A 115,343-nucleotide genomic window follows, 5' to 3' on the forward strand; every position below is an offset into this window, starting at 1 on the left:
TCAGAAGAGATCGGCAGGTAGGTAACCTGGTTGATAACTGTTTTAGCGTTATCCCAATAGTTGGTGTTACGCTCAAGAACGATACGTTCGTTGACCACCCAGTCTTTCAGTTTGTAAGCACCGTTGGTGACGATGTTGGCTGGCTGAGTCCATTTTTCACCGTATTTCTCAATAGCGGCTTTAGGCACAGCAGAAACTGATGGGTGAACCAGCAGTTTATAGAAATAAGGAACCGGCTCGCTAAGCGTCACTTCAAACGTGTTGTCATCGATAGCTTTTACGCCGAGATCGGTGACGGGTTTTTTACCGGCGATAATGTCGTCGATGTTAGCGATATGACCGTATTGCAGGTAGCTCGCATACGGAGAAGCCGTTTTCGGATCCGCCAGACGCTGCCAGCTGTAGACGAAATCTTGCGCCGTTACCGGCGTACCGTCGGACCATTTTGCGTTTTTGCGCAGATGGAAGGTCCAGACTTTAAAATCTTTGTTTTCCCACTTCTCTGCGACACCGGCGGTCGGGTGGCCTTCAACATCAGAGATCAGCAGACCTTCGAACAGATCGCGGCTGACGTTGGATTCAGGAACCCCTTCAATTTTATGCGGGTCGAGAGATTGCACTTCAGAACCATTATTACGGACCAGCGTCTGATTATCCGCCAGTTGAACACCTGCCGGAACGTCGGCAGCCATTGCCGCGTTGCCGGTAATTAGCGCAGCCAGAACTCCTGCTGCTACCAGACTTTTCTTTGTGATGATGGACATTGTGTTGATACTCCACTCATTATAATTACTGACGTTGACGTCAGCGTGTTTCATCCCCTGTGGGGGCCTGAAGAGCGCAGGAGCTTTTTGGCGCTATCAGACATCTTTTTTTACTGCTGCTATCACCGACTTTTTTTATTACGGATCGCTCAAACGGCAATCTTACGTCGATTCGGGAAACCACCTCCCCTGTCGAGGCAGTTCTGATTCTGGCGATGGTCGTTATATGAAAACGATTCTCATCTATATTGTTTATCTTGCAAATTATAAGGAGCTAAATATAAGGGCGGAAAATATCAAATGCCTCACACTGCCGCCAATACAATTTGCAAATTTGTTAACCATTTCTCTTTTGCGACACAGCATCAGCCATGAAGCGCTGCGTGCACAGCCTCCCTCTGAGTTTTTTATCTCTTTAAATCAAGAAGATAAGAGAGCATTACCGCCATGTAATGCTTTTTAGCAGACGCCACATTATTTTGCACAAATAATCAACAATTGACTACTTTTTAGCACATTCATCTGCAGGAAGTCTGAAAGTACTAATATCATTTCAATTATGTCACGGCAAGCCCAATAGTATGGTGTGAAAGAAATAACAGCTTCAATTGCGCGAAATACGCGCAGGATCGATTCACATTACTTATAATTCACTGATTGAGAACAGATTTTCTGATGAGTGTAAATTGTTATATTTCGCGCCGCTTTGCGCATTCTTCATATCTTTTACTAATTTTTGACTTTCTCAGGCGGGTTCGTAGCGGCTGAATTTACCTGTTATATAAAGGAAGAGATAACAAGCTCAGCCGTACTTAGTAAAAAGGTGAATCAGTTCAGCAGGCCGGGGAACAAGGATCTTATACCGCCGACAATAAACTCAATGCCCAGCGCCATCAGTAATAACCCCATAATACGGGTGATAACGTTGATGCCGGTTTGACCCAGTAAACGCACTAACCATGGCGCGATGCGGAACAATCCCCACGAACAGAAAGCAAATAGTGCAATTGCCACAGTAAAACCGATTAAATGCACCAGGTTGTGATAGCGCGTCCCCCACACAATCGTGGAACTGATGGCACCAGGCCCCGCCATCAAAGGTAATGCCAGCGGCACCACGCCGATACTTTCGCGAATCGCGGTTTCTGACTTCTCTTGTTTATTCTGTTTATCCTCGCCGAGTTTGCCGCTGATCATCGACATAGCTATGGTGACAACCAGAATGCCGCCAGCAATGCGGAACGAATCAATCGAGATGCCGAATAACTGCAAAATGCCATTACCGAGAAATAAAGAAGTCCAGAGGATAATGGCCACTGAGACGTTTGCTGTAAGGTTGGTTTTATTTCGCGCCCCAACCATCTGATAACTGGTCATGCTGATAAAAACCGGAATGATGCCGACCGGGTTCACCAGCGCAAAAAGGCCAATAAAAAATTTAAAATAAAGAGGTAAATCTATCAATGTTTGCACCGCTGTAAGCTCCGTAATGTCACCCTATATCAACTATATCGGCGTGGCAGGAAAATCCATGCAGAAGATACGCGTTTTCATACCGACGTTCATTAAGATTTGCAGAAAAATCATGCAATACAGTGCGTTACTCAGTTGTTGTAATTGTGATAATCTTACGGCGCGCCAGGCCAAATGCCATTAACATTTGATACAAACGCCCAAAAACGGCCTGCTGAAAGGTGTCAGCTTCGCTGAAACTTGACACAGATCACGCATTACTTACTCAGAAGTGGGTAATCTTGAAGCCACGAAAAGAGAGCAAAATCGTCAATAAATGCGACTTTTCTGTTAAGGCTCTTTCAGTAAACCAGTAGTATTGGGTTGGCGTTAAGTTTTTGTTTTTCTGAACTTTATGCAACCTGCACCCGGCCTGTCTATAATTTCACCCTGGACAGCTGGTTTACTAAAAGAGTTTAACATTATCAGGAGAGCATTATGGCTGTTACTAATGTCGCTGAACTTAACGCACTCGTTGAACGCGTGAAGAAAGCCCAGCGTGAATATGCCAACTTTACTCAAGAGCAAGTAGATAAAATCTTCCGTGCCGCCGCCCTGGCAGCCGCAGATGCTCGAATCCCTCTCGCTAAAATGGCCGTTGCCGAATCCGGTATGGGTATCGTCGAAGATAAAGTGATTAAAAACCACTTCGCTTCTGAGTATATCTACAACGCCTATAAAGATGAGAAAACCTGTGGTGTGCTGTCTGAAGATGATACCTTCGGCACCATCACCATCGCGGAACCTATCGGCATCATTTGTGGTATCGTTCCAACCACGAACCCAACCTCTACTGCTATCTTCAAATCGCTGATTAGCCTGAAGACCCGTAACGCGATTATCTTCTCTCCACATCCGCGCGCTAAAGATGCCACTAACAAAGCCGCAGACATCGTTCTGCAAGCTGCGATTGCCGCTGGCGCGCCGAAAGATTTGATCGGCTGGATTGACCAACCATCTGTTGAATTATCCAACGCGCTGATGCACCACCCTGACATTAACCTGATTCTGGCCACCGGTGGCCCGGGTATGGTTAAAGCGGCGTACAGTTCCGGTAAACCAGCAATTGGTGTAGGCGCTGGTAACACCCCGGTTGTTATCGACGAAACTGCCGATATCAAACGTGCTGTCGCATCCGTATTGATGTCCAAAACCTTCGATAACGGCGTAATCTGCGCATCTGAACAATCTGTCGTTGTTGTCGATTCTGCGTATGACGCCGTTCGCGAACGTTTCGCCAGCCATGGCGGCTACATGTTGCAGGGTAAAGAGCTGAAAGCCGTTCAGGACATTATCCTGAAAAATGGCGCGCTGAACGCCGCTATCGTTGGTCAGCCAGCCTATAAAATTGCTGAGCTTGCTGGCTTCACCGTTCCGGCTACAACCAAGATCCTGATCGGTGAAGTGAAAGTGGTTGATGAAAGTGAACCCTTTGCACATGAAAAACTCTCCCCGACGCTGGCAATGTACCGTGCGAAAGACTTCGAAGACGCGGTAGAAAAAGCGGAGAAACTGGTCGCCATGGGTGGTATCGGTCATACCTCTTGCCTGTATACCGACCAGGATAACCAGCCGGATCGTGTTGCCTTCTTCGGTCAGAAGATGAAAACCGCACGTATCCTGATCAACACCCCGGCATCACAGGGTGGTATCGGTGACCTGTATAACTTTAAACTCGCGCCTTCCCTGACTCTGGGTTGTGGTTCCTGGGGTGGTAACTCCATCTCCGAAAACGTTGGTCCGAAACACCTGATCAACAAGAAAACCGTTGCTAAGCGAGCTGAAAACATGTTGTGGCATAAACTTCCGAAATCTATCTACTTCCGCCGTGGCTCACTGCCAATTGCGCTGGATGAAGTGATTACTGATGGTCACAAACGCGCGCTTATCGTGACCGACCGTTTCCTCTTCAATAATGGCTACGCAGACCAGATCACCTCTGTGCTGAAAGCTGCTGGCGTGGAAACTGAAGTGTTCTTCGAAGTTGAAGCTGACCCGACACTGACCATCGTGCGTAAAGGTGCGGAACTGGCGAGCTCCTTCAAACCGGACATCATCATCGCGCTTGGTGGTGGTTCCCCGATGGACGCCGCGAAAATCATGTGGGTTATGTATGAACACCCGGAAACCCATTTCGAAGAGCTGGCACTGCGCTTTATGGACATCCGTAAACGTATCTACAAGTTCCCGAAAATGGGCGTGAAAGCGAAAATGGTCGCTATCACCACGACTTCCGGTACCGGTTCTGAAGTGACGCCGTTTGCCGTAGTGACCGATGATGCAACCGGTCAGAAATACCCGCTGGCGGATTATGCACTGACTCCGGATATGGCAATTGTCGACGCCAACCTCGTAATGGAAATGCCGAAATCGCTGTGTGCTTTCGGTGGTCTGGACGCAGTGACGCACGCACTGGAAGCTTATGTTTCTGTACTGGCTTCTGAGTTCTCCGATGGTCAGGCGCTGCAAGCGCTGAAACTGTTGAAAGAAAACCTGCCAGCGTCTTACAACGAAGGCTCGAAAAACCCGGTAGCGCGTGAACGTGTTCACAGTGCAGCGACCATCGCCGGTATCGCGTTTGCAAACGCCTTCCTCGGCGTGTGTCACTCCATGGCGCACAAACTGGGCTCGCAGTTCCACATTCCGCACGGACTGGCTAACGCCCTGCTGATCTGTAACGTTATCCGCTACAACGCGAATGACAACCCGACCAAGCAGACGGCTTTCAGCCAGTACGATCGTCCGCAGGCGCGTCGTCGCTATGCAGAGATCGCCGATCACCTGGGTCTGAGTGCTCCTGGCGACCGTACCGCAGCGAAAATTGAAAAACTGCTGGCATGGCTGGAAAGCATGAAAGCTGAACTGGGTATTCCGAAATCTATCCGTGAAGCTGGCGTGCAGGAAGCAGACTTCCTTGCGAACGTGGATAAACTGTCCGAAGATGCATTTGATGACCAGTGCACCGGTGCTAACCCACGTTACCCGCTGATCTCCGAACTGAAACAAATCCTGCTGGATACGTTCTATGGTCGTGAGTTCAAAGAAGGTGATACGACATCAGCGAAAGTTGAAGTGGTAGTACCGGCTGTAAAAGCAGATAAAAAAGCGAAGAAAACCGCTTAATTATCTCTGCTAATAAAAAAACCCGCTTCGGCGGGTTTTTTTATATCTGACACATTAAACTCAACAATCGGACGTTGTTCCGCGTACACGTTGCTGTATCGCCGTTAACGAGCCTTCCGCAAGAGCTTCTTTGTAGTGTTTACGGCACACGGAGACATAACGCTCATTACCGCCTATCACGACCTGCTCCCCTTCATTGTAGGGACGTCCGGCCTGATCCAGACGCAGTACCATGCTGGCTTTACGTCCGCAGAAACAGATGGTTTTCAGTTCGACCAGTTTATCTGACCAGGCGAGTAAATATTGGCTTCCCACGAACAGCTCACCGCGAAAATCAGTACGCAGCCCATAGCACAGTACCGGAATATCCAGTTGATCAACAACTTCAGACAATGCATAGACCTGCTCACGCGTTAAAAACTGGCTCTCATCCACCAGCACGCAATGCACCGCTTCACGCGCATGTTCAGCTTTTATCTCTTCAAATAATGCAGTGTGTTGATTAAACAAACGCGCAGGTGAGGATAATCCAATACGTGAACTTACCTTCCCCGCTCCGAAGCGATCGTCAATTTCAGCGGTGTAGACTACTGAACGCATACCGCGTTCCTGATAATTGTATGAAGACTGTAGTAACGCTGTAGATTTCCCTGCATTCATTGCTGAATAGTAGAAATAAAGCTGTGCCATTGCGTGCAAAACCCCAATCAAAGTGTGTTATTCCGGCAGCGATTGTACCATATTTTATCCGGCTAACCCTGAGCCAGCGCTGATCCTGAGTAAATCGGACCCGGTTATGGACTCATAGATATAAGGCAACTTTATGCAGTGGTTTGTTACTGCCAAAGAAACAGCAATTAGAAACCGGACCGCATACATACTATTTTTAATCAGAACATTCTGAGCTTATGGTTCGGAAATTATTAATAATTTAGAAGAAAACCCCCGCCTGATACCGTAATACACAAGGCTGTTATTTATCCATTGTGCCTATTACCCTTTCTGGATTAATCGAAAGCAGCCGTGATCCTGACGGTGAAGTTTGTCATCGTATAAGCGCTGTTTTGTGCGATTCTTCAAGCTAAATTTAAGTTAGCGATATTTAAAAATCATCGAAATAAATGGGTATTTTGAATTCCTTACATTCTCAGCTATTGCACTGGTCAAATTAACGCTCTATTATTAGCCCAACAAACCACCCCAATATAAGTTTGAGATTACTACAATGAGCGAAGCACTTAAAATTCTGAACAACATCCGTACTCTTCGTGCGCAGGCAAGAGAATGCACTCTGGAAACGCTCGAAGAAATGCTGGAAAAATTAGAAGTTGTGGTAAATGAACGTCGCGAGGAAGAAAGCGCCGCCGCAGCTGAAGTTGAAGAACGTACGCGTAAACTGCAGCAATACCGTGACATGCTGATGGCTGACGGTATTGACCCGAATGAATTGCTGAATAGTCTTTCTGCTGCTAAATCCGGCACAAAAGCTAAACGCGCAGCACGTCCGGCTAAATATAGCTACGTTGATGAAAACGGCGAAACTAAAACATGGACTGGCCAGGGTCGTACTCCTGCTGTTATCAAAAAAGCGATGGACGAACAAGGTAAACAACTCGATGATTTTCTGATCAACGAGTAATCAACCCGCTTCAAAAAAAATCCCGCCATCGGCGGGATTTTTTTTGATGAACCACACAATATCTTCACAAATATAGTGTATTGCCATCGCCGCTCCATACTTACCGCTTGCCTTTTGTTTAAATTCTCAGCATCACATTATTCTTTTTGTGCGCTTTGTTCTTACGAGAAGAAGTTAGCGGATGTTTCACCTGGAAACACAAAAATAAAAAGGCCGGAGATAATCAGTGCATTGCACTATTGTCTCCGGCCTTATTTGGGCAACAGGAAGAAGATTATGCTTTTCCGGCGCCTACAGTATCTTCTAGCCAGGTTTTAAATTCTGCCCCCAGCGAATTGTGACGGAGACCGTATTCTACGAACGCCTGCATATATCCCAGCTTATTACCACAATCGTGGCTTTTGCCTTTCATATGATAAGCTTCAACCGTTTCTTTTTCGATTAACATATCAATCGCATCGGTAAGCTGAATCTCATCACCGGCTCCCGGAGGCGTTTTCGCCAGCAGAGGCCAAATTTGCTCGCTCAGCACGTAACGACCTACCACGGCCAGATTGGACGGTGCAACGTCGGCTTTCGGTTTTTCCACCACGCCAACCATCGGCACGCTGTCGCCTGGATTTAACGTAGCGCCTTTGCAGTCAACAACACCATAGGCGGTCACATCGGCAACCGGCTCAACCATAATCTGACTGGCACCCGTTTCGTCAAAACGTTTAATCATTTCAGCCAGGTTATCCTGGGAAAGATCGGATTCAAATTCATCCAGAATCACGTCCGGAAGAATTACCGCAACTGGCTCATTGCCAACCACCGGATGCGCGCACAGTACCGCGTGCCCCAACCCTTTCGCCAACCCCTGACGAACCTGCATAATAGTGACATGAGGCGGGCAGATGGACTGAACTTCTTCCAGCAGTTGACGCTTAACACGTTTTTCCAGCATTGCTTCCAGTTCGAAACTGGTATCGAAATGGTTTTCAATAGAGTTTTTGGATGAATGTGTGACCAGAACGATTTCCGTAATACCTGCAGCGATACATTCATTAACGACATACTGAATTAATGGCTTATCCACCAGCGGCAACATTTCTTTAGGAATTGCCTTGGTCGCTGGTAACATCCTGGTTCCCAATCCCGCTACCGGGATTACTGCTTTAGTCACTTTCGAATTTATTGCAGCCATTGAAATCTCCTGGACTGTTCAAACTATGAACATGTTCATGAATTAACTCGCGCCTGAGTATATCAGCACCCACCCATCAACCAGGTCTGAAAAGGACGCGCTTACATCTAATTAGGACAAATACGCATATTCTGCGGCGATAGTACCACCCGTTTAATCCGACGGGTAAATGTATCTGCAATGGATGACGCGATCGCTCATTCCGCACTCAACATTAAGCGCAGCCTTCCTCCAGCGCCCCACACCTGACATTGCCAGGAGTCGCAACGCTGGCTCAACTGGTTAAGATAAGTATTACCCAATGTGCCAAGCGGAACACCGCTGCTAATTTGAATATGGTGATCGCCAGTATTTAACGATGCATTAAGTCCAGCTGAAACTAATATCAGGTTTTTAAGATCGCAGTGGTAATAGCCCACCAGCAGCGGAAATTGCCCCGGCAAATTCGCCTGGCGCAAAAGCTGATTCACCTGTTTAAGTAACGCTCCCATTTCAGGCAAACGCTGACGCTGATGCGACAGTTGCTCCTGCAGCAGGCCGTTAAATAACGCCCGCAATAATAGTGCAGCCAGTACGCCGTTATTGCCCGCACGGGTAACATCCAGGCAGTAAAACGCGAGATCCTGAGAAGAAATAGGCGCAATATCCAGTACCAGCCCTGGATTTTCCGCTGAAACTAACTGGCGATAATTTACCCGACACCCGGAAAGCACCTGCTGTACTGGCGGCTGAAGTTCCTGCAACAGATTGGCTGCCGCCTGCGGATTACCTACCAGCGCGTCCCAGTCCTGGAACAAGCGTTCCTCTTCTTCGACGCGTGAGTTAAACATATTGGGATAAATACAGGCGAAGATAGTTTCTTTAAGGCGGTTGAAATCTTTCACCGGTTTTAGCACCACGTCCTGCACACCAAGACGCAGCGCTTTAGCGATGTCAGCCATATTTTCTGTTGCGGAGATCACCAGCACCGGGGTCTGATCGCCCTGATTACGTAAGGATTCGATCAGCATCAAGCCATTCATGCGCGGCATCGCAAGATCGCAAATCATCAAATCAGGCTTATTTGTCGTCATCAACTCCAGAGCGTCCACGCCATCACCAGCCAGCAGCGTCGTCGCACCTAATGACAGAAGCCATGAATCCAGCAGCGAGCGGAAAACGGGCTCGTCTTCAACGATCAGTATTTGTTTTCCGGTTAACGGCTGCGTCATCTTTTCTCCCCTGCCTGACGATAGACTAATAGTGGCATGCTTCGCCAGGAATCGCCTGTCAGAATTTGCTGAACTCTTGTAAAAATAGTCACACTGATGTCCGCACCAGAGGCATCAATTCATCGATTTTCTTTTCAACCGCCAACTGACCAGCAGCAATGGCAACGTCCGCACGGTGAAAGTCTAGCGTCGATATTTGCGGGCAAACAGGCTGTAGCAAAATATCAGGGGGATCGCCTGCCATACGGTTGCGCTTAAGCCGGTTCTCCAGCACTTGAATAGAGGTACTCATGATCTCCATCGCAGTTGGCGCTGCCGGACGTTTGGGCGTAATGCGGCCCAGCCGCACGCGCAGACGCTCATGCCACGCTAACGTCGCTCCGACGGCGCTTTCTGTTTCATTTTGCGTGAGATTTAATGACATCAGATCCTGTTGCATCAAATGCGCATCGTGCTGTAAATCAACAGCAATCACGACATCCGCACCTAACGCACGGGTCAATGAAATGGGAACCGGGTTAACTACCGCACCATCAACCAGCCAGTAGCCATTATGCGCGACCGGCGACATAAGGCCAGGCATACTACAGGAAGCACGTACTGCATGATGCAGATTGCCGCTGGTGAACCAGAGTTCACGCCCGGTACTCAGGTTAGTCGCCACTGCGCCAAATCGCTTTTCGCACTGGCTGAATTCAGTAAACGGTAAAATCTGGCGATATTGATTGAATACGCGTTCTCCACGGAGCAAACCGCCGCGCTGCCATGAGACATCCATCAACCGCAGCACATCCCAGTAGCTAAAGGCTCGCACCCACGATTCCAGCGCCGACAGTCGCCCACAGGAATACGCCGCACCTACCAGAGATCCGATGGAACACCCTGCCACAATATCGATCTCAATGCCGGCACGTTCCAGGGCATTAATGACACCAATATGCGACCAGCCCCGGGCTGCGCCTGAACCGAGCGCCAGTCCTATTTTTATCGTTCTCATTACGCTTGTTCTACTTCCCCCGGCTTACTGTAGCCACAACGCTACGGCTCAGTTAACATATTGCTACCCTGGCGCAAACGCGCCGCTTTTATTGTTCCTGGAATGCTATTTTGTCTCAATCTTGCCCATGCGGTAGCGCTCTCGATTATAGCCTATGTTGTCAGCCTTATCTGTCTGGTACGCAGGTTGCGCCGGATCCGTCACGCCTGATGCGCTCGCGTTACACCGCTTTTGTTCTTCATCAGACCGAATACCTGATCAAAACCTGGCATCCCTCTTGCGAAGCTCATGCGTTCCGACAGCAAATTGAAGCCGGTTTTGCCGATACACACTGGCTGGGTCTGACAGTATTTGAGCATGCTGATGCCGTTAATGACAACGAAGGCTATGTCAGTTTTGCGGCACGCTTTCAGGAAAAGGGTAAAAGCGGCGCGATAATCGAACGTTCCCGATTCTTAAAGGAGAACGGCCAGTGGTATTATATTGACGGTACGCGTCCTCAGTTTGGCCGTAACGATCCCTGCCCTTGCGGGTCAGGTAAAAAATTCAAAAAGTGCTGCGGGCAATAAGCCGGGCATCACCTTATAGCAAACATTATCAACAGGATTTACCCGGCAATGCATTCATTACAACGTAAAATTTTGCGCACCATTTGCCCTGACCAGAAAGGCCTTATCGCGCGGATCACTAACATTTGTTACAAGCACGAACTGAACATTGTGCAAAACAATGAGTTCGTTGATCACCGCACCGGACGCTTTTTTATGCGTACCGAGCTGGAAGGTATTTTTAATGACGCCACGCTGTTAGCCGATCTTGATAGTGCGCTGCCGGAAGGCTCCATTCGCGAGCTGAACCCTGCTGGTCGTCGCCGCGTGGTCATTCTGGTGACAAAAGAGGCGCATTGCCTCGGCGATCTGCTGATGAAAGCCAACTATGGCGGGCTGGATGTGGAGATTGCCGCCGTTATTGGTAACCATGATACGCTGCGTTCCCTGGTAGAGCGCTTCGATATTCCGTTCGAACTGGTCAGCCATGAAGGGCTGACGCGTGAAGCGCACGATGCACTGATGGTGCAGGCGATTGAAGCCCACCAACCCGATTACGTGGTGCTGGCGAAATACATGCGAGTGTTGACTCCGGAGTTTGTTTCCCGCTTCCCGAACAAAATCATCAATATTCACCACTCGTTCCTGCCCGCCTTTATCGGTGCCCGTCCTTATCATCAGGCTTATGAGCGCGGCGTGAAGATCATCGGTGCAACTGCTCACTATGTGAATGACAATCTGGACGAAGGCCCAATCATTATGCAGGACGTCATTCATGTGGATCACACCTATACAGCAGAAGATATGATGCGCGCCGGTCGTGACGTCGAGAAAAATGTGCTGAGCCGTGCGCTGTACCAGGTTCTGGCGCAACGCGTATTTGTATACGGTAACCGGACGATTATTCTTTAATCATTAATAAAATGAATTGCCTGCGTTTACGCCATTACGTGCAAAAAGCAGGCAACCGATTCAGTTTTGGTATTTCAACGCTTTACAGCGGCGCGTCATTTGATATGATGCGCCGCGCTTCCCGAGATGGAAGCAGGCCAGTACGAAACTAGCTTTACCCCGTGGTGGGGTTCCCGAGCGGCCAAAGGGAGCAGACTGTAAATCTGCCGTCATCGACTTCGAAGGTTCGAATCCTTCCCCCACCACCATCTACTGCACATGCATCAACAATAAGTATTACCCCTGGTGGGGTTCCCGAGCGGCCAAAGGGAGCAGACTGTAAATCTGCCGTCATCGACTTCGAAGGTTCGAATCCTTCCCCCACCACCATCTTCAAAAACGCTTTCCCAGCTTTTATCCAGTTCAATACCCGCATATTTTGCCGATCGGGGAAGGTCGAGAACCTTCGATTAAGGTTCGACTCGAGCAACGCGAGAGCGCGTTGCCGCAGGCAACGACCCGAAGGGTGAGGCGCTTTAGCGCCGAGTAATCCTTCCCCCACCACCATCTTCAAAAACACTTTCCCAGCTTTTATCCAGTTCAATACCCGCATATTTTGCCGATCGGGGAAGGTCGAGAATCTTCGATTAAGGTTCGACTCGAGCAACGCGAGAGCGCGTTGCCGCAGGCAACGACCCGAAGGGTGAGGCGCTTTAGCGCCGAATAATCCTTCCCCCACCACCATTTAGATTGGCGGTAACCGCCGTTTAACCGGTGAACTCTTCACTATTGACGTATTACATTGCGCATACTCGGAAATCGTGTCGAGCAGTGCATCCAGTTGCTCGATAGAGTGCACAACCAACCGCATAACGAAACAGTCTTCTCCGGTGACCTTGTCATTTTCTATACACTCGGGCAACGCCTGAATCAGCTTATCCACTTTCTGCAGCATCCCGGGCAATGGCCTGACACGTACCAGCGCCTGTATGCGATAATCCAGCGCCGCGAGATTTACCCGCGCGCCATATCCCTCTATTACGCCCCGCTCCTCCAGCCGTTTAACCCGTTCCGCCGTGCTGGGTGAAGTGAGCCCTACGCGTGCGCTAAGCACTTTTAACGACTGGCGTGCATCTTCCGCCAGAGAGGCAAGAATGGCGCGGTCGATGTCATCAATAATGTAATCCATAATTTTCACCTAATTTATAAAGGCATTAACAATATCTTACCTTATATCCTCTCTGTAAAGCTGGCCGCTGATTTTCGACAATAAGCGCATCAACTTCAGGAGGTAATCGATGAAAACTATTCCAGAGGGTGCCTGGCAAATGAGCCTGGCGATGCTGATTTCCGGATCGATTGGTGCATTTGTCCTGCTCAGCGGGATGGCGGTGATTGATGTGGTTTTCTGGCGCTGCCTGATAGGCGCATTTACCCTTTTTCTGTTTATCCGCTTCAGCAAACAACCGCTGCGCCGCATCCCCCGCACAATATTACTTCTGGCCATTGCCGGGGGAGTTGCGCTGGTCATTAACTGGTTGCTGCTGTTCGCCGCTTACAGCCGAATTTCAATGGGGCTGGCGACAGTGGTCTACAACACGCAACCCTTTATGCTGGTGCTGATGAGTATGTTGCTCGGCGAACGCGTCACGCTGACAAAATGGGGATGGTTGCTGCTGGCCTTTTCCGGCGTGGTGCTATTGCTGCTTAGCGAACTGCGCCATCCGAACGCGCAATGGCTGAGCGGGATGGCGATGGCGTTAGGCGCCGCGTTTTTCTATGCCCTGACGGCAATGGTTGCCCGCCGTTTGCGTCAGTTACCGCCGCAACATATTGCTCTGATCCAGGTACTGACCGGCGTAGTGATGCTGCTGCCGCTGGCGCATATTTCAGCCCCTGCCCAGCCTTTTTCATGGGCCATGGTATTGACGCTGGGGATCCTGCATACCGGCGTAATGTATCAGTTGCTTTATAGCGCGATTCAGAAATTACCCACGCCGTTAATTGGTTCCCTGTCGTTTATTTATCCGCTGGTTGCGATTGTTATTGATAACCTGCTGTTTGGCCATTCGCTCAGTCTCGTGCAAATGGCAGGTGGTGTGCTCATTCTGCTGGCGGCCGCAGGGAATAATCTTGGCTGGGGTGAGCGTCGAAATGCCCCGGCGACACTCACCTCACGCTAATAAAAAACCCCGCAACGCGGGGTTTTTTCATTAGCGACGAGCGCGAACGATCTGGTATTTCCGCGTCAGATACTCCACCGGCGCGCTCCAGATATGCACCAGGCGGGAGAACGGGAACAGCACAAACAGCGTCATTCCCAGCACTAAATGCATGCGGTAAATAAAGGCAACACCGTCAAGATGCGCAGAGGCTCCACCATGGAAAGTAACCACAGCCTGCGCCCAGCCGACCAGTTTCATCATTTCGCTGCCATCCATATGCTGAGCAGAGAACGGAATAGTCAATAAGCCCAGCGTACACTGCACCATCAGCAGCACCATGATCAGGATATCTGCCGTAGTCGACGTCGCGCGGATGCGCGGATTGAACAGGCGGCGTTTCAGCAGCAGCAAACCACCCACCAGGCACATCACACCGCTGGCACCGCCGCCAATCATCGCCATCTTCTGTTTCACTTCGATCGGCAGGAATGATTCATACATCCAGTGCGGCGTCAGCATCCCGAGAAAATGGCCCGCGAAGATACCCAGAATACCCAGGTGGAACAGGTTCGAGGCGAGGTTCATCCCTTTGCGATCCAGCATCTGGCTGGAGCCTGCGCGCCAGCTGTATTGCCCATAGTCATAACGCAGCCAGCTACCAATCAGGAAAATCGCACCGGCCAGATAGGGATAGATGTCAAAGAAGAACATATTAAGGAAGTGCATTAGCGCTCTCCTCCTGTTGTGATATTCAGATATTGCGGTGCGACAGCCCCGGCAAATCGGCGCTGATGAGCAGTAATGTCAGAGTCGCCGCAGCCCTGTTCAGCAAAGAATTTCACCTGCTCCTCTTCCCACACGGCATCCAGCGCCTGCGGCGTATCGTCGCGCGCTTCAGCGGCAATTTTTTCCGCCACTTGCGCGTTATCCACCGCCGTTTTGCTCAGCGAAAGCAGTGCCTCAAACAGCATGGCGTAATGGCTTTCACGCTGCTGCAAACGCGCCTGTAACAGCGCCAGGATCGGCGCGATATCCTGCAAACCGCCAATCGCTTCCGCCGGGGGAAGCTGCGCCAGATACTCCAGGTAGAGCGGCAGATGATCCGGCAATTCGCGGCTGTCGAGCAGCAAACCGTGGCGCTCATACTGCGCCAGCAGATCGACCATCGCCTGGCCGCGATCGCGGGATTCGCCATGGACATGTTCAAACAGCAGCAACGACGTTGCGCGACCGCGATCAAACAGCTCGCTGTAAGTGGACTGCGCGTCCAGCAGATCCTGCGCCGTTAAATCGCGTAAAAAGATCCCGACCTGCTGCGCATCGGCTTTCGCCAGATTTTCGCCGGAGGCCAGCGCATCAAACAGCTCCTGCTGATGCTGCCACAAGGCAGCATCCGGGTACTCCAGCAAACGGGAAATAACCACCAGTTCAATCATGGGTGCGGCTCCGTTTTAACTGTGACATCCACCGCATCAATGCGGCGACTGTTGAACAGGTTGAATTTGCTGTCTGAACCGTGGCAACCATCGCCAAAGCTGAAGCCACAACCGCTTTTCTCCGGGAACGCTTCACGCGCCAGCTCGCGATGGCTGGACGGCACAACGAAACGGTCTTCGTAGTTGGCGATTGCCAGGTAACGATACATCTCCTGCGCCTGCTCTTTCGACAGCCCGACTTCTTCCAGCGCGCGGGTATCTTCGATGCCTTCAACCGTTTCTGCACGTTTAAAGTGGCGCATCGCCAGCATGCGTTTCAGCGCCAGCAGCACCGGTTCGGTGTCTCCGGCCGTCAACAGGTTCGCCAGGTACTGCACCGGAATGCGCAGGCTCTCGACGTTCGGCAGAATGCCATTGCTGCCCAGTTCCCCCGCATCCGCTGCGGACTGGATCGGCGACAGAGGCGGTACGTACCACACCATCGGCAGCGTGCGATATTCCGGATGCAGCGGCAGCGCCAGTTTCCAGTCCATCGCCATTTTGTAGACCGGTGATTTCTGCGCCGCGTCAATCACGCTTTGCGGCACGCCATCGGCCAGCGCCTGCGCGATCACCGCCGGATCATGCGGATCGAGGAACACATCAAGCTGGCGCTGGTACAGGTCTTTTTCGCTTTCGGTGCTGGCGGCGTTTTCAATCGCATCCGCGTCATACAGCAGCACGCCAAGATAACGAATACGCCCAACGCAGGTTTCCGAACAAACGGTCGGCATACCCGCTTCAATACGCGGATAACAGAAAATGCACTTCTCGGATTTGCCGCTCTTCCAGTTGAAGTAGATTTTTTTGTACGGGCAACCGGTGACGCACATACGCCAGCCGCGACATTTATCCTGATCGATTAGCACAATGCCGTCTTCTTCACGTTTGTAGATCGCGCCGCTCGGACAGGTCGCAACGCACGCCGGGTTCAGGCAGTGCTCGCACAGACGCGGCAAATACATCATGAAGGTGTTTTCGAACTGGCCGTACATCGCTTTTTGCAGGTTGGCGAAGTTCTGGTCTTTGCTCAACTTATCAAACTCACCGCCCAGATCGTCTTCCCAGTTCGGACCGGCGGTGATTTTGTTCATCCGCTGGCCAGTAATCAACGAGCGCGGACGTGCAATCGGCTGATGTTTGCTTTCCGGCGCGTTATGCAGGCGCTGATAGTCGAAATCGAACGGCTCGTAATAATCATCAATCTCCGGCAGATGCGGGTTGGCGAAGATCTTACCGAGCAGCAGCGCACGGTTGCCCATACGCGGTTGCAGTTTGCCGTTGATTTTGCGGATCCAGCCGCCCTTCCATTTTTCCTGGTTTTCCCAGTCGGTCGGGAAACCGGTGCCCGGCTTGGTTTCAACGTTATTGAACCACGCGTATTCCACGCCTTCACGGCTGGTCCAGACGTTTTTACAGGTCACAGAACAGGTATGACAGCCGATGCATTTATCGAGGTTCAGCACCATGCCGACTTGTGAACGAATTTTCATTTTGCGCTCTCCTGTACCTGGTCATTGCCTTCGCCATCCAACCAGTTGATATTTTTCATCTTACGCACCACCACAAACTCATCGCGGTTGGAACCCACTGTCCCGTAATAGTTGAAGCCATAAGCCAGCTGGGCATAGCCGCCGATCATATGCGTCGGTTTCGGGGTAATACGGGTGACCGAGTTATGGATACCGCCGCGCTGCCCGGTAATTTCTGACCCCGGCAGGTTCACGATACGTTCCTGCGCGTGGTACATCATGGTCATACCGGATGGCACACGCTGGCTCACCACCGCGCGCGCTGTCAGCGCACCGTTGCTGTTGAACACTTCGATCCAGTCGTTATCCGCAATACCCATCTCTTTGGCATCAACATCGCTGAGCCATACCACCGGGCCGCCGCGACCCAGCGTCAGCATCAGCAAGTTATCGCTGTAAGTGGAGTGAATGCCCCATTTCTGGTGCGGCGTCAGGAAGTTGAGCGCTTTTTCCTTGTAACCATTAGGTTTCACGCCCATCACCTCTTTCACCGAACGGGTGTCAATCGGCGGACGGTACACCAGCAGGCTTTCGCCGAAGTCGCGCATCCATTGATGATCCTGATACAACTGCTGGCGGCCGGAGAGCGTACGCCATGGGATCAGCTCATGTACGTTGGTATAACCCGCGTTGTAAGAGACATGCTCATCTTCGAGGCCGGACCAGGTCGGGCTGGAGATAATTTTGCGCGGCTGCGCCTGGATATCGCGGAAACGAATCTTTTCGTCTTCTTTATTCAGCGCCAGGTGCGTATGGTCGCGACCGGTAAATTCACTGAGCGCTGCCCACGCTTTCACGGCCACGTTGCCATTGGTTTCCGGTGCCAGCGTCAGGATCATCTCTGCCGCATCAATCGCCGTATTCAACATCGGCTGGCCTTTCGCCGGGCCATCCGCTTTGGTGTAGTTGAGCTTACGCAGCAGATCCATTTCGCTCTGGGTATTCCAGGCGATACCTTTGCCGCCGTTACCGATTTTTTCCATTAACGGGCCAATCGAGGTAAAGCGTTCATAGGTTGCCGGATAATCACGTTCGACCGGAATGATATGCGGCGCGGTTTTACCCGGGATTAGATCGCATTCGCCTTTTTTCCAGTCCTGCACGCCCAGCGGCTGCGCCAGCTCTGCGGCAGAATCGTGCTGGATCGGCAGCGTCACCACGTCCGTCTCTTTGCCCAGGTGACCGACGCACAGCGCGGAAAAAGATTTGGCGATACCTTTGTATATCTCCCAGTCGCTTTTGGATTCCCACGCCGGATCGACAGCGGCTGAAAGCGGATGAATAAACGGATGCATATCCGAGGTATTCATATCGTCTTTTTCATACCAGGTTGCCGTTGGCAGCACGATATCGGAATAGAGGCAGGTGCTCGACAGGCGGAAATCCAGCGTCACCACCAGATCCAGTTTGCCGTCGAGGCCGTTATCACGCCATTCCACCTCTTCCGGCTTCACGCCGCCCTGCTTGCCAAGATCTTTGCCCTGAATACCGTGTTCGGTGCCCAGCAAATACTTGAGCATAAACTCATGACCTTTACCGGAAGAACCGAGCAGGTTGGAGCGCCAGATAAAGAGGTTACGCGGATGGTTTTTACCGTTTTCCGGCTGTTCCGCCGCAAAGCGCAAAGAACCTTCTTTCAGGGATTTCACCGTGTAATCCACGGCGCTCATCCCGGCTTTTTCCGCTTCAGCGGCGATGCGCAGCGGGTTCGTGCCTAACTGCGGGGCAGACGGCAACCAGCCCATGCGTTCAGCACGCACGTTAAAATCGATCAGATGGCCGGTATAGCGGGATTTATCCGCCAGCGGCGACAGGAATTCCTGTGCTGTTACCGTCTCATAACGCCACTGGCTGGAGTGATTATAGAAATAAGAGGTGCTGTTCATATGGCGCGCCGGACGCTGCCAGTCGAGAGCAAACGCCAGCGGCTGCCAGCCGGTTTGTGGACGCAGTTTTTCCTGGCCAACATAGTGTGCCCAGCCGCCGCCGCTCTGCCCAACGCAGCCGCAGAAGATCAGCATGTTGATAATGCCGCGATAGTTCATATCGAGGTGATACCAGTGGTTCATCCCGGCACCGATAATCACCATCGAACGTCCATGGGTTTTATCGGCGTTATCAGCGAACTCGCGGGCGATGCGGATAATTTGCGCCTGCGACACACCGGTGATTTTCTCTGCCCACGCCGGAGTATAGGCTTTAATTTCGTCGTAACGGGTCGCGCAGTTTTCATCATCCAGACCGCGATCCAGACCGTAGTTGGCGAGCGTCAGATCGTAGACGGTCGCCACCCGCGCGGTAGAACCATCTGCCAGTTGAATGCGTTTTACCGGCAGTTTGTGCAGCAGGATATTCTCCAGCGAAACGCCGCTAACATGCTCGCTGCTTTCGCCGCCGAAATACGGAAAACCAACCTGCGCCACATCGTCGTGTTTACCGAGCAGGCTCAGATTCAACTCTACGTCAGCGCCATTGCCGCCGTCGCGTTGTTCAAGGTTCCATTTCCCTTTCTCACCCCAGCGGAAACCAATGGAGCCGTTCGGCGCAACCAGGTTGCCATCGTTATCAAGGGCGACGGTTTTCCATTCCGGGTTATTTTGCTGGCCCAGCGCATCCACCAGATCGGCGGCGCGCAACATACGTCCTGCGGCGTAATAACCGTCGCGCTCCTCGAGCATCACCAGCATCGGCATGTCGGTATAGCGACGCACATAATCGGTGAAATACTGGCTCGGTTTGTCCAGATGGAATTCACGCAGCATGACATGGCCCATTGCCAGCGCCATCGCGGCATCGGTGCCCTGTTTCGGCGCCAGCCACAAATCGCACAGCTTGGCGATTTCAGCGTAATCCGGCGTTACAGCAACGGTTTTGGTGCCTTTGTAACGAACTTCGGTAAAGAAGTGCGCATCCGGAGTACGGGTTTGCGGCACGTTAGAACCCCAGGCGATGATGTAGCTGGAGTTGTACCAGTCAGCGGATTCCGGTACGTCAGTCTGTTCGCCCCAGGTTTGCGGCGAGGCTGGCGGTAAATCGCAGTACCAGTCGTAGAAGCTGAGGCAGGTGCCGCCGAGCAATGAAAGGTAACGCGCACCGGAAGCATAAGAGACCATCGACATCGCCGGGATCGGCGAAAAGCCTGCCACGCGGTCCGGGCCGTAGGTTTTAACGGTATAAACGTTGGATGCCGCAATCAGCTCGTTCACTTCCTGCCAGGAAGAACGCACAAAACCACCGCGGCCGCGCGCCTGTTTAAAGCTTTTCGCTTTATCGGCATCTTCAATGATGGAAGCCCAGGCATTCACCGGATCGGCATGTTGCGCTTTCGCTTCACGCCACAGTTTAATCAGGCGTTTACGCATCAGCGGATATTTCAGGCGGTTAGCGCTGTAGAGATACCAGGAGTAACTCGCGCCACGCGGGCAACCACGCGGTTCATGGTTAGGCATATCCGGGCGAGTGCGCGGGTAGTCTGTCTGTTGGGTTTCCCATGTGACCAGCCCGTTTTTAACAAAGATCTGCCAGCTACAGGAACCAGTACAGTTCACGCCGTGGGTAGAGCGAACGATTTTGTCGTGCTGCCAGCGGCTACGGTATCCATCCTCCCAGTCCCGGTTGGTGTTTAAGAACTGGCCGTGCCCGTCGGCAAAGGTTTCGCCTTTCTGTTTGAAGTAGCGAAACCGGTCCAGGAATTTACTCATCGGGGTTCTCCTGTTGGAGCCTGTATGGCTCTCTTGCTAAATCGACATTGCTGCATTTGCCGCGACGGTAACCCTCGCAAAGACAAAGAGAATTGATGGCGATCAAGCCCTCAGGGCTTCACAAAAGCAGCAAAAAAGAGAATTACTCCCAAAGGGTTAGTAATTTCTGTTTTTTAATCGACTGATAAATAAGAGTTTTTATGAAAGAAGTGCAGAATTGTCTCTACTTTTCCAGAGTGCCAGGTATTAAGGGGTAGATGTCCTGGTTGACCCCTTGCGCACGAAAGCTCCCGTAGCAGGCTGAAGTAAATTGAATAGTATGTTGTAACTATATTCTGAATAAAAAAAAGCGCGGCTTTCACCGCGCAAGATAATCAACAAGTTTTCATTTTATTGTTTTTTACGCCCGTATATCGCCCAGGTGATCACAACGCAGGCAATATAGAACACGAGAAATACTTTCATTGCGCCAGCCGGAGAGCCGGTTAATGCCAGTGAAGTCCCAAACGCTTTCGGAATGAAAAAGCCGCCAATCGCACCAATTGCGGAGATAAACCCAAGCGCCGCTGCCGTTTCTGTCGCCGCTTCACGCATGGCTTCACTCTCGTTGCCGCCGCGTTTTTGGACGCGTTCCATGGTCATTTTGCGGAAAATAACCGAGATCATCTGGAAAGTAGAACCACTGCCGAGACCCGCCGTCAGGAACAGCACCAGGAAGACGCAGAAAAAGGCAATAAAGTTACCGCCAGTCCCTTCTGTGGGTAAGGTCAGGAACAGCGCCGCGCTGAAAATGGCCATCACCACAAAGTTCACCAGCGTGACTCGCGTGCCGCCGAGGCGATCGGAGATCGCGCCGCCAGCCGAACGCGCCAGCGCGCCAATCAATGGGCCGAAGAAAGCAAAATGCAGGATCTGTACATCCGGAAACTGCGTTTTCGACAGCATGGCGAAACCGGCTGAAAAACCGATAAACGAGCCGAAGGTTGCCAGATAGAGGAAGCTCATGATCCACAAGTGGCTGCGTTTCAGTACCGGCAATTGCGCGCGCAGTGAGGCCTTAGAGGTCGCCAGTTCGTTCATGCCGAACCAGGCCGCCAGCGTAAAGAAGGCCAGCAGCGGAACCCAGACCCAGGCCGCGTTTTCCAGATACAGAATTGAGCCGTCCGGCTGAGCCGCGCCCGCACCACCAAAAGCGGCAAAAATGGAAAAAGAGACGGCCAGCGGCGCAATCAATTGCATCACGCTGACGCCCAGATTGCCCAACCCACCGTTGATCCCCAGCGCGCCGCCCTGCTTCTGTTTCGGGAAGAAGAAGCTGATGTTCGCCATGCTGGAAGCAAAGTTTGCTCCGGCGAAACCGCACAGCAGCGAGATAATAATAAACGTACTAAAAGACGTGGTCGGATCCTGCACGGCAAAACCGAGCCATACACAAGGAATAATCAAAATCCCGGTACTGAAGGCCGTCCAGCGACGACCGCCGAACACCGGTACCATAAAAGAGTACGGAACACGGAGCAGCGCGCCGGAAACAGAGGGCAGCGCCGTCAGCATAAAGAGCTGGTCGGTGGTAAACTTGAAGCCCACTTTTGGCAGGTTAACAGCGACGGCGCTGAACAGCATCCAGACGCAAAACGCCAGAAGCAGGCAAGGAACGGAAATCCACAAGTTACGGCTTGCAATCGCATGTCCCTGCTGTTGCCAGAAAACCGGATCTTCCGGGCGCCATTCGGTAATAACCCGTGATGACGAACCTTTTTCCGGGATGGATGAGTGCTGCATATACACCTCTGTTGATCGGTTTGATGCCTGCCACCATAGTTTTTGCAGCGCCAGGTAAGTTGATATAAATCAAAGGAAAAGCAGCGCTTTCTACGCCCGAAAATTCACCATGCTCATTAGTGAGTAGGCATAACATACAAAAAAGGTGTGGTTTTTCACGGCCATCGCCGCTACCGCGCAGATTGTTCCCACGTTGGTCGACACGCTGGCAATAAAGAGGTAATCCTTTAGAGGTATGGGTATACCCCAGGCGATAGCTGACAATACCGCCACCCGCAGCGCATGCGGTCAAGGAGCTTTCATCACTTATGCTAAAACGCCTCTTTTCTCCTATTTCGCTGGTTAACCAACTGGCGCTGCTGATGTTGCTGTCCACCGTTATCGGCGTGGCAGGCATGGCGATCTCCGGCTGGCTGGTACAGGGCGTTCAGGGCAGCGCGCACGCTATCAATAAAGCCGGTTCTCTGCGCATGCAGAGCTATCGCCTGCTGTCAGCGATTCCGCTGCACGAAGACAAGCAGTATCTGTTTGATGAAATGGAACATACCGCATTCAGCCCGGAGCTGGCGCTGGCCGCGCAGCGTGATGGCCAACAGGCGCAGCTTGCCGGGCTACAAAACTACTGGCACAGCATTGTGATTCCCGCCATCCGCCAGGCGCAACAACCCAGTGAAGCCGCAGACATTATCGCCATCTTCGTTGGCAGGATTGATAAACTGGTGACGTCGTTCGATCGCAGCACAGAACAGCGGATTGAACAGGTCATCATCATGCAACATCTGATGGCGCTGTTGATGGCTCTGCTGCTGCTGTTTGCCGTCATCTGGCTGCGTTCAAAACTGCTGCGCCCGTGGCACCAACTGCTGCAAATGGCGCGCGCCGTCAGCCAGCGTGACTTTACCCGCCGCGCCTCGATTAGCGGACGCAATGAAATGGCAACACTTGGTGAGGCGTTGAATAACATGTCCGCTGAGCTGGCGGAAAGTTACGCGGTGCTTGAGCAGCGCGTCAAAGAGAAGACTGCCGGGCTCGAGCAGAAAAACCAGATCCTGTCGTTTTTATGGCAGGCTAACCACCGTCTGCACTCGCGCATTCCGCTATGCGAACGCCTTTCACCGGTGCTTAATGGCTTGCAGGATTTAACCCTGCTGCACGATATCGAACTGCGCGTCTACGATACAGAAGATGAGAACAACCATCAGGAATTTACCTGCCAGTCGGATGCCAGCTGCGATGATAAAGGCTGCCATTTGTGCCCGCGCGGTGTCACAACGCCGCATCCAGGTTCTGGTTCCACGTTAAAATGGCGGCTGGCGGATGCCCATATGCAGTACGGTTTGCTGCTGGCGCAATTGCCTCCAGGCCGGCATTTAAGCCATGACCAGCAGCAACTGGTTGATACGCTGGTGGAACAAATAACCGCGACGCTGGCGCTCGACAGACACCAGGACAAACAGCAGCAGCTCCTGGTAATGGAAGAACGCGCCACCATTGCCCGTGAACTGCACGATTCAATCGCGCAATCCCTCTCCTGTATGAAGATGCAGGTCAGTTGCCTGCAAATGCAGGGAGATGCGTTACCGCAGAACAGCCAGCAGTTGCTGGGCCAGATCCGTAACGAGCTGAATACCTCCTGGGCGCAGTTACGCGAATTGCTGACCACCTTCCGCTTACAATTAACCGAGCCGGGGCTGCGCCCGGCGCTGGAAGCCAGTTGCCAGGAGTACAGCGATCGTTTCGGTTTCCAGGTGCGGCTCGACTATCAGCTTACCCCTCGCCTGGTGCCGCCGCATCAGGCGATCCATCTGTTGCAAATTGCCCGCGAAGCGCTGAGCAATGCACTGAAACACTCCGGCGCAACCGCGGTCAGCGTCGCCGTAGAACAGCAAGAAAACCGGGTGATACTGCGCGTTAGCGATAATGGGCGCGGTATTCAGGTCAATGCTGAAAGGACAAATCATTATGGATTGATCATTATGCGTGACCGCGCGCAAAGCCTGCACGGCGATTGCCAGGTACGCCCCGTTGCCTCCGGCGGGACGGAGGTTATCGTTACGTTCATCCCTGAGACGTTTCTCTCACCCATGCAAGGAGATACCCATGAGTAACCCGCAACCGGCCACTATTTTGCTGATCGACGACCATCCGATGCTGCGAACCGGTGTGAAGCAGTTGATCGGCATGGCGCCCGACATCACCGTGGTCGGCGAAGCCAGCAACGGCGAGCAAGGGATTGAACTGGCGGATGCGCTCGATCCAGACCTGATACTGCTGGATCTCAATATGCCTGGCATGAACGGCCTGGAAACGCTCGATAAACTGCGCGAGAAATCGCTTTCCGGCCGGGTGGTGGTCTTCAGCGTTTCCAACCACGAAGAAGATGTGGTGACCGCACTGAAACGCGGCGCGGATGGCTACCTGTTGAAAGATATGGAGCCGGAAGATTTGCTGAAAGCGTTGCAGCAAGCAGCCGCGGGAGAGATGGTACTCAGCGAAGCGCTCACCCCGGTGCTGGCAGCAAGCCTGCGCGCCAATCGCGCGACCAGCGATCGCGACATCAGCCAGCTCACCCCACGCGAGCGCGATATTCTCAAGCTGATTGCGCAGGGCTTGCCGAATAAAATGATTGCCCGCCGTCTCGATATCACCGAGAGCACGGTCAAAGTCCACGTTAAACATATGCTGAAGAAAATGAAGCTGAAATCCCGCGTTGAAGCCGCGGTGTGGGTTCATCAGGAACGCATTTTCTGATCGTTACGGGGCTGGCAGCGACCAGCCTGCGTTAGCGTTATCGTCCGTCATCGGCGGTACCACCGGCTCGGTCAGTTTCAGTTCAATGGTATTTGACGCCACGCGTTGCCCTTTGTCATCTTCCACCAGCGCGGTGAGCGTCCAGTGATTGCTCGCCCCTTCATCGCTATCCCAGCGCGGCATAATCAGCGTCCAGCCATCGGCACTGCGGCCATTCGCTGGCGGCGTCAGGCTAAGCGCCTGCGTATCGCCCTGCCAGCTAATCGAACGCACGCCATGCGTACTGTTGATTTGCAGCTTCAGCGCCACGGTTTCGCCAGGCTGTAAATCCCACGGCGGCGTAGCGAGAAACACCGACAACGTTTTGCGCTGACGATACTCATACACCGGGGTACTGTTGCGCGTTGGGCTGTCGTAACGGCTGCCACGCAGCGAACGGCTGGCGGCCACTTCGCTGGCTGAAAGTTGCTTCCACAACGGAACGCCAAAGCGGTAGTTGAGCTTCAGACCTAAGTCATTCTGGCTCAGACCGCTTTCGCCCTGGCGGTGTTCGGCGGTCAGCGTTACCAGTGGAACCGGGGTATAGTTGAGGCCCACTTTCACCGCTACCGGATTGTGATAACCGGTGCCGGTATCAAACAGATCCACATTCTCACCGAAGTATTGTTCGACGCTAAGGCTGGTATTGAGCTGCTGCCAGAACGGCAATCGCGCCTGCGCCGTCACGTCGTAGCCCCGCGCCATCCGCTGTTGCTGCGTGGCGGTTTGATAATTCCAGCTACTCACAGGCTGGTAGTAGTTGGCGGAGAAACGCAGATACTCCCCCCACGCCTCGGCGCCTAACCCGGCGCGGCTATAGTTGTCATCCAGCAGCGTGTCGTAAAAAGTGTTATAGCCGAGCAACCAGTCGCCTGCTATCCAGCGCTGACCGAGCCCGACATTGCCCACCAGCCCCTGGTCCTGTTGCGTCACCCCGAGCTGCCCCCAACTGAGGTAGCGGTTATTATCCTGCAGAGGCACAAACCAGTCGCCGTGGCTGCCGGTAAAACTGCCCTCGTTATCGACCTTAAAATCGATATTGGCGCTGCCCCAGGGCGACAGCCAGGATTCCACTTTCTGGTTCACCTCATCGCTCACCACATCCCGCAATTGCCCGAAGGCAAACTGGCGCGCCTGCTCTCCCGCAGTTAGCCCGTTATCCGTCATGCTGGCTTCACCGAAGGCTTTGACCATTTCCGCGACGTGTTTTTCCTGCGCGCCATTTTCTGGCGCCATGCCGAGATCCGGCAAACCATCGCCGTCATTATCGAAGGGGTTTTCCGCTTGCTGAACGAAGCTATTTTGTGCGGCATCGACAACATCGCCCGCCAGCAGCAATATCAGGAGAGATGAGACCTTATAATTCATAACACCGTACAGCACTTTGCTGATAATAATCCGCCCAGTTTTGTTGACATGAACCAGTAAGTTTAACGGTTTTGCCTCTGCTGTGCAGGGAGCGGCAAAATACCAGGAAAATCCTTACCCACCCGCTGCGGTGCAACTACAGTTAATGCACCAATGCTGAAAGAGAATCGCCATGAATTGTAAACTGCGCGGAGCGCTCTGTAGCGCGCTGCTGTTGTACGGCGTACAGGTAGACGCCAATGAACTGTTTAACCTGCAATCCCCGGCTTTCGCCGACAATGCGTTGATGGAGAAAAAATTCGCCGGTAACGCCAGCAATAATCCCAACTGTACCGGTGAAAATCAGTCCCCCGCACTGGTGTGGAGTAACCCGCCAGCCAATACAAAAAGTTTTGCCCTGCTGGTTCACGATCCGGAAGGCGCGAACGGGCTGGGGGTGACGCATCTGGTGGCTTACAATATTTCGCCGTCAACGACCGGTTTTGCGCCAAACGATCTGCGCGACGGCAAACATTATACCGGCGGGAAAAATAGCCCCGGTAATCTGCGCTGGCATGGCCCCTGCCCACCGCCTGGCAGCGGCGCGCACCATTACACCTTCACGCTGATTGCCACTTCACTGCCACCAACATTGCCGGAAGGGCTAACCCGCGAGGCGCTGTTAGATAAACTCAAAGGACACGCGCTGGCCGCCAGCGGATTGATCGGCCGCTTCGGACAATAATTTCCTGGTAAACCACTGATTCTGCGCCGTCGTCCTTTCACCGGGGACGGCGGCGCAGTAGCATAAGCCCCGTCCGCACAATGTTATCGAAGGAGTGAAAATGCAAAAGATCGTCATTGTCGCCACCGGCGCGGCTTATGGTAGCGAATCGCTGTTCAGTAGTTTGCGGCTGGCAATCGCCCTCTGCGAAGAAGAAAGCGCGAAGCAGTTGAAAGTGTTTTTAATGTCCGACGCGGTTACGGCTGGTCTGCGCGGGCAAAACCCGGCGGAAGGTTATAACCTGCAACAGATGCTGGAAATTTTGACCGCCCAGGGCGTGGTGGTGAAATTATGCAAAACCTGCACCGATGGACGCGGTATCACCGCCCTGCCGCTGGCAGATGGCGTGGAAATCGGCACGTTGGTGGAACTGGCGCACTGGACGGTGGCCGCGGATAAGGTATTAACTTTTTAATACCTCCGCGAGTTCAATACAATTTTCTTATGAATGACGTTCCGTCATCAAGTTTGCCTGTTGTGTTGCCGATAGCCACTTAAGACAACACAGCAGGTAAGATAATTATGTTTAGATCGATTAAATCCCGCATTATTGCGGCCACGGCGGGATGTCTCGCTATCGCTTTGCTTCTTAACACCGTTATTAACTATCAGGTCACTCGCCAGCATAATCAAGAAATTCAACAGGATATCCTTTCCAGCACCAGCGTCAGCCACAGTATTGCCATTGCCGACTGGGTCGCCAGTAAAATGGAGATCATCAACTCGCTGCAAAGCGTCGCCTTAACTGACGATCCGGTGCCCATTTTTACGCAGATGGCGCATGCCGGTGGCTTCACCAATGTGTATATCGGTTACGCCAGCAAAACGGCGAAATTCTCCGATCCGACCGGCGTACCCGCCGATTATGATCCGACGATTCGTCCGTGGTATCAGCAGGTGCTGAAAGCGGATGCACCGGTAGTGACCGCACCGTATGTCGATGCAGGTAGCGGGAAACTGGTGGTCACATTTGCCGTACCGGTGAAAGAGAACGGTACGCTGAAAGGCGTGGTCGCCGGTGATGTTTCGATGGACAGCGTGGTCGCTAACGTACGCGGCATCAATCCATCGCCTAACAGCAGCGGTTTGCTGCTGGATAGCGACGGCACGGTGATTGCCGCGAACAGCGATAAACTGACGCTCAAACCCTTTGCAGAAGCGCTCAGCGGGGTGAGTTTCGCCGAGTTGCGCGCCGGGAAAACCGTCGAAGGCCAGTACGCTGGCGCACAGAAGATACTGCAAGCCACCCCGGTCAAAGGCACCCACTGGCTGCTGACCGTGGCGCTGGACAGCGCAGATTCCACGGCTGGTTTGCAGGCACAGCTCAAAGCGTCCGCCCTGTCGCTGGTCGTGCTGGTACTGGTTGCCGGTGGGGTCATGCACTGGATCGTGTCGACCATGCTTAAACGACTGCTGACGATTCGCGATGCGATGAATGCCATCAGTAACGGCACCGACGATCTTTCCCAGCGTTTACCGGTGGATGGCCATGATGAAGTGACGCAAATCGCCCATGCCTTTAACGCTTTCAGCGATAAATTGTCGGTGGTGATGGTTAAACTGCGTGATTCCAGTCAATCCGTGCAGCAAGCAGCGCAAGAGATTGCTGCGGGTAACCAGGATCTCTCAGGAAGGACTGAACAGGCGGCTTCCAGTCTGCGAGAAACGGCCAGCGCCGTTGAGCAGATCACCGCGTCGGTCGCCCAGTCCACCGATGCTGCCGCTCAGGCTAATCAGCAGGCACATGCGGCATCTGCAGCGGCATCCCGCGGCGGTCAGGTAGTGACGCAGGCGATCACCACCATGCAATCCATTGAAACTGCTTCTGCGAAAATCGGCGACATCACCAGTGTGATTGACGGTATCGCCTTCCAGACGAATATTCTGGCGCTGAATGCCTCCGTCGAAGCGGCACGCGCAGGCGAACAGGGACGCGGGTTTGCCGTGGTCGCCGGTGAAGTACGCAACCTGGCCAGCCGCAGTGCGCAGGCGGCGAAGGAGATCAAAACGCTGATTGATTCGACCACCGAAAGCGTCGCCACCGGTTCACGCTTTGTTCGGCTGGCGGGCGACAGTATGACCGACATTGTTTCCAGCATCGACAGTGTGTCGGTGATCATGCGTGAGATCACCGTCGCCACCAGCGAGCAGATGAAGGGCATTCAGGAAATCAATCATGCGGTTATCGATCTTGACCGGATGGTGCAGCAAAACGCCGAACTGGTGATCCAGTCCACTTCCGCCGCAGGCGCGCTGCGCTCACAAGCCGGGGAGCTTGCTGAAACTGCCGGACATTTCCGCATTTAATCTTCTTTCGGCGCATTTCACCCACGGTTTTATGCGCCGACATCCCCCCTCGCCAGATAATGTAATTTTTGTTTAATCGCTACGTCATTATTTGATCAAAATCAGCATTAGTTATCCTTCACTTTGGTGTTATTGACTGAGTGAATTGTGAACAGAATCACGCGCGAGAAGTTTTCGTGGCGGAAAGCGTTGTTATAAAACTACGGGGTTGGAAAATGGCGGTGGTAAAAGCAAGTTTGAAATTATTTGGCGGGGATACGATTGTCGTTCGTTGTTCAGCAAATTGTCATATTCATCTGATGAGCGAGAAGAGCAGCGCGGCTAACGCGGAGACCGATATTTTAAGCGTCCAGAACCGCGCAAGCGCCTATCTGGCGGTGCCTTACAGCGGGATCTGGAACGTGCTGATCGATAGCCACAGCCAGTCGCTGGAGCACTCAATCAGCTACGTTGCAGCGTAATCGCTCAACAGACAAAACCAGGTTGCAGGTCCGGGCCTGGTTTTTCTCCCTCCAGCAAGCCACGCACTCTCCCCACCAGCTCATTCAGGCAGTCATCGTGCATGCCGAGTTTAATCAGTTCCTGTTCAAGCGAGAAAAGATACTGCGCATTGGTGCCAAGCGGGCCGCTGGCAGAGGCAATCAACGGGGCGATAGTTTGCGTGCGGGTATCGGATTCGTAGAGTGGATGGCGTGGATCCATAATAAACACCAGCGCGTTAATGACACGGCCATCGTCCAGCGCCAGCTTGCACCAGCTCGGCATATAGCAGCCGGTGATCATTTCGCGTTTCCACAGCAGCGACAGTTCTTCCGTAAGCGTTTCCTGCGGCAGACGGTAAGCGACACCGGTCGTACGGCCGCCCTCTTTCAGCGCCAGCATGCGGCCAGGCTGACAGGCCGTTCCGCGCCCTGCGGTTAAACGCAGGCAAAATGCGCGATGCCAGCCAACCAGCGTTCCGGTGCATGACTCTTCAAATTCCAGCGCCGGGTTCCACATCAGCGAACCGTAGCCGAAAATCCACACTGGCCCCTCATCCGGACGACAAGCGAGCGTCGCTGCCAGCGATGCGGCCCGTTGTTCCGCTGACCATAACAGCGACTCCTCAATGTCGCCAAACGCCGTTTTACAATCGGCTGTTCGCAAGAAATCACGTGTTAACATCTTTTACCTCCGCCACTGCCTGCTTCCCTGCGACTGCTCTACTGCTGTCTTCCCGACAAATGCTGCTTTAAGCGCAGCTTACTACGCACCATATGCAATTCGCAGGCCGCTTGCAATAGCACCAACACATTGAATATGGCTATAAATGGCGAAGTGTAATTATTTCATTGTGTTACTTCTTTTTGTGCCAGCGATCGTCATCGCCTTTTTCATAATCCTGTTTAACGGCTGACCAGGCAACGCGATGCGCAGTCTCTTCGCGGCTGGCGTCATCGCGCCGATCGGCTTTGTCCTTGTATTGCTCCCAGGCGCTATTAAACGCCTCTTTATAAATTTCCTGCGCATGAGCAGGCAGTACATGCTGGACGCTGTCAGGAAGATCGGATTTCTCTTTATAGGGCATGTTTTGGCTCCTTTTGGGCTAAATGAATAAGCCTGGTTGATAATCCGCGCAACCGCCACCACACCATGATTTATTGCAAATAAAAAATCACATCACATTGTTAGATAAACATAATTTCTATGAGATATCATTTTTTCAGGCATTAGAATGAAAATGATATCGAGATAGTAAAACTAAGTAAAAACCCGACTAAAACTGGCGATTTTTTGCTATTTTAGGCCGCTGATAATTTTATCTATAATCCACATACACCTGCACTATGACGGAGCATCATAATGACAACAACGCACGAAGCGGTTAAAACCCGCCACAAGGAGACATCCCTCATTTTCCCGGTGCTGGCGCTGGCCGTGCTGCTTTTCTGGGGAAGTTCGCAGTCATTGCCAGTGGTGATTGGCATCAATATTCTGGCGCTGGTCGGTATTCTTTCCAGCGCCTTTAGCGTGGTTCGCCATGCTGACGTACTCGCACACCGCCTGGGCGAGCCCTATGGTTCGCTGATTCTGAGTCTCTCGGTGGTGATCCTCGAAGTGAGCCTGATTTCCGCGCTGATGGCGACAGGCGATGCGGCGCCAACGCTGATGCGCGACACGCTTTACTCTATCATCATGATTGTTACCGGCGGGCTGGTAGGGTTCTCTCTGCTGCTCGGCGGGCGTAAATTCGCCACCCAGTATATGAATCTGTTCGGCATCAAACAGTATCTCATCGCCCTGTTCCCGCTGGCGGTTATTGCGCTGGTGTTCCCGATGGCGCTGCCGGAGGCCAATTTCACTATTGGTCAGTCGCTGCTGGTGGCATTAATCTCGGCAGCGATGTACGGCGTGTTTTTGCTGATTCAGACCAAAACGCACCAGAGTCTGTTTGTTTACGAGCATGAAGACGAGAGCGACGACGACGATCCGCATCACGGCAAACCGTCTGCACACGGGAATTTGTGGCATACCGTATGGCTGATCGTGCATCTGATTGCAGTGATCGCGGTGACCAAAATGAACGCGAAACCGCTGGAGGCACTGCTGACAGAGATGAATGCGCCCGTCGCGTTTACCGGTTTCCTGGTGGCGCTGCTGATCCTGTCGCCGGAAGGCCTTGGGGCGCTGAAAGCGGTGCTGAATAATCAGGTTCAGCGCGCCATGAATCTGTTTTTTGGTTCGGTGCTGGCAACCATTTCCCTGACGGTCCCGGTCGTTACGCTGATTGCGTGGCTCACTGGTAATCACCTGGTTTTTGGCCTTGGCGCGCCCGAGATGATTGTGATGGTGTCCTCCCTGCTGCTGTGCCAGCTCTCCTTCTCGACCGGCCGTACTAATGTGCTGAACGGCGCGGCGCATATGGCGCTGTTTGCGGCTTACCTGATGACGATATTTGCCTGACGCCCTTTTACCTGGCCGATAAAAAACCCCGCATTTGCGGGGTTTTGTTTTTTTACTCGGTGTCGAGTTCGTCGAAGCTTTTCACCAGATCGTCAATCGCTTTGATCTGCCTGAGGAACGGTTCGAGTTTGTCCAGCGGCAGCGCGGACGGGCCATCGCATTTTGCGTTGTCCGGATCCGGGTGCGCTTCAATAAACAGGCCAGCCAGTCCGGTTGCCATCCCTGCGCGAGCCAGTTCAGTGACCTGCGCACGGCGGCCGCCGGAAGCCGCGCCAAACGGGTCGCGGCATTGCAGTGCGTGGGTGACGTCAAAAATCACCGGCGAGTTATTGGAGACTTTCTTCATCACGCCGAAACCGAGCATATCCACAACCAGGTTGTCATAACCAAAGTTGGCGCCGCGGTCGCAGAGGATCACTTTGTCATTACCGCCTTCATGGAATTTATCCACGATATTGCCCATCTGGCCAGGGCTGACGAACTGCGGTTTTTTCACGTTAATTACCGCGCCGGTTTTCGCCATCGCTTCCACCAGGTCGGTCTGGCGGGCGAGGAATGCCGGAAGCTGAATCACGTCGACCACATCGGCCACCGGCTGCGCCTGGGAAGCTTCATGCACGTCGGTGATCACTTTTACGCCAAAGGTCTGTTTCAGTTCCTGGAAAATTTTCATCCCCTCTTCCAGACCCGGCCCGCGATAGGACTTGATGGAAGAACGGTTGGCTTTATCAAAAGAGGCTTTGAACACATACGGAATGCCCAGTTTCTGGGTCACAGTCACGTAGTGTTCGCAAATGCGCATCGCCAGATCGCGGGATTCCAGCACGTTCATACCACCAAACAGCACAAACGGCAGGTCGTTCGCAACGTTAATGTCGCCAATGCTGACCACTTTTTGTTTCATAAAATCGCCTTATCAAGTGTGAATCGGAACTTACTTTTAATGCAGGGTAATCTGTTTGTGCGAAATCGTGTTGATTTGCGCGCGGATCATCTCGCTAATCGGATCCTCCGGACACTGCTCGACGAAGTAACTCAGGTCGTGCAGCGCCACATGATCGCAATCAAGCTGGGCGTAAATCAGCCCGCGGTCACGGATTTCATAGGGATCTTCCGGATTAAACTGTAACAGCGCTTCACTGGCGCGCAATGCCAGCTCCATCTGTTGCTCTTCCATCAGCGCTGACTTTAAGGTATCCAGCAGCTTGCGGATCACTTCAGCGTTGTCGGCTTCATCCAGATCTTCGTTAAACAGCTCAGCGACCGGGCTGATATTGCCCTTCAGCCAGACTTCGAGCGTATGCTCGTCCAGCGTGTCACCATTAAACGGGTTAATGAGCCACATTTCGCCGTCCAGCCACTCGGCACGCAGGATCAGCTGCGTCGGGAAAATGACCGGCGTCAGCGGAATGTCGAGACGCCCGGCGACCCACAATAAAATCGCCCCCAGAGAGACGGCGCTTCCCTGACGATTTTCCAGCACTTTATCCAGCCACAGTGCATCAGACAGACGGTAAACTCCACGCGTGTCTTTAAAACCCCATTCGCCGTAAAACAACTCAATGAGCTTTTCCAGCTGCCAGTCCTGAGGCTTCGCCTGACTTATTTCCTCTCGCGCCAGGCTCAGCAGACGCTCCAGCTCTTCATGCACGTACAATGAAGGAAAATCATCGCGAATCAGCTCTGAAACAAGGATCATCCCGTCGCATAATGGCGCGTTGTTAAATTCGAAATCAGCTAACGACCTCATTTCTTACCCCAGTATCGGTACTTTTGTGGCGGCGAGTTTAATGATGATGTACAGCACCACCAGCCCCAGCATAAAGGCGATAAAACCCGTTTGCTGGCTGCGCGGACGATGTCGTCCAAGCGCGATAAAACCCAAAACGATGTAGATGATAACGCCAAACAGCTTTTCAGTCAGCCATGCGCCTTTAACAGTAAAAGGTAAATAGCCCGTTACCCACATCAACCCGCCACCGCTTAACAGCAATAGGCTGTCGACCACATGCGGCACCACCCGCACCCAGCGGGCCTGCGCGCGTGGGTTGTTCGCCCAGCGCCACCAGTAGCGTAAAACGAACAGGCTAATGGTCAACGCAACGCAGGTCAAATGCAATGTAATCAGTATGTTAAAGGCGTGCATCGCGCATTACTCCTGTAAAGGCCGCTTTCCCAGCGTCAGCCGCTCATTACCGCCATAATCCCGGCAGGTTTCCACTTCCTGCCAGCCATATTGTGAAAACAGCGCACGCACCGCCGCGCCCTGCTGCCAGCCATGTTCCAGCAGCAGCCAGCCACCCGGCTGCAGAAAGCGTCGCGCGTCGCAAATGATGGTCTGTAAATCGGCGAGACCATGATCGGCCGCCACCAGCGCGCTCAGCGGTTCAAAGCGGACATCGCCCTGCGCGAGATGCGGATCCTGCTCGTCAATATAGGGAGGATTGCTGACAATCATGGCGAACTGCTGCCCTGCAAGCGCACTGAACCAACGACTTTGCAGGATATCGACATTGGTAATCGCCAGGTGTTCCGCATTGCGTTGCGCCAGTGCTACCGCTTCAGCAACCACATCGACGGCAGTAACGTGGCAATCCGGCCGTTCGCTGGCCAGCGCCAGCGCGATCGCGCCGGTGCCGGTACCCAGATCGAGAATGCGACACGGCGAAGCGGGAAGACGGTTTAACGCCTGCTCAACCAGGCACTCCGTGTCCGGGCGCGGGATCAGCGTCGCCGGAGAAACAAACAGCGGCAGCGACCAGAATTCGCGCTCACCGACCAGATGCGCCACCGGTTCGCCAAGCGCACGTCGTGCCAGCAGCGCATCCAGTTGCTGCTGCTGTTCCGCCGTAAGCACCGTTTCACCAAAAGCGAGAATGAAGGTGCGCGTTTTGCCGGTTACAAACCCCAGCAGAATTTCAGCGTCGCGGCGCGGGCTTTCGCTCGTCTGCAACTGGCTTATCGCCGTACGCAACCACTGTTGATAGTCCATTATTCCTGCTCGGAAAGTGCCGCCAGTTGATCGGCCTGGTATTCCTGCACAATCGGCTCGATCAGCATATCGAGCTTGCCTTCCATCACCTCATCAAGACGGTAGAGCGTCAAGTTGATGCGGTGATCGGTAACGCGCCCCTGCGGAAAATTGTATGTGCGGTTGCGATCGCTGCGATCGCCGCTGCCCAGCAGATTGCGGCGGGTTGATGCTTCCGCCTGCTGGCGTTTCGCCATCTCTGCCGCGTGGATACGCGCGCCCAGCACCGACATCGCTTTGGCTTTGTTTTTATGCTGTGAACGTTCGTCCTGGCATTCGACCACAATCCCCGTCGGCAGGTGGGTAATACGGATTGCCGAGTCGGTGGTGTTAACGTGCTGGCCGCCAGCCCCGGAGGAGCGGAAAGTATCAATACGCAGATCCGCCGGGTTGATATCCGGTAGCTCAGCTTCAGGCAGCTCCGGCATGACGGCAACAGTACAGGCCGAAGTGTGAATACGCCCCTGTGATTCGGTCGCCGGGACGCGCTGCACGCGATGGCCGCCCGATTCAAACTTAAGACGCCCGTAGACGCCTTCGCCGCTGATTTTGGCGATCACTTCTTTATAGCCGCCATGTTCGCCTTCGTTAGCGCTCATGATCTCCACGCGCCAGCGGCGGGCTTCCGCGTAGCGGCTGTACATGCGGAACAGATCGCCGGCAAATAATGCTGCTTCGTCACCGCCCGTACCCGCGCGCACTTCAACGAAGGCATTGCGTTCGTCATCCGGATCTTTCGGCAAGAGTAAAACCTGTAAATGCTGCTCCAGTTGCTCACTTTTCTCTTTCGCATCGCGCAACTCTTCCTGCGCCATTTCACGCATTTCCGGGTCGTCGAGCATCATCTGTGCCGTTTCAATATCTTCCTGAACCTTTTGCCAGTCAGTAAAACAGCGCGACACATCGCTTAGCTGCGCATATTCCCGCGACAGCGCACGGAAACGATCCTGGTCGGCAATAGTTTGCGCATCACCCAGCAGCGCCTGAACTTCTTCATGGCGTTCATGCAGGGCTTCCAGTTTGGCAACGATAGAAGGCTTCATAGGCGTAAATGCACCTTTTAATAATCAGAGAGTGGTGTTGTGCTAATCCAGCCCGAGGCTGTTGCGCAAAGTATGCAGGCGCTCATCATCCCCGTCACGGGCGGCCTGCTGAAGAGATTTGGTTGGGGCGTGGATCAGCCGGTTAGTCAGCTTCCACGCGAGGTCCTGCATGATAACCTGCGGATCGCCGCCCTGCTCCAGCGCAGCCAGCGCTTTAGCGGTCAGCTCATCGCGCACGGCTTCGGAATGGCTGCGGTATTCACGGATAGTCTCGCTGGCGCTTTGCGCGCGCAGCCATGACATAAATTCGCTGGTTTCCTGGGCGACGATGGTTTCCGCCTGCACCGCAGCGGCTTTACGTTGCGCCAGATTATGCTGAATGATGCTTTGCAGATCGTCGACGCTGTAGAGATAAGCGTTGGCCACTTTCCCCACTTCCGGCTCAACGTCGCGCGGCACGGCGATATCCACCAGCAGCATCGGCTGGTTGCGTCGCGCTTTCATCGCACGTTCCACCATCCCTTTACCGATGATCGGCAACGGGCTGGCGGTAGAACTGATAACAATATCAGCGTCTTTCAGACGCTCGTCGATTTCGCTCAGGGAGATAACGTCCGCACCGACTTCCTCCGCCAGCACCTGCGCGCGTTCACGCGTACGGTTAGCAATGATCATCTTCTGCACTTTGTGTTCGCGCAGATGGCGGGCAACCAGCTCAATGGTTTCGCCCGCGCCAACCAGCAATACGGTGACCGTCGAGAGGGATTCAAAGATCTGCCGCGCCAGCGTACAGGCGGCAAAGGCGACCGACACGGCGCTGGCGCCTATATCGGTTTCCGTACGCACCCGTTTAGCAACGGAGAAGGATTTCTGGAACATGCGTTCCAGATCGCTGGCATTGCCGTGCCCGCGCTGCGAATCGGCATAGGCTTTTTTCACCTGGCCGAGAATTTGCGGCTCGCCAAGCACCAGAGAATCCAGCCCGCTCGCTACGCGCATTAAATGGCTGACGGCGTCATTATCCTGATGCCAGTAAAGACTCTGGCGCACTTCCTCTTCGCTCAGGTGATGGTAATCACACAACCAGCGAACCAGCGCTTCACGCAGGTTTTCCCGCTCTTCGACGCTCAAATAAAGCTCGGTGCGGTTACAGGTTGAAAGCACCACTCCACCTTGCACCATCGGCTGCGAGAGCAGGCTTTCCAGCGCCTGGTCAAGCGTATCCGGCGAAAATGCAATGCGTTCTCGCAGCGAAACGGGTGCCGTTTTGTGGTTGATGCCAAGAGCTAAAAGGGTCATGAGCGCGGGAATAGTACCAACGTTGATAAGGTTAGACTGCACGCATCATACAGGATGCGCACGGTCAATAAAAGAGAGACTCTCCTTTCGGAGTAATTGGTATTTTAATGATTTAAGACAACTTGAACGTAGACGCTGTTACAGTGCGGCGCTAGCATTAAGCCTAATCACCGCAACCTCTCTCAAGGATTTGTCATCGTTATGACTCTGTCGGACTTCCGCTTTATTCGCCTGCTGCCGCTGGCCAGCCTCGTTTTGACCGCCTGTACGCTCAATGCGCCCAAAGGACCGGGGCAAAGCCCGGATTCGCCGCAGTGGCGTCAGCATCAGCAGCAGGTGCGCGCATTAAGTCAGTATCAGACGCGCGGTGCCTTCGCTTACCTGTCCGATCAGCAAAAAGTCTACGCCCGCTTCTTCTGGCAGCAGACAGGCGAAGATCGTTACCGTTTGCTGCTGACCAACCCGCTGGGCAGCACCGAACTGGAGCTGAACGCACAGCCGGGCAATGTGCAACTGGTCGATAATAAAGGCCAGCGCTATACCGCTGACGATGCCGAAGAGATGATCGGCAAGCTGACCGGCATGCCTATCCCGCTCAATAGCCTGCGCCAATGGATCCTCGGTCTGCCGGGTAATGCCACCGATTACAAACTTGACGATCAGTATCGCCTGAGCGAGCTGAACTACAGCCAGGGCGGTAAAAGCTGGAAAGTCGTTTATGGCGGATATGACAGCAAAACCCAGCCGGCAATGCCAGCAAATATGGAGCTGAGCGACGGCAGCCAGCGTATCAAGCTAAAGATGGATAACTGGATTGTAAAATGACAACCTGGCCCGCTCCGGCGAAACTTAACCTGTTTTTATACATTACCGGCCAGCGAGCTGACGGCTATCACACCTTACAGACGCTTTTTCAGTTTCTCGATTATGGCGATACGCTGACCATCGAACCGCGCAGCGACGGTGAAATCCGTCTGTTAACCCCCGTTGCCGGGGTGCCTGACGAAGAGAATCTGATCGTGCGCGCTGCACGTTTGCTGATTAAACGCGCCCGCGAAACCGGGCGTTATCCTGAGGGCAGCGGCGCCGATATTGCGATTGATAAGCGTCTGCCAATGGGCGGCGGCCTTGGCGGCGGTTCATCAAATGCCGCGACCGTGCTGGTTGCCTTGAATCATTTATGGGGCTGCCAACTGAGCGTTGATGAGCTGGCAGCGCTTGGCCTGCAACTGGGTGCGGATGTCCCGGTATTTGTGCGCGGGCATGCGGCCTTTGCTGAAGGAATTGGCGAGATCCTGACGCCGGTTAATCCACCAGAGAAATGGTATCTGGTGGCGCATCCGGGCGTCAGCATTCCCACGCCGGTCATTTTCAAAGATCCCGAGTTACCAAGAGCGACACCGAAGCGGTCAATCGAAACGTTGCTAAATTGTGAATTCGGCAACGATTGCGAGGTTATCGCAAGAAAACGTTTTCGCGAGGTTGATGCCGCGCTTTCCTGGCTGTTAGAATACGCGCCGTCGCGCCTGACTGGCACAGGAGCCTGTGTCTTTTCCGAATTTGACACCGAATCCGCCGCTCGTCAGGTGCTTGAGCAAGCCCCGGAATGGCTGCACGGTTTTGTCGCGCGAGGCGTCAACCTCTCGCCGCTAGCACAAACCATCGCCGGGCAAGCTGAGCTCCGGTGACAACGTCACATGTTCCAGACGTTGCATCGCGCTCTTTAATACACCGCATGGATAGAATTTCGCCCTGACCGCACATTCTGGCGTATTCTATCCACCACTGGACGCATGCCTGAGGTTCTTCTCGTGCCTGATATGAAGCTTTTTGCTGGTAACGCTACCCCGGAACTAGCACAACGTATTGCCAACCGCCTGTACACTTCTCTCGGCGACGCCGCTGTAGGTCGCTTTAGCGACGGCGAAGTCAGCGTACAAATTAATGAAAACGTACGCGGTGGTGATATTTTCATCATCCAGTCCACTTGTGCTCCCACAAACGACAACCTGATGGAACTGGTTGTCATGGTTGATGCGCTGCGTCGTGCTTCCGCAGGCCGTATCACCGCGGTCATTCCTTATTTCGGCTACGCCCGCCAGGACCGTCGCGTACGTTCTGCCCGTGTGCCAATTACCGCAAAAGTCGTTGCTGATTTCCTTTCCAGCGTTGGCGTTGACCGCGTGTTGACCGTTGACCTGCATGCTGAACAGATTCAGGGCTTCTTCGATGTGCCGGTTGATAACGTGTTCGGTAGCCCGATCCTGCTCGAAGATATGCTGCAACTGAACCTGGACAACCCTATCGTGGTTTCTCCGGACATTGGCGGCGTGGTTCGCGCCCGTGCTATCGCCAAACTGCTGAACGATACCGATATGGCGATCATCGACAAACGCCGTCCGCGTGCTAACGTCTCTCAGGTGATGCACATCATCGGTGACGTGGCTAACCGCGACTGCGTACTGGTTGACGATATGATCGATACCGGTGGTACGCTGTGCAAAGCGGCAGAAGCGCTGAAAGAGCGTGGCGCAAAACGCGTATTTGCTTACGCGACGCACCCGATTTTCTCTGGTAATGCGGTGAATAACCTGCGCAACTCCGTGATCGACGAAGTGGTAGTCTGCGACACCATTCCGCTGAGCGAAGAGATCAAAGCGCTGCCGAACGTACGTACGCTGACGCTGTCTGGCATGCTGGCCGAAGCTATCCGTCGTATCAGCAACGAAGAATCTATTTCTGCGATGTTCGAACATTAATCGCTGCTGAATAGAAAACCCGCTGCGGCGGGTTTTTTTATCTTTGAATGTCATTTGTATGATTTATTAAGTCGTTATTAATTTCCACCTCCAGGATGAAATAACATCGTGAATAAATTTTTCACTCCACATGTTCTGCCTTTCCGCGCGTTAATTGAGGCGTGCTGGAAAGAAAAATACACGATGGCTCGCTTTACCCGCGATCTCATCGCCGGTATCACCGTCGGGATTATCGCCATTCCCCTGTCGATGGCGCTGGCGATTGGCAGCGGTGTCGCGCCACAATATGGCCTGTATACCTCGGCGATTGCCGGTATCGTTATCGCCCTGAGCGGTGGTTCACGCTACAGCGTTTCCGGCCCGACCGCTGCGTTTGTGGTGATCCTCTACCCGGTGTCACAACAGTTTGGCCTTGCGGGCCTGCTGGTTGCCACGTTGATGTCCGGGGTGTTCCTGATCCTCTTCGGGCTGGCGCGTTTTGGCCGGTTGATTGAATATATTCCGCTTTCCGTGACGCTCGGTTTTACCTCCGGTATTGGTATCACCATCGCCACAATGCAGCTTAAAGATTTTCTCGGGCTGCATATGACGCATGTCCCGGAACATTACCTGCAAAAAGTTGGCGCACTGGTGATGGCGCTGCCCACCATTAATTTTGGTGATGCTGCAATCGGTGTGACAACACTGGCAACGCTGGTTCTCTGGCCGCGCTTACGCTTACGTTTGCCCGGCCACTTGCCTGCGCTGCTGGCTGGCTGTGCGGTTATGCTGGTAGTGAACCTGCTCGGCGGCCATGTTGCTACTATCGGTTCCCAGTTCCAGTACACGCTGGCAGATGGCACACAGGGCAACGGTATCCCTCAGCTTCTGCCGCAACTGGTGTTGCCGTGGGATCTGCCGGGTTCGAATTTCACCCTCAGTTGGAACTCACTCCAGGCGATGCTGCCCGCCGCGTTTTCGATGGCCATGCTGGGCGCCATTGAATCGCTGCTCTGCGCGGTGGTGCTGGACGGAATGACCGGCACCAAACACAAAGCCAACAGCGAACTGATTGGCCAGGGCATGGGGAATATTATCGCGCCGTTCTTTGGCGGTATCACCGCGACGGCAGCGATTGCCCGCTCTGCCGCCAACGTGCGCGCGGGTGCCACTTCGCCCATTTCGGCCGTGATCCACGCACTGCTGGTGATCCTGGCATTACTGGCGCTGGCGCCTCTGCTCTCCTGGCTGCCGCTGTCGGCGATGGCCGCGCTGCTGTTAATGGTGGCGTGGAATATGAGTGAAGCGCACAAAGTGATCGATCTGCTGCGTCGCGCGCCCGCCGATGACATTGTGGTGATGTTGATGTGTATGTCGCTGACGGTGCTGTTCGATATGGTTATCGCCATTAGCGTCGGGATTGTGCTGGCCTCGCTGCTGTTTATGCGCCGCATTGCGCGGATGACGCACCTGGCGGCAGTGAATGTCAGCGTGCCGGATGACGTGCTGGTGCTGCGCGTTATTGGCCCGCTGTTCTTTGCCGCTGCGGAAGGTGTGTTCAGCGATCTGGAAACCCGCATCGCCGGTAAGCGAATTGTCGTGCTGAAGTGGGATGCCGTGCCGGTGCTCGATGCTGGCGGGCTGGATGCTTTCCGCCGTTTTGTTGCCCGCCTGCCGGAAGGTACCGAGCTGCGGGTCAGCAATCTGGAGTTTCAGCCGTTACGCACGCTGGCGCGCGCCGGTGTGCAGCCCATCCCTGGCCGACTGTCTTTCTTCCCTAATCGCGACGCGGCATTAGCCGATCTGTGAACCGGATGCGGAATAACGATTCCGCATCATCACCTCTATCGCCCGTTGTAGCCATTGCAGCACTTCGGGCGTCATCCATGTCCCCTTCATCAGGTGTGGTTCCTGCTGCATCGCAGTGCGAAACTTTTGTTGCGTCTGCGCATCCGTTCCGGCGTAAGACTGGAACAGCGCCAGCCAGTTTTGCGCCAACGCCTGCGCCTCTTCCGACTGCGGATCCAGTGATTGTCGCTGGGCGAGATGCAGTTTTGCCACCAGCGGCGGCCACTCCATCATGCGGTCAAAATAGTGGGCCCGTGTGAAGGCCATCTCTTCTGGCGACAGATAACGCTGCCAGATAGCGAGTTTACTTTCTGCGAAACTGCGGGTAATAAAATCGACGATGCTTTGCGTAATGCCGGTTTGCTCGCGCATCTGTGGTTCGACGCTGTGCATCTCGTTTAAGCGGGTAAGAAACTCCGGCTTATTCGCCGTATCGTCTTCAAGACGGCTCATCCAGCGCGTCGCCAGATTCATCGCACGCGTATCGTCCGGCGGGCAATTTTCCGACAACAATTTCTGCGCTTCACTCACCATTTCGGCCCAGGCCTGCTCCCGCGTCTCGTCTGGCGTGGCAAACGGCAATTCCTGTAGCTCTTGCGGGGTAAACCAACGATCGTACATTTTCATCATCTCCAGTGTCTGTAGCCATGACTCCAGGTCAGGCTCCGCACCGCTGGCAAGACCGTCACGCAAAGCTATGAGCTGATGACGTAATGTGACAATGTCACGCATTTGTTTATCAAGCATTGTAATTTGCTGATCCAGCAATTCCGCCAGCGGACGCGTCTCCTGCGCCAGATAATCATTAATTGCCGCCAGTTCCATTCCTGATTTCGCCAGCGCCTGAATCATATGCAGGCGTTTCACATCAGCAAGGTTATAGAGCCGATAACCGGCGGCATTTCGGGCAGAAGGCAGCAGCAAACCAATATGTTCATAGTGATGCAGCGTGCGCACGCTGATTCCCGCCCGCCGCGACAACTCTCCAACCTGAATCAACATGGCTTCCCCCTTCTTCTCCACAGACCGGACTTTCGGGCCTGACGTTACGTGAGGGTCAAGCAGAACACAAAAAAAAACGGCTCGATCAGGAGCCGTTATTGAAAAATTCATCTTTAGCTGTGATGTTGCCGGTCACGGCGGCAGCGTTTGTCATAGTGGCGAACCCACCAGTATTTATCGCACACCTGCTCATGGCCTCCTACGCGGGCGCCTGCGAGCCAGAGAACAGCTCCGAGGAAGATACTGAGTACCGCGCCGTGCGCAAAAAATTGCGGCAGGTTAAGCTGTGGAAGTTGGTTTAGAATAGAGTAACCAACACCGACAACCATCACTACCAACCCCAACCCCATGAGCACATTACCGAGTAACGAAGCGTTTTTGCGTTTCATATGTCACCTCCGGAACGACGGGTTGGATGGGAAAACCCCAATCCTTGTGAATAAAGTATAGACAGTGCTCTTTTTGGCGGTTGCGGGCACGATCACAATTACATATGTTTGACTAACAGAAATTTACAAATAAGCGATTGAACTACTTGAATTTCGAATGATTGAGGTGAGCAATCATTATCATTTTCCACCTGATACCGTGAGAATTTTGTCATCGCGCCCCGCACAACGTAAACTACGCGCCGGATATTGACCTGGTCAGGAATAAAAAGTGACGATTAAACTGATTGTCGGGCTGGCGAACCCTGGCGCTGAATACGCTGCGACACGCCACAATGCGGGCGCCTGGTATGTCGATTTACTGGCAGAGAGCGCGCGCGCTCCGCTGCGCGATGAACCGAAATTTTTCGGTTATACCTCGCGCATTAATCTGGCGGGCGAAGATGTACGTCTGCTGGTGCCGACCACCTTTATGAACCTGAGCGGCAAAGCGGTGGCGGCGATGGCGACTTTTTATCGCATCAATCCGGATGAAATCCTTGTCGCGCATGACGAGCTGGATCTGCCGCCTGGCGTGGCGAAGTTCAAACTGGGCGGTGGACACGGCGGCCATAACGGCCTGAAAGACATCATCAGTAAACTGGGGAATAACCCCAATTTTCACCGTTTGCGCGTAGGTATCGGTCATCCGGGGGATAAAAACAAAGTTGTCGGTTTTGTACTGGGCAAACCGCCGGTTTCTGAACAGAAGCTGATCGATGAAGCCATTGACGAAGCGGCACGTTGTACAGAGATCTGGCTGAAGGACGGTTTAACCAAAGCCACCAACCGCCTGCACGCCTTTAAGGCACAGTAGCCCCACTGCAGCGGCAATTTTGCCGCGCGTTACATCGGTTACGTGTATAATAGGCAAAGTTATTCACTTTTCTACAATCCGTTTTACTCAACGGGTTGATTATCAAGAGATTAAGGTAATTACATCATGGGATTCAAATGCGGTATCGTTGGTCTGCCCAACGTAGGTAAATCCACCCTGTTCAACGCGCTCACCAAAGCAGGTATTGAAGCGGCAAACTTCCCCTTCTGTACTATTGAGCCGAACACCGGTGTCGTACCGATGCCCGATCCGCGTCTGGACAAACTCGCGGAAATCGTTAAGCCTCAGCGCATTCTGCCGACCACGATGGAATTTGTTGATATCGCCGGCCTGGTAAAAGGCGCGTCCAAAGGTGAAGGCCTGGGCAACCAGTTCCTGACCAACATCCGCGAAACCGAAGCCATCGGCCACGTTGTACGCTGCTTTGAAAACGACAATATCATCCACGTTGCCGGTAAAGTTGACCCGGCGGAAGATATCGACGTTATCAATACCGAACTGGCGCTGTCCGATCTGGAAACCTGCGAGCGCGCGATTCATCGCGTGTCCAAGAAAGCAAAAGGCGGCGATAAAGATGCGAAAGTTGAACTGGCCGCGCTGGAGAAATGCCTGCCGCAGCTGGAAAACGCCGGTATGCTGCGCGCGCTGGATCTGAGCAAAGAAGAGAAAGAAGCCATTCGTTATCTGAGCTTCCTGACGCTGAAACCAACCATGTACATCGCTAACGTCAATGAAGACGGTTTCGAAAACAACCCGTATCTGGACCAGGTTCGCGCCATCGCGGAAAAAGAAGGCTCTGTAGTTGTGCCGGTTTGTGCCGCGGTTGAATCGGATATCGCCGAGCTGGATGACGAAGAGCGTGATGAGTTCATGGCCGAACTGGGTCTTGAAGAACCGGGCCTGAACCGCGTGATCCGCGCAGGTTATGCCCTGCTGAACCTGCAAACCTACTTCACCGCCGGTGTGAAAGAAGTTCGCGCCTGGACAATCCCGGTTGGCGCAACGGCTCCGCAGGCCGCCGGTAAAATCCACACCGACTTTGAAAAAGGCTTTATCCGCGCGCAAACCATCGCTTATGAAGACTTTATTGCTTACAAAGGCGAGCAAGGCGCGAAAGAAGCCGGCAAAATGCGTGCAGAAGGCAAAGAGTACATCGTTAAAGATGGCGATGTGATGAACTTCCTGTTCAACGTCTAATCGTTTCTGTTGTCTCATGCGATCTCACGCATCGCATGTTCATCAACAATCCCCCGAAAATCCACGCAGCTGCGTGGATTTTTTCTTTTCATGGCTTCACACATAATCTCGCCACGACGCAGACAGAAATGAGAACACTCAGTTTCCATCTTCACTTTAAGTGAATGCAATAGCTGACAAGGACTCGCCATGCTCACTGACACACACTGCCGGGTTGAAAGAAAAACTCTATCGACTTAATGACTTCAACGGCCCCGGCCCTGAAGTGAAGCACAACGGCAAATCCAGCAAGTTCGCATTAGATGAGTATCCAGCAGTAAAACTCGCCGAAGCGCGAGAGAAATGCGAGTAAGCATCGAAGCAAGCCGCGGAAAGAGCCAGTCCACAGCCATTTACCAGAAAGACAATGCCAGGCTGACTCTCAAAGTCTCTGATGTGCAGACTCACGGCCCCGTTGGGGTTCCGGTCCGGGTCATATTGAGATACCTGGCAACGGATTCAAACACTCTCAGAACCCTGTGAGAAGGAAGATTGTCCCGCATCGTTGAGTTTTTCTAAAAAAGGGGCTGAATATAAATCGTTTTTACTGCCAATATCCCAGAGTTATTAATACCGTATGACAACGGGATCACTCTGGAGCAACGCTGTTGTGAACGCAAAACACATGAAATACTCCGACTGGAGTCTGCTTTTCCTGCTCTCATTGCTTTGGGGCGGTTCTTTTTTCTTCAACGGCATTCTGGTGAGATATATCCCTCCGTTGCCACTGGTGGCGGCACGAGTCACGCTTGCAGCAGCCGTACTGTGGAGCGTGTTGTTAATCTCCCGGACACCTGTGCAGCACAGCGCAAAACTCTGGGGTAGTTTCATGGTTATGGGATTGCTTAATAATGTTCTGCCGTTCCTGCTTATCGCCTGGGGACAGTCACACATTGCCAGCGGCACGGCAGCCATACTTAACGCCACCACGCCGCTTTTTACCATACTGCTGGCGCACCGTTTTACATCAGATGACCGTCTTTCCTGGAGTCGTTGCGTTGGCCTGTTAACCGGCTTTGGCGGCGTTGCATACATGCTGGGCCATGAAAATCTTGCCGGTGAGGATCACAGCCTGGCCGCAGAACTTGCCGTGCTGGCTGCCGCCCTCAGCTATGCCATTGCCAGCCTCTGGGGACGGCGGTTTATGCGGGCAGGTCTGTCACCGCTGGTACCCGCAGCAGGACAACTGACAGCCTCCGCGTTGCTGACGTTACCTGTGGCTTTCCTGAACGGTAATATCAATACATTACTGCACGCAGACGCCATCTGCTGGATGGCTCTTGCAGGTCTGGCAATTTTCTCCACCGCCGTGGCGTATCTGATTTTTTTCCGTCTGCTAGCGAGCGCCGGAGCAACCAACCTGATGCTGGTGACCTTTCTTATCCCCGTCACGGCTGTGCTGGCTGGCTTTGCGTTGCTGGGCGAATCCCTGACTGCTGATAAGCTCATCGGGATGAGTATTCTGGCTGCCGGACTAATGATTCTGGATGGACGGCTCCTGTCTGCAGTCCAGCATCGCGTCGCCGGGAAGCCAGCACCGTAATAACCTGCAGCCCTGTATTCTGAACTGGCTATGTCAGTCATCCGGCTATGTTTTATGACAGTGTGAACAATCGGCGATCACTATCCTGCAGAGGCCTGGGCTGAAATCAGTGCCTGACCGGAGTGCCCCACCCTTACAGATGTCATAAAAAGTTTGTCGGATGTTTGAGGGCGTGAAGCGAATATGGCCCTCTTTTTATGGATTTTTTCGGAGATGAACCGCTCATGATGGTAAATTTAACCAAACATAGAGCTAAGAATAATGGGGGAAACAATGATTACACAGCAAGCGCCGCAGCTTGAAACAGAACGCCTGATTTTAAAGCAATTTACACTCGAAGATTTCCCGGCGCTCAAGGAATGCTGGGCGACTCCGGAAATGGTTAAGATCAATGGCGGCGAAATGCCGACTACAGATATGGTCTGGACCCGTTTCTTACGCGATATCGGGCACTGGCAGATGTTGGGTTATGGTTACTGGGCAGTATTTGAAAAATCAACAAACCGTTATGCTGGTTCGTTTGGCTTTCAGGATGCTCATCGGGATATCACGCCTGCTCTGGAATATCCTGAAGCGGGATGGACGTTAATGCCAGAAGCGCGTGGTAAAGGTTATGCAACTGAAGCGCTGGCCGCAATTCTGCTGTGGGCCGATAAGACATTTTCCTCCCCGGTGTGCTGTATTATTGATGAAGAAAATAAACGTTCAAATTATTTAGCTGAGCGCTTTGGGTTTCAGTTTCAAAATTATGTTAACTACCGTGGCAAGCAGGTTCGATTACTGATACGCCAGAAAGCGCTTAATTCGGGTTTGTAAATTCTTGACCAGCCCATTTTGGGATGGTCCTTCACTGAGCAGATTCTGTTGCGGACGTTCTGCGCAAGCGGCAGAACGTCCCTTTTCGCTCATAGCAGACTTTTATAAAGGGAGTTCATATTTTCAGGAGGGTTTATTTCTCCTCTCTTCATTAGCGCACCGGCTTTACCCGTCAGACAATTCCCGCAGGAAATAAAACCCGTCATTAAAAATAGTGAGTTGACTGAAATGAATGTTCCGTCCACTCACATATTTACTGATTTAATCTTTTTTACTGCATGCAACACGGCCGGGAAATATCACTGATAAATGACAGAAACACCCGCCGTCATACCTGACGAAAGTCTGGTTTCCGGGGGAATATTATCAATTTTAATACGGACCGGAATGCGCTGCGCCAGCCTGACCCAGTTAAACACCGGCTCCACGTTTGGAAGCCCTAAGTGGTCTGCCGCTGTGTTACTGTCTGAGATGCCTCTCCCGAAGCTTTCCACATGTCCGGCCAGTTGCCTGTTACTGCCCATCAGTTTTATCTTCACTTTATCACCCACTTTAATGCGTCCGAGTTGTGTCTCCTGAAAATAACCAATAACACGGAAGCTGTCCGTTTCAAGGATCGAGACACTGGTGACACCAGAGGTGGCAAAATCCCCTGTCCGCAGACTCAGATTAGTTACATACCCGTCGGCCGGAGCCCGTACTGTCGTTTTCTCCAGATTCAGCCTGGCGATATTAACCTCGGTCTGCGCACTCTGAAAGTCCGCCAGCGCAACCTTCGCGTCGCTGGCCGCCTGCTCAATCGTTTCTCTGGATTCCGATGCCGTACCAAGAAGCGTTCGACGATTTGCCATTGATTTCTTGAGATTCATGGAAAAGTTTTTGGAATCCAGGGTGGCCACAGCCTCCTGCAGGGCAAGCTGAAAGCGCTCAGGATCTATCTGGTAAAGAATTTCACCACGATGCACAAACTGATTGTCTGCCACGTTCACTTTCAGAACGGTACCGGACACTTCCGGTGCTATCTGCACCACATCTGCACTGACCTTGCCATCGCGGGTCCATGGCGCGTACATATAATAGTCCCAGACATGCCAGCCGAGTAATGCAGCACATGCCAGCATTGCCATCGTTAACAGGATCTGACCCCACCGTAGATTAAATGGTTTCATTTGAATGTCCCTGACAATAATGTGCAACCGAAAAAGAGAACGAAATATGTGGCTATATCAAATAGCGGACGGTGCCATACATACCGGTAAAAACCGGCTACAGACAAAACCCAGTGCAGGGTACGGAATAACAGATAACAGGCGATCATGATGAACAGGAGAGACGGGACATAAACACCATAAACATCAATATCAGTGTTCATTTATTTACCTCGGCGTTGTTCTGGAGTGGTAATAAAGCCGTATGAAGGCCAGCCAGGGCATTGCGGATAAGAGGACCGGACACAGGTTGTCCGTCATTTGATCCTGACATGACCTGAAGGCAGTTATTAAGGTGATATTCCAACTGTGTCTGAATGCTGGTCTGTCCGTTAATCTTTCCCTTGTAATAAGCCGCAACACAGAGAAGCAGCTGTTCGAGGCTGTCCCTTTGTGCAACCGTCACAGAGATTTTATTATTCTGTATATCCATTACGCATAAACCTGCTCTGAGATCCCTCAGTAAATCAGTGGCGTATATATCTGATTCGGGTGGTACTGCCGCCATCCGTGGAACAAGCAGCCCCAATTGGTTCAGTATGTGATGGGTCATCCTCTCATCACTGGCGCGTCTCTCCGAACTGATGAACTGTACGATCATTCTCCAGCTGGCTTTCAGTAGTCGCCTTACACTTGTCTCTGCGCCGATGGTTCGAAATGTGGACAATGTCATTATGGCTATGACAATACCGGCAACTGTCGCAATGTTTGCATTCAGGAATGTCGGTAAATCCAGCGTTAATTTCTGGCGTAACTGAAGCATGAAGACCAGGTTCACACTCAGCACAAACCCGGTAAACCACTTTGAGGGGGTGGCAAGTAAAACGCCAACCGGTATCAGAAATAACCCCAGCGATGATATAAGGGGAATGAATCCCAGACTCTCTATAAAAGGGAATATCCCGAACTGATAGACGAAAGAAATGCCCACGGTGGCCAGGGTCAGTTCAAGCATTTTTCTGACTACAGGAACAGCATCATCCAGGGTGGCCATGGTACAGCATATAACGCTCACCATCTGTACGGCAGCGCTGCCATAGCTCCATCCGGTTAAAACCCACAGTGAACAGGCCAGTATGATGGAAACACAAACAGCGGCAGCAGAGAGAAAGGCCATGCCATAGTCCGGAAGCATTCCGACTTTACGCCTGGGTTTGTAGTCGGTTTCATGAACCTCTCCGCTGGTAATATCGCGCCGGAGGGTAAGGCAGTCGCTCCAGACTTCCGTCAATTCATGCAGTTGCCCTGCAAGACGGTTACGGTACAACGTATCCCAGGTCGGTTCTTTATCATGCGGGTGATTTTGTGCCTGGCTGAACAAGGACAGCAGATTTTCTTTTTCATTGTGGTTATCAGCAGGCTCTTCCAGCCAGCCGGAAACCCTGGAAAACCACTCTTTTGCCTGATTGTCCGATATTGTCCTCATTCTGAGGTCATACACTTCGGACAGTAAGGGCAGCAGGGTGACCATCCTCTCCAGTAAGATGGTCATTCTTTCAGCCAGCCTTCTGTCATCGTGGCTTTCGTACCCCACGTGCGTGGCGAAATTGCGAAGATCAACGGCATCGGCAGCCAGCGTCTGTCGTAACTGTAAAGTACGGGGGGAATTCACACTCCCTGACAACACATCCCGGGTCAGCGCATTCGCATTTTCAAGCCACAAATCCACCCTTCGTGACAGTACCTGACTCGCTTTCTGGGGAAAAATGCCGCGGCTGAACAATGCGATACAGAGAATACCCACGAAGATTTCTTCAACCCGTGAGACTGCTACATCGAACGTGGTGCCCGGCGTGTCCACAATAGTGGATCCCGTGAGCACGGCGGTATAACCGGCAAGCATGAAGAGATAACTTTTCGGGGAACGATCTAGCATGCTGATAAAAAGGCAGCCAGCCGTCCATAATGCCATGCCGACAGAAAGAAGCTCAGGCGATGAGACCAGGTTAGGAACCAGAATTATGATGGCAATCGCGCCCAGAATGGTTCCTCCCATCCGGTACACCGCCTTAGAGGTGGTGGCACCCATTAAGGGATGCGCGACAATGTAAACGGTGCCTACAGACCAGTAGGGATTGTTAAGATTAAACTTTACTGCGATCCAGTATGCCAGCATGGCGGCAGCGAATGTTTTAAGTGAAAAAATCACCGCTTCCGTCGTCCAGATATCAGATACCTGGGCTTTCATGGACGTCGACCCCGTTCATTGCAGGAATCCAGGTTTTCCAGCATACAGCTCAGGGTTTTTTCAACGATTTCGAGGTCTTCCTGCGGAATATTGCTGAGAATTTGCAGCCGCAGGCTACCGGCAAGGTGATCCAGCCGGTTTCCGAGATCAATCCCCTTTTCCGTCAGACTCAGCAATTTTGCCCGCCGGTCAACGGGATCTTCCTGCCTGCATACAAACCCGCTGTTTTCAAGTCCGTCAAGCAGGCGGACAACTGCCGAGTTTTCCAGCCCCAGTCGCCGGGCCAGTTCATACTGTCTTAATTGTCTGCTTCCCAGATGAAGCATTTCCAGTACCAGTAATGCGGCGGTTCCGGATACCCCCTCCTTGCTCAGGTGCTGGGTCAGGGCTCTTCGCCAGGACTGGCTTACGGCCAGAAGCAGGCGACCAAAGCCTTTTCTTTTATCACTCGCCATTAATTTGTTTTCCTGTGGTTGTTTAAAACATGACAGGGTTAATTCACGGGCAGTTGCCTTCAACTTTTGCAGTGGTTCAGTTAATGAAATAGATGATGCGTCATCTAAAATAGATGACGCATCATCTAAAATCAATGACAAGTCATCTATTAGCCTGTTTTTTTATTGTGTAATTGATTTGGCGTTTATCCATATAGACGCGCAGCCCAGGCATGCACTGTCACTGCCAGAGCGTGGGGGACGGCACACGTCCGGCCTTAAGTACTTGGCTGAACAGGCGATCTCCTGAAACAGTGCCAGGCTAAACCGGAGTATTCGGTTCTTTTCCACTTTACCGGGGGAGGCATATCAGCCATGAAAAAGACCCGCTATGCCGAAGAACAGATAGCGTTGGAGCACTCTGCAAAAAGATGGGCATTTCTGAGGCCACTCTTTATAACTGGAAGAAGAAAAAAGAGTGTGGGTGGTGATATCAAGAGCGGTTACAACGCTGGAAACAGAATGGCCACAATCAACGACTCGTTTGACTGCTTCAATTTCAAACTCTTCGGGATAACATTTACCGCTCAAATCTGTAACGATTCAGTCTCACATGATCTCCCTGCAACGCGGCAAGAAAAAAGTACACAGATTGATACTTTGCTCACATCCGGCGCGCGCTGGAAACTCTTTTTTACGAGCCAGGTCAATCGTGGACGTCTTCAAAAAAAATCCCGTATTTGTTATATTGTTGTTTATTGATTTTTCACCTCTGCGGTGCCAAAAAGAACAAGATTCACCGCAACCCAGGACAATAAAATGTTAGATTACCGCTTCCCGACAGCTTTGCAGATGGTTCTCAGCGTAGCGATGGCGGAGCAATTAGGTGAACGTTCGACAAGTGCGATTCTGGCCTACGGCCTGGAAGCTAATCCGAGCTTTATCCGCAAATTAATGGTTCCACTTACGCGTGACGGCATTATTGTCTCAACGCTTGGCCGCAACGGTTCTATTCATCTTGGTCGCCCGGCGGAACAGATCACCCTGCGCGATATCTACGTTTCCGTCACAGAAGATAAAAAGCTGTGGGCGTCGCGTCCCGATATTCCGGCCCGCTGCGTGGTCAGCGCCAACGCTTGCTGGTACTTCAAATCTATTGCTGATGAAGCGGAGCGGGCTTCATTAGAGGTATTAGCGCAGCATACCGTGGCAAGCGCGCTGGAAGAGGTCAAAAAAGCCGATACCAGCGGATGCGTTCCGGTGCCTGAAATTGATACCTGGTATAAAAAAGCGCATTAACTATTTCCTTATCGCGAAAAAAAACCGCCTTCACAGTGAAGGCGGTTTTTTGTTATTTGCAACATCCTACGCAGGCAGAACGTCGCTTACCGGTTTGCCGCGCGTAACAAATTTACGCAGCGTAACGTAAAACACCGGCGTCAGGAACAGACCAAACAGCGTTACTCCCAGCATACCGGAAAACACCGTGATCCCGGTGACGCCGCGCACTTCTGCACCCGCGCCGTGGCCGAGGATCAGCGGAATCGTCCCGGCAATAAAAGCGATGGAGGTCATCACAATCGGGCGTAAACGCAGGCGGCAAGCTTCCAGCGCCGCTTCCATGATACCTTTCCCCTGAATTTCCAGCTCGCGGGCAAACTCGACGATAAGAATCGCGTTTTTACAGGCCAGCCCCATCAGTACCACCAGACCAACCTGCACAAACACGTTGTTATCACCGCCGGTCAGCCAGACACCAAACAGCGCGGACAGCATCGTCATCGGGACGATAAGGATCACCGCCAGCGGCAGCGTCCAGCTTTCATACAGTGCCGCCAGCACCAGGAAAGCCAGCAGAACCGCGACCGGGAAGACGATCAGCGCAGTGTTGCCCTGCGTGGCCTGCTGGAAGCTCAGATCCGTCCACTCAATATTCATCCCATTCGGCAATATCTGCTTAGACATCCCGGCAAGTTGCGTCATCGCCTGTGCGGAAGAGAGTACGCGAGGATCGGCATCGCCAATAAGATCTGCCGCCGGATAACCATTGTAGCGAATCACCGGATCAGGCCCGTACGTGGTAGTGATATGCACCATACTGCCGATCGGCACCATTTCGCCCTGATTATTACGGGTGCGCAAATTAGCAATATTTTCCACGCTGTCACGGAATGGCCCGTCGGCCTGCGCCATCACGCGCCAGGTGCGCCCGAACTGGTTAAAATCGTTCACATAAGACGAGCCCAGATAAGTTTGCAGCGTACCGAAAAGGTCGGTCAGCGACACACCCTGCGCTTTCGCTTTATCACGATCGACCTGCACATCCAGTTGCGGAACGTTGGCCTGGTAGGTTGAGATCGGGAAATGCATCCCCGGCGTCTGCATAATCGCACCGGACATCGTATTCACCGCGTTTTGCAGCGCGCCATAACCAAGACCGGCGCGATCCTGGATGTAGAGCGAATAGCCAGAACCCTGACCCAGCCCTAAAATCGGCGGCGGCAAAATGGAGAAACCAAAGCCCTGCTGGATTTGTGCGATTTTCGCGTTGATCTCAGCGTTAATTTCCGCCGCAGTATGTTTACGCTGGTCGAACGGTTTCAGACCAAAAAAGACCGTCCCGGTATTCGGCGTATTGGTGAACTGCAACGCATTAAGCCCTGGAAAGGCGACCGCATAATCCACGCCTTCGGTATTCATACCGATTTCGCTCATTTTGCGGATCACCGCATCGGTGCGCGCCAGCGAAGAGCCTTCCGGCATTTTCACACCGCCAATTAAATAGAGCTTATCCTGAGTAGGAATAAACCCGCCGGGGACGGCTTTAAACATAACGCCAGCGGCGCAGAGCAGCAGCACATAAACCACAAACACCGCACCACGTCGTCCGAGCGTTTTGCCAACCAGCCCCTGATAGCCGTTTGAGCTACGGTGGAAAAAGCGGTTAAACGGGCGGAAAATCCAACCGAACAGACGATCAATAAGCCTGGTCGGGAAGTCTTTCGGTGCGCCGTGCGGCTTTAACAACAGAGCAGCCAGTGCCGGAGAGAGCGTCAGCGAGTTGATGGCGGAGATCACCGTCGAAATCGCGATAGTCACCGCAAACTGTTTGTAGAACTGACCGGTCACCCCGGAGAGAAACGCCATCGGCACGAACACCGCGCACAGCACCAGCGCAATGGCGATAATCGGCCCGGAAACTTCCCGCATCGCCTGATGCGCCGCCTGAAGAGGAGCCAGCCCCTCTTCAATATTACGCTCAACGTTTTCCACCACCACGATGGCGTCATCCACAACGATACCAATAGCCAATACCAGCCCGAACAAACTCAGGGTATTAAGCGAGAAGCCAAGCAGGTAGAGAATACTGAACGTTCCCACGACCGATACCGGCACCGCGATCAGCGGAATAATCGACGCGCGCCAGGTTTGCAGAAACAGAATCACCACCAGTACCACCAGCACCACCGCTTCTAGCAGCGTTTGCACGACCGCGCGAATGGAATCGCGAACAAAAACCGTCGGATCGTAAGGTGCCGCCCATTTCATATCTTCCGGGAAACGCGTGGCCAGTTCGTTCATTTTGGCGCGCACCGCATTCGACAAATCGATGGCGTTCGCCCCTGGAGACTGGAAGATACCAATCCCGACCGCGTCTTTATTATTCAACTGGGAACGCAGCGCATAGCTGCCGGAACCCATTTCTATACGCGCCACGTCGCGCAGGCGTACCAGCGAGCCGTCTTCCGACGTTTTCAGAATAATATTGCCAAACTCTTCTTCGGTGTGCAGACGCCCCTGGGCATTAATCGAGATCAGGAAATCGCTCTCTTTCGGCAGCGGCTCGGCGCCAAGCTGCCCTGCTGAAACCTGGACGTTTTGCTCCTGCATCGCTGTCACCACATCCGAGGCAGTCAACCCGCGTGCCGCCACCTTATTGGGATCCAGCCAGATGCGCATCGCGTATTCGCCCGCGCCAAAAATCTGAATTTGACCAACGCCGGGCAGACGCGCCAGCTCATCCTTCACTTTCAGCGTGGCGTAGTTACGCATATACAGTGAATCGTATTTACCGCCAGGCGAAAACAGATGCACCACCAGCGTGAGCGTCGGCGATTGTTTCTGGGTAGTAATGCCCAAACGCCGCACATCTTCCGGCAGACGCGCTTCAGCCTGTGATACCCGGTTTTGCACCTGAACCTGCGCCTGATCGGGGTCTGTACCCGGACGGAACGTTACGGTGGTCACCAGTACGCCGTCGGAGCCTGCGACGGATTTCATGTACATCATGTTCTCAACACCGTTGATCGCTTCTTCCAGCGGCGTCGCCACGGTCTCTGCAATCACTTTCGGGTTGGCACCTGGATACTCCGCTCGTACCTGCACGCTTGGCGGTACGACGTCAGGATATTCGCTGACCGGCAACAGCGGGATGGCGATTAATCCTGTAATAAAAATCAGAATCGACAGCACCGCGGCAAAAATCGGCCTGTCGATAAAAAAGCGGGAAAAGTCCATGTTTCGGATTCTCAGGTAAGGGATCAGTTGAGGGCAGTGCTGGCGGTCATGGCAACGGTTTTCGCATTAACCGGCATACCCGGCATAAACACTTTTTGTAAACCGTCGACGATGACTCTGTCGCCAGGGGTCAGCCCCTGCTGCACGATGCGTAAACCGTCTGCCAGACGACCTGGAGTAATATCGCGACGCTGTGCTTTACCATCTTTATCAACGATATAAACATATTTGCGATCCTGATCGGTCAGTACCGCTTTGTCGTCGATAAGTGTGGCTTTGAATTCAGCGCTGCCAGGCAGGCGTACGCGGGCAAACAGTCCCGGCGTGAACTGACGCTGAGCGTTATCCAACAGTGCGCGCATACGGATCGTGCCGGTACTCGGCGTTAACTGATTATCAAGAAAATCCACTTTGCCCTGATGGGGATAGCCCTCTTCGCCAACAAGGCCAATCTCAACCGGTAGCGCCAGGTGATTACTGGACGCCCCCTGCCCTCTGCGGGCGAGATTTTGATAGTGAAGATAAGTCGACTCATCTACGTCAAAGTAGACGTAAACCGTCTTCTGCGATACCAGCGTGGTAAGCACGCTGGCGCTGTCACCCGCAGTGACCAGATTACCGCTGGTGATCAACGCACGACTGGCGCGGCCATCGATAGGCGCGGTCACTTTGGTGAAATCCAGGTTAAGTTGCGCGGCATCAACCGCCGCCTGCGCGGCGCGAATGTCGGCCTGTGCCTGGACGGCGGCCGAACGGCGCTGCTCCCACTCTTCACGGGATACCAGGTTGGTATTGATCAGTTTATCGGTACGGTTAGCCTCGCTTTGTGCCAGGCTGGCCTGCGTTTTGGCTCTCGCCAACGTCGCCTGCGCCTGTTCCAGCGCGGCGCGATAGGTTCTGTCATCAATCGTGAACAGCACCTCGCCCTTTTTCACCTCCTGGCCGTCCGTGTAATTCACTTTATCAATGTAGCCGGAGACACGGGGGCGTAGCTGAACGCTTTCCACCGCTTCAATCCGACCATTAAAGCTATCCCACTGACTAATGGATTTCACCACCACGTTAGCTGCGCTGACGGCGGGAGCTTGTGGAACGGCATTTTGCGCAACACCCTCATCACACCCGACGAGCAGTACGGAGAGAAACATCGCTCCCAGCGCATTCAGATGAAAATTAACCCAAGGTTTTTGCAGGCTCATTATTTTTATTCCGCTAATTGTAGCCGCCGGGCAAGACGCAGCAGGAGATGCCGCGCCACTTCCTTTGTCCGGGCTGGCTTAAGGCCATTTGTGTCGTTCATCGCCACAAAACTGTAACAGTTTCGAATACACTATCGCGGCGATTGTAGGAAGGCGCTTAATTAAGTGCAAGAATAATTGTTGCACTTTATGTGCTATTTGAGTCATCGGTAAATGCCCCGTTTCGGACAGGGATTTAAATGCAACAATAAAACTTGCAATTAATGCAAAAGCGGGTCACTTTAAATGCAACAGACAAAGATGCTTTTAATAGCCTGCGTGAGGAAACAAGATGAACACTGGCGCATTTATTCACGATTTACTCGACTGGATCGACAACAACCTGGAAAACCGTCTGGACATTGCCACCGTTTCCAGGCGAGCCGGCTATTCGAAATGGCACCTCCAGCGGATATTCAAAGAACATACCGGCTATCGTCTCGCCGAGTATATTCGAGCGCAAAAGCTGAAAAAATCGGTCGAACGCTTAGCCCACAGCGACGAACCGATTCTGAACGTGGCGATGGCGTTAGGCTTTGACTCCCAGCAGTCCTTCAACCGCAGCTTCAAGCGTCAGTATGGCCAGGCACCCGGTGCGTGGCGTCGCAGTATCGGCTCCCCTAAAACGCAGCATTTGCGCCAGCAATCAGCATAGTGCGTCGTGGTTTTCGCCGTGAAAGTTGAGAGAAATCGTCGGCCTGACAACCGCAGGCCACCCGGCGTGTCCGATCTGATGTTTCATTAAAATAGCCGCTTTCTGCGGCATTCATTTTACGGATGGCGCATCCGTCACGGGAAAAGAGATCCAGTTTTTTGCGCAATCAGCAGAAACAACCGATCGCTGTACCGATGCTTCTCCCGGCGGAACAGGCGAGACACCGCCTGGGCCAATGCGGATCTGCGCCGATTCAATTAGCCAACGAGCCGCATTGCTGAAAGAGACACCGTTCAAGGCAAAATACAAAGGATGAATGGCATCATAACCGCGTAACACCAACTGGCCGGTTTCGCCGGAAATATGACTCAGCGAGATATCACGGTAGACGGGAATGTTGTTCCCGATCGCGTGTGCATCATAATGCGTATCAAAGTCGAGCGGCCGCCGGTTCCCCCGCATACAAACATTGTCGTAGCGGATATCACTGACCATTCCGCCCCGGCTGATATCACTTTTGATACGAAGCCCTGAAGTCGTACCGTCAAGCGTCAAATCACGCACCCGAATATCGCTGACACCGCCCACCGTCTCGCTACCAATCGACATGCCGTGTCCCCAATAAAAATGGTTGTCCACTAACAGTACATGACGCGTGGATCCAGCGGTGCCAGCTTTAATCGCCACATTGTCGTCACCGGTTCTGATGAAGCTGTGAGCAATAACGATATCCTGCGACGAAACAGGATCAATGCCGTCGGTATTACGAGCATTCGCGGGTGTATCAATACGTACGCCCCAGAAAGTCGCATTGCGCACATTCTTCAGGGTGACATGGAATCCAGGTGAATTTCGCAGCGTAATGCCGTGAAAAATAATATTTGAGCCATCATCTATTTCAATCAGGCGAGGCACATTCTGCGCCGCACCTTCCGTCTGCGCGCGGCGAGCCAGCTGCCACCATGATTCATCCTCGCCTTTCATCAGCTCACCGCCCTGCCCATCAATAATCCCCTCCCCGACAATACCTCCACCGTCGCTGTTCTTAAAAAGAATAAAGGGCCGACAACCATTCCCCTTATGATCAAGGGTTCCACAGCGCCCATTTTTGTCGTAAACACGTGGGTCAGTATTTGCTGTGAGCATTGCGCCATGTGAAATCCAGAGTGTGACGCCAGATTTCATGGTCAAAGGTCCACTTGAGAAACGACCGGCAAGGAGTTGTAAAGCCTCACCCCGGGGGCAGTGATTAATCGCCGACTGAAGCCGTTGGGTATCGTCGCCTGCTGAATAAGTCTGCCGGGGAGCCAGTTTTGCGCAGATATGCGCGGGCAGTACAGGCTCAGGTAAATCAGGGCTATCCTGGGCCAATATCGTCGCGCTGAACCCTGATACCAGGACGGCTAACATGCCAGCGATTATTACTTTCAAATGACAGCGAAGAATAAACATAATGATCCCGACATCAGAATTATTAACGTATTGTAGCGTCGCCGCGATAAAAAAATGTGGCAAACAGGTGTTCAGTTGAAGTGGCGTTTATGTTTGTTGCGAAAAAAAAGATATAATTTTTCGCCTCTTCATTTTTACAACAGTCAGTGAACAGGCGTTCATTGATTAAATCGCGCTGGCTTTAGCAACTCGTATGGTTTTTTATTTCATGTAAAAGGGAAATTTATGATTATTCATCACTCCCCGGATTTGTAAAAACCCGTCCGGATATGGCATCAAGGGCATTGACAGCATGCTTAACCTCTTCGAAGTCATGATAAAACTGATTATTTATCGGCATATGTTTCAGGATCCCAAGACAATAGTTCAGCGCGTTTAGTGCATTGTGTATCGGGTAAAGACAAAGCATCGCGTTGCTGTCCAGACTGGCCCTGCTTAACAGGCGAATATCCTGTTCAATACCCGCCTTGATAACATCCAGTTTAAAGTGCAGCAACCGCAAGGTGTCAGGCTCCTCGGGTTCCAGGATCAACACGTTAATCAACCCAATGGCTTCTTTAAAATTTTTAATGATAGAGTTAATAAAATTACGCGTTTCAGATGCCATGTTCACTCCGTAAAAAGTCATTAATGCCAACACTGTCACCCGGTATCGTTGATGTTATTCTCCGGAGGCATACAAAAGTAAACTGTATTGCAATATCTGTAAAAACACCGTCGGGACGTTACCCGCGAAGGTTCTCATTTTCATTAGACAAATTTAACATTATAAAATTAAACTTTACTGCAATAACGCTTTTAAATATCGCCAGTGGTATAACGATAAAAGGCTTTCAGCGACATAAAAACCGGGTATCACGTGAACCTGAAGATATCGGTAAATCTGAAATATGACGGAATTGCGTCAATTCGTTTTGCAAATGAGAAAACAGAAGCGCTGTAAGAGGAATCAGATAATGATGAATTATCGTTAATTTCCAGCGCCTGAATTATCGGGTTTGATATTGCCGCCAGCCGACCCTGTCGAATTGAATAATCGTGATGAAATATTTCTTCCGTACCGCATATGCATCCAAAGCGTTAATCAAATCGGTCTGAATGATCAGTAGCCCGAAAACGCTTACCGGCACGGACGCTGAATCGCCTGGCAGCGCAGTAGCGCTCTTCTACCCGGCGCGCTGAATATAGCGCATGGTGTCCAGTAGATTATCCTTCTCGGCTACAGTCAGATTCGGAGACGCTGTTCTCTCAGCCAGCCAGGCCCGCTCAGAATAAGAGAGTTGGCCTGTGCGAAGCCGCTGGCTGATGGTCATGAGCAGATGCTTGTCCAGTTCATTTATACGCTGTCTGATTCCCTCAAGATCCCGTTGGGTGACAGATAAATCTGCTGGCGCAAACCCATCTGCCAGATAGCGATACTGTATCGTTTTACCCGCAGTCATCAACGCACTGATGAACGACTCCACTGACTGAGGTTCCAGCCCGGCTTCTTGCGCCGTGTTCCGCGCCGCCGACAGCACTTTTTCTTCCCGCGCTAAATCCTCCACGGGTAAACCATACTTCGCCTTGTAAGCCGCAACGTCTCTCATTATCTGCATGCGTTCGGTCAGGATTAACGAAAGGGCATTAAGACAGATGGAAGCTGATGCTCCCGCAAAAACGCTTCCGGACATGAGTAGAGTTGATGCGAAATTCTTCATAACCATTCCTCAAAGAAAGGTGAGACATTTAATTTACCCGCGCAAATATAACTAAAGATTACTATTTCGTTTCTGGATGTAAGAGCTTTGTTATAAGCAAAGCCAGCTTTTCCTCGCGCTCGTTACCCCGCAACGCTTATGGCTCCCGCGCTGGCGGCTAACAAGCTCTCTGTTTCAGATACACAATTACGTGATTGACACTGGCTGAACAAAGGCACCTGCGGGAATAAGCGGCAAACCAGGCACCTGAACACATCATTCACTTTTCATTAATTTAATTACGTTATTATTTCATCAAAGCGGCTTTAGGTAAGGAAATGTAACGCGCTGATATCCATGTAGATTCATCAGCGACCCGCAAGACTTTTACGAGGCGGCGATTGAAATGTGGAAAAAACGTTATCAGGCCTTTTGCGCCGGGGCGCTCCGCCGTTTGATGATGACAAAAGCGGTGCAGGTCTGGAGGGGTGTTCGCATTTTCTAAACTAACGCCTCGGATTATTCTGTTTTGTTTGTTATGCCTGAGAAGGTATACCTTGCCGGGAATCCATTTCCAGGCAGGCAGACATGAGCACACATACCCGCATTCGTAAATTCAACACCAAAGACACTTATCCAAATCAGTCGCTTGATAACGATCTTTGCCAGGCCGTGCGCGCAGGCAATACCGTGTACGTTCGCGGCCAGATTGGTACTGATTTCGAAGGCAACCTGGTGGGGCTTGGCGATCCAGCAGCGCAGGCCGAGCAAGCGATGAAGAACGTAAAACAACTGCTGGAAGAAGCGGGCAGCGATCTGTCACACATCGTTAAAACCACCACCTATATCATCGATCCCCGCTACCGCGAACCGGTTTATCAAGTGGTTGGCAAATGGCTGAAGGGTGTATTTCCGATCTCAACCGGGCTGGTCATTTCTGCGCTTGGTCAGCCGCAATGGCTGATGGAAATTGATGTTATCGCGGTGATTCCGGACGACTGGCAGCCGCAATCAGGAGCCTAAAATCATGACGTTATCGATTATCGGACGCTGCGCGCAAACCGGCCAGATCGGCATTGCTATTAGCTCTTCCAGCATCGCGGTCGGCGCGCGCTGCCCCTGGCTGCGCAGCAAGGTTGGCGCGGTATCAACGCAAAACATCACCTTACCGGCGCTGGGGCCGCGCATTCTTGATCGGTTACAGCAAGGCGATGCTGCCGAAACCGCACTGCAGTTCGGGCTCGACACGGATGACTACTTCATGTACCGACAGGTTACCGTGTTGACAGCCAGCGGTGAAAGCGCGTTCTACAGCGGCGAAAAGACGCTGGGCGTCAACCACGCACTGCGTGGGGAGAACTGCGTGGCGGCGGGTAATCTGCTGGCAAATACTGATGTTATTACCGCGATGGTCAACGCCTTCGAACAGCGGTCCGGGCATCTTGCTGACAGGCTCATCGCCGCGATGCAGGCGGGCCTGCAAGCGGGCGGGGAAGCCGGTCCGGTGCATTCGGCGGCGCTGTCGATTGTCGATTCGCCAGTCTGGCCGATTGTTGATTTGCGCGTTGACTGGACCGATGCCGATCCGATTGCTGAACTTAGTAACCTCTGGCACGCCTATAAACCGCAGATGCAGGACTATTTAACCCGCGCACTCGATCCCCGCAGTGCGCCAGGTTATGGCGTGCCAGGCGACGAGTAACCGCAAGGAGATCCGATGATGAGCAGCCGCAAACTGCTGGAACAACTGGTGGCGTTTAACACCACCAGTCGCGAATCTAATCTGGCGCTGATCGACTTTGTTCGTCGCTACTTAACCGGGCTTGGTGTCGAGTGCGAACTGATTCACAACGCCGAAGGCAGCAAAGCGAATCTGTATGCCCGGCTTGGCCCGCCGGGTAGCGGCGGCGTGATGCTTTCGGGCCACAGCGACGTGGTGCCTGTTGACGGGCAGAGCTGGAGCGTTCCCCCTTTTGTACTGACTGAACGAGAAGGCAAACTGTACGGTCGCGGCACGGCGGACATGAAAGGCTTTATCGCCTGCGTGCTGGCTGCTGTCCCCTATTTTCTTACGCAGCCGCTGGCGCAACCGCTGCATCTGGCCATTTCCTATGATGAGGAAGTGGGATGCCTTGGCGTGCGAACCCTGCTGGATGCCCTCTCCCGGCGCCCGGAAAAGCCCGATATCTGCCTGATTGGCGAACCCACCGAACTGCAACCCGTGCTCGGCCACAAAGGCAAGCTCGGCGTGCGCTGTGAAGTACAGGGTGCCGCCTGCCATTCGGCTTACGCACCACAGGGCGTGAATGCCATCGAATATGCCGCAAAGCTTATCCATAAGCTTACGGTGATAGGCCAGCGGCTGGCCGCGCCGGAACATCAGGATGCGCGTTTTGATCCGCCGTTTACCACCGTACAAACGGGCGTCATCCAGGGCGGCCGGGCGCTCAATATCGTGCCTGCCGAATGTACGTTTGACTTCGAGGTACGCACATTGCCGCAGGATAATGCGCAGGAAGTGGCACGGGAACTGGAGAATTACGCGCAGCGCGAACTCCTGCCGCAAATGCACGCCGTGAATGGCGAGGCAGCGATCCGCTTTTATCCCATCAGCGGTTATCCCGGTTTGTATACCGCCGCGCAAAGCGCCGCGGCGCGGCTGCTTGCCCATCTCACCGGTTCTGACGCGTTCAGCACCGTCGCATTCGGTACGGAAGGCGGGTTGTTCCATCAAGCGGGTATTCCCAGCGTGGTCTGCGGGCCGGGCAGTATGGCGCAGGGCCATAAACCGGATGAATTTATCACCATCGAACAGATGGAGGCCTGCGATGCCCTGCTACGTCGTCTTGCGACGTGGATGTGCCAGAAAGCATGACGTTGCCGTCCAACACCATCGCACCGTAAATGCAGGGCGCATCCTGGCCGCCCGGCATTTATCCCCCACTCTTTCACTGCTTTAACTTTTCCAAATGCCAGCTTCAGGAAGCACTAACCGCGTGATGCACGCTTAAGCCGTATGCTGGTGGACAGTATTTGATAGCCCCGTTTCTGGAGATTCCATGGTCAGTGCAGAAGTCACCACATTCCCGCAGCCCGACACGCTGCCCCCCGTCGCGCGAAACGCCAACGTTGCCGTACGGCTTGATGGCGTACTGAAACGCTTTGGCGACGCCATCGCCCTACATAAAATTTCCCTGATGATTGAGGAAGGGGAATTTATTACGCTGCTCGGCCCTTCCGGCTGCGGTAAAACCACGCTGCTGAATCTGATGGCGGGTTTCGCCGAAGCGGATGGCGGCGAGATCTTTATTGATGGCGATCTGGTGACCGATATACCGCCCTGGCAGCGGGAAATCGGCATTGTCTTTCAGAACTACGCGCTGTTTCCGCATATGACAGTCGAGAAGAATGTGGGTTACGGCCTGCGTATGCGCGGTGTGTCCAAAGCCGAGATTGCTGAACGCGTTGAGCAGGCGCTGGCGCTGGTGAAGCTTGCTGGTTACGGCCACCGTAAGCCACGTGAACTGTCTGGTGGCCAGCAGCAGCGTGTGGCGCTGGCCCGCGCGCTGGTCATTCGCCCCAAAGTGCTGCTGCTGGATGAGCCTTTCTCCGCGCTGGATAAAAACCTGCGCCTGTCAATGCAGGTTGAGTTGAAAGCGATTCAGCGCAAACTTGGCGTCACCACCGTCTTCGTGACGCACGATCAGGGGGAAGCGCTGAGCATGAGCGATCGTGTGGTGGTGATGTCGGCAGGCCATGTACGCCAGATCGGCACACCGGATGAGATTTATCGCCGTCCGCAGGATCCGTTTGTCGCGGGCTTTGTCGGTGATGTGAACATTCTGCCGGGGCGCTACGCCGGTCGCGATGGCGATGCAATACTCGATCTGGGCGGTAATGTGCTGCGTCTGCCAGCAGAGCGCGTTCATGCCACGATTGGCGAGCGCCTTGATGTCTACGTCCGTCCGGAAAATATTCAACTGGCCGCGCTTGGCCCGCATTCACTGTTTAGCGCCACGGTTATCGCCCATGTCTTTCAGGGCGATCATGTTGATGTCCATCTTGATGTGCCTGCACTGGGCAACGCCGCGCTGTTTGCACGCCAGTCCGGCCTGAATTCGCTGACGCGCTGGCCAGTCGGTAGTCTGGTTGGCGTGAGTGTCGATGACGAAGGCGTGTGCGCCTTTAGCACGGCAAATCAGGGGTAAGCCGCGATGATACCTGAAATGATGAATGCCGTGATTGCCTGCCGCCCGGGCGGCCCGGAAGTATTAGAGCGCGTACAGCGCCCTGTCCCGCTGCCTGGCGCCGGTGAGGTGCTGATTCGTGTTGCCAGTGCGGGGGTCAATCGTCCCGATATCCTGCAGCGCAACGGTATGCCGCTGCCGCCAGGGGTAACCGATGTGCTGGGGCTGGAAGTCTCCGGCACCGTGGTAGCGCTGGGCGCGGGCGTTGAATTCCCCGCGGTGGGCTCGCCGGTCATGGCGCTGCTCAATGGCGGCGGTTATGCGGACTACTGCGTAGCGCGCGCTGAACTCTGTTTATCCGTGCCAGAAACGCTGCCGCTCGCGCAGGCCGCAGGCGTGCCGGAAGCAGCATTTACCGTGTGGCATAACCTGTTTGAACTGGGGCGTTTGCAGCCGGGCGAAACCGTACTGATTCACGGTGCGGCGAGCGGCGTTGGCACCTTTGCTATTCAGTGTGCGCAGGCATGCGGGGCGCGAGTGATTGCGACGGCTGGCGGGAGTGAAAAGATTGCGGCGCTGCGACAACTCGGTGTATGGCGCGCCATCAACCGCCACAGCGAAGATTTCGTCGCCGTCGTGCTTGCCGCAACCGAAGGACGCGGTGTCGATGTGGTGCTGGATAATGTCGGTGGCGATTACGTGGCGCGCAACCTGAGCGTGTTAGCGCCGGGCGGACGTCATGTCAGTCTTTCATTTATGCAGGGCGCGAAGATTGAACTCGATCTGCAACTGGTGATGCGCAAAGGGCTGAGCCTCACCTCTTCTACCCTGCGCCCCAAAAGCGTGGCCGAGAAAATGCGGCTGGCGCAGTGCATCAGCAAACATCTGTTGCCGCTGATCGCCGCAGGCAAAGTCGCGCCGACGCTGTATCAAACCTTGCCGTTAGCGCAAGCCGCCGACGCCCATCGTATCCTTGAAGCCAACGCCAACATCGGCAAAGTGCTGCTGCAGGTGGCGTCATGATGCAACTCTTTTTTGCCACCACGTCCGCTTATGTACGCAAAGTGATGGTATGCGCAAGCGTACTGGGTCTTGCTGATGAGATAGAACGGCTGGATTCTGCCGCCCATCCGATCGAACGTGACGAACGTATTGCCGTGTTTAATCCTCTGGCAAAAGTACCGGCGCTGCGCACCGAAAACGGGCTCTGTCTTTATGACAGCCGGGTCATCTGCGAATACCTCAACGCGCGGGCCGGGGGCGATTTATTCCCGGCACAGGGCGATGCGCGCTGGAGAAGTCTGGCACGCCAGGCGCTGGGCGACGGGATGATCGATGCCGCATTACTGGCGCGCTACGAATTCAGTGCGCGTCCACCGGAGAAACAGTGGCAGAACTGGGCTGACGCACAGTTGAAAAAAGTCGCCGCCGCACTGGCAGAGATCGAAAGCCAGGTCAGCAGTTTCAGCGCTCATCCCAACGATATCGGGCTGATTGCCATTGGCTGTGCGCTCGGTTATCTCGACTTCCGCTTTGCCGGGCTCAACTGGCGCGCTGGCCACCCGCTTACCGCCGCCTGGTTCGCCCTCTTCGATGCGCATCCGGCAATGGCCGCGACGCGTCCGTATTAATCAGGAGTGTGCATGTCACAGCAGATCTATTTTCTCAATGGGCCGAACGCCAACTTGTATGGGCTGGATAAAAACGGCACCTACGGCAGCGAAAGCTTTGTCAGCATCGAAGCGCGCTGTCAGCGCCGCGCCGCGTCACACGGTGTGATATTGCATTTCCGCCAGAGCAACCATGAAGGTGTGCTGGTTGACTGGATTCAGGAGGCGCGTCAGAACGCAGTGGGATTAATTATCAACGCGGCGGGTTTGACCTACAGTTCGGTACCCATTCTTGATGCGTTACTGATGTTTGATGGTCCAATCATTGAAACGCATATGAGCAACATCTGGAAGCGCGAGCCGTTCCGCCATCACTCTCTGGTTTCGAAAGCGGCAACCGGTGTGATTGCCGGGCTGGGTGCAGTCGGTTACGAGCTGGCGATCGATGCGGTGGTCAACCTGGTGGGAACGCGCGCTGCATGAGTACATTAGTGTTTTACAGCGAATTCGACAGCTTCGAAGAGTGGTCCCATTTACTTACCCCACATTTGCCCGGCGTGACAATTTGCCGCGCCGAAACGGTGCAAAACCCCGATGAGGTGCACTATGCGCTGGCATGGAAGCCGCCTCATGGCTTCTTTGCGCCGTACCGCAATCTCAAACTGTTGGTGAATCTTGGCGCGGGCGTTGATTCGCTGGTGGGACGCGACGATCTGCCGGATATTCCGATAATTCGTCTCTCCGATCCGGATATGGCGCGCATGATGGCCGGTTACGTGCTGTTTGCCGTGCTGCGCTACGCGCGCGATATCCCGGCCTTTGAACGCGCGCAGCGTGAACAGCGCTGGCATTACCTGCATCCACGCAAACCTTCCGACATCCGGGTCGGTGTGCTGGGCCTGGGAGAGTTGGGCGCATATACGGCGCGGGAACTGGTACGACAGGGGTTCGACGTGCGCGGCTGGTCGCGTTCGCCAAAAGCGATGACGGGTATGAAGTGCAGCAGTGGGCTGGCGTCGCTGAATGATTTTCTCAGCCAGAGCGACATTCTGGTGGTCATGCTGCCACTTACACCACACACGGCTGGCTTGCTCAGTGCTGAGCGGCTGTCGCGCCTGCCGTATGGCGCGGCGTTCATTAATGTTTCGCGCGGGGCGATTGTCGATCAGGCGGCGCTGACTGACGCGCTGCGCTCAGGGCAGATCGCTGAAGCTACGCTGGATGTGTTTGACCGCGAACCGCTGCCTTCCTGCGATCCGCTGTGGCGGATGGACAACGTGCTGATCACGCCGCATCTGGCCTCGGTCGCCATCCCTGCCAGCGCCGCACAGCAGGTGGCAGAAAACATCCAGCGCGCCGCACGCGGTGAATCGGTGACCAATCAGGTGTTCCCGGAGCGCGGGTATTAACGGAAAACCACGCAATTTATGGCGCAATGTCTGGCAGCCATGCTGCCGACATTGCTGTACGCGTTAAATTGCGCTGCCAGGCATCAGTCACGCCACCCGCACCACCTGCGGATCGAAATAGCTTGGTGCCGCCATGCCAGGAATATACTGGTCGGAGATAAAAACGCGGCAGCGCTCAGCGAAGGCGTTAACCACCATCGAGTGCTGGGTGTGGGCGGCGGTCGCATAACCGAGTTGCATCGCCCTGTTGGTCCCCGCCAGCCGTACGCGAATCAGGCGTTTGCCATCCTGGGAGAGATGCGCTTTCGGCCGCACGTTGGCGATACCAAACCCCACGCCGTTCGCCACCATCGCACGCACCACTTCCATATTGCTGGAGCGCATTACCACATTCGGCGTCACGCCCGCCTCGCTAAACAGGCCAAGGAAGTATTCACGGCTCCACGGCATATCCAGCAACACCATCGGCATCGTCGCCAGATCCTGAATGGTCACCGCCGATTGCGTCGCCAGCGGATGATGTTCACCCACCATCACATACGGTGGCAACTGTGCCAGCGATGTAAATGCGATGTCGCTGGCGGGGACTAAATCGTAGGTCAGCGCGATATCAATATCGGCGGTGCGTAACTGTTTCAGCAACTGTTCATGGTTGCCTTCGACAAGCGTAATGCGCACACCGGGAAACGCGCGGCCAAAGCCGAACACCAGTTCGGGGGTCAGCATGGGCGCCAGCGTATCCAGACAGCCCACGCGCAGCGGGCCGCGTACATTGTTCATGGATTCCGACGCGATAGTATAGAGGTTCAACATCTGCTCCAGAATGAGCTTCGCCTCTTTCAGAACCTGATGACCGATCGCCGTGAGCGAAACGCCCTGCGCGTGATGGCGCACAAAAAGCTGTACGCCCAGTTCAGATTCGATATGGGTGATAGCAGCAGAGATCGACGGCGACGAAACGTGGATACGTTCTGAAGCGCCAATAATGCTGCCAGCCTCTCCGGAGGCGACAAAATATTCCAGCTGACGCTGGGTAATGCGACTGAGCATGCAGGTTCTCCTGAGATCGCCGACGCGATCATGTCGCGTCAGTCATTCTAATAGTGCTTATTTTCATGCATTTATCATGCCAAACGCTAAATAACAGCATAATTCCCTGGTTTTGTTGTGCCCCCATTCCTTCAGCCTTATCACTGGTTAAGAAAATCCGTTGCAAAGCAGTGCCTTTTTTAGCGTCAGAAATCCTGATGCAACGACGAGGAAAAGGCTGTTTTACGGAATCAACTCGCAACGTCATTATCGATTTCACACCAGGGAACACCGTTTGCACCGTTCCGGCGCGTCGGGTTTCAGATTGCTACAACAGCCATTTCATAAGTGGGGATGAGAATATGTTGCGTAAGATTTGTGCCTTAACGTTGTTGACCACATGCGTGCTCAGCGCGGGCAATGCGATGGCCGCTGACAAGCTGATTGTCAGCACCTGGGGCGGCGGTTTTAAAGATTTGATCGATGAAACCATTGCCAAAGAGTTCACCAAAGAGACCGGCGTAGAAGTGCAGTTTGTCACCGGCGGCACCATTGATCGCCTCAACAAAGCCAAGCTGGCGGGCGGTTCACCTGAAACTGACGTGACCTTTACCACCGCGCATGTGGGCTATCTGTACGCCAACTCAGGCCTGTTTGAAAAACTCGATATGAGCAAAATCCCGAACGCAGCAAACCTGGTGCAACAGGCGAAAGTCAGCCCTTATCACCTCGGCGTGTGGGGCTACGTTTACACCATCGGCTATCGCCCGGACCTGGTGCCCAAAGGTGAAACCTTTACCAGTTGGAACGATCTGTGGAAGCCCGAGCTGAAAGGCACGCTGGCGCTGCCGGACTGGGACCCGAGCCATATCATTGCGGTGGCCGCCAAACTCTCCGGCACCGATGCGGCGCACTGGCAGCAAGGCCAGGCGAAGCTGAAAGCGCTGATCCCGAATATCAAATCTTTCTATACCGATGATGCCAACAGCCAGCAATTAATCTCCACTGGCGAAACCCCGGTACAGGTGATGCTGTCGATGAACGCCTACAACATGATGGCTGAAGGGGTGGACGTCAAACTGGCGATCCCCAAAGAGGGGGCGATTTTGGGCGTCGATACCATTGGTATCAACAAAGGCACCAAACATAGCGATCTTGCATATAAGTTCATGAATATTGCCCTGAAGCCCGAAATTCAGGAGCAAGTGGCAAAGATTTATCACGGCAGCCCAACGGTAACCAACGCGCATATCGATCCTGAACTGGCGAAACTGCCGGGCATGCTCACCACGCCTGCGCAGTGGAATGCCACCATCAATACCGATCCGCAGTTGCGTGCCGAGAAAACCGCAGAGTGGCGTCAGTGGTTCTCTGAAAACATCATGTCTCATTGATTTATCGGGCGGCTTGCGGGCCGCCCGGGTTCTACCGGCAGCACATTACTCAGGCAGCAAGGTCTATGACGAGAAAACCAACATTTTTACCCTGGTTCATAATCCCCGCGACGCTCGCCGCAGTCGGGCTGGTTGTCGCGATGTTCGCGGTGATGCAGTTCAGCGTGCGCGCGTATATTCCCGGTTCGCTCGACGTGGGCGGATTTACGCTGGCGAACTTCAAAGGCCTGTTCAAAAGCATCTATGCCGATGCGTTTATTAACACCGTCATACTGAGCGCGAAAACCGCTATTTTTGGCCTGCTGATGAGTTATCCGCTGGCGTATGCGCTGGTGCGCACCCGTACTACGTGGATCAAATCCGCGATTTTGATTATTGCGATTACGCCGATGTTTCTCGGCGAAGTGGTACGCACCTATTCCTGGATTATCGTGCTGGGTAACAGCGGATTCCTGAATAGTCTGCTGCTGGCGCTGGGCGTCATCTCCACGCCGATTCAGTTTATGTTTACGCAAACCGGCGTGGTGCTGGCGCTGGTGCACGTTACCATGCCCATCATGGTGCTGATGCTGGCGACCGCGTTGTCGCACATCAACCCGGATTATGAGAAAGCCGCCGCCAGCCTGGGCGCAGGGCCGATCCGCACCTTGCTGACCGTGACGATTCCCCTCTCAATTCCCGGCATTGTCTCCAGCCTCACTACCGCGTTTGCCTGGACCTTTAGCGCCTTTGCCACACCGCAGCTTATTGGCGGCGGACGCGTCAGCACCGTGGCGACCATGGTCTATCAGTTGGGTTTCTCGTCGATGAACTTCCCGTTTGCTGCCGCGCTGAGCATCGCCGGTTTGATCCTGACCATCCTGCTGTTGCTGGCGCTCAAACGCATGACCCGATTCCTGCGCACGATGGGAGAGCATTGATATGACCCGTTCGATCAACGACAAACTGACTGTACTGGCGGGCCGCCTGCTGGTTGCCGCTATTCTGCTCTTTGTGATGCTGCCGACTATCGTGGTATTGATCTCCTCGTTCAGCAGTACCGCCGTGTTGTTCTTTCCGCCGAAAGGCTGGTCGCTGCGCTGGTTCGAGCGCGCGGTGAATTACGATGATTTCCGTCATGGCTTCTACTCCGGGTTAATTGTTACCGCATGGGCATCGTCACTGGCGGTGATCATCGGCACCACGCTGGCGATTGCTATCGAACGCTATTCGTTTCCCTGCAAACAGGTGCTGGAAGGGATTTTGCTGTCACCGCTGTTTATCCCGCACTTCACCATTGGCCTGGGCCTGCTGATGCTGGTGTCGCAACTCAACCTGGGGCGCGGTTATCCGCTGGTGATTTTCTGCCACATCGTGCTGGTCCTGCCGTTTGTGCTGCGCAGCGTTTATGTGTCGATAAAAAACCTTGAACAGCGCATTGAACTGGCGGCGGCAAGCCTTGGCGCATCGCCGTTGCGCGTGGTGTGGACCATCACCGTGCCGCTGATTTTGCCGGGCCTGTTTGGCGGCTGGCTGTTTGCCGCGATCCTCTCGTTTAACGAATTTACCGCGTCGTTGTTTATTACTACCCAGGCAACACAGACCTTACCGGTGGCAATGTACAACTATGTGCGTGAATTTGCTGACCCAACACTGGCAGCCCTGTCGGTCATTTATATTGCCGTCACCGCCACGTTATTAATTATCGCCAATAAGTTTTTAGGCCTGGGGAAAATATTGAATATTGAGACCAGACATTAATTAACCGTGAATGAAGGCGCACTGGATTTTCCCGTGCGCTGCCTTTAAGACGCCTGATTATCATTAATACGACACCCGATTACGCTTCGCGATAAAATTATCGAGGGTCGCCTGAATTTAGGGATTCAACATGTCAGTAGAAAAAATTAATACCGTCATTGTCGGCGCTGGTCAGGCCGGTATTGCCATGAGCGAACATCTGGCATTGATGGGCGTGCCTCACGTCGTACTGGAACGTAGCCGCATCGCTGAACGCTGGCGCTCGGAACGTTGGGATTCGCTGGTGGCAAACGGTCCTGCGTGGCACGACCGCTTCCCGTCGCTGAAATTCGACAATATTTCCCAGGAAGCTTTTCCGCCGAAAGAGCGCATGGCGCAATATTTTGAAGAGTATGCCAGCATGATTAACGCTCCCGTACGGACCGGCGTTGACGTGCATCAGGTTGTGCGCCTGGCAGGGCGCAGCGGCTTTAAAGTGGTGACCTCCGCAGGTGAATTTGAGGCCGCGAATGTGGTGGCCGCCACCGGCCCGTTTCAGAAACCCTCATTCCCGCAGATCGTGCCGGAAAGCGCAGGCGTGCAGCAGATTCACTCTTCGGTCTACAAAAATCCGCAACAACTGCCCGCAGGCGGCGTGCTGGTGGTGGGTGCTGGCGCTTCTGGTACACAAATTGCCGAAGAGCTGCGTAAAGCGGGTCGGGACGTTTATCTGTCGGTTGGCGAACATTATCGCCCGCCGCGCGCCTACCGCGACCGCGATTACTGCTGGTGGCTCGGCGCGCTTGGCCTGTGGGATGAAGTGAAAATAAAACCGAAGAAAGAGCACGTTGCCTTTGCGGTAAGCGGTTATGAAGGCGGTAAAACCGTGGATTTCCGTCGTCTGGCGCATATGGGCATTACGCTGGTAGGCATCACCCAAAGCTGGGATAACGGCGTCCTGAGCTTTGCCGACGGCCTGGCGGAGAATATCGCTGCGGGCGATAACGCCTACTTTGACGTGCTGCGCGATGCCGATGCTTATATCGAACGCAACGGGCTGGATCTGCCGCCCGAGCCGCAGGCGTGGGAACTGCTGCCGGATCCGCAATGTCTGCTCAATCCGCTGGCGCAATTAGATATTGCCGCAGCGGGTATTACCACTATTATCTGGGCGACGGGTTTTAAATTTGATTTTAGCTGGCTGCAAGTGGATGCCTTCGACGAAAAAGGTCTGCCGTTCCATAAACGCGGTATTTCCGCCGAGCGAGGTATTTATTTTCTCGGCCTGCCTAATTTAGTAAACCGTGCCTCATCGTTTATTTATGGTGTATGGCACGATGCGAAATATATTGCCGATCATATTGTTTTGCAGAACGCTTATACCGACTACGTTAAATCATAATTGTCTACGTATTCTGATCGTCACCGGTGGCTAAATCATCGTTATTTAGCCACACCGTCCTGGATAACGACATGATCATCACCTGCATTGAAGATCTCCGGCAACTGGCGCGTAAACGGGTGCCCAAAATGTTTTACGATTATGTCGATGCCGGCTCGTGGAGCGAATATAGCTATCGTGCCAATGAAGCGGATTTACGTCGCCTTGAGTTTCGCCAGCGCGTGGCGGTCGATATTGCCGCCCGCAGCACCGCCAGCGTGATGCTCGGACAGCCCGTAACAATGCCTGTAGCCATTGCCCCCACGGGGTTAACCGGCATGATCCATCCCGACGGCGAAATTCTTGCGGCGCGGGCAGCGAAAACGTTCGGCATCCCCTTTACGCTTTCGACCATGAGCATTTGCTCCATTGAAACCGTAGCGCAGGCCACGGATTACCATCCCTTCTGGTTCCAGCTCTATGTCATGCGCGATCGCCAGTTTGTCGCGAATCTTATCGATCGCGCGAAAGCCGCCCACTGCGGTGCGCTGGTCGTCACCATGGATCTCCAGGTGTTTGGGCAGCGCCATAAAGACATTAAAAATGGCCTGTCGACCCCGCCGAAAATGACGCTGCGCAACCTGCTGAATATTGCCAGCAAACCACGCTGGTGCCGCAATATGCTCGCCACACGCAACCGTAACTTTGGCAATATTATCGGTCACGCCAGCGGTGTTAATAACATTGATGCCATGGTGGAATGGACAGCGCAGCAGTTCGACCCGCACCTCTCCTGGCAGGATATTGAGTGGATTAAACTGCGCTGGGGCGGCAAGCTGATCGTTAAAGGCATTATGGACGTGGAAGATGCACGCCAGGCGGTGGCGGCAGGCGCCGATGCGCTCATTGTCTCCAATCACGGCGGCCGTCAGCTGGATGGAGTGTCGTCCTCAAGTACCTTATTACCAGAGATTGTCGCCGCAGTGGGTAATGATATTGAAGTCCATTTCGACGGCGGGATACGTTCCGGGCAGGATGTGCTGAAGGCGATTGCGCTGGGGGCTAAAGGAACCTATATCGGGCGCAGTATGCTGTATGGATTAGGGGCGATGGGCGAAGCAGGTGTCACCATGGCGCTGAATATCATTCGTAATGAATTCGATTTGTCGATGGCTTTTTGCGGCAAGACCCATGTTGCTTCGATTGATGCAGGGATCCTGCGGCGCAGGTTGTTTGACTGACTTGCCCGATTTGGCTGTTATAATCCCGCTAACACTCCAACGGGTTTAACGACGACGATGACAAAACTTACCTTGCAAGAGCAGATGTTAAAAGCTGGATTAGTCACCAGCAAGAAGATGGCCAAAGTCCAGAGAACGGCGAAAAAGTCCCGCGTTCAGGCGCGTGAGGCCAGAGAAGCGGTAGAAGAAAATAAGAAAGCGCAACTTGAGCGTGATAAGCAGCTCAGCGAACAGCAAAAACAGGCTGCGTTATCGAAAGAGTATAAAGCGCAGATCAAGCAGCTTATTGAGATGAACCGCATCACAATAACGAAAGGCAATATCAGTTTTAACTTCACCGACAATAACCTGATTAAAAAAATAGAGGTCGATAAAGTGACTCAGGCGCAGCTGATCAATGGCCGTCTCGCCATTGCCCGCCTGGTAGCCGACAACAACGGTGATAACCAATACGCCATTATCCCGGCGGCTGTTGCCGATAAAATTGCCCAGCGCGATGCCAACTGTATTGTGCTGCACAGCGCGCTCACGCAGGAAGCACAGGATGAAGATGATCCATATGCGGACTTCAAAGTGCCCGATGATTTGATGTGGTAATTCGCGTTTCAGAATGGGCTGTCATGACGGGCGTTGATCCACGTGTTGCTGATGGGATGAACAAAATGCAACGCGCTGGCGTGCAGCATCAGCCGCGACGCCCGTTCAGCACCAGGCATCAGGCGACCGCCATACAGATCGCACCCCAGAATCGGATGTCCCAAATGCTGGCAGTGAATGCGTAGCTGGTGCGTGCGCCCGGTTTCAGGAATCAGCTCAACGCGTGACAACGGCAGTAAATTACCGTCTTCCTGCGTCTGGTAAAAACGCTCAATGACCCGAAAACGGGAACGCGCTGGCTTGCCGCCGGTCGCACAAATCGACATCAGCGGGAAGCACGCCGGGTCTTTGACGATCGCCGCATCGATCACTCCTTCGTCGTCGTACACGTGTCCGCAGAGCAATGCGCTGTAAACCTTAGTGACGGTGCGCTGGCTGAACTGCTGGCAGAGCGCGGCATTAATGGCCTTATTGCGGGCAACCACCATCAACCCGGATGTGCCAAAATCGAGGCGATGCACCAGCGTGCAGCCGGGGAATATCTGCACCAGCCGATAATGCACCGAATCGAGGTTTTGCGGGTTTTTCCCTGAGAGACTGAGTAATCCGCTGGGTTTATTGATCAGCACCAGGTGCTCGTCCTGATAGAGCGTTTCAATGTTGTCGTGACACGGCGGGGCAATAAAAGTATCGATCGTAGACATCCGGCTGCCCGAGTGGAGAATGGCTGCGGATAATAACGGATTTTCACCACACTGGCGAATCCGTCCGTTGGTTTAAACGGACGCGATCGGCGTTTTCCCCCTGCAGCTTCGCGTTCCGAGGCTTTCCTCACTCGCAGAGCAGAAATTTATCATTCACACTTAACCAGGCATGGCCTGCGCAGGCATTGTGCTTTACACTGCGCGCTGCAAAAAACTGAGTAGATAAACGATTAACCAGGCGGTACAGCGATGAACGGAACGATCACAACGTGGTTTAAAGATAAAGGTTTTGGCTTTATCAAAGATGAAAACGGCGATAACCGCTATTTTCATGTGATTAAGGTCGCTAACCCTGAACTAATTAAGAAAGATGCCGCGGTGACTTTCGAACCCACCACCAATAACAAAGGGTTATCGGCTTACGCCGTGAAAGTCATCCCTGACAGCAAATACATCTATATCGCAGGCGAACGTTTTAAGCTTGCGTCGATCAAATCGTATCTGGTGTACAGCGAAGAAGTCCCCGCTGATGCCCGCATCGATAAAGAAAATGCCGTGTTGTCTGTGGGTCTGCTAATGGGAAACATCCGGCCGAAAACCACCACGAAACCGGGTGAAATGCGCTCAGTGAAAAAACTGGCGATCACCACTTTTCAGGGTACAACCTCCATTTTCTCAGAAGATGAAATCGACATTGATACGACGGTGAAAATGCTCAAAGTCTGAGCAGCGCCGTTGCCCTGCTCCTTCAGGTAACTTTCAGCACCACGCGCTGGCGTACCGGCAGCCAGCGCGGGTGATGAGTAAGAAGCGCGCAGAATGTTGCTTCTTTTCCGTCCTGAGAAAACCCGGTTAATCCGGGCGCTTGCCAGGCATCATTCTCAGCAAGGTATTATCCCGCAGTATATAGTGGTGCAGCAGCGCCGCCGCCGCATGCAAGCCGATGATAAAATAGCCCGTATTAGCCAGTAATTCATGAACCTCTTTCAGGCTATGTTGCAGTACACTATTTTTTTCCGCCGCAATCGGCATGTTAATAAACAGAAAACTCCACTCTTTCTGGCCGTAATAGAGCGACACCACCCCCAGCAGCGGAAGAAAAATAAACAGCGCATATAAAACAAAATGTACAACGGTGGCGCTGAGCTTTTGCCATTGTGGCAGCGCGGGAACAACCGGCGGTTCCGGGAAAATAAATCTAAATACCATTCTGATTAACATCAGAATAAATACACTGACACCACAAGTGTAATGAGTTATTGCCATCCAGTAACGACCGACAGAATCTTTTGGGAAAATATCCCTGAATTCCATCGCGGCATATGCGATCACGATTAGCAATAAAACCAGCCAGTGTAGTGCTATCTGCCCACCTGAGTATTTCTTCATTTTTTTCTGTCCTGAGAATGAAACGATTATCTAAGCCAGCGCCTGTCCGGCGAGCGAACCCGCACCCATCGACAAAGCCATCGCCATGGCGCTCCAGAAGGTGATTCGAATAATGGCTTTCACCGGCGGCGCTTTGCCTGCGACCGACGAGATATAGCCGAGGAGCGCCAGTGAAAAAAGCGTGGAAAGGATGACGAACAGCAAAACCAGCGGTGCCGGCGTTAACCACGCCACCAGAACCGGCAACACCGCGCCGGCAGAAAAACTGATGGCTGAAAAAATTGCAGCCTGCAGCGGCTGTGCTGAATTCGTCTCCGTCAGGCCCAGTTCTTCCCGGGCATGCGCGTCGAGCGCATCCTTTGCCATCAGTTGTTCCGCAACCTCGCGGGCAAGCGAAGGCGCCAGCCCTCGTTGCCTATACAGTGACGTCAGTTCCTGTACCTCCCCCTCATAATCCGTCGCCAGCTCCCTCCTTTCCTGTGCCAGCGCGGCCTTTTCGGTATCAGCTTGTGATGAGACGGAAACATATTCTCCGGTCGCCATTGACATGGCGCCTGCAACCAGCCCGGCAACGCCCGCCAGCAACACCCCAGAGGAGGAGCTCCCTGCAGACGCAACACCGAGAACAAGGCTGGCCGTCGACACAATGCCATCATTGGCACCCAGCACTGCCGCCCGGAGCCACCCCACTCTTCCAATGCTGTGTAGTTCCAGATGCATGATGATGTTTTCCTTTTATCCGTGAATGAATCTGCCCGGCATTGCTGATATTAAAAAAATCGCGTTGAGCAGGTGTTAATTTATTCTGTCAGCCTTAACGCCACATTAAGAGTGAATGAGTAAAATCCAGGATCTACTGATTTTTATATACCCTGGCGTTGAAATGATAATAGCTATCATGCTCATTCATGAATGCCTCAGCAAATTATCTTATCTGCGTTAGCGTTAATTTTATTTTATCATTCATGCAGATTCTGACAGGCGATTTTCAGGTGCCAGCATTAATTGTTGAGACTATTCACTCGCCGTCAAAGCTAATTGCCGACGGTGTTGGGTTGTCAGCAAAAAAGAGGCGTAAATTCTCCGGTGTTTACCATAACGTAATAGCGCAGCAACACCATTTCAGCCATAGCGATACCCGCCGTGCGCTGGCGATTTTCGCTTCTCTCAACCATGCTTTTTGTACTGACATTTTGACACGAGAAATCACTCCCTTCGCCCCAGGACACGATGATGCGCAATGCCCTTATTCCTCTAATCGCGGCTGTGCTTCTTTTTATTACCGGCGTTTTTATTCTTAATATGCAGCTTTGGTTCTCCACCCGGGCAGATCGCCTTGAAGGAGCCAGATACGCGGTGAATAACATCAACAACATTCTTGATGAAGCGTCCCATGCTACCCGTCTCGCCGTTGACATCGCGGGTAAAGGATGCGATCCGGAGGGACAATTTCAGCTCGGCACTGAAGCTGCCCTGCAACCACATCTGCGCACAATCCTGATTGTTAAAGGCGGGGAAGTCTGGTGCTCATCGCTACCGGGAAATCGCGGGCTGCTGGCGCGTATTCCCAGAATGTCTGCGGCCAGTTTGTTTCTCGCACCGGCAGAGGACGCAGCAAACGAACAGCCATTCCTCGTCTATCAAACGCGATTTGCCGCGAGCCGCGTGCTGGTCACCATCAGCGATCAGCATATTCGCGAGGCGCTGAATGCGCCGTTAGAGGGCGTTATCTACAGATTGCGCGTCGGGAATCATGTTATCGGTCTGTCGGGGGATATTGCCGCGCTTAGCGAAAAAACGCCCCCTTCGGGACAAGCCAATTCGAAAGCCTATCCCTTCAGTATCATCTACAATCAACCGCCGCTGTTTAGCTTGTTCCGGCTCGTCTCGCTGGGGCCGGGCATCCTGATTTTCATCCTGTTAATCTCCTGCGCGACGGCCTACGCGCTGATTAAATACCTGAATAAAAATGCCACGCCGGCAGAGACATTGCGCCGGGCCATTACCAACGGTGAGATCGTGCCTTTTTACCAGCCAGTGGTGAATGGCAGAGAGGGAACCCTGCGCGGTGTCGAGGTGCTGGCGCGCTGGAAACACCCGCGATCCGGCTATATTCCGCCCGCATCCTTTATCCCTTTAGCCGAAAAATCAGATCTGATCATACCGCTTACGCAAAGCCTGATGCGGCAGGTCGTGGCCCATATGAACGCCATTGCCCACCGGTTGCCGGAAGGTTTTCACATCGGTATTAACTTCAGCGCGTCCCATATCACTTCGCCCGATTTTGTCGCGGAGTGTCTGAAATTCAAAGAGAGTTTCAGACACCCTGCGCTCAATCTGGTGATTGAAGTCACCGAACGCGAACCCTTAAACGTGGATGAAGATCTTGTACAACGGCTAAATGTCCTGCATGAAAATGGATTTGTTATCGCGCTGGATGATTTCGGTACTGGCTACTCAGGGCTTTCTTACCTGCACGATCTGCATATCGATTACATTAAAATCGACCAGAGTTTCGTTGCCAGAGTGAATGCCGAGCAGGACTCGACGCGGATTTTAGACTGCGTGCTGGATCTGGCGCGCAAACTCTCTTTAAGCATTGTCGCCGAAGGCGTCGAAACGAAAGAACAGCTCGATTACCTGAATCAAAACAACATCACTTTCCTGCAGGGTTACTACTTCTATAAGCCGGTCAACTTCCAGGATCTGATCAAAATTCTGCTGTCAAAACCCAAAGTGAAGGTGGTTGTTGATACAGCGCGGAAGAAAGAGGATGTGCACAACATGGTGGATTGAAATAAAAGCGCCTTTCCCGACACAGATTATTGGAGATCTTACCTTTTCAGTATTTGTCGGCGATCGACAGAAGGCGGTAAACCAAACAGCCGGGCATATTCCCGACTGAATTGCGTATGGCTTTGATAACCGACCGCTAATGCAATTGTCATGATACTCGCGTTTGTTGTACGCATTTTTTCACGCGCCTGCATCAGCCTTATCCGTTTTTGATACTGAACCGGGCTGAGGGCCGTAACCGTCAGGAAATGGCGATGAAACGCGGAAACGCTGAGTGCCGCCATTTCGGCCAGCGCTTCCACCCGCACAGCCTGCATATAGTTCTGTTTTATCCAGTTAATCACCGTATAAATACGCGACAGATGCGACTCTGGTCGCGCAATATCACGCAGCATCCAGCCAAGCGGTCCCTGCAACACACGGAACAGTATTTCCCTTTCATAGGCGGGAGCCAGAGCCGGGATCGCCTCCGGGGTACGCATCAGACGTAGCATGCGCACCCAGGCATCCAGCAATTCCACAGTCACTGGCGCAACGGAAAATCCCGAATGAAAGAGCGCAGCGGAGCCAGAATCAGGCAAACAGTTCTGCAAATCAGCAAGGATCCCCGGATCCGGCGTCAGGCTGACAGCCAGATAAGGCGCCCCGGTCTGCTCATCCGGGTAAACGCGGCCAATGGCAGGCAAATCCACCGACATCACAAAATAGGTTGCGGGGTCATAGCGGTAGGTTCTGTCCCCTACTGACATGCTTTTCGAGCCGGTCAGAATCAGGTTGATCATTGGTTCATAAACGGCAGACAACCGGTGCTCAGGGATCTCACCCTGCACCATCGCAAGGCGTGGAATGCCGGTTTCAGTGCGTTGATTTCCCGCCACCGATGCCAGTTCGCGCAATTCGTGTAATTGATTTTCCATCGCCGATAAATAGCATGCCATCAGATGAGCAACAAGATAAAAGCAGTATCAGGCAACGTTTAAAGAGGATCGCATCAGCATGCAACACCTGCTCCGCGTACGCTTTGTCTGGTTATCCGACAGCCAGGTGGGCTAGTCGTGAGTACGGCGTCATTTTTACTCTGCGTAACAGCGAGCAAGCAGCCGCTAAAACCGTCAATCGCCTTCAGGTTGTGGGCAGTTATATCATCTGACAACAGGAGCACAGCATGCTGGATCATCTGTTTATTACCGTCAGCGACATCGCGCGATCGGTAGACTTTTATGAAAGGGTACTCCCTGTTCTGGACATTAACCTTCGCCATGATTATGACGGAAAAGAGGGCCCGCAGGGCCATCCCGACCTGAAGGGCTTTGGTGCGAATGGCCGTATGTTTTTCTGGTTACGCCAGGGTGAGCCCTCCCCCGGCGCTGTCCATGTCGGTTTTGTTGCCAACTCTCAGGCGCAGGTTAACCAGGCCTGGGTTGAAGCGCTGGCTGCCGGGGCGACGGAGATCCACCCGCCTGGCGCACAACATCACTATGACCCGCGCTATTACGCCGCGCAGGTTCGCGATCCCGATGGCTACAGCCTCGAATTTGTCTACAAAAGTTGGCAGCACGCATAATGGGTGGCGCGGCAGGCGACTTATTCCCCCTTTTACACGCGCAGGAGAGAACCGTGTCCGTTATTGATCACATTGAAATAGCCGTCAACGATGCCACTATATCCCGGTATTTCTACGAACAAGCACTCGCGCCGCTGAAATTCCGGCTCATCATCGCCGTCGCGCAGAGCCAGACGCGTACGGGAGGTTTACGTTACGGGCTCGGCCCAGGGCACTATCCACGCCTGTGGCTGCATGATAATGACAAACCGGGTGCAGCAGTACATATCGCGTTCACCGCTCAAGACCGTTCTACAGTGGATAAATTCTGGGAGGCTGCATTACAGGCTGGTGGGAAAAGCAACGGTTCTCCCGGAATACGTTGCCACTACCATGAGTCGTACTACGCAGCCTATGTTTTTGATCCTGATGGCAATAATATCGAAGTTGTGTGCCAGACAACGCCCTGAATGCGGTCGGTTATCCCCCGCCAGCCCAAAATCGGTGCCATTCGCGCTGGCATATTCCCCCAATGCGCATTCCAGCGTTCGAAAAGCGCATTGACTTCCCCTTTGCTTAAAAAGCGTCACGATATTGATCGTTGCCTTGCAAAAATGAACGCGAGAGGCAGATCGGTTAATATCGAACGGCGACTTTTTCGCATGATAATTCCGAATTAATAACGCCGCGCCCTTCATCACTGCGCGCCTCTCGCCTTCATTCACGCAGCAATCCACAGCCCTCGTGTAATACATTACGCGGTGTGCGCATTCGCGATAAACGTTTTCAGCACGCACATATTATATATCGGGTAATCGTGCAACTACTCTTGTTGTACCCACGCGCTTTGCGGGGGAACACTTCCTCCGTGCTGCCATGGATATTCGCGGTTAATACTTTATCTCACAACTGTGGTAGCCCTTACGGAATAAGGCCATCGGCATGAGGTAAATGTGAATAATACAATACACGATGTTTTATTACAGGATTATCCTTTGCTATTTTCCGGCTTGCCAGCTATAAGCTCTGAAAACGAAAGGGAGTTAGTGCAGTTCTGCGAACAGCATAAGGAACATGTTTTATCTGCGATGCCATGGGCGGCTTCAGAGATTGCAGGTACCTGCGGGTTTAAATCCCTTTTTCAGCTCATTTCTCATCATGGCGGGCGAAAAATATATATCCCCAAGGATGCATCAAAATTTTATAAATTATACGAGATTGACATTCCCAAAAAACAGTATTCCCGGTTATGCAAATATGCGGATTCTGCCGGGAACATCGAAATGCCATCGGCATGGGGCGTATTTGTGGCTATTCGTCGTGCGGCCATGCAGATAGCGATGCAGGACCAGGTTTCACCAAAATCGTTAGTGAAAACGTTTGGCGTCACCATGAGGAGTATAAGGCTCATAAAATCACGAAATACCTATCTGTAAGCAGGCAGTTGTCATCACGTTATTTTCACTCAATAAACAAGGTGGATATTATGTCTCAGCAATACACTGTCAATGTTACCAATAATTCAACGATTTTTGGCTCTTTCTGTATCTATCAGTCATTACCGGACATCAGTAATCCGAATATTATGTCATTGGCCTGGCTGACAAAATCGGCCTTTCCCGGCACGTTGCTCTCTTTCGAGTGGGGAATTGACTACAGCTTTGTCTGGGATGATTCAGGGCCGCTGAATGTGGGCAGCGTGTTCACAGCATCGCAAAGCGTTCCGTGCGATCCCTCCGGCAATAATAATATCACGCTGATGTACAGCAACGGCGCTTACAATTTTACCGGGCTGAATAATGGCGGGCGTAATGGCACATTATTTATTACCGGCCATGAAAGTATTAACCCCGTTAATAGCGCCGCAGTCGGGATCGCCATGTCGGGCGCAGGAACATTTGTCCAGCCGGCGCAGCCGAATATGGATCTGGTATTTTCTGTTACGCCGACGTACTGGATCACTTATGGTAATTATATCCCCGGCCAGGTTATTCAGATCAGCGATATCAGCAATGCGCAGCAATTAACGTTCCCGATGGGCAGTTATGAACTTGATGTGACGCTGCAAAGAAATAATAGCTGGGTTGTCGCCAGCAACAGTTAAGCGTTAACAACAGCGGGGAAAGGTGTGAGGCCATTATTTTATCCCTCACGCCCTTCCCTCTTTATAATTCCTTTCAGAAGGGGAATGAAAATGGACAAAGAACAATATGACAGGCAGAAAATTAATGAATTTCTCCAGTTGGTGAGCAATGAGGATGAAGTCATTACCTCTACCGGTGCCAGTGTCGTCAATATTAGCGGCACACTTTATAACGTTGATGGCAGTACAGCGGATCCCAAAAGAGTGCCGGGATATAAAGATAAAAGCTGGAAGGATTTACTCATTGCGAAAGGCATTCCGTCAGGCAGCCCTTGCTATATTACCAACGCCGTTCCGGTTGGCACCAGCCATCCCGATTTTTCCGTCGGCGGTCATATGACGCCCTCCAGCGACGGAAATGTGCCTGTCGGCGGGAGCTGTTATTTAATGCCCGAGTGCCAGTGGCATAACAACAAAGCCCGGGACGGTATCGCGTTTTATCACAGCGAAACGGCAATGCTTCAGCTCACCGGCTATATGCAGGGCGAGCTGGCAGCCACATTCCAGATACGGCTACCGTGCAGCGAAGCTTTTGGCCTGCTGTACAACCTTGAAGGTGACTGGCGACATGAAAACTTCGCCACTAAAGCGGACGCAGAATATTTTCTCGCCCAGTTGAATGGCGGCCAGCATGTGGAACACCACCTTTTCGAACGCTATATCCAGCTCCAGGGGCAGAACCAGCGGCTGAAGCTGGTCAAAGTCTGAGTAAACCGTTCCTGCCGACGGAATAACCGGCAGGAACGCCTACCCTTTAAATCGCCACCAGTTGCCTGACGCCCTGCGCTTCCATCTCATCGCCGCGCCCGCGCTGGATAATGGTGCCGCGCGACATCACCAGATACTGATCGGCCAGCTCGGCGGCAAAATCGTAAAACTGCTCCACCAGCAGAATGGCCATATCGCCGCGATTCGCCAGGCTGCGGATCACCGCGCCAATCTCCTTGATAACCGAGGGCTGAATACCTTCCGTCGGCTCGTCGAGGATCAACAACTGTGGCTTGCAGGCCAGCGCCCGCCCGATGGCAAGCTGCTGCTGTTGCCCGCCGGAGAGATCGCCGCCCCGCCGCTGCTTCATCTCGCGCAGCACCGGGAAGAGATCGTAAATCTCGTCGGGAACAGTTTTCGCCTGGCGTCCCGAAAAGCGCGACAGCCCCATCAGCAGATTCTCTTCGACGGTCAGACGGGGGAAAATCTCCCGCCCCTGCGGAACGTAGGCGATCCCCTGCTGCACCCGCTGGTGCGGCTTGCTGTTATTGATCAGTTTGCCCTGCCAGTGAACCGTGCCGGATTTCGCCGGGATCAGCCCCATCAGGCACTTCAGCAGCGTGGTTTTTCCCACACCATTGCGCCCCAGCAGGCAGGTAATTTCACCCGGCGTGGTCTCGAACGACAAGCCACGCAAAATGTGGCTGCCGCCGTAATACTGGTTTAACTCTTTCACCTGCAACATATTAGCGCCCCAGATAAACGTCGATAACCTGCTCGTTGGCCTGTACTTCGCGCAGCGAACCTTCTGCCAGCACTTGCCCCTGATGCAGCACGGTCACATAGTCGGCAATGGTTTCGACAAAGCCCATATCATGCTCCACCACCATCAGCGAGTGTTTGCCCGCCAGCGTGCGAAACAGCTCGGCAATATAATCCGTTTCGGCATCCGTCAGACCGGCGGCGGGCTCATCCAGCAACAGCAAATGCGGTTCCTGAACCAGCAGCATGCCAATTTCCAGAAACTGTTTTTGCCCGTGGGAAAGCAGCCCGGACGGGCGATGTCGATGCTCGGTCAGCCGCAACAACAGCAGCACTTCATCAATGCGATCCCGCTGCTCGCCGCTGAGCCTGGCGCGCAGGCTGGTCCACACCGACTTATCCATTTTCAGCGCAATTTCGAGGTTTTCCGTCACGCTTAACGCTTCAAACACCGTGGGTTTCTGGAACTTACGCCCAATGCCCGCACGGCTAATGTCCACCGGCGACATCCCGGTAAGATCGATATTCTGATCGTAGGTTATCGTGCCGCTGTCCGGCCGTGTTTTACCGGTAATGATATCCATCAGCGTGGTTTTGCCTGCGCCATTTGGCCCGATCACGCAGCGCAGTTCCCCCACGCCAATCGACAGTGACAAATCCGTCAATGCGCGAAACGAATCAAAGGTGACGTTGATTTTTTCCAGTTGCAGCACCGGATCGGTAGTTTCGCGGTAGCGGTCCTGCAACTGCGGCTGGGTAAAAAGGGAATCAGTCATGCTTCCTCCGTTTGAGCAGGCCAATCACGCCGCGCGGCAGGAACAGCGTCACAAGAATAAACATCAACCCAAGGAAAAAGAGCCACACATCCGGGAAAGCAACGGTAAACCAGCTCTTCGCGCCGTTCACGATCCCGGCACCGAGGATCGGCCCAATCAGCGAACCGCGCCCGCCGAGCGCCACCCAAATCGCCGCTTCAATCGAGTTGGTCGGCGACATTTCACTGGGGTTGATAATCCCCACCTGCGGCACATACAGCGCGCCCGCCAGCCCGCACAGCACGGCGGAGAGCGTCCAGACGAAAAGCTTGTAGCCTTTCGGATCGTAGCCGCAGAACATCAGCCGGTTTTCCGCGTCGCGCACGGCAGTGAGCACCCGGCCAAACTTGCTGCGCGTCAGCATCACGCCAATCGCTAGCGATCCTGCCAGCAGCAGCACCGTTGCCACAAACAGCGCGATGCGCGTACCGGTTGCCGATACTGGAAAGCCGAGCAGCGTGGTAAAACCGGTAAAGCCGTTGTTGCCGCCAAAGCCGGTTTCGTTGCGAAAAAACAGCAGCATCCCGGCGTAGGTCAGCGCCTGGGTCATGATCGAGAAGTAGACATCTTTAATACGCGAGCGAAAGGCGAAATAGCCGAACACCAGCGCCAGCAGGCCCGGCACCAGGATCACCAGGCACAGCGCCCAGGCAAAGTACTGCGTTCCGGCCCAGAACCACGGTAATTCCGTCCACGAGAGAAACGACATAAACGCCGGCAGCCCGTCACCGGCGGCCTGGCGCATCAGATACATTCCCATCGCATAACCGCCGAGGGCGAAAAACAACCCGTGCCCCAGCGACAGCAGCCCCGCGTAGCCCCACACCAGATCCAGCGCCACCGCGACAATGGCGTAGCAGAGAATTTTGCCAATCAGCGTCAGCGTATAGGTGGAAATCGCCAGCGGATTTTCCGCCGGAAGCAGCGCGAAAAAGGGCAGGATCAGCAACGCGGCCAGCAGCAGTGAAGCGAGCATGCAGGTCAGGCGCGGCGCGCGTCGGGCGATAGTTAACGTAATAGGTTGGCTCATCAGTCAATTACCCGCCCTTTGAATGCAAACAACCCTTGCGGTCGTTTCTGAATAAACAGCACGATCAATACCAGGATCGCGATCTTGCCCAGCACCGCGCCGATTTGCGGCTCAAGGACTTTGTTCAGCACGCCGAGGCCCAGCGCCGCCACGACCGTGCCCGCCAGTTGTCCGACGCCGCCGGTTACCACCACGAGGAAAGAGTCAATAATGTAGCCCTGTCCCAGTTCCGGGCCGACGTTACCAAGTTGCGACAGCGCCACCCCGCCCAACCCGGCAATACCGGAACCTAAACCGAAAGCCAGCATATCGACGCGCCCGGTCGGTACACCGCAGCAATCCGCCATGCGGCGGTTTTGCGTCACCGCCCGCACGTTCATGCCGAGGCGGGTTTTGTTCAGCAGCAGCCAGGTGAGGATCAGCACGCCGATAACAAACACAATCACCGCGATACGGTTCCAGGGCAGCACTAGGTTCGGCAGTACCGACCAGCCGCCGGAGAGCCACGCCGGGTTGGCGACTTCCAGGTTCTGCGTGCCAAACAGTACGCGCACCAGTTGAATCAGCATCAGGCTAATTCCCCAGGTGGCGAGCAGGGTTTCCAGCGGCCGTCCGTAGAGATGACGAATAATGGTGCGCTCCAGCAGCATGCCAATGATGGCGGTGATAAAAAATGCCACCGGCAGCGCCACCAGCGGGTAAATCGCCAGCCAGTCGGGGGCAAAGCGTTGAAACAGATCCTGCACCAGCCAGGTGGAGTACGCGCCCAGCATCAACATTTCGCCGTGCGCCATATTAATCACGCCGAGCAAACCGTAAGTGATCGCCAGCCCCAGCGCCGCCAGCAGCAGGATCGATCCGAGCGAAATCCCGCTGAACGCTTGTCCGAGCCAGTCGCCCCATCTCAGGCGTTGCTGTACCTGCTTCAGGCTGTCAGCGGCGGCTTCACGCACCCCGGAGTCCGGCTCATTTTGCGGCTGCGTCAGACGTTGCAGGCTGGCCTGCACCTGCGGATCGCTGGCTTCGCCCAATAGTTTCACCGCCTGCAAACGCCGTTCGGCGTGGCTATCAGCAAGTTGCAGGTTCGCCACCGCAATGGCGAGCGCAGTATGTACGCCGTCGTTTTTTTCCGCCGCCAGCCGTGCGCTGAGAAACGGCAGTTGATCGGCCTGCGCGCTGTTTTGCAACGTCAATGCCGCACGCAGGCGGACGTTGTCGTCCGGGCTGACCAGTTGGTGCGTGGCCAGCGCGCTGGCCACCAGGCCGCGAATGCGGTTATTCATAAACACTTTTTTCGTCGCACCCGCAGGCGCTGCGTCGCCTTCCAGCGCCGTTAGTTTGCCGTTCTGCTCGCTGAAGAGTTGACCATTCGCATCGGTGACCACCGTTTCGTCATTCAGCGCCTGCAACAACGGCAAGCGCGATGCCTCCGGCGCGGCAGACCACTGCTGAAGCAGTTGCGCCTGCTGCGTGCGGCTGGCCTTGCCATAATCAGCGGCAGGCCCGGCCTGCGCCGTCGCGGTCATCAGCAGGCAGCCGAAAAGGAGAAAGCCCAAAGCCGGGAATATTTTCATGTGTCAGCGTCTTTTGATGGTTATCCGGCCAGGCCGGAACATTCAACCACTGCCAGGGGCAGTACGCCTGCCCCTGACACGTACCGCACGGGCTTATTTACCGCCGGTTTTTACCGGGTAATCCGGTTTTTTATCGTTGCCTGCAATGTACGGGCTCCACGGCTGGGCGCGGATCGGCTTATCGGTATTCCACACCACGTTGAACTGACCGTTCTCTTCGATTTCGCCAATCATCACTGGTTTGTGTAAGTGGTGGTTGGTGGCATCCATGGTCAACGTAAAGCCACTTGGCGCGGCAAAGGTCTGGCCTGCCATCGCCGCACGGACTTTATCCACGTCGGTGGTTCCCGCTTTCTCAACCGCCTGCACCCACATATGGATGCCGACATAGGTCGCTTCCATTGGATCGTTGGTCACTACGGTATCGGCGTTCGGCAGTTTGTGCGCTTTGGCATAGGCACGGTAATCCGCCACAAATTTGGTGTTCACCGGGTTGCTGACCGACTCAAAGTAGTTCCACGCCGCCAGATGGCCGACCAGCGGTTTGGTGTCGATACCGCGCAGTTCCTCTTCGCCGACCGAGAAGGCCACCACCGGCACATCGGTCGCTTTGATGCCCTGGTTCGCCAGCTCTTTATAGAACGGCACGTTGGAGTCACCGTTGATGGTGGAAATCACAGCCGTTTTGCCGCCTGCGGAGAATTTCTTGATATTGGCAACGATAGTCTGGTAATCGCTGTAACCAAACGGGGTATAGACTTCTTCAATGTCTTTATCCTGTACGCCTTTGGAGTGCAGGAAGGCGCGCAGAATTTTGTTGGTGGTGCGCGGGTAGACATAGTCGGTGCCGAGCAGGAAGAAGCGTTTTGCGCTGCCGCCGTCTTCACTCATCATGTATTCCACCGCCGGGATCGCCTGCTGGTTTGGCGCCGCGCCGGTGTAGAACACGTTCGGCGACATCTCTTCCCCTTCATATTGCACCGGGTAGAACAGCAGGCCGTTCAGCTCTTCAAACACTGGCAGCACCGATTTGCGCGAAACCGAGGTCCAGCAGCCAAAAACCACCGCGGCTTTATCCTGGGTCAACAGTTGACGCGCTTTTTCTGCAAACAGCGGCCAGTTAGAGGCGGGATCGACCACCACCGGCTCCAGCTTTTTACCCAGCACGCCGCCTTTGGCGTTAATTTCATCAATGGTCATCAGCGCCATGTCTTTCAACGGCGTTTCTGAAATGGCCATGGTGCCGGAGAGAGAGTGCATGATCCCCACTTTGATGGTGTCTGCTGCGTATGCCTGTAACGACAAGCCCATGCTCAAAAAAGTGGCTGACAGGGCAAAAGCTTTCAGTAAAGAACGTCTTTTCATTACAAAACCCCTAAATGATATTGAGTGATTAAAATTCCCCGCCGGACGACGGGGCGGAACCACGGCTACGGTGAAACGGGTTGTAAACTTGCCTGCTGGAGCATGTGTAAGGTGATTTTCCTGACCTCGGCTTTGCTCTGAGAAATGTGCTCGGTCAGAATGCGCTGCGCCTCCTCGGTTTGCTGTTTCAGGATCGCCTGTAAAACACGGGCATGTTCGTTGTAGGTCGCATCCACACGGTCATTGCGGGTGAAATCAAGATGGCGAATGATGCGCATCTTTTCGGTCAACTCCACATGTACCCGTACCATTTCACTGTTGCCGCTGGCGCGTACCAGCGTGGTGTGAAATTGCTCATCCTGCAGCGATAACGCTTTGCTCGGCTCCATGCGCGGCGCGTCGATCCAGAAGCTGACCAGCGGCGCCAGATGTTCTGAACAGATGCCCGGCGGCATGCCACACAGGCGACGCACCGCTTCCCTTTCCAGCACGATACGAAAGTCGTACAGCGCCTCGAAATAATTGAAATCAAAAGGTTTCACCTGCCAGCCGCTGCGCGAGTAAACCTGCACATACCCTTCATGTTCAAGCCAGAACAGCGCCTGCCGTACCGGGGTACGGCTGGCGGACATCCGCTCGGAAATCTCGTTTTCGCTGAAATGCGCGCCCGGCATTAAGCGAAAATCAAAGATGTCGTTTTTCAGTTCGTGATAAATGCGCTCCGCCAGACCGACGGCGCGTTTTTTACTGCCCTTTTCGCTCATCATCCGTCTCCCTTATTCCAGCCACAGCAGCGTGTCGCCGGGGCTGACCGGACGCCCCGGCTGGCAGGCTATGCGTTTAACCTTGCCGCTCTGCGGCGCGTTGATGGCCAGCTCCATCTTCATCGCTTCGACGATCACCAGCGGCTGGCCTTCTGTCACCGCATCGCCGGGATTAACCAGCACTTTCCAGATGTTGCCGCTCATATCGGCGCATACCGGCAATGCGTCGTCATCTTCGGCAATCACTTCCGGCGGCAGGCTTTCCGCTACGCTGGCCTGATCGTCCAGTTGCCAGCGCTCCACTTCCGCTTCGAAGGCTTCCGCCTGGCGGGTGCGGAATTCGGCAATGTCGGCGGCGTTATCACGCAGGAACTGCAAATGCTGCGGGAAATCAAACACCGTCTCTTCAATGCGGATGGTGGCGCGGCCTTCGCGGAAATCGTCACGCAACTGGGTGAGTTCCGCTTCACTTACCGGGTAGAAACGCACCTGGTCGAAGAAGTGCAGCAGCCACGGCTCGTTGGCGGCAAATTGCGCGTTTTTGAGGAACTTGTTCCAGATAGGCAGCGTGCGGCCCACCAGTTGATAGCCGCCGGGGGAATCCATGCCGTAGATGCACATGTACATCCCGCCGATCCCGACGGTGCCTTCGGCGGTAAAGGTGCGCGCCGGGTTATATTTGGAACTCAGCAGACGATGGCGTGGATCAATCGGCACCGCGCAGGGCGCGCCGAGATAGACATCGCCAAGGCCCAGGATCAGATAGCTGGCGTCAAAAATCGTCGCCTTCACCGCTTCGCGGCTCGCCAGGCCGTTGATGCGCTGAATAAAGTCCACGTTGTTGGGCAACCATGGTGCTGTCGCACGCACCGTGTCTTTGTAGCGGCTGACCGCATCCAGCGTGGCGCTGTCTTCAAACGCCATCGGCAGATGCACAATGCGTGACGGCACTTTCATCTGGCTGACATCGCCAATGTGCGACTCCAGCTCCAGCAGCAGCGCCACCAGTTCCTGCTGGCTAATGGCGAGACTGTCATAACGCACCTGCAAAGAACGCACGCCTGGCGACAGCTCTTTCACGCCCGGATGCGCCCGTTTGCGCAGTTGTTCCATCAACAGGTGAACGCGCAGACGCAGCGCCAGATCCAGCACGTTGTCGCCATACTCAATCAGAATGTAGTTATCCCCGGCCTGGCGATAGACAATCGCAGGCGCGCCAGCAGCAACGGGCAGCGACACCAGCGCGGTGGCGGAAACCCCGTCGCGATCGGCAAGGGATGGCGTGGCGAATTCCGCCAGATGGCTGGCATGCAGCGTCTCAATGCTGCGCTCCTGCGCTTTTTCCCGCGCCACCGCCTCTTCCACGCTGATCGGGTAGAAGCGGATGCGATCGCCCGGTTTGACCTGCCCGACTTTCCACAACTCTGCTTTAGCGATGGTCACCGGGCAGACAAAACCGCCGAGGCTTGGGCCATCGCGGGTGAGGATCACCGGGAAGTCGCCGGTAAAGTTAATCGCGCCGATGGCGTATTCGCAGTCGTGAACGTTAGAGGGGTGCAGACCGGCCTCGCCGCCGTTTGGCCGCGTCCAGCCTGGTTTCGGCCCGACCAGCCGCACGCCGAGGCGGTTAGAGTTGTAATGCACTTGCCAGTCGCTGGCGAAGAACTCGTCGATCGCGTCCTGGGTAAAGAAATCCGGCGCGCCGTGCGGCCCGTACAGCACGCCGATGCGCCACAGTTCGCCATACTCCGGGATCAGCGACGGGCTTATCGCCTGGGGTTCGCTCACCGGCGCGGGCGTGGTGCAGGCGACCAGTTGCGGGCGTGAAATCGGCAGCAAATCGGCGACTTTCAGCGTGCGTCCGGCGTGGCCGCCAAACTGCCCGAGCGCAAAGGTGGAGCGGCTACCAAGGTATTGCGGCACATCAATGCCGTTACGTACCGCGAGATACGCGCGGCAGCCGACCTGCGCGCGCCCATACGCCAGAATCTGTCCGGCGTTAACGGTGATCGGTTGCCATAATGGCACCGCTTCGCCATCCAGCGTCGCCTGGCAATCCGCCCCGGTCAGAGCGATCACCGCTGCGCTGTGAAATTGCAGCACCGGGCCTTGCAGGGTGAACTCCAGCCCCGCCGCCGCGTCGTGGTTACCGACAATGCGGTTGGCCAGGCGGAAAGCAAAATCGTCCATCGGGCCGGAAGGCGGCACGCCGATATCCCAGTAACCAAGGCGACCCGGATAATCCTGAACGCTGCTCCAGGTGCCCGGTTGCAGCACCTCAATCACCGCCGCGTGCGCTTCAAAACTGTCGAGCATCCGCGTCCACATGCTGCCATTACGGAAGGCTTCGCTGGCGGTGATCTGGCGCAGATAATCCAGGTTCGTGGTAATGCCATGCAGGCGAGTGGTGTCGAGCGCAGCCTGCAGTTTTGCCAGCGCCTCTTCGCGGCTGGCACCCTGTACAATCAGTTTGGCGATCATCGGGTCGTAAAATGCCGACACTTCACTGCCGGTGGTCACCCCGGTATCCACACGCACATCCGGCGGGAAAGCGACTTCGGTTAAAACGCCGGGGCTGGGCTGGAAGTTTTTCAGCGGGTTTTCGGCGTAGATACGCACTTCGATGGCCGCGCCCTGCGGTGCCTGTTGCAGACGCGCCCAGTCAATCGCTTCATCCGCCGCCACGCGCAGCATGCACTCGACCAGATCCAGCCCGGTAACGCACTCGGTGACCGGATGCTCCACCTGCAAACGGGTGTTGACCTCCAGAAAGTAGAACGCATCCCGCTGCGCGTCGTAGATAAATTCCACGGTGCCCGCGCTGCGGTAATTGACCAGTTTGCCAAGCTGCACCGCCGCGCTGAGCAGCGCTTCACGGGTAGTGGCTGGCAGGTTCGGCGCCGGGGTTTCTTCCACCACTTTCTGGTTGCGGCGCTGCAATGAGCAGTCGCGCTCGCCGAGCGCCACGACATTGCCTTTGCCGTCGCCAAAGATCTGCACTTCAATATGCCGCGCGCGATCGATGCAGCGCTCGACAAACACGCCGGCGTCGCTAAAAAACTGTTCGCCAAGCCGCCGCACGCTCTCCCAGGCATCATGGAGCGCCTGCGCATCGGCGCAGCGCGTCAGACCAATACCGCCGCCGCCCGCCGTGCTTTTCAGCATCACCGGATAGCCAATATTCGCTGCGGCTGCAAGCGCTGCGTCCAGCGAGTCGAGCAGACCGGTGCCCGGCGTCATCGGCACGCCCGCCTCGGCGGCCAGCTCGCGCGCCCGGTGTTTCAGCCCAAACTCGCCAATCTGTTGTGCAGTCGGCCCGACAAAAACAATACCAGCCTGTTCGCAGGCGGCGGCAAACGGCAGGCTTTCCGACAAAAATCCGTAGCCCGGCCAGATAGCCTGCGCGCCCGTTTCCTGCGCTGCGGCGATAATTTTGTCGATACGCAGGTAACTGTCGCTGGCCTTTTCGCCGCCGAGTGCCACGGCAATATCGGCCTGTTTAACATGTTCGGCATTTTTATCCGCGTCGGAATAGACCGCCACGCTTTTGATACCCAGGCGTTGCAGTGTGCGGATGGCGCGACAGGCAATTTCGCCCCGGTTGGCAATCAGTACAGTGTTAAACATGTTTGCTCTCCTGGCGGGCAATCCAGTTACGCCAGCCTTTAAATTCAGTAATGTCGGTGGCATCGTGCAGCGCTGCCGGTTCGCAGATAAACCCTTTCACCCAGCGTCCATCGGCCAGCTCCAGCGAACCGATACCGAGCGGCGCGGGGATCTCTGCGACAAACTCACCAAAGCGCGCCAGTGGGATATCCCATAGCTCCACCGCAATGGCTGCGCCCTGCGCCTGGCGGGCAATGCCCGGCTTGGGCGGTGTGGTGTTTGCCAGCGCATACAGCCGGTAGCACGGCGCGGTTTCGGTGGCTTCGACAAACGCGGCATCACGGGTGGTGAGCTGGAAATTCAGCGGCATGCCGCGCAGATGCGCGCCCACCACGGCAACGCGAACATGGTGTTGAGAAACCGGTAATGCCGCCGCTGGTGGGGTGAATGGCTGGCCGGTCGCACCAAGCGGCAGTGCCAGTTGCTGTTGCCAGCGCAGGCCGAAATCCGCCAGCGCGCGGTCATACCAGGCCGGAGCGATCAGCGTGATCCCGGCCGGTAAACCGTCGGCGCGAAATGGCGCAGGCAAGGCCAGCGCACAAAGATCCGCAAGGTTGGTAAAGTTGGTGTAGGTGCCAAACTGCGAGTTGAAGAGAATCGGTTCCTGCTTTATCTCTTCCAGCGTACGGATGGTGGGCGATGTCGGTACTACCAGCGCATCAACCTCGCTCAGGGCGTGCTGGATTTTTTGCGCCAGCTCTGCACGCAGGTACTCCGCGTTAAAGGCATCCACCGCGCTGTAGTTCAACCCGGCGGAAATAATAGTGTGCACCGTGGGGTCCATCTGCTCCGGATGGTGCAGCATCTCGCCGACAGAGGCGGTACGTTCCGCCACCCACGGCCCCTGATAAAGCTGCTCGGCAAGCTGGTAGAACGGCGAGAAATCAATCGGCTGCAACGTCGCGCCGCTGGTGCGCAATGCCTCCAGCGCGCTCAGCCAGGCGGCTTCAGCCTGCGTATCGCCAAAGAAACGCAGCTCTGCCGGGATGGCGAAAACCGGGTTTTGCGGGATGGCCGCAGGTGCCGTTGCCGGATTAACGCGTGAGTAGGCATCTTCACTGTCTGCGCCGCCCGCCAGCGTCGCGATGTAAAACGCATCTTCCACCGTCAGGGCAAACACCGACAGCGTGTCATTCAGACGGCAGGCAGGCAGCACGCCGGTTGCGGAGAGCCAGCCTTTGGTCGGCTTCAGTCCGACAATATTGTTAAACCCGGCAGGCACGCGCCCCGAACCGGCAGTGTCAGTGCCAAAGGCAAACGGCACCAGGCCGCGTGCCACTACGGAAGCCGACCCCGAACTGGAGCCGCCGCTGACATACGCGGGATCAAAGGTGTTCGGCACTGCGCCGTAGGGGGAACGCGTGCCGACCAGCCCGGTGGCGAACTGATCGAGGTTGGTTTTACCAATCACAATCGCCCCGGCCGCTTTCAACCGGGCAACGGCGGTGGCATCTCTTTCAGCGATAAATTTGAGCGCCGGGCACGCCGCCGTGGTCGGCCAGCCCGCCATATCCACATTGTCTTTGACGGCGAAAGGCACGCCGAACAGCGGAAACGCATCGGGATTATTGCGGTACAGCGGCAGTAACGCATTAATTTGCGCCTGCAACTGCGCGTCGCTGGCGATCACCAGCCAGGCATTATCCTCAAGGGATAAAGCATCAATATGCGCTTTTAAAAGCGAATAAACCGACTCACTCTCCTGCCGGATGCGCTGCTGCCATGCAGCCAGTGTTTTTCCTGTCATTAACGCCATCGTTGAATTCCTGCTGGTATACAAGATGGAATTCAATCAGCAAGCGGCATGCCAAAAATTCAATATGTTGTTTTTTAAACAAAAATGCTATTTGCCGGGTGTTTTTTCAAAAACCACCTGCACTCTTTCTGAACATATGCGCGCAATGGCAGTGCAATTATTATTGGAAAAACAGATATCTATAACCAACATCAGAATATTCAATTATGGCTGTATGCGGCTATTCTTTGCCTGACCAGAACATTAACCTGCGCGAACCCTTCGCGTTATAGCGAGGAGAAAAGATGAAAGCCGCTGTCTATTTTCAGCCCGGAAAACCGGACGTATTGCGCTATATCGATGTGCCGCAACCCATTTGCGGCGCAGATGAGGTGTTGATTAAGGTTGAAGCAATCGCCCTTGAAGGCGGCGATGTGATTAATCGCGCCACCGCCGCCCCTTCTTCGCAGGGCACTGTTCCCGGCTATTCGGCTGCGGGCACCATTGTGGCGGTGGGTAAAAATGTGCAAAACCGCCAGCCCGGCCAGCGCGTTGCCACCATTGCGCTTAGCGGTTCACATGCCCAATACCGCGCTGTGCCCGCCGCATGGAGCTGGATTATCCCCGATGGACTGGATATGGTGACCGCCGCCGTGATCCCGGTTAGCTTTGGTACCGCCGCCTGGGCGCTATCTTCCCGTTTTCATCTTCAGGCTGGCGAAACGCTGCTGATCCAGGGCGGTGCGGGCGGCGTTGGCGTGGCCGCCATTCAACTGGCGAAAGCGCGCGGCGCGCGCGTGCTGGCGACACTTTCCGGCAGCGCCCGCGTGGCAAAACTTCACGAACTGGGTCTTGATGTGGCGCTCGATTACCGCCAGCAGGATATTGTGGCCGAGGTGCAAACGCTCACCCAACAGCGCGGCGTGGACAGCGTGCTGGATCTGGCAGGCTCCACGCTTGAACAGTCCTTCGCCTGCCTGCGTGAAGGCGGAACGGTGGTGCTGGCCGGTAACGCTGGGGGCAGTACCCGCGCCGATTTAGCGGCGTTACAGCAGGCCAATCAGACGCTGAGCGGGCTGTTCTGGGGGCGCGAACTGGCTAACGAACAGGCCAGAGCCTCCGTCGACACGCTGCTGGCGCAGGCGCGTGATGGCACGTTACGGGTGCTTATTGATCGCGAGTTTGCGCTACAGGAGGTGGTGGAAGCCCACCGTTACGCCGAAGAGAACCGCGTGCTGGGGCGCATTATTCTGCGCCCCTGAAGGCCGTTATTGCAGGCTGACGCTAAGCCAGAACAAGCTCAACCGCGGCAGCGGAACGCCCTGCTCACTGAGCGCGTTCCGCGGTCTCTTTCTGCAAATTATTGCTGCCAAGGCCGCCGATAAACGGCAAACGCAGGCGCAGCGGCGTGAAACCCAGCCCGACATTCAGCCCCAGTAGATTGAGTTCAAACCCCTCTTCCGCCCCCAGCGTTACGCCCGCAACACCGAGCAGGGAGACCTGCACGCCGCGGCCGGAGGGTGGCAGGCCAATCGGATTGCGCAGCGAGCGGAAATCTTTGCCGACCGCATTGGCGGGCAGATCCAGCTTCAGCGCCGGGACTTCGCGCCCGATATGTGCGAGAAACGTATTGCTGTTTGGCCCAGGCCAGGCGTGGTAGGTCTGCGGCCACGGGTAAGAAGCAATCGCCGCTTCAATCTGCGGGATCATCGCTTCGGCCTGCGGGCCACGGTGATCGACCAGCAAGCGCGGCTGTGCGCCGTACCAGTAGCCATCAGGAATATTACTGTTACGCCGCACTTTATCGCCTGCGCCCCAGCTAATCACTTCGTAGCGGTTATAGTGCGTTTCACCGGCGCGTTTGAAAATGATCCACGGATGCACCGCCACCGCGCCTTTCCAGCCCCAGGTGGGTGCGGCATAAACCTGCACGATGGCGAGTTGGGCATTTTTACGCGCATCAGGCGCAATACCGGCTGAATCACGCCGGGCATCCCACCACCCTTGCTGCGTGCGCGTGTCCCGCTGGTGCATCGCCTGGGCGAGGCTGACGGCAAGGGAGAGCAGCGTGATGCACAGCAGGCTCAGGAAAAAGGTTTTTATGACGATCATGGCGGCCTGCTATCAGAAGGGAGAATTCAGCGTCTGATCATTGTACTGGTGTTTTTTTGCCCGGCAAGACACGCCGCGCTGGCGGGCCGGGGAAACAGGCCGAATAGCATAAAAATCCAAAACGCGGCGAAGCCCGAAAGAATTAAGAAGGATTGTGTCTACCCCTCAACGGGAATAATGGAGATATGCCCGTTGCGTTCGAGAATGGCATAACGGATTTTACTCAACTCGGTAATGCCCTGATTCTGTCGCGCTGCGACCAGAATATCATCACAAGAGACATCCACTTTTTGCAGTTTATCGACAAGAGGAATGCCATTTTCAACCAGGATAACCGGCGAACCATCAATGACCGACTCCGCCCCGGAGAGATATTTTTTCACCAGCCCGAACAAAATATCGACCGCTACCAGCGTAACAATGGTCAGCATTGCACCGGTAACGGAAAAGTCGTTGCCGAGGAGCGCCTGTTGCGTGGCCTCGCTGATGATCAACAGCAGGATCAGGTCAAAACTGGTCATCTCTAATAACGCGCGGCGTCCCACCACTTTAAAAACCAGTAACAGGATTAAATAGATCGCCAACGCCCGCAGCACCATTTCCATTTTATTCTCCTACGGATAAATGAACTGCCAGAACCGGATGCCCGGTTCATCGTTAACGGCGACGGTGTTAATCGATTTTCCCGGTGTGCCCGGCGTGGTATTCAGCCACACCGTAAAAGCGCCGCTGCCGGTGATGTTGTTATAAACCAGATACAGCGTTTCTCCCCGGCTGTACATGCTGTCGGGCTGGGGCCAGACATTGCCGTGTTGATAATTCTCATTAAATGCGCCACCAAGGCTGATGACATACCTCTTCGCCGCCTGAGTTTGCAGGGTGATTTTTAGCGTCTGGGCGTTTTGCAGACGCCCGAATCGTTCATAGTGGATTTTCAGCGTCTGCTGAGCATTACTTTTGTCTGCCGGGCTAAAATAGCCGCCGGAAAAAACGCCGCTCAGCGCGGCGACAATAATCGTCAGTAACACAAAAGCCCCGGCCCGCCGAAACCCGGCTTCGAAATTCAGCGCCCAGGCCCTTTCAGCCACGCCGGGCAATGTCTCATCGTGTTTCATTATGTTCCTCGCCGTTTCGGTTTCCACAGATGAAGAGCACTATCCAGAAGCCTGGCAGCCTGGCTCGCTTTCAGTATCAGATTCAGGCGAAATCGTCGGACGGCCCATCCAGCGGGCGCAAAGGCGGGAAAATACGGGCAATTTCATCGGCAACATCAAATTCGGTTAAATTTTCTTCGGCAATCAGTAGCCAGGTCGAACCCTGTGGCGATTTCCATTCGGTAATAAAAAGCTGCGCGTCCGGGCGTAACTCGATCTTCTCTCCGCTGTCGCGCGTATAAAACTGCCCGCCGCGTTTATCGTTATCCGGCAGCGTTAACCAGAGCGCCGGGTAAACGCCGCGCCAGACTTCGCCATGGTGCTCGCCGCCCAGAACCAGATATTCCTGCATCACTGTTTTCGCCATTGACCTTCTCCACCGGGTGAACATTTATCAAGCTTACAACATAGGCCAGAAATCGCGTCACGACGCCCCTCCTTAACATCTATGCCAGGCTTAGGGGGAACCCACTTTTACAGGAGTTCCCTCTTCTGACCTCATCGCAACCATACAAAAGGAGAACGCATGACGGCATCTTCCCTTTCTGACCATGACATTCCGCTAATCGATCGCTACTGGCGGGCCGCGAATTACCTCTCCGTCGGACAAATTTACCTGATGGATAACCCCTTACTGCGCGAACCTCTCAAGCCGGAACACATCAAGCCGCGCCTGCTGGGGCACTGGGGAACCACGCCCGGCCTTAACTTTATTTATGCCCATCTCAACCGCGTGATACGCCAGCGCAATATCGATATGATCTATATCTGCGGTCCAGGGCATGGCGGGCCTGGCATGGTAGCGAATACGTGGCTTGAAGGCTCCTACAGCGAGATTTACCCGCAAGTAAGCCAGGATGCGCAGGGGATGAAAAAATTGTTCCGCCAGTTCTCTTTTCCCGGCGGCATCCCCAGCCACGCCGCGCCGGAAACGCCCGGCTCCATTAATGAAGGCGGCGAGCTCGGTTACTCACTGGCGCATGCCTTTGGCGCGGTATTTGATAACCCGTCGCTGATTGCCGCCTGCGTGATTGGCGATGGCGAAGCGGAAACCGGCCCGCTGGCCTCAAGCTGGCACGGGATTAAATTCCTCAATGCCGCGCGCGACGGCGCGGTGCTGCCAATTTTGCATCTTAACGGTTACAAGATTGCTAACCCGACTATCCTCGGGCGCGCCAGCGATGAAGATCTGTTTCAACTGTTTCGCGGCTACGGGTATGAACCCCTGCTGGTCAGCGGCCATGAGCCGGAGCAAATGCATCGCGATATGGCGCAGGCGCTGGACATCGCCCTTGACCACATTGCGGATTTTCAGCAGCAGGCGCGCAGCCATCAGACAGCAGAGCGCTTACCGCGCTGGCCGCTCATTCTGTTGCGTAGCCCGAAAGGCTGGACCGGTCCACAGACCGTGGACGGCAAAAAGGTGGAAGATTTCTGGCGCGCGCATCAGGTGCCGGTCTCTTCATGCCGGGAAAACGATGACCATCGTCAGATCCTGCAACGCTGGATGCAAAGCTACCAGCCGGAGGATCTCTTTGATGAACGCGGTCAGTTAAAGGCGGAACTGCGCGCGCTGGCACCGACCGGTGATAAACGCATGGGCGCGTCGCCGTGGGCAAACGGCGGTCGCTTACGCCGCGAACTGGTGACACCGGCACTGCAATCGTACGCCGTAGAAGTCACCTCGCCCGGCGAAACCGAGGCGGAATCCACTGCGGCACTTGGCGCATATCTGGCAGGCATCTTCCAGGAAAATGCGGATAACTTCCGCCTTTTTGGCCCGGATGAAACGGCGTCTAATCGCCTGAGTAAGGTGTTTGATGTCACCAGCCGCACGTGGCAGGCGGCGCAAAAACCGTGGGATGAACAGCTTGCGCCCGATGGCCGGGTGATGGAGATCCTCAGCGAGCATCAATGTCAGGGCTGGCTGGAAGGGTATCTGCTCACCGGGCGGCATGGTCTGTTTAACTGCTACGAAGCGTTTATTCATATTGTCGATTCGATGTTTAACCAGCATGCCAAGTGGCTGAAAGTGACGCGAAAATTGCCGTGGCGGGCGCCCATCTCCTCGCTGAATTACCTGCTCTCGTCTCATGTCTGGCGCCAGGATCACAACGGTTATAGCCATCAGGATCCCGGCTTTATCGATCACGTTGCCAACAAGAAGGCCGATATTGTGCGCATTTATCTGCCGCCGGATGCGAACACGCTGCTCTGCGTGGCGGATCACTGCCTGAAGACCTGGGATCGCATCAATGTGATTGTCGCCGGGAAACAGCCTGCACCGCAGTGGCTGACGCTGGATGACGCAGCGAAGCACTGTGCGGACGGAATGGGGATCTGGTACTGGGCGGGCACGGTTGAGGAAGGTGAAACGCCGGATGTGGTGATGGCCTGTGCCGGTGACGTGCCCACCATGGAGACGCTCGCGGCGGTCGATCTGCTGCGCGAATTCCTGCCAGCGTTGCGCATTCAGGTGGTGAACGTCGTCGATTTAATGGCTTTACAGACCCACGATCAGCACCCGCATGGCCTGAGCGAGCAGGCGTTTGACGCCCTTTTCACCGTTGATAAACCAGTCGTTTTCGCCTTCCACGGCTACCCCAGTTTGATCCACCGGTTGACCTACCTGCGCAATAACCACGGCAATTTCCACGTACGTGGCTTTATGGAGGAAGGCACCACCACCACGCCGTTTGACATGACCGTGCTGAATGAACTGGATCGTTTTCATCTGGCGCAGGAAGCGATATTGCGTGTGCCATCGCTCCAGGGGAAAGCGGACGCAATCCTTGATGTGTTACAGGAGAAAATCGCCGCCCATCATCGTTATGTCCGCGAATACGGTGAAGATCTGCCGGAAGTGCAAAACTGGAAATGGCCGTCACAGCAAGGCAGCGACGCTGCGCCGGAATAGTGATACCGGGGCAACGCCGCCGCGCTTATGCCCGCATCAGGCGGCCATTTGCAGGCAGGCTTGCGCGCAGGTTCGACACGCCTGCGCGCACTGCTGGCAGTGATCATGCGGGTGCTTGCTGCACTCTTCAGCGCAGGATTTGCAGACATCCACGCACACCCGGCACAGCGGCTGCAGGTAAGCATTCTCCAGCGCCATAAACTGCCCCACCAGCCGACAGAGCGCCGCGCACTGGAGATCCAGCTTGATGCAATCGCGCATCATTGCCATGTCCTCTTCATTGAGACAACTCGCGGCGCAATGCTCACAGGCAATGGCACATTGATAGCAGGCATCGCTACAGGTTTTATGTTCGGTTTGCATAAATTCCTCCTTCTGTTGTCGAAGGTATTAAGTGTGAACGAAGGCTGCATTTACGCGAATTATTAATTGATCTGTACAGAAAAATAGCATTCAGCGACAGCGGAAATATTTTCCGTCAGAAACATCAGGCACTAAAAATAAATAAAAAACATTTAAAATCAATTCATTAAAAATTAAACCAAATGATTATTCACGCTATGAAATAGTAACATTCATTGACGATACAACTTAACCAGGACTATTCTGAGGGCGCTTTTCTTAATTGTTAGCAGACTAATCCTGGTAGCGAATATGCATTTGCATGCCTTCAGGATCGGTCCGGATTTCCTGTTCCTGAAGGTTTTTTTATTGCTGCTAAAGGTTCAACTCTTCTTCCCGGCAGCAAAAGAAGTTAACTGCACCACACCTCACCGCTTCCTCTCTCTCCCCTGTAAGATTTGTCTTAAAATGATTAATAAAACTTATGTACCTGCATTTCAGGATAATGCAGATGAGTAAACAAAAGTCAGTATTTCGGCTATTTTTCCGTCATTTCAGGCATTTTGTAACTATGGTTATTATTCAATATCTATAAAAACAAGCTATAACTTCTTTATCTGCAAAGATATATGACCGATACAACAAATCTGGAATATAAACTCAGTGACTAATTTTTCAACAAAGCAATTTTTCCCGCTTCGGTTTGACTAATTATCGATAGCGACTAACTTTAATCACGAACACCGACGACATTGAGATGCAAAATATGTCGTTTTATTTTAACCAACGAAATTGGAGAAATAACATGGCTGAACATCGTGGCGGTTCTGGAAATTTCGCAGAAGATCGTGAAAAAGCATCCGAAGCAGGTCGTAAAGGTGGTCAACATAGCGGCGGTAATTTTAAAAATGATCCGCAGCGTGCATCTGAAGCCGGGAAAAAAGGCGGTCAAAATAGCCATGGCGGCGGCCGTAAATCTGGTGAGTGATTTTTTACCACCTCGCTTCAAGCAATTTAGTTATTAGTATTTTACGGCGAGTCAAAATGGCTCGCCATTATTTTCTCTTGCATGAAAGGTAATTCACTATGCAGATTAATTCCGTTACTGATCTATTTATTCATTCGCTCTCTGATATTTACAGCGCGGAAAAGCAACTGACCCGCGCACTCTCCAAACTGGCGCGCGAATCTTCAAGCAGCGAGCTGTCTGAAGCTTTCAAAAAGCACTATGAAGAAACCCAGGGGCAGATTGAGCGCCTCGATCAGTTGGTAGAAGCTGAGCCAAATATCAAGCTTAAGCGTATGAAATGTCACGCCATGGAAGGGTTGATCGATGAAGCTAATGAAGTCATTGAAGCCACGGAAAAAGGCAGCGTACGCGATGCCGGGCTGATTGCAGCAGCACAAAAAGTCGAACATTACGAAATTGCCTCTTACGGCACGCTTTGTACCCTCGCCAGTCAGTTAGGTCTGAAAAAGGCACAGCAATTACTTGCTGAAACCTTAGAAGAAGAAAAAACCACCGATACATTACTTACCAAAATAGCCACTTCAAATATTAATCAAAAAGCTGGAAGCTAATAACCGCCAGCAGATGTCATCCCTGATAATATTATTCTTCAGGGTCAATGAGACAGCCCCAAAAAAGAGGAATGTACTATGACGCCGCAAGAAAATTATCATGACTGGCTACGCGACGCGCACGCCATGGAAAAACAAGCGGAATCGATGCTTAGCGCAATGAGCAGCCGCATCGATAATTATCCCGACCTGCGTGCAAGAATTGAGCAGCACTTAACTGAAACTAAAGGGCAAATTAAACTTCTGGAAGAGGTTCTCGATCGCAACAATATTAATCGCTCATTAATGAAAGATGCCACCAGTAAAATGAGCGCGATGGGTCAGGCCGTTGGAGGCATGTTTGCTTCTGATGAAGTTGTCAAAGGCTCAATTAGCAGCTACGTATTCGAGCAATTTGAAATTGCCTGTTATACGTCATTAATTACGGCGGCAGAAAAAGTCGGTGATATTGCCAGCATCGATATTTTCAAACAAATTCTTGCCGAAGAGAAAGCGATGGCTGAATGGGCGTTTAATCATTTACCCGACGTTACCGAACAATTTTTACTTCGCGATGCCGCTGCCGGTGTGGAAGCTAAAAAATAAACTAAAGCATCAGGAGAATTTATGTTTCGACACGTAAAACAACTACAGTACACCGTACGCGTCAGCGAGCCAAACCCAGGGCTGGCGAACCTCTTACTGGAACAGTTCGGCGGCCCGCAAGGCGAGCTGGCGGCCGCCTGCCGTTATTTCACTCAGGGTCTGGGTGATGACGATGTGGGCCGCAAAGAGATGTTGATGGATATTGCCACCGAAGAATTAAGCCATCTGGAAATTATTGGAACTCTGGTCGGCATGCTGAATAAAGGCGCGAAAGGCGAACTGGCCGAAGGGACAGAAAAAGAGGCGGAACTTTATCGCTCTTTAACCGCCAATGGCAATGACAGCCATATTACCTCGCTGTTATATGGCGGCGGCCCTGCCCTGACGAATTCCGGTGGCGTGCCGTGGACGGCGGCTTATATTGATACCATTGGCGAAGTCACGGCGGATATGCGCTCCAATATTGCGGCGGAAGCGCGCGCGAAAATTATTTACGAGCGGCTGATTAATGTCACGGACGATCCGGGTGTTAAAGATGCGCTGAGTTTCCTGATGACGCGAGAAGCGGCGCATCAGCTCTCCTTCGAGAAAGCGCTCTATTCCATCCGTAATAACTTTCCGCCAGGTAAATTGCCGCCCATCGAACAGTACAGCAATGTGTACTACAACATGTCCGAGGGCGACGATCCGCGCGGAAGCTGGAACAGCGACGAGAACTTCGACTACGTGGCCGATCCGCAACCTGCCGTGGATGGCGGCGATGGCCTCGCCACGGTACAACTCAACGATAAACAGCGCGCGCTGGTGAAAGCGATGGCGAAGCGTACGCAATCCGATCCCGGCGTTGATCCGCTGACCGGTGCAGAGCTGGGTAGCGGAGAGCCGCAAGAGAAATAATACTTACTGATAACCTGTCGTATTCACCCCTTAGCTTAGGGGTGTTTTTTTTGTGGGGTAACCGGGCATGTTCGAATTCGATGCATTCCATCTGGCAAGGCTTCAGTTCGCCTTTACGGTCTCGTTTCACATTATTTTTCCTGCTATCACCATCGGGCTCGCCAGCTATCTGGTGGTGCTTGAAGGGTTATGGCTGAAAACCAAAAATCCCGACTGGCGCGCGATGTATCACTTCTGGTTGAAGATCTTCGCCGTCAACTTCGGCATGGGCGTGGTCTCCGGGCTGGTAATGGCTTATCAGTTTGGTACCAACTGGAGCGGCTTTTCCCAATTTGCCGGCAGTATTACCGGGCCATTGCTCACCTATGAGGTGCTGACCGCCTTCTTCCTTGAAGCGGGTTTTCTCGGCGTCATGCTGTTTGGCTGGAATAAAGTGGGGCCGGGGCTGCACTTTTTCGCTACCTGCATGGTGGCGCTGGGCACGCTGATGTCCACGTTCTGGATCCTTGCCTCTAATAGCTGGATGCATACGCCGCAAGGGTTTGCCATTGAAAATGGTCAGGTGATCCCTGTCGACTGGTTCGCAGTCATTTTTAACCCCTCGTTCCCGTACCGTTTACTGCATATGACCATTGCCGCGTTCCTCAGCACTGCCCTCTTCGTTGGCGCTTCCGCTGCCTGGCACTTGCTGCACCGCAATGACACACCGGCAATCCGCAAAATGTTGTCGATGGCGATGTGGATGGCGCTGGCCGTTGCGCCACTGCAGGCCTTTATTGGCGATATGCATGGCCTGAACACACTGAAGCATCAGCCCGCGAAGATCGCCGCCATTGAGGGGCACTGGGAAAATCCGCCCGGTGAAGCCACGCCGTTGTTGTTGTTTGGCTTGCCGGATATGGAACAAGAGCGCACGCGATACGCGGTGGAAATCCCTTCTCTCGGCAGCCTGATCCTCACCCACTCGCTGCATGAACAAGTGCCTGCGCTGAAAGATTTCCCGAAAGCGGATCGGCCCAACTCCACCATTGTCTTCTGGTCATTTCGTCTGATGGTCGGGATGGGGCTATTGATGATCGCGCTCGGCGTTGCCGCTTTGTGGTTACGTTTTCGCCAGCGGCTTTATGCATCGCGCCCCTTCCTGTACTTCGCGCTGTGCATGGGCCCGGCGGGGTTGATTGCCATTCTTGCTGGTTGGGTGACCACCGAAGTCGGTCGGCAACCCTGGGTCGTCTATGGGCTGCTGCGCACGGCGGATGCGGTTTCCCTGCACAGCACCTTACAGATGAGCCTGAGCCTGCTGGCCTTTATCGTGGTGTACACCTCAGTCTTCGGCGTCGGCTACAGCTATATGGTGCGGTTGATTAAGAAAGGACCGCAGCCCTGGGATGAACACGCAACCGACGGCAGACCGGCGCGCCCGCTCTCTGCGGCGGGTGAAAGTTTGCAGGCGGAGGAGAAAAAATAATGGGCATCGATTTATCGCTTATCTGGTTTGTCATCATCGTCTTTGCCACGCTGATGTATATCGTGATGGACGGCTTCGATCTGGGCATCGGTATTCTTTTCCCGGCGATTCAGGACGGCGGCGAACGGGACGTTATGGTGAACAGCGTCGCGCCGGTGTGGGATGGTAACGAAACCTGGCTGGTGCTCGGCGGCGCCGGGCTTTTCGGTGCGTTTCCTCTTGCTTATGCGGTGATCGCCGATGCGCTGGCCATTCCGCTGACATTAATGTTGATCGGTCTTATTTTTCGCGGCGTGGCGTTTGAGTTTCGTTTTAAAGCCACGCCGAATCACAAACCGTTCTGGGATAAGTCCTTTCTAGCCGGATCGCTGCTGGCGACCTTTATGCAGGGCGTGGTGGTCGGCGCGGTGATCAACGGTTTTGCCGTCACCGGCCGCACCTTCAGCGGCGGTTCGCTCGACTGGCTGACGCCCTTTAACCTGTTCTGCGGCATTGGGCTGATCATCACGTATGGCCTGCTGGGCGCCAGCTGGCTGGTGATGAAAAGTGAAGGAAACCTGCAACAGAAAATGCGTGTTGTCGCCAGAACGCTGTTGCTGGCGCTGCTGGTAGCGATGGCCGCGATCAGCCTGTGGACGCCGCTTTCCCATGCGGCGATCGCCGAACGCTGGTTCAGCCAGCCGAATATCTGGTTTTTTGCCCCGGTTCCGCTGCTGGTGATCCTCTTCAGCGTCTGGTTATGGCATACGCTGAGCAACGTGCAATACCATATTTTGCCGTTCGTTTTGACGCTGGGGCTGGTTTTCCTCGGCTTTAGCGGGCTGGGCATCAGTATCTGGCCGCATATTATTCCACCGGATATCACGCTGTGGCAGGCCGCCGCGCCGCCGCAAAGCCAGGGCTTTATGCTGGTTGGTGCCCTGCTGATTATTCCGGTGATCCTGGTTTATACCTTCTGGAGCTACTACGTGTTTCGCGGAAAAATCCAGCATGGCGCGGGGTATCACTGATGTCATTTAAACGTATCGCACCGAAAATCATGTGGTTTGTTGGGCTGTGGTTTGCCAGCGTGCTGGCCCTGTTTCTCGTCAGCTCTGTGCTCAGGCTGCTGATGTCAATGGCCGGGCTACGCGCGTAAGGCAACGCGGGAAGGTTTACTCAATCTTGCCGCTGAAAACGCGAAATCCCCAGCTGTTATAAAGCAGCGTAATGGGCGCCAGTAACGCAAAACTGATCAATAGAAATTTTTGCGTTTCTGGCGGCGCGGCCGCCTGGTGAATCATCACATTAACCGGAACGATAAACGGAAACAGGGTAAACACCAGCGCGCCCAACGCACAGCTCACCAGCACGAGGATCGCCGCCAGCGGCATAAACGCGTAGCGCCGCGCAAGGCTGAACCCTAACCCGGCGGCGGCGATTACCGCCACGCTGAGCAGCGGCAGCCACAGCCACGGGTTCAGCAGATGGCGACGCCAGGTTTCCTGTAAGTGCCCCGTCCAGAAGAGTAATCCCGCCACCAGTAACGCGGCGAGCACGCCAAGCGGCAGGATCGCGCGCCTGCCCCACTGTTGCAATGCTCCAGTGCAGCGCCAGTTCAACCAGCCGGCCCCCATCAGGCAGTAACCGACCACCAGTGCCAGCGCACAATACAGAGGAAACGGGCTGAACCACTCGCCGCCGGTGCCGTTAAACTGCTGGCCGTCATTCGGAATACCCTCGATCAGACAGCCAACAATGGTGCCCTGCGCGAGGCTCGCCAGTAATGAGCCGCCCACCAGCATCGCATCGAACAGGCGTGGGGCGTGGTGACGATACTCGATCGCCATCCCACGCACGACCAGCGCCAGCAGCATGGCAAAAACCGGGACATGCAGCGCGCTGAGAATAATGGCGTACGCCAGCGGGAACAGCCCGAGCAGCCCGCCTGCCGCCAGCACCAGCCAGGTTTCGTTACCGTCCCACACCGGCAGCAATGAGAGATTAATCGTCTTGCGGGAAGCGGCATCGCGCTGCAATCCACACAGCATACCGGTGCCGAGATCGGTGCCATCAAGCAGCACGTAGATCCACACGCTCAGCACCAGCGCCGCCGCCGACAGCGTTTGCAGCCAGGGTAACCCCAACACGTCACTCATTCATCGGTTCCTCTTCCCGTGCGTTGCGCCACTTCCGGCATTGCGCTCTCTTCGTCTGGCTGCGGCGGGTGCGCGAGCAAACGCAGAAGAAACCACAGCCCGAGGCTGAACAGCAGCAGATAAACGGTGACGGTCGTCGCCAGAGAACCCAGCAGTAAACCCGGAGCTATCGGCGATGCGCTTTCGTCGGTGCGCAGCAGGCCATATACCGTCCACGGCTGGCGTCCGGCTTCCGTCACCACCCAGCCCGCCAGCATGGCGATAAACCCGGCGGGTGCCATCAGCACCATCAGTTTATGCAGCCAGCGCGCGCGCCACAGACGGCCGCGCAGGCGCACCACCAGCCCGGCAATACCCGCCGTGGCCATCAACAGACCAAGGCCGACCATCAGGCGAAAAGACCAGAACACCAGCGGTACCCACGGTCGCTCGTCGGCGGGGTATTGATTGAGGCTATGAATGGTACCGCTCAGGTTATGGCGCAGATAGAGCGAACCGATATCAGGGATGGCGACTTCATAACGGTTACGCTGTTCGGCCATATCCGGCAGCGCAAACAGCCGCATCGGCTCGCCTTCGCCCGGCGGCGGCGGGTTCCAGCTCCCTTCCATCGCCGCCAGTTTTACCGGCTGGTGATCGCGGGTGTTTTCGCCATGCAGATCGCCAAGCACGATTTGCAGCGGTGCCATTACCACCAGCATCCACATGCCGAGAGAGAACATTTTGCGCGCCGCCGGATGACGCGCATCGCGCAGCAAATGCCATGCGCCGCTGGCCGCCACCAGGCAGGCGGTGCCGAGCAGCGCGGCCGCCACCATGTGCGCCATCCGCCACGGAAACGACGGGTTAAAAATGACTGTCCACCAGTCCACGGGACGAAAGCGTCCATCCGCGCCGATGGCAAAACCGTCCGGCGTTTGCATCCACGAATTCGCCGCGAGGATCCAGAAAGCACTGAAAAACGATCCCAGCGCCACAATGCAGGTCGCCATAAAATGGACCCACGGCCGCACCTTGCCCATGCCGAACAGCATCACGCCCATAAAACCGGCTTCAAGAAAGAACGCCACCAGCACTTCCATATAGAGCATCGGTCCGAGCACCGCGCCTGTCCGGCTCGCCAGCCCGCTCCAGTTGGTACCAAAAGCAAACTCCATCACCACGCCGGTCACCACGCCGACGGCAACATTAAGGGCGAAGATTTTGCTCCAGTAGCGCCACAGGCTGAGCCAGACCTGCTGCCTGCGCCAAAGCCACATCCCTTCCAGTAGCATCAGAAACTGCGCGAGGCCAATGGTGAACGCCGCCAGCACGATATGAAAGCCGATGGTAAAAGCAAATTGCGTACGCGCCAGCAGCAGGGCCGTTTCCGGGCTGATGTCAGGCATCGCTGGGCTTACCGGTAAAGGCGGAGATCGGCTTGTCTACCGGCTCCTCCATCCGCCGGGAAAACGCCGCCAGCCCATGGAGCAGCGGCCGTAACGCACGCCACAGATCGTCATCCTGCAACATCTTCCACGCCCCGTGTACGCCGGGCGCTTTTTCCTCATCATCCGCTTTTGGCTGGCTTATCACCTCTGCCAAATCACGCAGGCCAAAGGCCAGTTTATAGACGCGATCCGGCGGCAGTGAAGAGAGCGCCATCAGCATCAGCGAGATATTCTGGATGGCATTCAGCGTACCCTGGCGCTGCAAGCCGTTGACGAGGATCTGCGCGACTTCGTTGTTCGCCGCGACCAGATCGTTCAGTAACCGCAGCACGCCGTGCTGGTGCAGGGTTTCCAGCAGGCGATCCAGTTCTTCGTGGGCGTCCGGCCCGATTTTTGCCGGTTCCGGCTGATACTCAATCGATTTCGCCATTAAAATTTCTCCGGATGAGGTTCATGTTCCGGCGGCTCGCGGTAATCGTCGCGACGCCATTTCGCTTCCACCGGCACCCCGGTGATGGGGGTACGCTTACCGTGGCGGAAGTTATGTTCCGGTAAAGGATTGGGATGGGGCGTTCTGTCGAGCGCGTCGAGGCGGATAGCGATCTCTTTATAGGCTGGCGTATTCACCGCCGGATCGTGATGTTCGCCGGTCAACTGATTGATGCCCTCTTTACCCTGGTGAATCGAGATAAACAGCACCTTGCCCTGCACCCGTTCGGTGACCACCACCGGAACCTCCAGCGCGCCACGGCGGGAACTCAGCCTGACCCAGTCGCCGGTGTTCAGGCTGCGGCCAGCCGCCAGTTCGGGGCTGATTTCAACATACCATTCGGGGGAAAGGCTGGTGGTGCGCCCGCCTCTGCCGCTCTGGTTGGTGGACTGAAAGTGCTCCAGCATGCGGCCATTATTCAGCAGCAGATCGTAGTCGGCATCCGCCTCTTCCGCCGGGGGCTGCCAGCTCACCGGATAGAGCGTGGCGCGGCCATCCGCGCTTTTGAATGTGTCGGTATAAAGCAGCGGCGTGCTGCTGCCATCCGCCTTCACCGGCCAGAGTTGCGATTTCCAGCCCTCCAGCCGCTCATAGCTGACACCCGCAAAACTCCCGGCGATGCTTGCCACCTCGGCCATAATTTGCCCCGGATGGGTATAGCCCCAGTCGAAGCCCATCCGCGCGGCAAGCTGAGTCAGGATCAGCCAGTCCGGGCGGCTGTCGCCGAGCGGTGGCATCACCGGGTAGAAACGCTGAATGCGCCGTTCAGTGTTAACAAACGAACCCTCTTTCTCCACGCTGGGACAGCCTGGCAGCACCACGTCAGCGAACTGCGCGGTGCGGCTGAGAAACAGATCCTGCACCACCAGAAAATCCAGCTCGCTAAATCCCTGGTGCACATTGGTGGTATCGGCATCGGAAAAGGCCGTCTCCTCGCCAATCACATACATCGCGCGAAGCTGGTCGCTTCTGGCGAGTTTGACCATCATGAAATTGTCTTCGCCCACCTCCAGCGAAAGCCGCTGCGGGTCTACGCCCCAGGCGCGTGCCCACTTTTCGCGCACTTGCGGATCGCTGACCGATTCATATCCCGGATAGAAATTTTTCAGACAGCCAAAATCGCTGGCTCCCTGCACATTGTTATGCCCGCGCATCGGATAACCGCCGGTGCCCGGCCGCCCGTAGTTGCCGGTCACCAGCAGCAGGTTGGAGAGCGCGGTGCTGGTATCTGCGCCGTGGCTGTGCTGGGTGATGCCCATCGCCCACATGATGCAGACGCTGCCCGCGCGGCCAATCCGCTCCGCCGCCCCACGCAGATCCGCTTCCGGAATGCCGGTAATTTGCGCGGCATAATCGAGGGTGAAGGGTTCAAGCGAGCGGCGGTACGCCTCGACATTGTTAACGCGCTGCGAGAGAAACGCCTCGTCGGCGTAGCCATGGTCAAACATATAGCGGGACATTGCCGAGGCCCAGACCAGATCGGTACCGGGGTGAATACGCAGATGCTGATCGGCGCGTTCGGCCATTTCATGGCGGCGCGGATCGACCACCAGCCACTGTTGGCCGCGCTGTTTTTTCGCGGCCTTCAGCCGTGAAGCAATCACCGGATGGTTTTCTGCCGTATTGCTGCCGACAATCACCACCAGCTCCGCCTGCGCCAGATCCGCAATGGTGCCCGCATCGCCGCCATAACCCACGGTACGAAACAGCCCTTCGGTGGCCGGGTTCTGGCAGTAGCGCGAGGAGTTATCGACGCTATTGGTGCCGATAATCAGCCGGGCGATTTTTTGCGTCAGGTAGGCTTCTTCATTACTGCCTTTGCTGGAACCAATAAAACCGATACTGTCCGGCCCGGTTTCATCGCGGATCTCCAGCAGCCGTCTGGCGACCAGATCCAGCGCCTCCTCCCAGGAAGCAGGCCGGAAGTGGTCGTTTTCGCGGATCAGCGGCGTGGTCAGCCGCTCCGGGCTGTTAATAAAATCCCAGGCGAATTTCCCCTTCACGCAGGTGGAGATGCCGTTGACGGGCGCGTCGGTGACGGGCTGGACTTTCAGCAGATGGCGATCGCGCGTCCACATCTCAAAGCTGCATCCCACGCCGCAGTAGGTGCAGACCGTTTTGGTGCGTTTAATCTCCTGCTGGCGCAGTTGGGTATCGATCACAGACACCCCGGAAACGATCTCCGCGCCGATGGTATTTTCCAGCGCCTTCACCACATTAATTAACGGGCGTTTCAGCGACTGGCGCATCGAGGTAAACGGCCCGGCATCGGGCTGCATGGTTTTTTCCAGCAGCGCGTTACAGGGGCAAACCGTGACGCAATGGCCGCAACTGACGCAACTGGAACCCGCAATCCGCGTGCCGCCATCCCACAAAACGCGCGGATGCTCCTGCGTGTAATCAATGCTCAGCGTTTCGTTCACTTCCACATTCTGGCAGGCTTCCACGCAGCGACCGCACAGGATGCACTGATCGGGATCGTAGGTGTAAAACGGGTTGGATTCGTCCTTCACGTAGGGTTTACGCTGCCACGCATAGCGCTGGATCGGCAGATGCATGTCCACCATGGTGTTGTGCAACGTACAGTCGCCGGTGTTGTGTTCGCAGACCGTGCAGTAGAGCTCATGTTTCGCCAGCAGGCGATCCATTCCCTCTTCGCGGGCGGCGCTGGCGTGCGGGTTGGCGCTGTTGATCACCAGGCCTTCGTGGCTGCGTAGCGTACAGCCGCGCACCAGTTTCCCCGCCTGTTCCACCCAGCACACATCGCAGGTTTGCAG

108 protein-coding genes, 2 tRNA genes, 2 other RNA genes and 3 pseudogenes (2 of these 115 running past the window's edge) are annotated in these 115,343 nt (G+C 54.2%); 60 read left to right on the forward strand and 55 right to left on the reverse strand.

Going from position 1 to position 115,343, the window contains the following annotated elements:
- A protein-coding gene (oppA, locus tag DK872_RS15295) for an oligopeptide ABC transporter substrate-binding protein OppA (RefSeq protein ID WP_007371897.1) crosses the window boundary here: on the reverse strand, positions 1-764 show its 5' portion. Its footprint begins 868 nt before the window's first position; only the first 764 of its 1,632 coding nucleotides appear in the window; its start codon is at positions 762-764; its stop codon lies off the left edge, out of view.
- 226 nt (positions 765-990) lie between these two features.
- Here oppA and DK872_RS15300 point away from each other — a divergent pair, with 226 nt between their 5' ends.
- Positions 991-1,227, forward strand: a complete 237-nt coding sequence (locus DK872_RS15300; protein ID WP_007371896.1) for a hypothetical protein — start codon at positions 991-993, stop codon at positions 1,225-1,227.
- 365 nt (positions 1,228-1,592) lie between these two features.
- Here the strand turns inward: DK872_RS15300 and DK872_RS15305 are convergent, their stop codons facing one another.
- Positions 1,593-2,237 (reverse strand): YchE family NAAT transporter, encoded by a 645-nt coding sequence (locus DK872_RS15305; protein ID WP_007371895.1) that lies wholly within the window; start codon positions 2,235-2,237, stop codon positions 1,593-1,595.
- Positions 2,238-2,714: 477 nt separating this feature from the next.
- On the opposite strand from DK872_RS15305, the gene adhE reads away from it, so the two are divergent.
- Entirely contained in the window at positions 2,715-5,399 is a 2,685-nt protein-coding gene (gene adhE / locus DK872_RS15310) for a bifunctional acetaldehyde-CoA/alcohol dehydrogenase (RefSeq protein WP_161518507.1), read from the forward strand.
- 60 nt (positions 5,400-5,459) lie between these two features.
- Here adhE and tdk read toward each other — a convergent pair whose 3' ends face one another.
- Positions 5,460-6,089: a thymidine kinase gene (gene tdk / locus DK872_RS15315; RefSeq protein WP_035885504.1), complete on the reverse strand. Its 630-nt coding sequence runs from the start codon at positions 6,087-6,089 to the stop codon at positions 5,460-5,462.
- A gap of 535 nt (positions 6,090-6,624) precedes the next feature.
- On the opposite strand from tdk, the gene hns reads away from it, so the two are divergent.
- Positions 6,625-7,038 carry a histone-like nucleoid-structuring protein H-NS gene (hns, locus tag DK872_RS15320; RefSeq protein ID WP_035885502.1) on the forward strand — a complete coding sequence of 138 codons (414 nt, stop codon included), beginning with the start codon at positions 6,625-6,627 and terminating at the stop codon, positions 7,036-7,038.
- A gap of 274 nt (positions 7,039-7,312) precedes the next feature.
- On the opposite strand, the gene galU is transcribed toward hns, so the two are convergent.
- The 3 genes from galU to rssA form a co-directional block, all read right to left on the reverse strand.
- Entirely contained in the window at positions 7,313-8,224 is a 912-nt protein-coding gene (galU, locus tag DK872_RS15325) for a UTP--glucose-1-phosphate uridylyltransferase GalU (protein WP_035885501.1), read from the reverse strand.
- Between the two features lie 197 nt (positions 8,225-8,421).
- On the reverse strand, positions 8,422-9,435 hold the full coding sequence (gene rssB, locus DK872_RS15330; RefSeq protein ID WP_072439828.1) for a two-component system response regulator RssB: 1,014 nt from the start codon (positions 9,433-9,435) through the stop codon (positions 8,422-8,424).
- 88 nt (positions 9,436-9,523) lie between these two features.
- On the reverse strand, positions 9,524-10,432 hold the full coding sequence (rssA, locus tag DK872_RS15335; protein WP_007371885.1) for a patatin-like phospholipase RssA: 909 nt from the start codon (positions 10,430-10,432) through the stop codon (positions 9,524-9,526).
- Positions 10,433-10,542: 110 nt separating this feature from the next.
- Here rssA and DK872_RS15340 point away from each other — a divergent pair, with 110 nt between their 5' ends.
- The 6 genes from DK872_RS15340 to DK872_RS15365 all read left to right on the forward strand — a co-directional run bounded on the left by DK872_RS15340 (position 10,543) and on the right by DK872_RS15365 (position 12,615).
- Positions 10,543-11,001, forward strand: coding sequence for a YchJ family protein (locus DK872_RS15340; protein ID WP_071920890.1), 459 nt, complete (start codon positions 10,543-10,545; stop codon positions 10,999-11,001).
- Between the two features lie 48 nt (positions 11,002-11,049).
- Positions 11,050-11,892 (forward strand): formyltetrahydrofolate deformylase, encoded by an 843-nt coding sequence (gene purU, locus DK872_RS15345; RefSeq protein WP_007371883.1) that lies wholly within the window; start codon positions 11,050-11,052, stop codon positions 11,890-11,892.
- Positions 11,893-12,055: 163 nt separating this feature from the next.
- Positions 12,056-12,140 (forward strand) — tRNA-Tyr (locus DK872_RS15350).
- A 36-nt stretch (positions 12,141-12,176) separates the two neighbouring features.
- A tRNA-Tyr gene (locus DK872_RS15355) sits at positions 12,177-12,261 on the forward strand.
- 45 nt (positions 12,262-12,306) lie between these two features.
- A non-coding RNA gene (locus DK872_RS15360) (RtT sRNA) lies at positions 12,307-12,438 on the forward strand.
- 45 nt (positions 12,439-12,483) lie between these two features.
- Positions 12,484-12,615: non-coding RNA, RtT sRNA (locus DK872_RS15365), on the forward strand.
- A gap of 1 nt (position 12,616) precedes the next feature.
- On the opposite strand, the gene DK872_RS15370 is transcribed toward DK872_RS15365, so the two are convergent.
- Positions 12,617-13,060 (reverse strand): Lrp/AsnC family transcriptional regulator, encoded by a 444-nt coding sequence (locus tag DK872_RS15370; protein WP_007371882.1) that lies wholly within the window; start codon positions 13,058-13,060, stop codon positions 12,617-12,619.
- Between the two features lie 109 nt (positions 13,061-13,169).
- Between DK872_RS15370 and DK872_RS15375 the strand changes: the two genes are divergently transcribed.
- Complete coding sequence (locus tag DK872_RS15375) at positions 13,170-14,054, forward strand: DMT family transporter (RefSeq protein ID WP_007371881.1); 885 nt, start codon at positions 13,170-13,172, stop codon at positions 14,052-14,054.
- Positions 14,055-14,084: 30 nt separating this feature from the next.
- On the opposite strand, the gene narI is transcribed toward DK872_RS15375, so the two are convergent.
- The 5 genes from narI to DK872_RS15400 all read right to left on the reverse strand — a co-directional run bounded on the left by narI (position 14,085) and on the right by DK872_RS15400 (position 22,526).
- Entirely contained in the window at positions 14,085-14,762 is a 678-nt protein-coding gene (narI, locus tag DK872_RS15380) for a respiratory nitrate reductase subunit gamma (RefSeq protein WP_035889823.1), read from the reverse strand.
- Entirely contained in the window at positions 14,762-15,472 is a 711-nt protein-coding gene (narJ, locus tag DK872_RS15385) for a nitrate reductase molybdenum cofactor assembly chaperone (RefSeq protein WP_035889826.1), read from the reverse strand. The genes narI and narJ overlap by 1 nt, the downstream gene beginning before the upstream one ends.
- Complete coding sequence (narH, locus tag DK872_RS15390) at positions 15,469-17,004, reverse strand: nitrate reductase subunit beta (RefSeq protein ID WP_007371878.1); 1,536 nt, start codon at positions 17,002-17,004, stop codon at positions 15,469-15,471. The genes narJ and narH overlap by 4 nt, the downstream gene beginning before the upstream one ends.
- Positions 17,001-20,744: a nitrate reductase subunit alpha gene (locus DK872_RS15395; protein ID WP_071920891.1), complete on the reverse strand. Its 3,744-nt coding sequence runs from the start codon at positions 20,742-20,744 to the stop codon at positions 17,001-17,003. The genes narH and DK872_RS15395 overlap by 4 nt, the downstream gene beginning before the upstream one ends.
- Positions 20,745-21,134: 390 nt before the next feature.
- On the reverse strand, positions 21,135-22,526 hold the full coding sequence (locus DK872_RS15400; protein ID WP_035889829.1) for a NarK family nitrate/nitrite MFS transporter: 1,392 nt from the start codon (positions 22,524-22,526) through the stop codon (positions 21,135-21,137).
- A 308-nt stretch (positions 22,527-22,834) separates the two neighbouring features.
- Here DK872_RS15400 and narX point away from each other — a divergent pair, with 308 nt between their 5' ends.
- Both narX and narL read left to right on the forward strand, forming a co-directional pair.
- Entirely contained in the window at positions 22,835-24,634 is a 1,800-nt protein-coding gene (narX, locus tag DK872_RS15405; protein WP_107146700.1) for a nitrate/nitrite two-component system sensor histidine kinase NarX, read from the forward strand.
- Positions 24,627-25,277, forward strand: a complete 651-nt coding sequence (narL, locus tag DK872_RS15410) for a two-component system response regulator NarL (RefSeq protein ID WP_035889835.1) — start codon at positions 24,627-24,629, stop codon at positions 25,275-25,277. The genes narX and narL overlap by 8 nt, the downstream gene beginning before the upstream one ends.
- Positions 25,278-25,280: 3 nt before the next feature.
- Here narL and DK872_RS15415 read toward each other — a convergent pair whose 3' ends face one another.
- Positions 25,281-26,684, reverse strand: coding sequence for a YchO/YchP family invasin (locus DK872_RS15415; RefSeq protein ID WP_090396735.1), 1,404 nt, complete (start codon positions 26,682-26,684; stop codon positions 25,281-25,283).
- A 172-nt stretch (positions 26,685-26,856) separates the two neighbouring features.
- Here DK872_RS15415 and DK872_RS15420 point away from each other — a divergent pair, with 172 nt between their 5' ends.
- The 4 genes from DK872_RS15420 to DK872_RS15435 all read left to right on the forward strand — a co-directional run bounded on the left by DK872_RS15420 (position 26,857) and on the right by DK872_RS15435 (position 30,215).
- Positions 26,857-27,408 carry a YbhB/YbcL family Raf kinase inhibitor-like protein gene (locus DK872_RS15420; RefSeq protein ID WP_071920893.1) on the forward strand — a complete coding sequence of 184 codons (552 nt, stop codon included), beginning with the start codon at positions 26,857-26,859 and terminating at the stop codon, positions 27,406-27,408.
- A gap of 100 nt (positions 27,409-27,508) precedes the next feature.
- Positions 27,509-27,862: a DsrE/DsrF/TusD sulfur relay family protein gene (locus DK872_RS15425; protein WP_007371869.1), complete on the forward strand. Its 354-nt coding sequence runs from the start codon at positions 27,509-27,511 to the stop codon at positions 27,860-27,862.
- 107 nt (positions 27,863-27,969) lie between these two features.
- On the forward strand, positions 27,970-29,754 hold the full coding sequence (locus tag DK872_RS15430) for a methyl-accepting chemotaxis protein (protein WP_161518508.1): 1,785 nt from the start codon (positions 27,970-27,972) through the stop codon (positions 29,752-29,754).
- A gap of 215 nt (positions 29,755-29,969) precedes the next feature.
- Positions 29,970-30,215, forward strand: a complete 246-nt coding sequence (locus DK872_RS15435) for a DUF1883 domain-containing protein (protein ID WP_007371867.1) — start codon at positions 29,970-29,972, stop codon at positions 30,213-30,215.
- Positions 30,216-30,219: 4 nt separating this feature from the next.
- Here DK872_RS15435 and DK872_RS15440 read toward each other — a convergent pair whose 3' ends face one another.
- Entirely contained in the window at positions 30,220-30,918 is a 699-nt protein-coding gene (locus DK872_RS15440; protein ID WP_007371866.1) for a gamma-glutamylcyclotransferase, read from the reverse strand.
- Between the two features lie 172 nt (positions 30,919-31,090).
- Entirely contained in the window at positions 31,091-31,321 is a 231-nt protein-coding gene (gene chaB / locus DK872_RS15445) for a putative cation transport regulator ChaB (RefSeq protein WP_043953447.1), read from the reverse strand.
- 275 nt (positions 31,322-31,596) lie between these two features.
- Between chaB and chaA the strand changes: the two genes are divergently transcribed.
- The gene (gene chaA, locus DK872_RS15450) at positions 31,597-32,697 is read left to right on the forward strand and encodes a sodium-potassium/proton antiporter ChaA (RefSeq protein ID WP_161518509.1); all 1,101 of its coding nucleotides are present in this window, start codon (positions 31,597-31,599) and stop codon (positions 32,695-32,697) included.
- 52 nt (positions 32,698-32,749) lie between these two features.
- On the opposite strand, the gene kdsA is transcribed toward chaA, so the two are convergent.
- Genes kdsA through hemA form a run of 6 tightly spaced genes read right to left on the reverse strand, consistent with a single transcriptional unit; the run spans position 32,750 to position 38,070 of the window.
- Entirely contained in the window at positions 32,750-33,601 is an 852-nt protein-coding gene (gene kdsA, locus DK872_RS15455) for a 3-deoxy-8-phosphooctulonate synthase (protein WP_007371863.1), read from the reverse strand.
- A gap of 36 nt (positions 33,602-33,637) precedes the next feature.
- On the reverse strand, positions 33,638-34,447 hold the full coding sequence (sirB1, locus tag DK872_RS15460) for an invasion regulator SirB1 (RefSeq protein WP_007371862.1): 810 nt from the start codon (positions 34,445-34,447) through the stop codon (positions 33,638-33,640).
- A 3-nt stretch (positions 34,448-34,450) separates the two neighbouring features.
- The gene (gene sirB2, locus DK872_RS15465; protein WP_007371861.1) at positions 34,451-34,843 is read right to left on the reverse strand and encodes an invasion regulator SirB2; all 393 of its coding nucleotides are present in this window, start codon (positions 34,841-34,843) and stop codon (positions 34,451-34,453) included.
- A 6-nt stretch (positions 34,844-34,849) separates the two neighbouring features.
- Positions 34,850-35,689 carry a peptide chain release factor N(5)-glutamine methyltransferase gene (gene prmC / locus DK872_RS15470; RefSeq protein WP_161518510.1) on the reverse strand — a complete coding sequence of 280 codons (840 nt, stop codon included), beginning with the start codon at positions 35,687-35,689 and terminating at the stop codon, positions 34,850-34,852.
- Complete coding sequence (gene prfA, locus DK872_RS15475) at positions 35,689-36,771, reverse strand: peptide chain release factor 1 (protein ID WP_007371859.1); 1,083 nt, start codon at positions 36,769-36,771, stop codon at positions 35,689-35,691. Before prfA ends, prmC begins: the two co-directional genes overlap by 1 nt.
- A gap of 42 nt (positions 36,772-36,813) precedes the next feature.
- Entirely contained in the window at positions 36,814-38,070 is a 1,257-nt protein-coding gene (hemA, locus tag DK872_RS15480; protein WP_035889882.1) for a glutamyl-tRNA reductase, read from the reverse strand.
- A 201-nt stretch (positions 38,071-38,271) separates the two neighbouring features.
- Between hemA and lolB the strand changes: the two genes are divergently transcribed.
- The 4 genes from lolB to dauA all read left to right on the forward strand — a co-directional run bounded on the left by lolB (position 38,272) and on the right by dauA (position 42,617).
- Positions 38,272-38,895 carry a lipoprotein insertase outer membrane protein LolB gene (lolB, locus tag DK872_RS15485; protein WP_007371857.1) on the forward strand — a complete coding sequence of 208 codons (624 nt, stop codon included), beginning with the start codon at positions 38,272-38,274 and terminating at the stop codon, positions 38,893-38,895.
- Positions 38,892-39,758, forward strand: coding sequence for a 4-(cytidine 5'-diphospho)-2-C-methyl-D-erythritol kinase (gene ispE / locus DK872_RS15490; RefSeq protein ID WP_007371856.1), 867 nt, complete (start codon positions 38,892-38,894; stop codon positions 39,756-39,758). Before lolB ends, ispE begins: the two co-directional genes overlap by 4 nt.
- Positions 39,759-39,881: 123 nt before the next feature.
- Positions 39,882-40,829, forward strand: coding sequence for a ribose-phosphate diphosphokinase (gene prs / locus DK872_RS15495; RefSeq protein WP_007371855.1), 948 nt, complete (start codon positions 39,882-39,884; stop codon positions 40,827-40,829).
- A 108-nt stretch (positions 40,830-40,937) separates the two neighbouring features.
- Entirely contained in the window at positions 40,938-42,617 is a 1,680-nt protein-coding gene (gene dauA, locus DK872_RS15500) for a C4-dicarboxylic acid transporter DauA (protein ID WP_007371854.1), read from the forward strand.
- Here dauA and DK872_RS15505 read toward each other — a convergent pair.
- Positions 42,603-43,658 (reverse strand): MerR family transcriptional regulator, encoded by a 1,056-nt coding sequence (locus tag DK872_RS15505; protein ID WP_161518511.1) that lies wholly within the window; start codon positions 43,656-43,658, stop codon positions 42,603-42,605. The two genes, dauA and DK872_RS15505, sit on opposite strands and share 15 nt — an antisense overlap.
- 113 nt (positions 43,659-43,771) lie before the next feature.
- Complete coding sequence (ychH, locus tag DK872_RS15510) at positions 43,772-44,047, reverse strand: stress-induced protein YchH (protein WP_007371852.1); 276 nt, start codon at positions 44,045-44,047, stop codon at positions 43,772-43,774.
- Between the two features lie 271 nt (positions 44,048-44,318).
- Between ychH and pth the strand changes: the two genes are divergently transcribed.
- From pth to DK872_RS15535, 5 genes and pseudogenes are all read left to right on the forward strand, one after another.
- Entirely contained in the window at positions 44,319-44,903 is a 585-nt protein-coding gene (pth, locus tag DK872_RS15515; protein ID WP_107146698.1) for an aminoacyl-tRNA hydrolase, read from the forward strand.
- Positions 44,904-45,029: 126 nt separating this feature from the next.
- Positions 45,030-46,121 (forward strand): redox-regulated ATPase YchF, encoded by a 1,092-nt coding sequence (gene ychF / locus DK872_RS15520; protein WP_007371850.1) that lies wholly within the window; start codon positions 45,030-45,032, stop codon positions 46,119-46,121.
- A gap of 169 nt (positions 46,122-46,290) precedes the next feature.
- Positions 46,291-46,470, forward strand: a pseudogene (locus DK872_RS27575) (hypothetical protein); the annotation flags it as partial.
- Between the two features lie 300 nt (positions 46,471-46,770).
- Complete coding sequence (locus DK872_RS15530) at positions 46,771-47,703, forward strand: DMT family transporter (protein WP_081850757.1); 933 nt, start codon at positions 46,771-46,773, stop codon at positions 47,701-47,703.
- Between the two features lie 273 nt (positions 47,704-47,976).
- Positions 47,977-48,519 carry a GNAT family N-acetyltransferase gene (locus DK872_RS15535; protein ID WP_161518512.1) on the forward strand — a complete coding sequence of 181 codons (543 nt, stop codon included), beginning with the start codon at positions 47,977-47,979 and terminating at the stop codon, positions 48,517-48,519.
- A gap of 299 nt (positions 48,520-48,818) precedes the next feature.
- Here the strand turns inward: DK872_RS15535 and DK872_RS15540 are convergent, their stop codons facing one another.
- From DK872_RS15540 to DK872_RS15555, 4 genes are read right to left on the reverse strand one after another with little or no spacing between them, the layout of a single operon-like run.
- Complete coding sequence (locus DK872_RS15540) at positions 48,819-49,688, reverse strand: efflux RND transporter periplasmic adaptor subunit (protein ID WP_233218384.1); 870 nt, start codon at positions 49,686-49,688, stop codon at positions 48,819-48,821.
- A complete protein-coding gene (locus tag DK872_RS28010; RefSeq protein ID WP_007371844.1) occupies positions 49,685-49,891 on the reverse strand; it encodes a DUF1656 domain-containing protein in 207 nt (68 codons plus the stop codon). Before DK872_RS28010 ends, DK872_RS15540 begins: the two co-directional genes overlap by 4 nt.
- Positions 49,888-51,915, reverse strand: a complete 2,028-nt coding sequence (locus DK872_RS15550; protein WP_051644033.1) for an FUSC family protein — start codon at positions 51,913-51,915, stop codon at positions 49,888-49,890. The genes DK872_RS28010 and DK872_RS15550 overlap by 4 nt, the downstream gene beginning before the upstream one ends.
- Entirely contained in the window at positions 51,912-52,511 is a 600-nt protein-coding gene (locus tag DK872_RS15555) for a MarR family winged helix-turn-helix transcriptional regulator (protein ID WP_007371842.1), read from the reverse strand. Before DK872_RS15555 ends, DK872_RS15550 begins: the two co-directional genes overlap by 4 nt.
- A gap of 213 nt (positions 52,512-52,724) precedes the next feature.
- On the opposite strand from DK872_RS15555, the pseudogene DK872_RS28015 reads away from it, so the two are divergent.
- A pseudogene (locus tag DK872_RS28015) lies at positions 52,725-52,822 on the forward strand (transposase); the annotation flags it as partial.
- Here the strand turns inward: DK872_RS28015 and DK872_RS15560 are convergent.
- Positions 52,818-52,940, reverse strand: a pseudogene (locus DK872_RS15560) (IS3 family transposase); the annotation flags it as partial. The pseudogenes DK872_RS28015 and DK872_RS15560 sit on opposite strands and share 5 nt — an antisense overlap.
- Before the next feature lie 228 nt (positions 52,941-53,168).
- On the opposite strand from DK872_RS15560, the gene DK872_RS15565 reads away from it, so the two are divergent.
- Positions 53,169-53,648: an Rrf2 family transcriptional regulator gene (locus tag DK872_RS15565; protein WP_007371841.1), complete on the forward strand. Its 480-nt coding sequence runs from the start codon at positions 53,169-53,171 to the stop codon at positions 53,646-53,648.
- 66 nt (positions 53,649-53,714) lie between these two features.
- Here DK872_RS15565 and oqxB read toward each other — a convergent pair whose 3' ends face one another.
- Together oqxB and DK872_RS15575 are read right to left on the reverse strand one after the other, a co-directional pair.
- Positions 53,715-56,867 (reverse strand): multidrug efflux RND transporter permease subunit OqxB, encoded by a 3,153-nt coding sequence (oqxB, locus tag DK872_RS15570; protein ID WP_007371840.1) that lies wholly within the window; start codon positions 56,865-56,867, stop codon positions 53,715-53,717.
- Between the two features lie 23 nt (positions 56,868-56,890).
- Entirely contained in the window at positions 56,891-58,066 is a 1,176-nt protein-coding gene (locus DK872_RS15575) for an efflux RND transporter periplasmic adaptor subunit (protein ID WP_107146696.1), read from the reverse strand.
- Between the two features lie 331 nt (positions 58,067-58,397).
- Here DK872_RS15575 and DK872_RS15580 point away from each other — a divergent pair, with 331 nt between their 5' ends.
- Entirely contained in the window at positions 58,398-58,760 is a 363-nt protein-coding gene (locus DK872_RS15580; protein ID WP_007371838.1) for a helix-turn-helix domain-containing protein, read from the forward strand.
- 111 nt (positions 58,761-58,871) lie between these two features.
- Here DK872_RS15580 and DK872_RS15585 read toward each other — a convergent pair whose 3' ends face one another.
- The 3 genes from DK872_RS15585 to aroQ all read right to left on the reverse strand — a co-directional run bounded on the left by DK872_RS15585 (position 58,872) and on the right by aroQ (position 61,912).
- Positions 58,872-60,212 (reverse strand): glycoside hydrolase family 28 protein, encoded by a 1,341-nt coding sequence (locus tag DK872_RS15585; protein ID WP_161518513.1) that lies wholly within the window; start codon positions 60,210-60,212, stop codon positions 58,872-58,874.
- Positions 60,213-60,441: 229 nt separating this feature from the next.
- The gene (locus DK872_RS15590; RefSeq protein WP_007371835.1) at positions 60,442-60,819 is read right to left on the reverse strand and encodes a hypothetical protein; all 378 of its coding nucleotides are present in this window, start codon (positions 60,817-60,819) and stop codon (positions 60,442-60,444) included.
- Between the two features lie 559 nt (positions 60,820-61,378).
- Complete coding sequence (gene aroQ, locus DK872_RS15595; protein ID WP_035888512.1) at positions 61,379-61,912, reverse strand: gamma subclass chorismate mutase AroQ; 534 nt, start codon at positions 61,910-61,912, stop codon at positions 61,379-61,381.
- A gap of 567 nt (positions 61,913-62,479) precedes the next feature.
- Here aroQ and DK872_RS15600 point away from each other — a divergent pair.
- From DK872_RS15600 to DK872_RS15635, 8 genes are all read left to right on the forward strand, one after another.
- Positions 62,480-62,914: a RidA family protein gene (locus DK872_RS15600; protein ID WP_007371833.1), complete on the forward strand. Its 435-nt coding sequence runs from the start codon at positions 62,480-62,482 to the stop codon at positions 62,912-62,914.
- Between the two features lie 4 nt (positions 62,915-62,918).
- Positions 62,919-63,593 carry a DUF1028 domain-containing protein gene (locus DK872_RS15605; RefSeq protein ID WP_071920896.1) on the forward strand — a complete coding sequence of 225 codons (675 nt, stop codon included), beginning with the start codon at positions 62,919-62,921 and terminating at the stop codon, positions 63,591-63,593.
- Between the two features lie 15 nt (positions 63,594-63,608).
- Complete coding sequence (gene argE, locus DK872_RS15610; protein ID WP_071920897.1) at positions 63,609-64,766, forward strand: acetylornithine deacetylase; 1,158 nt, start codon at positions 63,609-63,611, stop codon at positions 64,764-64,766.
- 184 nt (positions 64,767-64,950) lie between these two features.
- On the forward strand, positions 64,951-66,099 hold the full coding sequence (locus DK872_RS15615; protein WP_090396725.1) for an ABC transporter ATP-binding protein: 1,149 nt from the start codon (positions 64,951-64,953) through the stop codon (positions 66,097-66,099).
- A gap of 6 nt (positions 66,100-66,105) precedes the next feature.
- Complete coding sequence (locus DK872_RS15620; RefSeq protein ID WP_090396723.1) at positions 66,106-67,101, forward strand: NAD(P)H-quinone oxidoreductase; 996 nt, start codon at positions 66,106-66,108, stop codon at positions 67,099-67,101.
- On the forward strand, positions 67,098-67,709 hold the full coding sequence (locus DK872_RS15625) for a glutathione S-transferase N-terminal domain-containing protein (RefSeq protein WP_107146692.1): 612 nt from the start codon (positions 67,098-67,100) through the stop codon (positions 67,707-67,709). The genes DK872_RS15620 and DK872_RS15625 overlap by 4 nt, the downstream gene beginning before the upstream one ends.
- Positions 67,710-67,721: 12 nt before the next feature.
- Complete coding sequence (locus DK872_RS15630) at positions 67,722-68,171, forward strand: type II 3-dehydroquinate dehydratase (protein ID WP_007371827.1); 450 nt, start codon at positions 67,722-67,724, stop codon at positions 68,169-68,171.
- Positions 68,168-69,097 carry a glyoxylate/hydroxypyruvate reductase A gene (locus DK872_RS15635; RefSeq protein WP_202626055.1) on the forward strand — a complete coding sequence of 310 codons (930 nt, stop codon included), beginning with the start codon at positions 68,168-68,170 and terminating at the stop codon, positions 69,095-69,097. Before DK872_RS15630 ends, DK872_RS15635 begins: the two co-directional genes overlap by 4 nt.
- A gap of 87 nt (positions 69,098-69,184) precedes the next feature.
- Here DK872_RS15635 and DK872_RS15640 read toward each other — a convergent pair whose 3' ends face one another.
- On the reverse strand, positions 69,185-70,147 hold the full coding sequence (locus tag DK872_RS15640; RefSeq protein WP_007371825.1) for a LysR family transcriptional regulator: 963 nt from the start codon (positions 70,145-70,147) through the stop codon (positions 69,185-69,187).
- A 341-nt stretch (positions 70,148-70,488) separates the two neighbouring features.
- Here DK872_RS15640 and DK872_RS15645 point away from each other — a divergent pair, with 341 nt between their 5' ends.
- The 6 genes from DK872_RS15645 (at position 70,489) to DK872_RS15670 (ending at position 76,458) form a co-directional block, all read left to right on the forward strand.
- Complete coding sequence (locus DK872_RS15645; protein WP_035888522.1) at positions 70,489-71,520, forward strand: PotD/PotF family extracellular solute-binding protein; 1,032 nt, start codon at positions 70,489-70,491, stop codon at positions 71,518-71,520.
- A 65-nt stretch (positions 71,521-71,585) separates the two neighbouring features.
- Positions 71,586-72,440: an ABC transporter permease gene (locus tag DK872_RS15650; protein ID WP_007371822.1), complete on the forward strand. Its 855-nt coding sequence runs from the start codon at positions 71,586-71,588 to the stop codon at positions 72,438-72,440.
- 1 nt (position 72,441) lies between these two features.
- On the forward strand, positions 72,442-73,260 hold the full coding sequence (locus DK872_RS15655) for an ABC transporter permease (RefSeq protein WP_071920901.1): 819 nt from the start codon (positions 72,442-72,444) through the stop codon (positions 73,258-73,260).
- A 130-nt stretch (positions 73,261-73,390) separates the two neighbouring features.
- Positions 73,391-74,641, forward strand: a complete 1,251-nt coding sequence (locus DK872_RS15660) for an NAD(P)/FAD-dependent oxidoreductase (protein ID WP_007371820.1) — start codon at positions 73,391-73,393, stop codon at positions 74,639-74,641.
- A gap of 71 nt (positions 74,642-74,712) precedes the next feature.
- The gene (locus DK872_RS15665; protein WP_161518514.1) at positions 74,713-75,861 is read left to right on the forward strand and encodes an alpha-hydroxy acid oxidase; all 1,149 of its coding nucleotides are present in this window, start codon (positions 74,713-74,715) and stop codon (positions 75,859-75,861) included.
- A gap of 57 nt (positions 75,862-75,918) precedes the next feature.
- The gene (locus DK872_RS15670; RefSeq protein ID WP_071920902.1) at positions 75,919-76,458 is read left to right on the forward strand and encodes a DUF2058 domain-containing protein; all 540 of its coding nucleotides are present in this window, start codon (positions 75,919-75,921) and stop codon (positions 76,456-76,458) included.
- Between the two features lie 8 nt (positions 76,459-76,466).
- Here DK872_RS15670 and DK872_RS15675 read toward each other — a convergent pair whose 3' ends face one another.
- The gene (locus tag DK872_RS15675; protein ID WP_161518515.1) at positions 76,467-77,162 is read right to left on the reverse strand and encodes an RluA family pseudouridine synthase; all 696 of its coding nucleotides are present in this window, start codon (positions 77,160-77,162) and stop codon (positions 76,467-76,469) included.
- A gap of 249 nt (positions 77,163-77,411) precedes the next feature.
- Between DK872_RS15675 and DK872_RS15680 the strand changes: the two genes are divergently transcribed.
- Positions 77,412-77,888, forward strand: a complete 477-nt coding sequence (locus DK872_RS15680; RefSeq protein ID WP_007371816.1) for a cold-shock protein — start codon at positions 77,412-77,414, stop codon at positions 77,886-77,888.
- Positions 77,889-78,014: 126 nt separating this feature from the next.
- Here DK872_RS15680 and cybB read toward each other — a convergent pair whose 3' ends face one another.
- Positions 78,015-78,551 (reverse strand): cytochrome b561, encoded by a 537-nt coding sequence (gene cybB / locus DK872_RS15685; protein WP_072439871.1) that lies wholly within the window; start codon positions 78,549-78,551, stop codon positions 78,015-78,017.
- A 30-nt stretch (positions 78,552-78,581) separates the two neighbouring features.
- Positions 78,582-79,271 carry a VIT family protein gene (locus DK872_RS15690; RefSeq protein WP_035888532.1) on the reverse strand — a complete coding sequence of 230 codons (690 nt, stop codon included), beginning with the start codon at positions 79,269-79,271 and terminating at the stop codon, positions 78,582-78,584.
- A 188-nt stretch (positions 79,272-79,459) separates the two neighbouring features.
- Between DK872_RS15690 and DK872_RS15695 the strand changes: the two genes are divergently transcribed.
- Positions 79,460-79,852, forward strand: a complete 393-nt coding sequence (locus DK872_RS15695; protein ID WP_161518516.1) for a hypothetical protein — start codon at positions 79,460-79,462, stop codon at positions 79,850-79,852.
- The gene (locus DK872_RS15700) at positions 79,785-81,347 is read left to right on the forward strand and encodes a cyclic diguanylate phosphodiesterase (RefSeq protein WP_050998900.1); all 1,563 of its coding nucleotides are present in this window, start codon (positions 79,785-79,787) and stop codon (positions 81,345-81,347) included. The genes DK872_RS15695 and DK872_RS15700 overlap by 68 nt, the downstream gene beginning before the upstream one ends.
- 38 nt (positions 81,348-81,385) lie before the next feature.
- On the opposite strand, the gene DK872_RS15705 is transcribed toward DK872_RS15700, so the two are convergent.
- On the reverse strand, positions 81,386-82,264 hold the full coding sequence (locus DK872_RS15705; protein WP_161518541.1) for an AraC family transcriptional regulator: 879 nt from the start codon (positions 82,262-82,264) through the stop codon (positions 81,386-81,388).
- 248 nt (positions 82,265-82,512) lie between these two features.
- On the opposite strand from DK872_RS15705, the gene DK872_RS15710 reads away from it, so the two are divergent.
- From DK872_RS15710 to DK872_RS15730, 5 genes are all read left to right on the forward strand, one after another.
- Entirely contained in the window at positions 82,513-82,911 is a 399-nt protein-coding gene (locus tag DK872_RS15710) for a VOC family protein (RefSeq protein ID WP_072439875.1), read from the forward strand.
- A 53-nt stretch (positions 82,912-82,964) separates the two neighbouring features.
- Positions 82,965-83,360, forward strand: coding sequence for a VOC family protein (locus DK872_RS15715; RefSeq protein ID WP_107146690.1), 396 nt, complete (start codon positions 82,965-82,967; stop codon positions 83,358-83,360).
- 483 nt (positions 83,361-83,843) lie between these two features.
- Positions 83,844-84,326: a hypothetical protein gene (locus DK872_RS15720; RefSeq protein ID WP_035888537.1), complete on the forward strand. Its 483-nt coding sequence runs from the start codon at positions 83,844-83,846 to the stop codon at positions 84,324-84,326.
- A 50-nt stretch (positions 84,327-84,376) separates the two neighbouring features.
- Complete coding sequence (locus DK872_RS15725) at positions 84,377-84,994, forward strand: hypothetical protein (RefSeq protein WP_007371806.1); 618 nt, start codon at positions 84,377-84,379, stop codon at positions 84,992-84,994.
- 90 nt (positions 84,995-85,084) lie between these two features.
- Complete coding sequence (locus tag DK872_RS15730; protein ID WP_071920908.1) at positions 85,085-85,741, forward strand: hypothetical protein; 657 nt, start codon at positions 85,085-85,087, stop codon at positions 85,739-85,741.
- Positions 85,742-85,787: 46 nt separating this feature from the next.
- Here the strand turns inward: DK872_RS15730 and urtE are convergent, their stop codons facing one another.
- The 8 genes from urtE to atzF all read right to left on the reverse strand — a co-directional run bounded on the left by urtE (position 85,788) and on the right by atzF (position 97,473).
- Complete coding sequence (urtE, locus tag DK872_RS15735; protein ID WP_035888539.1) at positions 85,788-86,486, reverse strand: urea ABC transporter ATP-binding subunit UrtE; 699 nt, start codon at positions 86,484-86,486, stop codon at positions 85,788-85,790.
- Position 86,487: 1 nt separating this feature from the next.
- The gene (gene urtD / locus DK872_RS15740; RefSeq protein ID WP_035888540.1) at positions 86,488-87,279 is read right to left on the reverse strand and encodes an urea ABC transporter ATP-binding protein UrtD; all 792 of its coding nucleotides are present in this window, start codon (positions 87,277-87,279) and stop codon (positions 86,488-86,490) included.
- Positions 87,272-88,348: an urea ABC transporter permease subunit UrtC gene (gene urtC / locus DK872_RS15745; RefSeq protein WP_007371802.1), complete on the reverse strand. Its 1,077-nt coding sequence runs from the start codon at positions 88,346-88,348 to the stop codon at positions 87,272-87,274. Before urtC ends, urtD begins: the two co-directional genes overlap by 8 nt.
- Positions 88,348-89,922 (reverse strand): urea ABC transporter permease subunit UrtB, encoded by a 1,575-nt coding sequence (urtB, locus tag DK872_RS15750; RefSeq protein WP_161518517.1) that lies wholly within the window; start codon positions 89,920-89,922, stop codon positions 88,348-88,350. The genes urtC and urtB overlap by 1 nt, the downstream gene beginning before the upstream one ends.
- Positions 89,923-90,015: 93 nt before the next feature.
- On the reverse strand, positions 90,016-91,287 hold the full coding sequence (gene urtA / locus DK872_RS15755; RefSeq protein WP_071920910.1) for an urea ABC transporter substrate-binding protein: 1,272 nt from the start codon (positions 91,285-91,287) through the stop codon (positions 90,016-90,018).
- Positions 91,288-91,352: 65 nt separating this feature from the next.
- A complete protein-coding gene (locus DK872_RS15760) occupies positions 91,353-92,054 on the reverse strand; it encodes a GntR family transcriptional regulator (protein WP_035888544.1) in 702 nt (233 codons plus the stop codon).
- A gap of 9 nt (positions 92,055-92,063) precedes the next feature.
- Positions 92,064-95,678 (reverse strand): urea carboxylase, encoded by a 3,615-nt coding sequence (gene uca, locus DK872_RS15765; protein WP_161518518.1) that lies wholly within the window; start codon positions 95,676-95,678, stop codon positions 92,064-92,066.
- Positions 95,671-97,473, reverse strand: coding sequence for an allophanate hydrolase (atzF, locus tag DK872_RS15770; protein ID WP_161518519.1), 1,803 nt, complete (start codon positions 97,471-97,473; stop codon positions 95,671-95,673). Before atzF ends, uca begins: the two co-directional genes overlap by 8 nt.
- Positions 97,474-97,757: 284 nt before the next feature.
- On the opposite strand from atzF, the gene DK872_RS15775 reads away from it, so the two are divergent.
- A complete protein-coding gene (locus tag DK872_RS15775; RefSeq protein WP_161518520.1) occupies positions 97,758-98,714 on the forward strand; it encodes a zinc-binding alcohol dehydrogenase family protein in 957 nt (318 codons plus the stop codon).
- Between the two features lie 64 nt (positions 98,715-98,778).
- On the opposite strand, the gene DK872_RS15780 is transcribed toward DK872_RS15775, so the two are convergent.
- From DK872_RS15780 to DK872_RS15795, 4 genes are all read right to left on the reverse strand, one after another.
- Positions 98,779-99,564, reverse strand: coding sequence for a DUF3750 domain-containing protein (locus DK872_RS15780; protein ID WP_007371794.1), 786 nt, complete (start codon positions 99,562-99,564; stop codon positions 98,779-98,781).
- A gap of 158 nt (positions 99,565-99,722) precedes the next feature.
- Entirely contained in the window at positions 99,723-100,169 is a 447-nt protein-coding gene (locus DK872_RS15785) for a DUF421 domain-containing protein (RefSeq protein ID WP_007371793.1), read from the reverse strand.
- 9 nt (positions 100,170-100,178) lie between these two features.
- The gene (locus tag DK872_RS15790; RefSeq protein ID WP_007371792.1) at positions 100,179-100,679 is read right to left on the reverse strand and encodes a hypothetical protein; all 501 of its coding nucleotides are present in this window, start codon (positions 100,677-100,679) and stop codon (positions 100,179-100,181) included.
- A gap of 82 nt (positions 100,680-100,761) precedes the next feature.
- The gene (locus tag DK872_RS15795) at positions 100,762-101,085 is read right to left on the reverse strand and encodes a hypothetical protein (RefSeq protein WP_007371791.1); all 324 of its coding nucleotides are present in this window, start codon (positions 101,083-101,085) and stop codon (positions 100,762-100,764) included.
- A 159-nt stretch (positions 101,086-101,244) separates the two neighbouring features.
- On the opposite strand from DK872_RS15795, the gene DK872_RS15800 reads away from it, so the two are divergent.
- Complete coding sequence (locus DK872_RS15800; RefSeq protein WP_161518521.1) at positions 101,245-103,635, forward strand: phosphoketolase; 2,391 nt, start codon at positions 101,245-101,247, stop codon at positions 103,633-103,635.
- Positions 103,636-103,671: 36 nt separating this feature from the next.
- Here DK872_RS15800 and DK872_RS15805 read toward each other — a convergent pair whose 3' ends face one another.
- Positions 103,672-103,998, reverse strand: coding sequence for a four-helix bundle copper-binding protein (locus DK872_RS15805; RefSeq protein ID WP_035888551.1), 327 nt, complete (start codon positions 103,996-103,998; stop codon positions 103,672-103,674).
- Between the two features lie 784 nt (positions 103,999-104,782).
- Between DK872_RS15805 and DK872_RS15810 the strand changes: the two genes are divergently transcribed.
- The 7 genes from DK872_RS15810 (at position 104,783) to DK872_RS15840 (ending at position 109,646) form a co-directional block, all read left to right on the forward strand.
- Positions 104,783-104,965: a general stress protein gene (locus DK872_RS15810; RefSeq protein WP_035888553.1), complete on the forward strand. Its 183-nt coding sequence runs from the start codon at positions 104,783-104,785 to the stop codon at positions 104,963-104,965.
- 98 nt (positions 104,966-105,063) lie between these two features.
- Positions 105,064-105,558, forward strand: a complete 495-nt coding sequence (locus tag DK872_RS15815; protein ID WP_007371786.1) for a ferritin-like domain-containing protein — start codon at positions 105,064-105,066, stop codon at positions 105,556-105,558.
- A gap of 78 nt (positions 105,559-105,636) precedes the next feature.
- A complete protein-coding gene (locus tag DK872_RS15820) occupies positions 105,637-106,143 on the forward strand; it encodes a ferritin-like domain-containing protein (protein WP_035888556.1) in 507 nt (168 codons plus the stop codon).
- Positions 106,144-106,164: 21 nt separating this feature from the next.
- Positions 106,165-107,040 carry a manganese catalase family protein gene (locus DK872_RS15825; protein ID WP_007371784.1) on the forward strand — a complete coding sequence of 292 codons (876 nt, stop codon included), beginning with the start codon at positions 106,165-106,167 and terminating at the stop codon, positions 107,038-107,040.
- Between the two features lie 67 nt (positions 107,041-107,107).
- On the forward strand, positions 107,108-108,508 hold the full coding sequence (locus DK872_RS15830) for a cytochrome ubiquinol oxidase subunit I (RefSeq protein ID WP_007371783.1): 1,401 nt from the start codon (positions 107,108-107,110) through the stop codon (positions 108,506-108,508).
- Positions 108,508-109,518 carry a cytochrome d ubiquinol oxidase subunit II gene (cydB, locus tag DK872_RS15835; protein WP_071920917.1) on the forward strand — a complete coding sequence of 337 codons (1,011 nt, stop codon included), beginning with the start codon at positions 108,508-108,510 and terminating at the stop codon, positions 109,516-109,518. The genes DK872_RS15830 and cydB overlap by 1 nt, the downstream gene beginning before the upstream one ends.
- Complete coding sequence (locus tag DK872_RS15840; protein ID WP_082934097.1) at positions 109,518-109,646, forward strand: DUF2474 family protein; 129 nt, start codon at positions 109,518-109,520, stop codon at positions 109,644-109,646. Before cydB ends, DK872_RS15840 begins: the two co-directional genes overlap by 1 nt.
- Before the next feature lie 16 nt (positions 109,647-109,662).
- Here DK872_RS15840 and DK872_RS15845 read toward each other — a convergent pair whose 3' ends face one another.
- The 4 genes in view from DK872_RS15845 to fdhF are tightly spaced (each overlapping or abutting the next) and all read right to left on the reverse strand, a layout consistent with a single transcriptional unit that may run on beyond the window.
- Positions 109,663-110,646 carry a cytochrome d ubiquinol oxidase subunit II gene (locus DK872_RS15845; RefSeq protein ID WP_161518522.1) on the reverse strand — a complete coding sequence of 328 codons (984 nt, stop codon included), beginning with the start codon at positions 110,644-110,646 and terminating at the stop codon, positions 109,663-109,665.
- On the reverse strand, positions 110,643-112,034 hold the full coding sequence (locus DK872_RS15850) for a cytochrome ubiquinol oxidase subunit I (protein WP_035888565.1): 1,392 nt from the start codon (positions 112,032-112,034) through the stop codon (positions 110,643-110,645). Before DK872_RS15850 ends, DK872_RS15845 begins: the two co-directional genes overlap by 4 nt.
- Positions 112,027-112,506 carry a DUF1641 domain-containing protein gene (locus DK872_RS15855; protein WP_035888569.1) on the reverse strand — a complete coding sequence of 160 codons (480 nt, stop codon included), beginning with the start codon at positions 112,504-112,506 and terminating at the stop codon, positions 112,027-112,029. Before DK872_RS15855 ends, DK872_RS15850 begins: the two co-directional genes overlap by 8 nt.
- Positions 112,506-115,343, reverse strand: partial view of a formate dehydrogenase subunit alpha gene (fdhF, locus tag DK872_RS15860; protein ID WP_161518523.1) — the 3' portion only. The gene runs 135 nt beyond the window's last position; the window shows 2,838 of its 2,973 coding nt (coding positions 136-2,973); its start codon lies off the right edge, out of view — the gene reads right to left on this strand; it ends in the stop codon at positions 112,506-112,508. Before fdhF ends, DK872_RS15855 begins: the two co-directional genes overlap by 1 nt.

The sequence above is a fragment of the Kosakonia sp. MH5 genome (assembly GCF_009935945.1).
GTDB classification, from domain to species: domain Bacteria; phylum Pseudomonadota; class Gammaproteobacteria; order Enterobacterales; family Enterobacteriaceae; genus Kosakonia; species Kosakonia radicincitans.

Bases quoted from the DNA above. Each gene is read 5' to 3' on its own strand.
- DK872_RS15300 (WP_007371896.1), top strand. From the start codon at position 991: ATGAAAACGATTCTCATCTATATTGTTTATCTTGCAAATTATAAGGAG.
- adhE (WP_161518507.1), top strand. From the start codon at position 2,715: ATGGCTGTTACTAATGTCGCTGAACTTAACGCACTCGTTGAACGCGTG.
- tdk (WP_035885504.1), bottom strand. From the start codon at position 6,089: ATGGCACAGCTTTATTTCTACTATTCAGCAATGAATGCAGGGAAATCT.
- hns (WP_035885502.1), top strand. From the start codon at position 6,625: ATGAGCGAAGCACTTAAAATTCTGAACAACATCCGTACTCTTCGTGCG.
- galU (WP_035885501.1), bottom strand. From the start codon at position 8,224: ATGGCTGCAATAAATTCGAAAGTGACTAAAGCAGTAATCCCGGTAGCG.
- rssB (WP_072439828.1), bottom strand. From the start codon at position 9,435: ATGACGCAGCCGTTAACCGGAAAACAAATACTGATCGTTGAAGACGAG.
- rssA (WP_007371885.1), bottom strand. From the start codon at position 10,432: ATGAGAACGATAAAAATAGGACTGGCGCTCGGTTCAGGCGCAGCCCGG.
- purU (WP_007371883.1), top strand. From the start codon at position 11,050: ATGCATTCATTACAACGTAAAATTTTGCGCACCATTTGCCCTGACCAG.
- DK872_RS15370 (WP_007371882.1), bottom strand. From the start codon at position 13,060: ATGGATTACATTATTGATGACATCGACCGCGCCATTCTTGCCTCTCTG.
- DK872_RS15375 (WP_007371881.1), top strand. From the start codon at position 13,170: ATGAAAACTATTCCAGAGGGTGCCTGGCAAATGAGCCTGGCGATGCTG.
- narI (WP_035889823.1), bottom strand. From the start codon at position 14,762: ATGCACTTCCTTAATATGTTCTTCTTTGACATCTATCCCTATCTGGCC.
- narJ (WP_035889826.1), bottom strand. From the start codon at position 15,472: ATGATTGAACTGGTGGTTATTTCCCGTTTGCTGGAGTACCCGGATGCT.
- narH (WP_007371878.1), bottom strand. From the start codon at position 17,004: ATGAAAATTCGTTCACAAGTCGGCATGGTGCTGAACCTCGATAAATGC.
- DK872_RS15395 (WP_071920891.1), bottom strand. From the start codon at position 20,744: ATGAGTAAATTCCTGGACCGGTTTCGCTACTTCAAACAGAAAGGCGAA.
- DK872_RS15400 (WP_035889829.1), bottom strand. From the start codon at position 22,526: ATGCAGCACTCATCCATCCCGGAAAAAGGTTCGTCATCACGGGTTATT.
- narX (WP_107146700.1), top strand. From the start codon at position 22,835: ATGCTAAAACGCCTCTTTTCTCCTATTTCGCTGGTTAACCAACTGGCG.
- narL (WP_035889835.1), top strand. From the start codon at position 24,627: ATGAGTAACCCGCAACCGGCCACTATTTTGCTGATCGACGACCATCCG.
- DK872_RS15415 (WP_090396735.1), bottom strand. From the start codon at position 26,684: ATGAATTATAAGGTCTCATCTCTCCTGATATTGCTGCTGGCGGGCGAT.
- DK872_RS15420 (WP_071920893.1), top strand. From the start codon at position 26,857: ATGAATTGTAAACTGCGCGGAGCGCTCTGTAGCGCGCTGCTGTTGTAC.
- DK872_RS15425 (WP_007371869.1), top strand. From the start codon at position 27,509: ATGCAAAAGATCGTCATTGTCGCCACCGGCGCGGCTTATGGTAGCGAA.
- DK872_RS15430 (WP_161518508.1), top strand. From the start codon at position 27,970: ATGTTTAGATCGATTAAATCCCGCATTATTGCGGCCACGGCGGGATGT.
- DK872_RS15435 (WP_007371867.1), top strand. From the start codon at position 29,970: ATGGCGGTGGTAAAAGCAAGTTTGAAATTATTTGGCGGGGATACGATT.
- DK872_RS15440 (WP_007371866.1), bottom strand. From the start codon at position 30,918: ATGTTAACACGTGATTTCTTGCGAACAGCCGATTGTAAAACGGCGTTT.
- chaB (WP_043953447.1), bottom strand. From the start codon at position 31,321: ATGCCCTATAAAGAGAAATCCGATCTTCCTGACAGCGTCCAGCATGTA.
- chaA (WP_161518509.1), top strand. From the start codon at position 31,597: ATGACAACAACGCACGAAGCGGTTAAAACCCGCCACAAGGAGACATCC.
- kdsA (WP_007371863.1), bottom strand. From the start codon at position 33,601: ATGAAACAAAAAGTGGTCAGCATTGGCGACATTAACGTTGCGAACGAC.
- sirB1 (WP_007371862.1), bottom strand. From the start codon at position 34,447: ATGAGGTCGTTAGCTGATTTCGAATTTAACAACGCGCCATTATGCGAC.
- sirB2 (WP_007371861.1), bottom strand. From the start codon at position 34,843: ATGCACGCCTTTAACATACTGATTACATTGCATTTGACCTGCGTTGCG.
- prmC (WP_161518510.1), bottom strand. From the start codon at position 35,689: ATGGACTATCAACAGTGGTTGCGTACGGCGATAAGCCAGTTGCAGACG.
- prfA (WP_007371859.1), bottom strand. From the start codon at position 36,771: ATGAAGCCTTCTATCGTTGCCAAACTGGAAGCCCTGCATGAACGCCAT.
- hemA (WP_035889882.1), bottom strand. From the start codon at position 38,070: ATGACCCTTTTAGCTCTTGGCATCAACCACAAAACGGCACCCGTTTCG.
- lolB (WP_007371857.1), top strand. From the start codon at position 38,272: ATGACTCTGTCGGACTTCCGCTTTATTCGCCTGCTGCCGCTGGCCAGC.
- ispE (WP_007371856.1), top strand. From the start codon at position 38,892: ATGACAACCTGGCCCGCTCCGGCGAAACTTAACCTGTTTTTATACATT.
- DK872_RS15505 (WP_161518511.1), bottom strand. From the start codon at position 43,658: ATGTTGATTCAGGTTGGAGAGTTGTCGCGGCGGGCGGGAATCAGCGTG.
- ychH (WP_007371852.1), bottom strand. From the start codon at position 44,047: ATGAAACGCAAAAACGCTTCGTTACTCGGTAATGTGCTCATGGGGTTG.
- ychF (WP_007371850.1), top strand. From the start codon at position 45,030: ATGGGATTCAAATGCGGTATCGTTGGTCTGCCCAACGTAGGTAAATCC.
- DK872_RS15535 (WP_161518512.1), top strand. From the start codon at position 47,977: ATGATTACACAGCAAGCGCCGCAGCTTGAAACAGAACGCCTGATTTTA.
- DK872_RS15540 (WP_233218384.1), bottom strand. From the start codon at position 49,688: ATGAAACCATTTAATCTACGGTGGGGTCAGATCCTGTTAACGATGGCA.
- DK872_RS28010 (WP_007371844.1), bottom strand. From the start codon at position 49,891: ATGAACACTGATATTGATGTTTATGGTGTTTATGTCCCGTCTCTCCTG.
- DK872_RS15550 (WP_051644033.1), bottom strand. From the start codon at position 51,915: ATGAAAGCCCAGGTATCTGATATCTGGACGACGGAAGCGGTGATTTTT.
- DK872_RS15565 (WP_007371841.1), top strand. From the start codon at position 53,169: ATGTTAGATTACCGCTTCCCGACAGCTTTGCAGATGGTTCTCAGCGTA.
- oqxB (WP_007371840.1), bottom strand. From the start codon at position 56,867: ATGGACTTTTCCCGCTTTTTTATCGACAGGCCGATTTTTGCCGCGGTG.
- DK872_RS15575 (WP_107146696.1), bottom strand. From the start codon at position 58,066: ATGAGCCTGCAAAAACCTTGGGTTAATTTTCATCTGAATGCGCTGGGA.
- DK872_RS15580 (WP_007371838.1), top strand. From the start codon at position 58,398: ATGAACACTGGCGCATTTATTCACGATTTACTCGACTGGATCGACAAC.
- DK872_RS15585 (WP_161518513.1), bottom strand. From the start codon at position 60,212: ATGTTTATTCTTCGCTGTCATTTGAAAGTAATAATCGCTGGCATGTTA.
- DK872_RS15590 (WP_007371835.1), bottom strand. From the start codon at position 60,819: ATGGCATCTGAAACGCGTAATTTTATTAACTCTATCATTAAAAATTTT.
- aroQ (WP_035888512.1), bottom strand. From the start codon at position 61,912: ATGAAGAATTTCGCATCAACTCTACTCATGTCCGGAAGCGTTTTTGCG.
- DK872_RS15600 (WP_007371833.1), top strand. From the start codon at position 62,480: ATGAGCACACATACCCGCATTCGTAAATTCAACACCAAAGACACTTAT.
- DK872_RS15605 (WP_071920896.1), top strand. From the start codon at position 62,919: ATGACGTTATCGATTATCGGACGCTGCGCGCAAACCGGCCAGATCGGC.
- argE (WP_071920897.1), top strand. From the start codon at position 63,609: ATGATGAGCAGCCGCAAACTGCTGGAACAACTGGTGGCGTTTAACACC.
- DK872_RS15615 (WP_090396725.1), top strand. From the start codon at position 64,951: ATGGTCAGTGCAGAAGTCACCACATTCCCGCAGCCCGACACGCTGCCC.
- DK872_RS15620 (WP_090396723.1), top strand. From the start codon at position 66,106: ATGATACCTGAAATGATGAATGCCGTGATTGCCTGCCGCCCGGGCGGC.
- DK872_RS15625 (WP_107146692.1), top strand. From the start codon at position 67,098: ATGATGCAACTCTTTTTTGCCACCACGTCCGCTTATGTACGCAAAGTG.
- DK872_RS15630 (WP_007371827.1), top strand. From the start codon at position 67,722: ATGTCACAGCAGATCTATTTTCTCAATGGGCCGAACGCCAACTTGTAT.
- DK872_RS15635 (WP_202626055.1), top strand. From the start codon at position 68,168: ATGAGTACATTAGTGTTTTACAGCGAATTCGACAGCTTCGAAGAGTGG.
- DK872_RS15640 (WP_007371825.1), bottom strand. From the start codon at position 70,147: ATGCTCAGTCGCATTACCCAGCGTCAGCTGGAATATTTTGTCGCCTCC.
- DK872_RS15645 (WP_035888522.1), top strand. From the start codon at position 70,489: ATGTTGCGTAAGATTTGTGCCTTAACGTTGTTGACCACATGCGTGCTC.
- DK872_RS15650 (WP_007371822.1), top strand. From the start codon at position 71,586: ATGACGAGAAAACCAACATTTTTACCCTGGTTCATAATCCCCGCGACG.
- DK872_RS15655 (WP_071920901.1), top strand. From the start codon at position 72,442: ATGACCCGTTCGATCAACGACAAACTGACTGTACTGGCGGGCCGCCTG.
- DK872_RS15660 (WP_007371820.1), top strand. From the start codon at position 73,391: ATGTCAGTAGAAAAAATTAATACCGTCATTGTCGGCGCTGGTCAGGCC.
- DK872_RS15665 (WP_161518514.1), top strand. From the start codon at position 74,713: ATGATCATCACCTGCATTGAAGATCTCCGGCAACTGGCGCGTAAACGG.
- DK872_RS15670 (WP_071920902.1), top strand. From the start codon at position 75,919: ATGACAAAACTTACCTTGCAAGAGCAGATGTTAAAAGCTGGATTAGTC.
- DK872_RS15675 (WP_161518515.1), bottom strand. From the start codon at position 77,162: ATGTCTACGATCGATACTTTTATTGCCCCGCCGTGTCACGACAACATT.
- DK872_RS15680 (WP_007371816.1), top strand. From the start codon at position 77,412: ATGAACGGAACGATCACAACGTGGTTTAAAGATAAAGGTTTTGGCTTT.
- cybB (WP_072439871.1), bottom strand. From the start codon at position 78,551: ATGAAGAAATACTCAGGTGGGCAGATAGCACTACACTGGCTGGTTTTA.
- DK872_RS15690 (WP_035888532.1), bottom strand. From the start codon at position 79,271: ATGCATCTGGAACTACACAGCATTGGAAGAGTGGGGTGGCTCCGGGCG.
- DK872_RS15695 (WP_161518516.1), top strand. From the start codon at position 79,460: ATGAATGCCTCAGCAAATTATCTTATCTGCGTTAGCGTTAATTTTATT.
- DK872_RS15700 (WP_050998900.1), top strand. From the start codon at position 79,785: ATGCGCAATGCCCTTATTCCTCTAATCGCGGCTGTGCTTCTTTTTATT.
- DK872_RS15705 (WP_161518541.1), bottom strand. From the start codon at position 82,264: ATGGAAAATCAATTACACGAATTGCGCGAACTGGCATCGGTGGCGGGA.
- DK872_RS15710 (WP_072439875.1), top strand. From the start codon at position 82,513: ATGCTGGATCATCTGTTTATTACCGTCAGCGACATCGCGCGATCGGTA.
- DK872_RS15725 (WP_007371806.1), top strand. From the start codon at position 84,377: ATGTCTCAGCAATACACTGTCAATGTTACCAATAATTCAACGATTTTT.
- DK872_RS15730 (WP_071920908.1), top strand. From the start codon at position 85,085: ATGGACAAAGAACAATATGACAGGCAGAAAATTAATGAATTTCTCCAG.
- urtE (WP_035888539.1), bottom strand. From the start codon at position 86,486: ATGTTGCAGGTGAAAGAGTTAAACCAGTATTACGGCGGCAGCCACATT.
- urtD (WP_035888540.1), bottom strand. From the start codon at position 87,279: ATGACTGATTCCCTTTTTACCCAGCCGCAGTTGCAGGACCGCTACCGC.
- urtC (WP_007371802.1), bottom strand. From the start codon at position 88,348: ATGAGCCAACCTATTACGTTAACTATCGCCCGACGCGCGCCGCGCCTG.
- urtB (WP_161518517.1), bottom strand. From the start codon at position 89,922: ATGAAAATATTCCCGGCTTTGGGCTTTCTCCTTTTCGGCTGCCTGCTG.
- urtA (WP_071920910.1), bottom strand. From the start codon at position 91,287: ATGAAAAGACGTTCTTTACTGAAAGCTTTTGCCCTGTCAGCCACTTTT.
- DK872_RS15760 (WP_035888544.1), bottom strand. From the start codon at position 92,054: ATGATGAGCGAAAAGGGCAGTAAAAAACGCGCCGTCGGTCTGGCGGAG.
- uca (WP_161518518.1), bottom strand. From the start codon at position 95,678: ATGTTTAACACTGTACTGATTGCCAACCGGGGCGAAATTGCCTGTCGC.
- atzF (WP_161518519.1), bottom strand. From the start codon at position 97,473: ATGGCGTTAATGACAGGAAAAACACTGGCTGCATGGCAGCAGCGCATC.
- DK872_RS15775 (WP_161518520.1), top strand. From the start codon at position 97,758: ATGAAAGCCGCTGTCTATTTTCAGCCCGGAAAACCGGACGTATTGCGC.
- DK872_RS15780 (WP_007371794.1), bottom strand. From the start codon at position 99,564: ATGATCGTCATAAAAACCTTTTTCCTGAGCCTGCTGTGCATCACGCTG.
- DK872_RS15785 (WP_007371793.1), bottom strand. From the start codon at position 100,169: ATGGAAATGGTGCTGCGGGCGTTGGCGATCTATTTAATCCTGTTACTG.
- DK872_RS15790 (WP_007371792.1), bottom strand. From the start codon at position 100,679: ATGAAACACGATGAGACATTGCCCGGCGTGGCTGAAAGGGCCTGGGCG.
- DK872_RS15795 (WP_007371791.1), bottom strand. From the start codon at position 101,085: ATGGCGAAAACAGTGATGCAGGAATATCTGGTTCTGGGCGGCGAGCAC.
- DK872_RS15800 (WP_161518521.1), top strand. From the start codon at position 101,245: ATGACGGCATCTTCCCTTTCTGACCATGACATTCCGCTAATCGATCGC.
- DK872_RS15805 (WP_035888551.1), bottom strand. From the start codon at position 103,998: ATGCAAACCGAACATAAAACCTGTAGCGATGCCTGCTATCAATGTGCC.
- DK872_RS15810 (WP_035888553.1), top strand. From the start codon at position 104,783: ATGGCTGAACATCGTGGCGGTTCTGGAAATTTCGCAGAAGATCGTGAA.
- DK872_RS15815 (WP_007371786.1), top strand. From the start codon at position 105,064: ATGCAGATTAATTCCGTTACTGATCTATTTATTCATTCGCTCTCTGAT.
- DK872_RS15820 (WP_035888556.1), top strand. From the start codon at position 105,637: ATGACGCCGCAAGAAAATTATCATGACTGGCTACGCGACGCGCACGCC.
- DK872_RS15825 (WP_007371784.1), top strand. From the start codon at position 106,165: ATGTTTCGACACGTAAAACAACTACAGTACACCGTACGCGTCAGCGAG.
- DK872_RS15830 (WP_007371783.1), top strand. From the start codon at position 107,108: ATGTTCGAATTCGATGCATTCCATCTGGCAAGGCTTCAGTTCGCCTTT.
- cydB (WP_071920917.1), top strand. From the start codon at position 108,508: ATGGGCATCGATTTATCGCTTATCTGGTTTGTCATCATCGTCTTTGCC.
- DK872_RS15840 (WP_082934097.1), top strand. From the start codon at position 109,518: ATGTCATTTAAACGTATCGCACCGAAAATCATGTGGTTTGTTGGGCTG.
- DK872_RS15845 (WP_161518522.1), bottom strand. From the start codon at position 110,646: ATGAGTGACGTGTTGGGGTTACCCTGGCTGCAAACGCTGTCGGCGGCG.
- DK872_RS15850 (WP_035888565.1), bottom strand. From the start codon at position 112,034: ATGCCTGACATCAGCCCGGAAACGGCCCTGCTGCTGGCGCGTACGCAA.
- DK872_RS15855 (WP_035888569.1), bottom strand. From the start codon at position 112,506: ATGGCGAAATCGATTGAGTATCAGCCGGAACCGGCAAAAATCGGGCCG.